This window comes from Kitasatospora sp. NPDC048715, from assembly GCF_043198905.1.
Lineage (GTDB): Bacteria > Actinomycetota > Actinomycetes > Streptomycetales > Streptomycetaceae > Kitasatospora > Kitasatospora lactacystinica.
In genome coordinates this window covers 169,909-283,842 of sequence record NZ_JBICVH010000007.1, presented here as the reverse complement: position 1 = coordinate 283,842, position 113,934 = coordinate 169,909, and the positions used below count along the sequence as shown (strand labels likewise).

The following is a 113,934-nucleotide window of genomic DNA, read 5'->3' as shown; positions in this document are numbered from 1 at the left end:
GCCCCGGTGGCGGCCCAGGGCGGGGCCCCGGCGGAGGACCCGAAGGGCCGTCAGCCCGTCGGTTAGGGTGGACCGGGTGAGCGAGGTCAGCGACGGCGGGGGCGGCGGGGGCGGCGAAGGGGGCCGCGAGGCGGAACCGCAGCCGACCGCCGTGGGCGAGGCGCTGTGGGCGCACCCGCTGCGCTTCCCGTTCACCCGCTGGGTGCCGCGCTGCTGGGCGTACCTGCTGGGCAGTGCGCTGCTCGGGCCGGTGCTGCTGGCGGTCCTCGTGGTGCTGCTGGTGCTCGGCCTGGGCCTGGGGGCGATCGGCGTCGGGATCCCGCTGCTGGTCGCCCTGGCGCTCATCGGCATTCCGACCGCCACCGCGGCCCGGTGGCGGCTGCGGCTGGTGGAGCCGGTCCCGCTGCCCGACCCGCACCGCAGCCTGCCCGGGGCGGGCCGCCGGGCCCGCATCCGCACCCGGCTGCGCGAGCGGGCCACCTGGCGCGAACTCGCCCATGCCGCGCTCGCCTCGACGGTGCTGGCCGCCGCCGCGCTCGGCTTCACCGCGCTGCTGGTGCTGTCCGGCCTGTACGTGCTCTCCCCGCTGGTGGTCTGGGCGCTCGCGCCGGAGACCGTGATGCTGATCCCCGGGCGCGCCGTCCCCGGGCCGCTCGCCGCCCTGCCGTTCACCGCCGCCGGGCTGGCGGGCCTGCTTCTCTGCGCGTACGCCGGGGCGCTGCTGACCGCCGCCGAGGTCGCGCTGGCCCGCTTCCTGCTCGCCCCCCGGGAGGACGACCTCGGCCGCCAGGTGCTCGAACTCACCCGTTCCCGGGCCAGGTTGGCCGACGCCTTCGAGGCGGAGCGGCGCCGGATCGAGCGCGACCTGCACGACGGGGCGCAGCAGCAGCTGGTCGCGCTCAGCATGACCCTCGGGCTCGCCGAGTATGAGCTGCGCGACCGGCAGGGCCGGGCGGCGGACCTCGTCACCCGGGCGCGCGGCGAGGCCCGGCAGGCGTTGGAGCAGCTGCGCGGACTGGTGCGCGGCATCCACCCGCAGGTGCTCACCGACCACGGGCTCGCGGCCGCCGTCGCCGAGGTCGCGCTGCGTCACCCGATCCCGGTGGAAGCCGACATCGAGCTCCCGGAGCGGCTGCACCCGGCCGTGGAGACCACCGCCTACTTCACCGTCACCGAGGCGCTCACCAACGCCGCCAAGCACAGCGGCGCCACCGCGATCACCGTCCGCGGGCGGGTCGCGGGGGGCCGGCTGGTCGTCCAGGTGACCGACGACGGCCGCGGCGGGGCGGACCCGGCCGCCGGGGCCGGACTGGCGGGACTCGCCGACCGGGTGGCACTGCTGAGAGGACGGCTGATGGTGACGAGCCCGACGGGCGGCCCGACGACGCTGCGGCTGGAGGTCCCGTGCTCCGGGTCGTGATCGCCGAGGACGCGGTGCTGCTGCGCGCCGGACTGGTCGAGCTCCTCGCCCTCGGCGGCCACCGGGTGACCGCCGCCGTCGGCGACGCCGAGGCGCTGGCCGCGGCCGTCGACGCCGAGCGGCCGGACATCGTGGTCACCGACGTCCGGATGCCCCCCGACCACACCGACGAGGGCCTGCGCGCCGCCCTCGCCCTGCGCGAGCGCCACCCCGGCCTGCCCGTCCTGGTCCTGTCCCAGTACGTGGCCACCCCGTACGCGACCCGGCTGCTGGCCGCCGCCGGTGCTCAACCGGCCGGTCTGGGCTACCTGTTGAAGGACCGGGTCGGTGACGTCGCGGACTTCCTGGACGCGCTGCGGCGGGTCGCGGACGGGGAGACGGTGATCGACCCCGACGTGGTCCGGGTGCTGCTGCGCGGCCGGTCGGGCGACCGCCCGCTGGCCCGCCTCACCCCGCGCGAGCGCGAGGTGCTCGCGCTGCTGGCCGAGGGCCTCAACAACCAGGCCGTGGCGGCCCGGTTGAGCATCACCGAGGCCTCGGTGGTGAAGCACTGCGGGAACATCTTCATGAAGCTGGACCTGGACCCGACCGAGGGCAACCGGCGGGTGCTCGCGGTGCTGGCGCACCTGCGCGGCGAGTGACCGGTCCGCCCGTCCGACGGCAATTCACCCACTTGTCACAGGGGTTGTGCGGCCGGAACGATGGCGTCATGGAGAGGACACGGGAACCGCAGAGCGCAATCGTCAACCGGCTGCTCAAGGGCGAGGCGACCAGGGAGGACACCACGACGGCGCAGACCAACTTCCTGCTGTGGCTGCGGCAGGAATGGGCCGGGGACGGGGACCGGGCGCTGGCGGCCTGTCAGGACACGCTGACGGCTGCCGGGGGCGAGGAGTGGCGGGCCATGCCGGAGCGCGATCTGTCCGCCCACGTCTGGCTGTTCAGCTTCTCCTGCCCGAGCCGCGACGACCTGCCGGGCCAGGCGAGGAACTGGGTGACGGCGGTCCGCGCCAACGGCGGGGCGCCCGCCATCGCCCGACTGGTCAGGCACCTGCGGGGGCAGGCGGAGTGACCGGTCCGGCCGGAGCCTCCTGGGCGGCCGGAGCCCCGGGAACGGCCGGAGCGACTGGAGCGACTGGAGGAACCAGGGCGGCCGGGGGCCGGGGAACGGCCGGAACAGCGGGAACACCCGGAGCGCCCGGGCCCGGCAGTGGCGAAGCGGGGTCCAGCAACTCCGTGAGCCGCCGCGCCGAGGCCTCCCAGGTCCAGTGCTCCTCGACCCAGCGCCGCCCCGCCGCCCCCATCCGGGCCCGCTCGGCGGCCGGGGCCAGCAGGAGGCGGGTCAGGGCGGCGGCCACTTCGGCGGGATCGCGGCCGTCGACGACCGTGCCGGTGACGCCGTCCAGGACGGTGTCCGGGGCGCCGCCGGAGCGGCCGGCCACCACCGGGAGGCCGGCCGCGGCCGCCTCCAGGAAGACGATCCCCAGGCCCTCGGCCTCCAGGCCCAGCCGCCGGGTGCGGCACGGCATCGCGAAGACGTCCGCGCCGGCGTAGTGGACGGCCGTCCCGGCGTGGTCCAGGCCGCCGGTGAACACCACGCTGCCCGGCTCGGTCAGCCGGCCGGCCAGGCCCCGCAGCCGGTCCTCGTCCGGGCCCCGGCCGACCAGCACCAGGGTGGTCCCGGGCACGGCCCGGCGGATCGCGGGCAGCGCGCGGATCAGCGCGTCCTGCCCCTTGCGCGGGACCAGCCGCGCCACGCAGAGGACCACCGGGGCGGCGGCCGGCACCCCGGTGGTGCCGGCCGGCCGGAAGACCGACGGGTCGACCCCCGGTACCAGGCGCACCAGCCGGGCGTCCGGCCCGAGCGCGGGGGCGATCCGGGCGCGGGTGTAGGCCCCGAGGAAGGTCACCGCGTCCGTGCTGCGGCCGATCCGGCGCAGCAGGCCGCGGGCGCCCGGGGTGCGGGCCCACCAGATCTCGTGTCCGTGCGTGGTGGCGACCGTGCGGCGGACGCCGGGCGCCAGCCGCCGCAGGCCGGGCGTCATCGCGGCGAGCGGGGCGGCGGCGCCGAACCAGACCCGGTCGCAGCCGTGCGCGCGGGCTATCGCGGCGGCCCGGCGGGTGGCCCGAGGGGTCGGCAGCAGGGTGCGGGCCCGGTCGCGGATCACCGGGTAGGGGAGAGCGGCGTCGTGGCGCTCCGCGCCGGGTTCGGCCGAGGTGTAGACCACGACGTCGTGGTCGGGAACGCGGTCGGCCATGGCCCGGACGAAGGTTTCGATGCCGCCCTGGCGCGGTGGGAAGTCGTTGGTGACGACGAGGGTGGTGCCCATGGCAGGCCTTTCGGAAGGGAGAGCGGAACGGAGAGCGGATCGGAGACCGGATCGGAGGACGAGAGGGGGAGCAGGACGAGGACGAGCGGCAGCGCGAGGTAGCCGAACCGCCCGGCGGGTGCCAGCAGGAAGGCCACGGTCAGCCCGAGGGCCAGCCGATGCGCCGCCGCGGCCGCGGTGCGGGGCGGTCGGAGGAGCAGGGACGCCCCGACGGCGAGCCCGGCGAGCAGCAGCAGGCCGACGGCGGCGTACCAGCCGGGCGGGCCGAGATCGGCGAGCAGCCGTCCGGGCAGCGGGCTGGTGGCCGGGGTGGGCAGTCGGCCGCGCCCGGTGGGGAAGGCGAACACCTGCTCCACCAGCGGCCCGGGCGCGCGCAGCGCCACCGGCAGCACGGCCACCGCCGCCGCGCCCACCGCGACGGCCGCCCCGCGCAGCGCCGCGCGCCGTCCGGCCGTGGCCGCCAGCAGGGCGGTCACCACGGCGAGTGCGGGCCAGGCCGTCCACTTCAGCGAGCAGGCGGCGGCCAGCGCCAACCCGGCCGCCACCGGCCGCCGTTCGGCGGCGCGGACCAGGGCGAGCCAGCAGAGGCCGATGAGCGGCAGGTCGACCCCGCTGACGCAGAGCGGCAGCGCGACCACCGGCGAGACGGTGAGCGCGGCGGCGCCGAGCCGGCGCCCGGCGGGCACCGTCCGCAGCACGCAGACCAGGAACACCGCCGCGCACCAGAGCCGGGCGTCGCCGAGCGGTGACCCGCCCAGCGGCGTGTCGTCCAGCAGCGCCCGGGGCAGGCCCAGCAGGGCCATGGCGGGAAGGTACGGGGTGTACTGGGCGACGGACGCCGGCTCGGCCAGGTACGGCGTGCCGGTCTGCAGCAGCAGCGACCCGGAGCGCTCGATCACCCCGACCTCGCTCTGCCCCCGCCCCTCCAGCACCAGCACGAGCAGCGGCACCAGCACCGCCCCGACGGCGGCGACCGCCACCGACACCTCACGCCCGCGCCGCCGCACCAGCGCCACGGCGAGTGCCGCCGACAGGTACCCGCAGGCCGCGAAGGTCCCCCAGCTCCGGTGCGGCCCGAGCCCGGACAGCACCGGAAACGCCTCGGCCCACCCGGCCGCCACCAGCCACCCGCCGCACCACCACCACGCCCGTTTCGTCACGCCTTCATTGCATCGCCGCAGCTCGGCGGGGTCATCACGGCCAGGTCGAGTCCTGTGGTCGGGTTTCCCCCACCTCCGCCGGGACGGCGACGGCCGCGGCCACGGTGGCGAGGACCGCAGAGGACCGCAGAGGACCGCAGAGGGCCGCAGAGGGCCGCAGAGGGCCGCAGAGGGCCGCGGAGGGGCCTCGGGGCGCGGCGGGGACGGGCCCGCTCCTCGCGTTGACGTTCGGTGGCCGGTGGATTACTGATCGTCCCCGGCCCACCGCTATCCTCGCCCTGTGGTGAGGTCGTGGGATGCGGCGGTGGAGCGGGCACAGGACCGGCTGGCGGCGGGGCCGCGGCTGCGGGCGGCCGGTCCGGGGGAGGAACGGCGGTTCGCCCTCTGGGACTTGGCGTCCCTGGTGGAGGGCGAGCTGGGCGAGCGGGTGGACCCGGACGGGCTGGCCCCGCCGGCGGAGCGCAGGTGGCGGGAGCGGCTGGGGGAGAGCGGGCGGGAGTGGCCGGGCGGGGAGCTGTACCGGCGGCGCTACTGGATCCGGGACGACGCGGGCGCGGTGGCGGGCACCGTCGCGGTGGACAACTGGACCAAGGGCCCGAGCCAGCTCGCCGTCTCCTCCCTCTACGTGACGCCGGCCGCGCGCGGCCGGGGCCTGGCCGCCGCCGCGCTGGACGAGGTGTACGCGGCGGCCACCGCCGAGGGCCTGCCGGGGTTCCGGCTGGAGGCGCACTGGACCTGGCAGCCGGCGGTCCGCTACTACCTGCGCCGGGGGCTGTGGGTGGTGGGCTGGAAGCGTGCGCTGTCCTTCGCCCGGATGCCCCAGCTCCCCGTGCACCGGGTGCGGGAGGAGGACGGCCGGCTGCTCCTGCTGGTCGCCGACCGGCTGCGCGGCTGGGTGCCGATACTGGCCGCGGGGCAGGAGGGCCGCTGGCTGCGGCTGGACGAGACGGCGGACTACCGGGGCTGCGACGGCTGGGTGCACGAGTACGCCCGCTCCACGCTGGCCCTGTGGCTGGCGCTGGCCGGCCGGCCGCTGGTGCGCGGCCCGCAGTGGTGGGCGGAGGCGTGGCGCTGGTCGGACGCGGGGGAGCCGGAGGGCCTGGCGTACCGGATCGAGGAGTTCGAGCGGGCGGCCCGGAAGGCGGGCCGGCCGATGGTGAGCCCCTACCGCCCGGCGTCGCCGCAGTCCGAGCCGCCGCAGTCCGGGCCGTCGCGCTCCGAGCCGCCTCGGCCGGGGCCGCGGCAGTCCGAGTCGCCTCGGTCGGGGCCGCCCCCGTCGGGGCTGCCGGAGCAGGCTCCGCCGGCATTCCCGCAGCTGGCAGACTCGGGGGATGGCTGAGATCGAGATCGACGGCGCCCCTGCCGACCCTGCGCGGCTGGCCGCGCTGGGGCTGCTCAACTACGGGCACTTCACCACCCTGCGGGCGGAGGAGGGCCGGGTGCGCGGTCTGGCGCTGCACCTGGACCGGCTGGTCCGGGACTGCCGGGTGCTGTTCGGCGCCGAGCTGGACCGGGCGGTGGTGCGGGCGCGGATCGGCGCGGTGCTGCCCGCCGACGGCGCGCCGGTGACCGTCCGGGTCACCGTGTACGACCCGGAGCTCGGCCTGGAGCGCCCCGCGGCCCCGGCCGCACCCGCCCTGCTGGTGACCACCCGCCCGGCCACGGCAGCCGCGCCCGCCCCGCTGCGGGTCCGCACCGCGGCGTACCGGCGGGAGCTGCCGGAGGTGAAGCACGTCGGCCTGTTCGGTTTGGTGCACCACCGCCGCTTGGCGCAACTGGCGGGCTTCGACGACGTGTTGCTGGTCGACGAGGACGGCCTGGTGGTCGAGGGCGCGACCTGGAACGTGGGCTTCCTGGCCGAGGAGAAGCTGGTCTGGCCGCAGGGGCCGAGCCTGCCGGGCGTGACCGAGGCCCTGCTGTCCGGCGCGTACCGGGGTCCGCAGTCCCGCGAGCCGCTGGCCGCCGACGGGCTGGACCGCTTCACCGCCGCCTTCGCGGTGAACGCGGGTGTCGGGGTGTGTCCGCTGGCGGCCGTGGACGGCACCACCTTCGACCCCGCCCACCCGGTGCTCGCCGAGCTGCGCGCCGTCTACCTGGGGGTTCCCGCCGAACCGGTGGGGGGATAACCCCACCTCCGGTCCGCCGGTGGCCTGCATGGTCCGCGGAGTCCGTTCTCCCTAGGTTGGAGCACGTTGACGACGAGCGACGCTACGACGCGGAACCGAAGGAAGGCCCACCCATGGCACGCCGCCAAGACCGCCGCAGGACCGACGAGTTCGGGACGGACCAGTACGGCACCGATGGGTACGCCCCCGCCGCCCACGCCGCCCCCGGGTACGGCACCCCCTACGGCACCGCCCCGCAGGCGGCCCCCGCGATCGAGCTGCGCGGGGTGCGCCGCACCTACGGGCGCGGCGAGGCGACGGTGCAGGCGCTGTGCGGGGTCGACCTGGCGCTGGCCCACGGCAGCTTCACCGCGGTGATGGGCCCGTCCGGCTCCGGCAAGTCCACCTTCCTCCAGTGCGCGGCGGGCCTGGACCGCCCGGACTCCGGGCAGGTCCGGCTCGGCGGCGAGGACATCACCGCGCTGAGCGAGAACCGGCTCACCAAGCTGCGCCGCAGCCGGATCGGCTTCGTCTTCCAGTCCTTCAACCTGCTGCCCTCGCTGACCGTCGAGCAGAACGTGCTGCTCCCGCAGCGGCTCGCCGGGGAGCGCCAGGACCGCGCCCGGGCGCGGGAGCTGCTGGGCCGGGTGGGTCTCGGCGAGCACGCCCGGCGCCGGCCCGGCCAGCTCTCCGGCGGCCAGCAGCAGCGGGTGGCGATCGCCCGCGCGCTGATCACCCGCCCGGACGTGGTGTTCGCCGACGAGCCGACCGGTGCCCTGGACACCCGGACCGCGCACGAGGTGCTCGCCCTGCTGCGCCAGGCCGTGGACTCGCTCGGCGCGACCGTGGTGATGGTGACCCACGACCCGGTGGCCGCCTCCTTCGCCGACCGGGTGCTGTTCCTGGCCGGCGGCGAGATCGTGGACGACCTGCCGCACCCGAGCCCGCAGACCGTCGCGGACCGGATGGTCGCGCTGACCGCCCGCCCGGTGGGAGTGGCGGCGTGACGAACGGACTCGCGCGCTCCTCGGTGCGCTTTCGGCCCGCCTCCTTCGCGGGCACCCTGGTCGCCCTGCTGCTGGGCGCCGTCGTGGTGGTGGCCTGCGGTGTGCTGCTGCAGACCGGTCTGACCGCGAGCCTGAAGCCCGCCCGGTACGCGGACGCCCCGGTGGTGGTCGCGGCCGAGCAGGCGGTGAAGATCCAGAAGAAGGTCGGCCAGGACACCGAGACCGTGGAGCAGGCCACCCCGGAGCGGGCCCGGACGGACGCCGCGCTGGTCGGCCGGCTGGCCGCGCTGCCCGGGGTCGCGGCCGCCCGCCCGGACACCGCCTTCCCGCTGCCCGCCACCGGCCCGGCGCCGGCCCTGACCGGCCGGGGCTTCGCCGCGCTCGGTATCGCCGGACCGGGCGACACCCTGGTCGAGGGCCGCGCGCCCGGCGCGAACGAGGTGGTGCTGGACGCCGACACGGCGCGCGCCGCACACCTCGCCCCCGGCGCGCGCCTCACGCTCACCGCGCCCGGCGGCACCGCGGACTACCGGGTCTCCGGCCTGGCCGCCGCCCAGCAGGCCGGGCCCACCGCCTGGTTCGCCGACGCCACCGCCGACCGGCTCTCCGGCCACCCCGGCCGGATCGACGCCGTCGCCGTCCAGCCCCGCGCGGGCGTGAGCACCGCCGCGCTCGCCGCGCAGGTCCGCCAGGCCGTCGGCGGCGAGGCCAGGACCTTCACCGGCGACGACCGGGGCGCCGTCGAGCACCCCGCCCTCGGCGGCGCCCGCAGCCTGCTGATGGCCCTCGGCGGCACCTTCGGCGGCTACGCCACCATGACCGCGGTCTTCGTGGTGATGAGCACCGTCGCCCTCGCCACCGGCCAGCGCGCCCGCGAGTTCGCCCTGCTGCGCGCCGTCGGTGCCACCCCGCGCCAGATCCGCCGCACCATCGCCGCCGAGGCGATGCTGGTCGCGCCGCTCGCCGCGGCGCTCGGCATCCTGCCCGGACTCGCCCTCGCCCGCTGGTGGTTCGGCCAGCTGGTCGAGCGCGGCGCCGTCCCCGCGGACGTCCGCCTGGACATCGGCCCGCTGCCGATGCTCGTCGCCGTCCTCGCCTGCACCCTCGCCGCGCTGACCGCCGGCTTCCTGGCCTCCCGCCGGCCGTCCCGGATGCGGGCCGCCCAGGCGCTCGGCGAGGCCTCCGTCGAACCGCCCCGCCCGGGCCGGGTGCGCACCGTCCTCGGGCTGGTCTTCGCCGCCGGCGGCGCCGCGGCCGCCGCCGTCGCCAACTCCCTGGACGGCGCCCAGGCCGCCCAGACCGCGCTCGGCGTGGTGATGTGCCTGATGATGGCCGTCGCCCTGCTCGGCCCCTGGCTGGCCCGGGCCGCCGCCGCGATCCTCGGCGCCCCGCTGCGGGCCGGCGGCGCCCCCGGCTCGCTGGCCGCCGACAACACCCGCGCCAACGCCCGTCGGCTGGCCTCCGCGATCACCCCGATCGTCCTGGTCACCGCCTTCTGCGGCACCCTGCTGATCCTGCAGAGCACCGTGCGCCACACCGCCGGCGAGAACGTCCGGGCCGGCGTCACCGCCGACCACGTGGTCGGCGCCACCGGCCCCGGCCTGCCCGCCGGGACGGCCGAGCGGGCGGCCCGGGTGCCCGGCGTGGACACCGCCGTCGGCGTGCTGCGCACCGGCGTCGTCTACGAGAACGGCGGCCAGCTGGGCTCCGCCCCCGTGCTCGGCGTCGACGGCGACCCGGCGCGGCTGCCGAAGGTGCTCGACCTGGGCGTGCGCAGCGGCTCGCTCGCCGACCTCGGCCGCGCCCCCGACACCATCGCGCTGAGCGCCACCCTGGCCGACGCGCTCGGCGCCGGGGTCGGCGACCGGGTCCCGCTCCGGCTCGGCGACGGCACCGCCGTGCGGCCCGCCGTGGTCGCGGTGTACGACCGCGGGCTCGGCGTCGGCCAGGCGCTGCTGCCCCGGGCCGCGGTGGCCGCGCACGTCACCGCCGGGTACGACAGCCAGGTGCTGGTCGCCGACGCACCGGGCGCCGACCCCGCGGCGGTGGCCGCCGGGCTGGGCACGCTGGCCGGGGCCGCGGTGACCGACCGGGCCGGGTTCGTCGCCCAGTCCGACAAGGACCTGGAGCTCAGCGGCTGGGCCAACACCGTGATGGCCGCCGTGCTCGGCGGGTTCGCCGCCGTCAGCGCTGCCAACACCCTGGTGATGACGGTGCTGGACCGGCGCCGCGAGGTCGCGCTGCTGCGCCTGGCCGGCACCACCCGGCGCCAGGTGCGCGGCATGATGCGCTGGGAGGCGCTGCTGGTGGCCTCGACCGGGCTGGCGGTCGGTGCGGCCATCGCCGGGATCACCCTGGTGCCGGTCGCCCGGGGCGTGGCCGGCTCCGCCCCGTACGTGCCGCCGATGCTCGCCCTGCCGCTGGCCGCCGGAGCCGTGCTGCTCTGCCTCGCGGCGACCGGGATGCCGGTCCGGGCGCTGCTGCGGACCCGGCCGGCGGCGCTGGGCGCGGTGCGCCAGTAGCGGTACGCCGGTAGCGGTACGCCGGTAGCGGTACGCCGGTAGCGGTACGCCGGTAACGGGGCCGGGGCCGGGGCGGGCCGCGGGGGAAGGGGGTGCCCTTGAGGACGACTCAAGGGCACCCCCTTCCTTCGGGTGGGAACGGCGGCCCGGGCGGGGGGTTCATGGGAAGCGCATGACCTTCCAATGACCTTGACAAGGGCTGATCGTGATGTCGCATCAGCTACGCTCGCGCCCGCCCCGCCAGACCGTCGACGCAGAGAGTAGCCCGACATGAGCAGTCCTCCCGCGGCCCCCGCGGCCCCCGCGCCCCGCTGGCCGCTGATCCTGCTGCGCGCCTCCACCACCCTGCTGGCCCTGCTGTCACTGCTCCAGGTCATGCTGGCCGGCAGCTTCCTGAACGGCACCTACGACTCCCTGAAGGACCACGAGGGCAACGCGATGATGCTGGCCACCGTGGTGGTGATCCAGCTCGCGGTGGCCGTCGCCGTCCGGTGGCCCGGCCGGGGCCCGCTCTGGCCGCTGTGGACCACCCTCCTGCTCACCGTCGCCGTCGTCGGCCAGATCACGGCCGGCTACGCCCGGGCGCTCGGCGTGCACGTCACGCTCGGCGTCCTGCTGGTCAGCGGCGTGCTCTTCGGCCTGGTCGGCGCCTGGCGGCTGCCGCTGCCCGCCGGGCACGCCCCGGGCGTCGGCGGCCCCGACGGCACCGGACGGCTGCCGCGCCCCGGCGGACCGGTGGAGGTGTCCCGGTGAACCGGCGCCGGTTCCTGGGCGTCGGCGCCTCCGTCCTCGGCGCGGGCGCCCTGGCCGCCGTCGCCGTCCCCTCCGCCGCCCGGCTGCTCGCCGAGGGCCGCCCCGGGCAGCTGCTGAGCAGCGAACTCGACCTGCCGGAGGCCTTCCGGGCCGCGCTGCCGGTGCCGCCCGTGCTGCAGCCGGTCCGCAGCGACGCGACGGGCGACTACTACGAGATCACCCAGCAGGTCGCCAGGCTGGAGATCCTGCCCGGGGTACGGACCGAGGCCTGGACGTACGGGGGCGGCTTCCCCGGGCCGACCGTGGTCACCCGCGCCGGGCGGGCGGCGGTGGTCAAGCACCGCAACGAGCTGCCGGTGCCCTCGGTGACCCACCTGCACGGCGGACACACCCCGGCGGACAGCGACGGCTACCCGGTCGACCTGCTGCTGCCGGTCGGGTCCTCGGCGGACGCCGCGTCCGGCACGGCCGGAATGGCGGGCATGGCCGGCATGGCGGGGATGGCCGGGATGTCCGGGACGGACCACCCGGCGGCCCGCACCGCCGTCGGCGAGCGCACGTACACCTATCCCGGCAAGCAGCGCGCCGCCACCCTCTGGTACCACGACCACCGGATGGGCTTCACCGGCCCCGGCGTCTGGCGCGGACTGGCCGGCTTCCACCTCGTGCACGACGACGAGGAGGCCGCGCTGCCGCTGCCGCGCGGCGACCGGGACCTGCCGCTGATGATCGCCGACCGCTCCTTCGCCGCCGACGGCTCCTTCCGCTACCCCGCCGTCGACCCCGGGCTCGCCGAGCCGGGCGTCACCGACGCCTACGCCAACGGCGTGCTCGGCGACGTCATCCTGGTCAACGGCGCGCCCTGGCCCCGGCTGGACGTCGACCGGGCGCACTACCGGCTGCGGCTGCTCAACGCCTCCAACGCCCGGCTCTACCGGCTCGAACTCGACCCGCAGCCCGAGGGCGGCGGCGCCCTGGTCCAGATCGGTTCCGACGGCGGCCTGCTCGCCGCCCCGGTCCGGCACGACGGCATCGAGATCGCCCCCGCCGAACGCTTTGACGTCGTGGTCGACTTCTCCCGCTACGCGCCCGGCACCCGGGTCCGGCTGGTCAACCGCTTCGGCAGCGGCCGGACGGCCGAGGTGATGCGCTTCGACGTCACCGCGAAGCAGCCGGCCGACGACGCGACGGTGCCCGACCGGCTCGCCACCGTCGAGGCCCTGGACGCCTCCGCGGCCGTCACCACCCGCGACTTCACCTTCCGGCGCAGCCGCGGCGACGGCTGGACCATCAACGGCCGCCCGTACACCCCCGGCCGCAGCATCGCCACGCCCGCCCTCGGCGCGGTCGAGCTCTGGCGCTTCTCCACCGACCTGCACCACCCGGTGCACGTCCACCTGGACCACTTCCAGGTGATCGGCCGCAACGGCGCGGACCCCGGCCCGTACGACGCGGGGTGGAAGGACACCGTGGACCTGCGTCCGGCCGAGGCGGTGGAGGTGCTCGTGCGCTTCACCGACTACGCGGGCGCGTACATGCTGCACTGCCACAACCTGGAGCACGAGGACATGGCGATGATGGCGGACTTCACGGTGCGCTGAGGAGCGGGCCACCCGGACGGCGCAGTGCCGGAGGGCGTGCGCTGCGCCCTCCGGCACTCCTGCCCTAGCGTCGCGGGAAGAGGACCCGCCGACGGACGGAGCCGCCGCCATGACCACCCCCGCCGAACGCCGCCGCCGCGGCCGGGCCGCCCGGGAGCGGATCTCCCGCTCCGCCCACGGCCGGTGGATCCCCGCCGCCGACCGGCCCGACCCGCTCGACGTGCTGGAACGGCAGTGCGAGGACCGGATCACCCGGCTGCTGCCGATCCGCCGCGGCCGGATGGCGGCGAGCCCCTTCGCCTACCTGCGCGGCGCCGCCGCCGTCCTGGCGGCCGACCTCGGCGCCCTCCCCGAGACCGGCCTCACCGTCCAACTCTGCGGCGACGCCCACCTGTTGAACTTCGGCCTGTACGCCTCGCCGGAACGCGCACTGCTCTTCGACGTCAACGACTTCGACGAGACCCACCCCGGCCCCTTCGAATGGGACGTCAAACGGCTCGCCGCCAGCGTCGCCGTCGCCGCCCGCGACAACGGCCAGGACGAGCAGCGGGCGCGCCGGGCCGCGCTCACCGCCGTCCAGGGGTACGCGGACGCCATGCGGCGACTGGCAGGAAAGGGCGAACTCGACGTCTGGTACGCCCGGGTGGACACCGCCGACCTCCCGGCACTGCTGGGCAAGCCGGGACAGCGCAAGCAACTGGAGTCCGGCCTCGCCCACGCCCGCAGCCGCACCAGCCTGCAGGCTTTCGGCAAACTCACCGAGGAACGGGACGGGCGGCGCCGGATCATCAGCGCACCGCCGCTGATCGAACCGCTGAAACGGACCGAACTGCGCGCCGTCGGCCAGGTGTTCAGCGACTACCGGTCGACCCTCCCGGAGTCCCGCCGGGTGCTGCTGGACCGCTTCCGCTTCGTCGACGCGGCGACCAAGGTGGTCGGCGTGGGCAGCGTCGGCACCCGCTGCTACATCCTGCTGCTGGAAGGCCGGGACGGCCGCGACCCGCTGTTCCTCCAGCTCAAGGAGGCCGGCCGGTCGGTGCTGGAGGAACACCTGCCGCCGCTGCGGGTGGACGCCGAGGTGTCCGCCCACCACGGCGGCCGCCGGGTCGTCACCGGGCAGCACCTGATGCAGGCCGCCAGCGACATCTTCCTCGGCTGGACCACGGGCCCCGGCGGCCGCCACTACTACGGCCGCCAACTGCGCGACATGAAGGGCTCGACGGAGATCGCCGACCTCACCCCCTCCGGCCTGCGCGCCTACGCCGAGCTCTGCGGCCGCACCCTCGCCCGCGCCCACGCACGCACCGGCGACCGCCTGGCCATCGCCGGCTACCTCGGCAGCGCGGACACCTTCGCCGAGGCCGTCGCCGACTTCGCCCTCCGCTACGCGGACCGCACGAAGGCCGACCACGGCGAACTGGTGGCGGCGATCGAGGACGGGCGGCTGGCGGCGGTGTCCGGGGTGTGAGCCGGGCGCTTTGAGGCGGGTCTTCGAACTCCTCGACTCCCGGCTCAACCGACGCTCCGAGGCGCCGCCGCCACCAGCAGCGCGGCGGCGACCAGCAGGCCGCCCGCGTAGAACGGGCCGAGCCCGCCGGCCGCCGTACCGAGGGAGGCGGCGGCCAGCAGCGGGCCGGCGGTGGCGCCGAGGTTGAGGGCGGCGGTCGCACAGGCGCCGGCCAGGGAGGGGGCCCCGGCCGCCTCGTACAACACCCGGGTGATCAGCGTGCCGCCGACCGCGAAGGACAGCGCGCCCAGCAGGAACACCAGCGGCAGCAGCGCGCCCGGTGCCCCGGCCAGAACGGCGAGCGCGGGCCAGCCCGCCAGCAGCAGCGGGCCGCCGACCGCGAGGACCGGACCGGAATGCCGGTCCGCGAGCCGCCCCGCGACGGTGACCCCGGTGAACGAGCCGGCGCCGAACAGGACCAGCGTGGCCGGCACCCACAGTTCGCCCAACCCGGCGGGTCCGGTCACCACGGGGGCGAGGAAGGTGAACCCGCCGAAGGTCGCCGCGTTCACCAGCCCGGCGAGCAGCATCGCGCGGAGAAGTCCTGGGCGGCGCAGCTCGGCGAGTTCCGCCCGCAGGGCCGTCGTCGCGGACCGGTCGGCCCGAACGGTGACGGACGGCAGGCCCTTGGCGATGCCGACGGCGGCCGGCAGGCAGAGCAGCGCGACCGCCCAGAACGCGGCCCGCCACCCGAACACCGCGCCCAGCACCGCCCCGCCCGGGACACCGGCCACCGTCGCCACCGTCGTCCCCGACAGCAGCACGGCGAGCGCCCGCCCCTTGCGGTCCGCCGGGACCAGCGCGGCGGCGGTGGTCAGCGCCACGGCCAGGAACCCGGCGTTGGCGAGCGCGGCCACCACCCGGGTGGCCAGCAGCACCGGGAAGCTCGCGGTGACCGCCCCGACCGCGTGCGCCGCCGCGAACGCCAGGACGAACCCGAGCAGGCTGCCGCGCCCCGGCCGGCTGCGGACGAGTACGGCCATCAGCGGCGCGCCGACCGCCATCCCGACCGCGAAGGCCGAGGTCAGCCCGCCGGCCGTGCCGACGGTGACGCCGAGGTCGGCGGCGAGGCCGGGCAGCAGCCCGGCGAGCATGAACTCCGAAGTGCCCATGGCGAACACGGCCAGGGCGAGCAGATAGAGCGGAAGGGGCATCGAGAGGCTCCGAAGTGGGGGAACGAGAAGGACGGACGTCTCGTCACCGCACGCTCAACCCCCGGGCGGCGCGGACGTGGCGCTCGCTCGGACCTCGGTGGTTCAGTGCTTCCGGGTTTCAGGGGGCCGACGGCGCGTGACCGAAAGCCCCCACCCTGGATGCCTCAGGGCTCGACATGCCCGGCAGGCTACCCGACCCTCCGCCGTCGAAGCATCCGGTTTTCCAGGTGGACGGGCCCGGTCCGTGGTCGTCCGCCTGCGCCGGGATCGTCACGCCGTCCAAGGTGCCCCGCAAGGGGGTTCGATGAATCGTGTGAGAATCGGCGGGGTCCTGGCCGCGACGGCCCTGTTGCCGCCGGCCGTGGGCGCGGTGGGACGGTTGGAGTCCCGCAGTGGCGGACGGGCCGTGGTGGCCGACGCCCTGAACCGGCCGGTGCTGCTGGTGGGCGCGGCCGGCGTCCTGCTCCTGGCCGCGCGCCTGATCCGCGGCCGTCGGGACACGGTCGGCGGGGTGGTGACGGCGGTCGGGGTCCTCGGGCTACTGTTCGCGGTGGGCGCATCCGTCCTCGGCTCGTTCCAGGAGCCGGTCCGCTCGGACACGCGCACGAGCTCCCCGGGCCGGCCGGACCACGTCCTGACCGTGGTCAACCGCGGGTACTCGGAGCAGGAGAGCAACACCTTCCACATCGCGCTGGAGACCGGCACCGGCCTCTCGGCCCGCCGCTGGCACGTCCTCACCGTCCAACAGGCGCTCCCGGGGCAGGGCGAGTTCGTCTCGGCGCAGTGGTCCGACGCCGGCCACGTCCGCATCACCACCGACGCCGGGTACCGCGTCTTCACCGTCGACCCGGGCTCCGGCGAACCGACCCTCACCGAGAGCGCGGGCAAGGTGCGGACCGTCTAGGTTCCCGGCAGGCGGCCACGATGCGCGGCTCGACCACCGCCGGGGGGAACAGGGCACCGGACAACCTGTCGGCCGGGCCGGGAGGCCACCTCTAGGATGCCGGGAAACCGAAGAGGGGGTTCGATGACGAACCGTGGGAGAGCCGGCGGCATCGTGGCCGCCACCGCGCTGCTGCTGCCGCCGGCGCTGTGGGCGGTGGGGCGCATGGAGTCGGGCGACGGCGGGCGGGCGGTGCTGGCCGACGTCCTGAACCGGCCGTGGGCGATGCTCGGTCTGGCCGCCGTCCTGCTGCTGGCGGCGGTCGTGGTCCGCGGCCGGTGGGACGTCGTCGGCGTTCGCGGTGTTCGGGCTGCTGCTGACGGGTGGCGGCCACGTCCTCCAGACGTTCGGCCCGAAGGTCCACGGGGTGAGCCGCACCGCCTCCCCGGAGCGGGCGGACCACGTTCTGACGGTGGCCCACCACGACGATCCGGAGGGCTACAACGGCCGCTACTTCGTCCGGCTGGAGACCGGCACCGGCCTGTCGACCCGCCGCTGGGACGTGCTCGCCCTCCACACGGGCGGCTTCCGGGGCGAGGGGGAGTTCGTCTCGGCGGAGTGGGCCGGATCCGGCCGGGTCCGCGTCGACACCGACGCCGGCTACCGCGTCTTCACCGTCGACCCGGGCTCCGGCGAGCCGACCCTCACCGAGAGCGTCGGCGAGCTGAAGTCCCTCGTGCACCGGGTCTGAACTGCGGGATCGTCCGCGGGGATTGTCAGTGGGGTGTGCAAGGGTGACGTCATGCTGGCGATCGCGGTGCAGACGAACGAGACGCGGCACCTGAGGGTGTCGGCGGACGAACTGGCGGGGATGGTCCGGCGCATCGGTGCGCCGGACGACCGCTTCCTCGTCGTGGAGCGGATACCGGACCTGCCGGACGTGTACGTGCAGGTGTGGCACGCCGACGGGGAGGAGTACACGCTGGAGCACCGGGACGGCTCCGCCGAGCGGCACTTCGAGGTGCGGCTGGACGGGCCCGAGCCGGTGGTCGAGGCGATGACGGGCTGGGCGCGCGGTGCGGCGGGCTGGGACGAGGGCCTGGACTGGCGGCCGCTCGACCTCGGCCCGGCGCCGGAGCCGGTGCCGCCGATCGACCTGGAGGCGGGCGAGCGGAGGGAGTTGGAGGAGCGGCTGCGGCTGACGCTGGCCTGCGGCTACACCGACCGTGCCGGGCTCGCCGAACAGGCCGAGGAGCACCTGGTCGCGGGCGACCGCCGCCCGCTCTCGCGCCCGCAGGCCGAGCAACTCGCCGACCGGCTCTGGCTGGAGCGGGTCGGCGAGCAGAGCGGCTGGATCGGCGAGACGGATCCGGAGCGCCTGACCCGGGCCTTCGCCGCCCTGGAGGCGGGCGGCCTCACGGCCCGGGAGGACTTCGGCTGCTGCCGCTCCTGCGCGGACGCCGAGATCGCCGAGGCCGGCGCCCCCGAAGCGCGCGGCTTCGTCTGCTTCCACGCCCAGTGCACCGAGTCCGCCGCCGCCGGCCACGGCCTGTCCCTGCTGTACGGCGGCTTCGACGGCTCCCCGGCGACCACTGTCGCGGTCGGGAAGGAAGTGGTCGCCGCCCTGACGGAGGCCGGCCTGCCGACGGTCTGGAACGGCGACCCGTCCCACGCGATCGAGATACGCCCGCTGCTGTGGCGCCGCCGCCTGGGCGCGTGAGACCGGGGGTGCGGCAGCCGGTTGGTGGTGCGGCAGCCGGTTGGTGGTGCGGCAGCCGGTGGGTGGTCAGGTGCACCGGTGGGTGGTCAGGTGCGTCGGCGGGTCCAGCGCCAGTGGTTGGTGAGGCCGAGGCCGGCGCCGAGGAGCACGGCGCCGACGGGGACGAGGGGGAGCCACAGGGTGGCGACGGCCGCGCACTCGACGAGCAGGCCGAGGGGGAGCAGCCAGCGGAACCAGGGCTCGCCGGGGAAGCGGCGGGCGTCCCAGACGGCGGCGGCGAGCACGGCCGTGGCGACCAGGACGCCGAGGACGGGGATGCCGTGGGGTGTCACGGTGAGCGCCAGGTGCATGTCCGTCAGCCTCTCCCGCCGGTGACCGGTGACCGGTGCCGCGGTCCGGCCCGTGGGACCGGACCGCGGCATCAGCCTCTCACGGCACCAGCACCCGCAGGGCGTCCTTGGCGACCGCGACGTCCACCGGGAGCGGGGCGATGAACTCCCCGTCGGCGTAGGCGGTGATGCCGGGGGACTCGATCCGCAGGGACTCGGTGCGCAGCGTGGTGACCTCCGGGTAGGTGACGTGGGTGCCCTTGAAGAGGGTCGGGAAGAAGCGGGCGATGCGCAGCCGGGGCATGGCGTCGACGAGGGTGAGGTCGAGCAGCCCGTCGTCGGGGAGGGCGGCGGGGCACATCAGCATGCCGCCGCCGTAGCTGCGGGTGTTGCCGACGGCGGCCAGGGTGAGGTCGCGTTCGATGACGGTGCCGTCGGCGAGGGTGATGCGGAACGGCAGCGGGCGCAGGTTGGCGAACTCGGCGAGGATGGCGAGGTTGTAGCGCATCCGGCCGCGCGGCCAGCGCAGCCGGTTGGCGCGGTCGCTGACCAGGGAGTCGAAGCCGGTGGCGAGGACGGAGCCGTACCAGCGGACGGCGCCGTCCGGGCCGGTGATCCGGCCGAGGTCGATGCCGCGGGTGCGTCCGGCGGCGATGACGTCGGCGGCGGCTTCGGGGGCGCCGAGCGGCAGGCCGTATTCGCGGGCGTGGTCGTTGCCGGTGCCGGCGGGTATCACGCCGAGCGGGACGGGGGTGCCGGCCAGGGCCTGGAGGGCGAGGTTGATCATGCCGTCGCCGCCGACGACGGCCACCGCGTCCACCCCGCCGGCCACGGCCTCGCGGGCGAGGCGGACGGCGTCCTCGGGGGAGCGCCCGGCGTGCGGTTCGACCTGGACGCCGAGGGCCCGCAGCCGGGCGGTGGCCCGGTGGGCGGCGGGTTCGGCATGGCCGGCGCCCGCCGCCGGGTTGGTGAGAACGGCGACCCTGCGGACGGTTCTCACCTCGTTCACGGGATCAACTTGCCCGGGTTGAGGATGCCCGCCGGGTCGAGTTCGGCCTTGACGGCGCGCAGGATGCGCACGCCGAGGTCGCCGATCTCCTCGGTCATCCAGGGCCGGTGGTCGGCGCCGACGGCGTGGTGGTGGCTGATGGTGCCGCCGGCGCCGAGGATGGCGTCCCCGGCGGCGCGCTTGGCGGCGCCCCAGCGGGTGAGCGGCTCCTCGCCGAGGGCGGCGACGACGGTGAAGTAGAGCGAGGCACCGGTCGGGTAGACGTGCGAGATGTGGCAGAGCACGAGGGAGCCGGGCAGGGCGCCGGTGAGCGCCTCGGTGACGGCGGTGCGCAGGGCCGGCAGGCGGCTCCAGCTCGTCGCGGTCTCCAGGGTCTCGCACAGCGCGCCCGCGCTGAGCAGCGAGTCGCGCAGGTAGGGGGCGTTGAACCGGCCGTGCTCCCAGGCCCGGGCGGGGACCTCGCCGAGCGAGGTGGCGCCGGTGGCGAGCAGGGTGTCGCGGGTGAGCTGCAGGCGGGCGGCGACCTGGGCGGCGGTGCCCTCGAAGACGGTGACGGCCAGGCAGCCGGTGACCGCCGGGGCGCCGCCGATCTGCTCGGTCATGGCCAGGTTGATCATGGTCTCGGCCTCGTCGGAGAGCCGGATCACGGTCGGGCCGGTGCCCTGCTGCTCGACGGCGCGCAGCGCGGCGGTGCCGGTGGCGAAGTCGGGGAAGCTCCACGCCTCGTACGCCTTGACGGCGGGCAGCGGGTGGACGCGCAGCCGGACGGCGGTGATCACGCCGAGGGTGCCTTCGGAGCCGAGGAAGAGCTGGCGCAGGTCGGGGCCGGCTGCGGAGGCGGGGGCGCGGCCGAGGTCGAGGATCCCGGCGGGGGTGACGACGCGCAGTCCGCGCACCATCTCGTCGAAGCGTCCGTACCCGGCGGAGTCCTGGCCGGAGGAGCGGGTGGCCGCGAAGCCGCCGATGGTCGCGTAGCGGAAGCTCTGCGGGTAGTGGCCGAGTTCCCAGCCGCGTTCGGCGAGCAGGGCCTCCGCGGCCGGGCCGGTGAGGCCGGCGCCGAGGACGGCTTCGCCGGAGGTCTCGTCGAGGTCGAGCAGCTGGTCGAAGCGGCGCAGGTCGAGGGAGACGACGGCGTCGAAGGCTCCGCGCTCGGGGTCGAGGCCGCCGACCACGCTGGTGCCGCCGCCGAACGGGACGACGGCGATGCGGCGTTCGGCGCACACCGCGAGGACGGCGGCGACCTCCTGCTCGCTGCCGGGCAGCACGACGGCGTCGGGGGCGTCCTGTGCCTCGCGGCTGCGGCGGCGCAGCAGGTCGGGGGTGGACTTGCCGCCGGCGCGCGGCAGCCGGTCGGCGTCGGCGGCGCTGACGTGGGCCTCGCCGACGGCGGCGGCGAGCGCCTCGATGTCCTCGGCGGAGATCCGGGACGGGCGCAGGACGACCTCGTCGGCGCCGGGCCCGGGGGCGGCGTCGCCGGTGACGCCGAGGGCGGCGGCGAGCAGTCCCTTGATGTCGGCGGACAGTTCCTTGGCCAGGGCCGGGTCGCCCCAGGCGTCCCACTTCATCGGGGGGAGCGGAAGTGCGGCGCCGGCCGGTCCCGCTTGCGTCTCAGGTGCCATGCGTTACAGTTTCACACATCATGTCAAGTAGTAACGCCGAGCCTCAGACGCCGCCCCCGGCCCCCGGGGAGCGCAGCACCGACGACGCGATCCTGGACGCCGCCGCCGACCTGATCGTCCATCTCGGCGTGCGCCGGACCCAGTTGTCCGAGATCGCCCGCCGCGCCGGGGTCAGCCGCCCGACCGTCTACCGCCGCTGGCCGGACGTCCGGGCGGTGATCGGCGCGCTGCTCACCCGGGAGATCCTGACCACCCTGGAGGGCGCCGGGCTGGACGTCCACGACCGGGAGACCCTCGTCGAGCGGGTCGTGGAGATCGCCGTCCGGCTGCGCGACCACCCGGTGCTCGGCGCACTGCTGCACTCCGACGACTCCGACCTGCTGCTCCAGTACGTCGTCGAGCGGCTCGGCGCCAGCCAGCGCGGCCTGCTGGAGGCGCTGCGCGCCGGCATCGAACACAGCCAGGCGCACGGCTCGATCCGGGCCGGCGAGCCGCTCGAACTGGCCGCCATGGTCCTGCTGATCGCCCAGTCCACAGTCCAGTCGCACCGCATGGTCGCCTCCCTGCTGCCCGAGGCGGCCTGGCGGCGCGAACTGGCCAGAGCACTGAACGGATACCTCTCGCCATGACCCCCACCGCAGGCCCGCACGCGGGCCCGTACGCGGGCACCGGCCGGCTCGACGCCGCCCGCCGCACGCTGGAACTCCAAGCGCTCGGCGACGACCCCCGGATCGACCTCCTGGTCGTCGGAGGCGGCGTCACCGGCGCCGGAGTGGCCCTGGACGCGGCCTCGCGCGGCCTGCGCACGGTGCTCGTCGAGGCCCGCGACCTCGCCTTCGGAACGAGCCGCTGGAGCTCCAAGCTGGTGCACGGCGGCCTGCGCTACCTCGCCTCCGGGCAGCTCAAGGTGGCCCGGGAGAGCGCCGTCGAGCGCGGCGTGCTGATGACCCGCACCGCCCCGCACCTGATCCGGGCGCTGCCCCAACTGGTGCCGCTGCTCCCCGACCTGCTGCGCCCGGGCCAGGCCGCGCTGATCCGCACGGGCTTCCACGCCGGGGACGCGCTGCGCCTGACGGCCGGCACCCCGGGCGCGCTGCTGCCCCGGGTGCGCCGGATCGACGCCGACCGGACCCGCCGGCTGGTGCCGGGCGTGCGGACGGACGGGCTGCGCGGCTCGCTGGTCGCCCACGACGGCCAACTCGTGGACGACGCCCGGCTGGTGGTCGCGCTGGCCCGGACCGCCGCGCAGTACGGGGCGACCGTTCTGACCAGGGTGCGCGCCGAGCAGGTCGACGGCACCTCGGCCCGGCTGGTCGACACCCTGACCGGGCGGGAGCTGGCCGTCCGGGCCGGCGCGGTGGTCAACGCCACCGGCGTCTGGGCGGGCGAGGTGGACACCTCGATCAAGCTCCGGCCCAGCCGGGGCACCCACCTGCTGGTGGACGCGGCGGCGCTCGGCCACCCGACCGCGGCCCTCACCGTGCCGGTTCCCGGCTCCACCAGCCGGTTCGTCTTCGCCCTGCCGCAGCAGCTCGGCCGGGTCGCGATCGGCCTGACCGACGAGGACGCCCCGGGTCCGATCCCGGACGAGCCGCAGCCCACCGAGGCCGAGCGCTCGTTCCTCCTGGACACCGTCAACGCCGCCCTCGCCACCGCCCTGACCGGCGCGGACGTGCGCGGCGCGTACGCCGGTCTGCGTCCGCTGATCGACACCGGGGACGGCAGCACCGCCGACATCTCCCGCGAGCACGCGGTGCTGGAGAGCCCGTCCGGGGTGATCACCGTGGTCGGCGGCAAGCTCACCACCTACCGCAGGATGGCCGAGGACGCGGTGGACACCGCCGTCCGGCTGCGCGGCCTGCCCGCCCGCGCCTGTTGGACGGCCCGGCTGCCGCTGATCGGCGCCCCCGGCCACGGGGACAGCCGCCCGCTGCCCACCGGCGCGGGGGCCGCCGGCCAGGTGCCCGCCTCGCTGCTCGCCCGCCACGGCGGCGCGGCCCACGAGGTGCTGGCGGCGGGGGAGTTGACGCCGATCGCGGAGGGTCTGGACGTGACCCGCGCCGAGATCGCCCACGCCGTCAGCCACGAGGGCGCGCTGGACGCGGCCGACGTGCTCGACCGCCGTACCAGGATCGGGCTGGTCGCGCAGGACGCGGACCGGGCCCGGAAGGCGGTCGAGGAGATCGTGGCGGAGTGCCTCGCGGAGGTTCGGGGGAGCTGACGCGTCGGGTGCTCGACGTATCGGCGGTCGGCGCTTCGGTCGGCGCGCCGGGCGATTCGCCCGGCGGCCGGCCGACCGGCGCTTCGGGCCGGGGCCCGGGGGAGTGTCAGGCCGCGGCCCGGGGGAAGGGGGCGAGGTCCGGCTCCACCCAGGTGGTCCGGGCCTGCTCGGTCGCGAGCGTCCCCGGACGGTAGTGGCGGGCGAGCAGGTCCTTGTCGAGCAGGTCCGGGTGCAGGGCGGCGAACTGCTCGAAGCCCGTCGCGTCGTCGTCCGCGTGGAGGGCCACCAGCTCGACCCAGGCCCGGGTCATGGTGACGTGGAACTTCTGCGGCGCGCCGGCCTTGGTGGCGGTGCGCAGGATGCCCTCGCCGATCAGGTCGAGGGCGGCGGTGGCGCCGTGGCGGCGCACGGCGAGCCAGGTGAGCCGGACGTGCTGGCGGTGGCCGAAGCGCTCGGCGTCGGCCATCACCTCGCGCAGCAGCTCGTCGAAGGTGTCGGGGGTCGCGGGGGTCGCGGGGGTGGTCATGCGCAGGCCTTCGTCGTCTGAGTGGGGCTCGTGGGGCGCGGCTCGGGGCAGTCCGGCTCGTGGAGGCGGCTCGTCCGGGCCGACCCTGGATCGTACGGTTTTCCGATATTCAGGGGCAAACCACCCGAACGGGGTGTTTCAGCGCGCCGTGCGCTCGGGCATCGGGTGCTCGGTGCCGGACAGCTCCAGGACGCAGGCGAGCGGGTGCTCGGCCCGGCCGGTGCGGTCGAGCCGGACCGCGAGCGGCTTCGGCGGCTCCTCGGCGACCTGGGCGGCGAGGGTCAGCGGGTAGACGCCGTGCCCGTGGACGCGGTGGAAGGCGCACTCCTTGCCGTCGACCAGCAACTCGGTCTCGGTGATCCAGCCGGACCGGACGTTGACGGTCACCGAGTGCCCGCCCCGGTCGAGGTGGAAGCTGTACCGCTGGCGCATCGGGACCTCCGGCGACCGGGCCTGCGACGAGGGGAAACGGGGGAAGAGCCGACGAGGGGAAGCGGGGAAGAGTCGACGAGGGAAATCAACTGCCAGTCTAGAACGGGAGGTCGTTAGGGTGCTCGGCATGCGGAGCACAGCGGGTGGCCTGCGGCCGTACGGGCCGGACGAGGAGGTGGCCGAGGACGAGTACGTCCTCGGCCTGTACCGGGTGCCCGTCAAGGCGAGGACGGGACGCAAGGCCGGCCCGGCGCCGCAGCCCGGGCGCCTGGAGGCCTGGGCGGACGGCGGCGCGCTGCGGGCCGTCCTGCGCCGCCTGGGTGCGCGGACCCTGCCCACCCTCGCCCGCCACGAGCCCGACCTCGACTTCGCCGGCCGGATCCGGCAGCCGTCGACGGCCGCGCTGGTCCGGGAGATCGAGCAGGTGGACCTGGCCCGGCTCCCGGCCGCCGAGCGCGCGGTGCTGCGCCTGCTGCTGGACTGGGGCCGCCGGGCGACGGCCGAGAACGGCGCGCTGCGGATCGAGATCGACGCCGTGCAGTGACGGCGTGCCTTCACGGCGTGCGGTGACGCCGTGCAATGACGGCGCGCAATGGCGCCGCGACCTGCCCTGCGGCGGCTCCCGCGCACGGTTCCCGTGCGCGACCCGGAGAAAATCCCGGGGCGGGCCCGCCTCCAGACGGATTCTCGTGATCTCTACAGTGTTGTAGATTCGTCCACAGGGAGAGATCCGAGGAGGGCATTGTGGGAGTTTCGCTGGCCAAGGGCGGCAACGTCTCGCTCAGCAAGGAGGCGCCCGGTCTGAGCGCCGTGATCGTCGGTCTCGGCTGGGACGTGCGCACCACCACCGGGGCCGACTACGACCTGGACGCCAGCGCGCTGCTGTGCAACGCGCTGGGCAAGGTGGTCTCGGACCAGCACTTCGTCTTCTTCAACAACCTCCGCAGCCCCGATGGTTCGGTCGAGCACAGCGGCGACAACCTGACCGGCGGCGGGGACGGGGACGACGAGCAGATCAAGGTCGACCTGGACCGCGTCCCGGTCGACGTGGCCAAGGTGGTCTTCCCGGTGTCGATCTACGACGCCGACGCCCGGCTGCAGAACTTCGGCCAGGTGCGCAACGCGTTCATCCGGATCGTCAACCAGGCCAACGGCCTGGAGATCGCGCGCTACGACCTGACCGAGGACGCCTCGACCGAGACCGCGATGGTCTTCGGCGAGCTGTACCGCAACGGCGTGGAGTGGAAGTTCCGCGCCATCGGCCAGGGCTACGCCTCCGGCCTGCGCGGCATCGCGACCGACTACGGCGTGAACGTCTGACCGTCGTCGCCGCCGGCGGCGTCGTCACCGGTGCCGTCCGCGCCACCTTGGTGGACGTCACCACCGTCGACGTCGTCGACGCCCGTCCGCCCCACGCGGGTTGACGTGGTTTCGGCGGTCGCCGCGAGCGCTCGGCCGGTACGGTCGAGCGCGTGGCCGCCGAAACCCCCGCCGCCGGTGAACTGGTGCTGCCACCAGGCGGCCATGCCCGGCTCGTCCATCCCCGACCAGTCCGGCGCCCCGGTGACCTGGGCCCGGCCGAGGGTGCGGCCCAGCTCCACCAACTCCCGCCCGGACTCCGTCCGTTCGCGGTCGTAGGCGGCCAGCAGGGCCGACCAGGAGCCGGCCTCGCGCCCCGCCAGTTCGAAGGCGTGGGCGTCCTGCATCGCCTTGACCGCGCCGCTGGTGTTGTGCGGGCGCACCACGGTGGCGGCGTCCCCGCCGATGAGCAGCCGGCCGGCCGTGCGGCGCGGGGCCGCCAGGTCGTAGATCGGCTGCAGGAAGGTCCGTTCGCGCGGGGTCAGGGTGACCAGGTTGGCCCAGTACGGCGGCAGGAACCGCTCGGCGAGCTGCCGCAGTTCGTCCAGCTGTCCGTCGAGGAGGCTGCCCGCCGGGATGCTGGTCGGGCCGTCCAGCCGCAGCCAGGCGGGCGTGGGGGCGTAGAAGACCCAGTTCACCTGGGTGCGGCCGGGTTCGACCCCGGGGATGCGGTAGATCACCACCTGGCCGCCGGGGTAGCAGGCGGTGATGCACTGCTCCTCGGGCCAGGGCGCCGCGCCGCCGGGCAGTTCGGCGAGCAGGGCGGCGTCGTAGCTGCCGCGCCAGCACACGTACCCGGCGTACTCGGGTTCGGCCCGGGGGCAGACGGCCGCGCGGACCACCGAGCGGTAGCCGTCGGCGCCGATCACCAGGTCGTACGTCTCGCGGCCGCCACCCGCTTCGGCCCAGGCGCCGTCGGGCCCGTTGCCGACGGCCGTCACGGTGGTGCCCAGCCGGAACTCGACCTGCCGGGGCGTCCGTTCGCGCAGCGCCTGCCAGAGCACGCCCCAGTGGTGGGAGTGGAAGGGGAAGGGCTGGGCCCAGAGCAGCCGACCGCAGCCGTCCGGTCCGTCGCCCTCGCCGGCCGCGCCCCGGGCGACCCAGCGGCGGACGGTGAGGCGGTGGCGGCGGGTGTCCGCGTCGAGGTGACCGGTCCGGACCAGTTCGTCGAAGCGGTCGTTGTGGGTGCACAGCCCCACGCCGCGGTCCTCCAGCCGGCCGGGGCTGCGTTCCAGCACCACCACGCGTTCCGCGCCGAGCCGGGCGGCGGCACCGGCGAACGCGCTTCCGGCGATGCTGCCCCCGACCACGGCCACCGAGCCACCCCGCACGGCCGCTCCTCTCCCGAGCTCGTGTCGTCCCCGCGGTGCCGCGGCGGTGTCCGGGACGCCGTTGCGTCGCCCCCGCGGTGTCCGGGACACGACGATACGCCGCCGACCGGGTTCCGGCGGCGTGTTCGAACCATCCGGAGGGCCGTCCGGAGGGGTCTCCGGGCGGTCGGTCGGGCGCCTCCGGCGGTCGTTCGCAGGGTGTCCGGAGGGGGCCGGAGGGGTGTCCGGAGGGTCCGTCCGGAGGCTCCGTCCAGCCTTATGCAACTAGTTGCATACCCCGCCGCCCGTCCCCTACCCTGCGGTAACAACGACCCCCAGCCCGCGCCCCAGGAGACGTCGATGAGCGCCCACCCCGGCAGCAGCCGCTACCCGCACCTGCTCAGCCCGCTCGACCTCGGCTTCACCACCCTGCCCAACCGCGTGATCATGGGCTCCATGCACGTCGGCCTGGAGGAGGCCCCCGGCGGCTACGAGCGGATGGCCGCCTTCTACGCCGAACGGGCCCGCGGCGGCGTCGGCCTGATCGTCACCGGCGGCATCGCCCCCAACGAGGCCGGGCGCCCCTGGGAGGGCGGCGCGATGCTGACCACCGAGGAGGAGGCCGACAAGCACCGGACCGTCACCGACGCGGTGCACGCCGCCGGCGGCAGGATCGCCCTCCAGATCCTCCACTTCGGCCGCTACGCCTACCACCCCGACCTCGTCGCCCCCAGCGCGATCCAGGCCCCGATCAGCCCCTTCACGCCCAACGCGCTCACCGCCGAGCAGGTCGAGCAGACCATCGAGGACTTCGCCCGCTGCGCCGAACTCGCCCGCCGCGCCGGGTACGACGGCGTCGAGATCATGGGCTCCGAGGGCTACCTGATCAACGAGTTCGTCGTCGCCGCGACCAACCACCGCGAGGACGAGTGGGGCGGCCCGTACGAGCGGCGGATGCGCTTCCCGGTCGAGATCGTCCGCCGGGTCCGCGAACGGGTCGGCGAGGACTTCATCATCGTCTACCGCCTCTCCATGCTCGACCTGGTGCCCGGCGGCTCCACCCTGGACGAGGTCGTGCAGCTCGCCCAGGCCGTCGAGGCCGCCGGGGCGACCATCATCAACAGCGGCATCGGCTGGCACGAGGCCCGCATCCCCACCATCGCCACCTCGGTGCCGCGCGGCGCCTTCGCCTGGGTCACGAAGAAGGTGATGGGCAAGGTCGGCATCCCGCTGGTCACCACCAACCGCATCAACACCCCCGAGATCGCCGAGCGCCTGCTCGCCGAGGGCAGCGCCGACCTGGTCTCGATGGCCCGCCCGCTGCTCGCCGACGCCGACTTCGTCGCCAAGGCCCGGGACGACCGCGCCGAGGCCATCAACACCTGCATCGGCTGCAACCAGGCCTGCCTCGACCACACCTTCAACCTCCAGATCACCTCCTGCCTGGTCAACCCGCGCGCCTGCCACGAGACCGAACTCGTCCTCGGCCCCACCCAACTGCGCAAGCGGATCGGCGTCGTCGGGGCCGGCCCGGCCGGCCTCGCCTTCGCCGTCTCCGCCGCAGAGCGCGGCCACGACGTCACCCTGTACGACGCCGCCGAGACGATCGGCGGACAGCTGAACATCGCCCGGCGCATCCCCGGCAAGGAGGAGTTCGACGAGACACTGCGCTACTTCCGCACCCGGCTGGCCGAGTTGGCCGTCACCCTGCGGCTCGGCGCGACCGTCACCGCCGAACAGCTGGCCGAGCAGGGCCACGACGAGATCGTCCTCGCCACCGGCGTCACCCCGCGAACTCCCGCCGACATCCCCGGAATCGACCACCCCAGCGTGCTCGGCTACCTCGACGTGCTGCGCGACGGCGCGCCGGTCGGCGAGCGGGTCGCCATCCTCGGCGCGGGCGGCATCGGCTTCGACGTGGCCGAGTTCCTCACCGACCCGGGCGACGCGGCCAGCCTCAACCCGCCCGCGTTCCAGGCCAAGTGGGGCATCGACCCGGACTACCGCGAGCGCGGCGGCCTGCGCGCTCCGGAGCGGCCGAAGCCCCCGCGCAGCGTCCACCTGCTCCAGCGCAAGACCGGCAAGGTCGGCGCCGGCCTCGGCAAGACCACCGGCTGGATCCACCGCACCGAACTCAAGCACCGCGGCGTGGTGATGGTCCCCGGCGTCACCTACGACCTGATCGACGACGCCGGCCTGCACCTCACCGTCGACGGCGAGCGCCAACTGCTGCCCGTGGACACCGTCGTGCTCTGCACCGGCCAGGAGCCGCGCCGCGACCTGTACGAGGCGCTGCGCGAGCGCGGCCTGCCGGCGCACCTGATCGGCGGCGCCGACGTGGCCGCCGAACTGGACGCCAAGCGGGCCATCAAGCAGGGCACCGAACTGGCCGCCACCCTCTGACCCGGCCCGCACCCCGGCCGGCACGCCCCTGCACGCACTTCCGTACCCTCCGTGACCTCCGTGACCTCCGTGTCCGCCCGGGGCCGAGCCGGGCCCGCCGCCCGCGGTCGGCCCCGTACGATCGACCCCATGTCGCTGCCGCACGCCATCCTCACCGCCCTGCTGGAGAAACCGTCCTCGGGGCTGGAGCTGACCAGGCGGTTCGACAAGTCGATCGGCTTCTTCTGGCCCGCCACCCACCAGCAGATCTACCGCGAACTGGGCCGGCTGGAGGCCTCCGGACACATCCGGGCCCTCCAGCCGGAAGGGCCGGTGCGCGGACAGAAGAAGGAGTACGAGGTCCTGCCCGAGGGCCGCGCCGAACTCGCCCGCTGGACCGCCGAGGGCGCCGCGCCCCGCGCCGTCCGGGAGCCCCTGCTGCTGCGGCTGCGGGCGGCCGCGGTGGTCGGCACGGACGGGCTGACGGCCGAGCTGGGGCGCCATCTCACCCTGCACCGCGAGCAGTTGGCCGACTACCGGGAAATCGAGCGGCGCGACTTCCCGGCCGAGCGGACGGACCCCGGGAACCGGCTCCAGCACGCGGTGCTGCGGGCCGGCATCGGACTGGAGACCTTCTGGGTGCAGTGGCTCGCCGAGACCCTCGAAGCCCTGGAGACCCTCGACGCCCTTCCGTCCGCCCCCTCCGCTCCGTCCGCCCACCCCGCTCCCTCGCCCCCCTCCGCTCCGTCCGCCGACCCCGCGAACGGGTCCTGACCAGCGGATATCCCCGCCCGCGCGCCCCGTCCGGCCCCCGGTGGGACACTGGTGGCTGTCCCTGCCCGAACCCTCGACCGGGGGCCCGTATGACTTGTCCCAGGCCCATCCACGCCCTCGCCGCCGCGGCCGCAGCCGTGGCGGTCGCCCTGGGCCCGGCCACCCTGCCGGCATCGGCCGCACCCGCCCAGGACGCCCAGCAACTGCCCTCCGCCGACCAGCTGAAGTCGGCCCTGCTGACCGCCGCCGACCTCGGCCCCGGCTACACCGAGATCCCGGTGACGCAGAGCCCCAGCCCCGGCGCGAACCCGACCCCGGTGACGGGCTGCGCCGCGCTCAGCGCCCTGATCAACATGCGCGCCACCCAGACCGGCACCGACGTCCCGCACGCCGCGGTCGAACTCGACGGCCCGGACGGCAATCCGATGACCACCCAGGTCCTCGCCGCCGAGGCGCCCGACCGGCTCACCGCCGACTTCAACACCGCCGCCGACGCCCTGAAGACCTGCCACAGCATCACCTTCAACGGCGGCACCGACGACGAGGTCACCTTCACCGTCACCCCGGTCACCCTCGGCGACCGCAAGGACGCCCCCGCCGTCCACCTCGACGGCACCCTGGCCGGCGTCCAACTCAACGGCTACGTCGGCATCGAGCGCTTCGGAACGGTCGCCATGGCCTTCGGCTTCTTCGAACGCCAGGCCACCTCCGAGCAGGCCGCCTCCATGCAGTACCGCACCGCCGTCGCCAAGGTCGAACGCACCCTCGGCACCCAGGCCGGCAGCACCACCACCCCCACCGCCGCCCCCACCGAGGGCCAGCGCGTCTGACCCGCCCCCGCACACTGCGCACAACACCGCGGCCCGTCGCCGAACGCACAGGGCGTTCGGCGAGGGGCCGCGCTGATCGACCGTCGACCGGGCGGGCTACACGCCCGCGGGGGTCTGGTTGTCGATGATCCAGTGCTGGTTCGCCTGGTCGGCGCACTGCCGGACACCCAGTGGGCCGGCGTTCTGGGTGTTGGACGCGGGCAGCTCCAGGCACTTGTTCGACGCCGGGTTGTAGAGCGCGCCGTCGTAGCGGCGGATCCACGTCTGGGCGCCGGAGTTGGTGCACGCCTGCGACACGACCGGGGTGCCGTCGATGACAGTGGCGTCCCGGGTGCCCAGGCAGAGCCCGTTCGGCACGGTCTTGAGCTGATTGTCCCGGGTGGTCAGGAAGTGCTGCTTGTCACCGTTCCAGCAGTCGTAGATCACCACCGGGGAGCCCGCGGTGCTGCCCCAATTGTCCAGGCACTTGTGCGAGTCGACCGCGCTTCGGATGTGGACAATGGACTGAGAGGTGGCGACGGTGTTCGCCTGGGGATCGGTCAGGGCGTACGGGTAGACCCGCACGTCGCTGATCGCGCCGTTGACGTGGTCGCTGGGCGACTTGCCGTTGAACGTGGTACCGCCGACGTTGAGGCTGCCGGCCGGCGGCTTCCACGCGGTGCCCACCTTGGCGGATCCGACGGCGAGGCCGTTGACGTACAGGGTGGCCATGCCGGCCGCGGCGTTGTAGGTGCCGGTCAGGTGAGTCCACTGCCCGACCGTCGCGGCGGTGCCGCCGCTCCTGTCGTACGCGGCGTAGTACTCGGGCGCGGTGACCGAGTCGCTGCTCGGCAGGACGAAGGCCCAGTTGTTGTAGGCCTTCGAGTACTGCAGGTAGAACGGGCTGGCCTGGTTGCCGGTGAGCGAGACCGCGGTCTGGTAGCTGTCGGTGTTGTTGAGCTTCACCCAGGCCGAGACGCTGTAGCTCTGGGTGGCGTCCAGACCGGGGGATGTGGCACCGGAGCCGGCCGGCGCGGTGGTGCGGTAGACGGTCGCGCCGTCGAAGACGGTCGCCTTGTTTGCCGCGCGATTGTGGTCGGTGGTGAGCGCGGCGCCGGTCGGATAGGTGACCTTGGGGTCGCCGCCGTTCTTGTACAGCGTGTTGGTGCTGCTGCTGTCACCCGTGCCGTCGAGCGCCCACCACTGGGGGGCGACCGAGGTGTTCCCGATCGGGGTGCCACCGGCCAGCCAGGTGTAGCCGGCCGACGGGTTGCCGGGGGTGGTGGGGCGGCCCCACCAGACCTCCAGGGAACCGTCGGCCTTCCGGCCCCAGAGGCCGGCGTTTCCGTTGCCGGTGAGGTCGCCGTCCGAGCCGAGGGTCGGGTAGGCGTCGGTGGAGACCCAGCCGATCCGGGTGCCGACGGGCACCATCTGGGTCAGCGTCGGGACCAGCAGCGGTTTGCCGCTGCTGTCGGTGATCGGGGCGCCCTGGTTGTCGATGGCGGTGACGGTGCCGGTGTTGAAGGTGTAGGCGAGGATGTCGTCCTTGGCCCCGTCGGCGGCGGTCGCGAAATTGCGTGCCCACAGGCCCGGGTGGCCCTGCTTGGCCCAGTCGCCGGGGGTGATCAGCTCCTTGTCCTTCCACCCGGACGCGGCCAGCTGGACGGGCTTGCCCAGGGTGTTGGCGTTGGTGGCCGGGTAGTACCAGAGAGCCGCGTCGGCGCCGTTGTTGGTGCTCTCGACGGTGAGCAGGCCGGTCTTGTTCTTGAAGCCCAGCTTGGGGTCGAGGTCGGTGGTGACCGGGTCGCCGAGGGCGGCGATCCGCAGTGTGCCGGACCAGTCGGTGGCGTTGTACCCGGAGGCCTTCAGCCAGGCGCAGTCCTCGGACGCGGTCGGGACGCACTTCGGCTTGGCGATCGACACCGAGTTGTCGACACGCCCGTAGACACCGGTGTTCCCGGGGTTCTGGTAGAGCCGCAGCAGCGCGTCGCCGGGTGCGTGGGCGAACACGTCGTCGATGTTGTTGCCGCCGCTGAGCGTGCCGCGGTGGGTGATCTGGATGCCGCTCCAGCCCTTGCCGCCGGGCGCGTCGGCCGGGGTGGCGACGGCTGCCACCGCAGGGGCGCGGACCTTCGAGTTGCCCGGCGCGTTGAAGGCTCGCAGGTAGCCGGCCTGATCGGGCTGCAGGATGTCGGGGGCGCCGTCGCCGGTGACGTCACCGAAGACCGGCGGCGGGCCGTCCGGGTTCCACGGCACGTAGAAGGAGTACTGCGCGACCGGCGAGACGTTGCGCGCGTTGTCCATCACCTGCATGTACAGGATGTTGGTGCCCCAACGGCCCGGAGTGACGACGATGCCGTTCGTGGGGTAGTCGTTGCCGCAGACCCATCCGGCGCCGGCGAGCTGGGGATCCCAGGACCAGCGGGCGCAGACGACGCCGGAGGCGTTGCCGCCCGGGGCCGGGTCGGTCGCGGTGAACGGCACCACGCCCTGCTGGTCGAGGTGCTTCTTCGTCACCTGACCGTTCCCGGAGGGCGGGAACGTGTACTCCAGTTGGCCCTCGGGCAGCAGGGTGTCGACGTTCGGGACGGAGATGGTCGGAGGGGTCAGGTCGACGCCGAAGCGGCAGGCCGGGGTCCCGGCGGACCGCTGGACCAGTCCGTCGGTGGCCATGGCGTCCCAGCCGTACACGTGGCCGTCCTGGAGCAGGCCCTGCTTGACCTGGAACGCGGCCACGCCGCCGTTGGCCGTCAAAGGGGTCTGGCCGCTGTCGGCGCGGTTGGTGTCGGCGTAGTCCCAGATTCCCATCCAGCCGTAGAGCGACTGCTGGACCTGGCTGCTGACCGTCGCGTTGAGGGTGACGGAGCCGTTGAAGCCGGACGCCGAGTTCATCCAGCCGATCGCGTTGCTGTTGCAGCCCTGGTTCTCCGCCCACGGCACGGCCGTGGTGGGCGCGGGGGAGGCGTACGTGTCGGTCGGCACGTTGGGAACGCGGTCGTACTCGATCTCTACGGCGGCGCCGTAGTCGAGCCGCTTGAATGCCGCCGCGTCGGACTCGTTGCGGGCGAACACCCCGAAGGTCATCGTGTCGTTGCTCGTGGCGTAGGTCTGGTAGGCCCAGGTCACGTCGTAGCCGAACTGGTACTTGTCGCCGCAACCTTGGCGGCCTGCGCCGGGCACTGAGGCCTCGGCGAGCCGGCCGCCCACGATGCCGGGTGGGTTGTTCCAGGTGGTCTGGTTGCTGATCGGACCGGTGGCGTAGAGGTCCACGGTGTACTTGTCGGTGCAGGAGTAGGCTGAGGACTCCGTCTCCCACATCGACATGATCGCCTTGTTGATGATCGCGCCCCGGTACCAGTGGGTGTCGAACTGATAGTACGAGCGTTCGATGCCCTTGGTGGTCCGGTATCCCTGATAGCCGACCCCGGGACGAGCGTACGGGTCGTTGGTGTTGCTGATCGTCCGCCCGATGTTGGCCGTGTCCGGATAGCCGGACTGGGTCCAGGTCCAGGCGTTGGACCCGTTGAGGTCCGGGATCCAGGCCGGATCGATGAACCAGGGACCCTGGCCCTTGCCGAGTACTGAGTCGTCGGTGGTCAGCTCGACGGCGTCGCCCGTGACCGTGACCGGCATGTCGGCGACCGTGGCGCCGGCGCCGGGACCGTCGGAGGTGCTGCGGCGCCCGGACTCCGACAGCGGGGCGTCGACAGCAGAACCGTTCGAGGCCTGGGCCGACTTGGCGGCCACAGCCGGGGCGGCCGAACTGTCCCACAGCCGCGGGGTGGGCGCGTGCCATCGGGGCTTACCGTCGACGGTCTCGGCGGTGAGGTTGCCGGCCCTGTCGGCCCGGACGGTGACGCCCGTGCCCTTGGTGCCGAATCGGACCTTCTTCAGCGCCGGGTTCTTCGCCGCCTCCGCGGTCTTGACAACCAGGACGGTGGAGAGCCCGCCGAACTTGGAGACGGTCACCTTGAGGTCGACCCCGGGGGCGACCTCGGGGTAGAGCAGCACCTCGCCGCCCGAGTCGAGCGACGGCTTGGTGAGCGGGAACGGCGAGTCGATGGTGAGCGTCTCGCCGTCCGCGCTGGTGAGGGTGCCGAGCGGACCCTGACCGCCGCCGGAGAGGCGCACCCCGGACAGGGCGGTCCTCGGGCGGTAGCCGCCCTGCCCGTCCGGGACGAGGGTGCCGTCGAGCGGTGCCCAGGTTCCGTTCTGTTTCACCCGCTGGGGATCGACGTGCTCGGTGCGCTTGAGGTGACCCGCTGCCGTGGCGACGGTCTCGCTGACCTCATCGGTCAATTCCGGTACGGGGACCGGCCTTCCGGTTCGCTTCGCCTCGGCGATCGCCTTGTCGGTCGGGCTGATCAACGGCCTCTCGTCGGCGCGCTTCGCATCGACGGCGGCCATCTTCGCCGCGAGGTCCGGTGGGATGGCGGAAGGGCCGGCGGACGGGGCGCCGACGGTGGTCGGAGGGCTGTCGGCGAAGGCGAGCGGCGTGACCGACGTCAGCGCCAGGGCGACGCCGACTGCGGTGGCGACGGCGATATGTGACGAATATCTGGAACGGCGCACGCCGGAGGTGGATCCGAGCGGAGCGGCAGGCAAGGGCAAGATCTGGTCGCCGCCGAACACGCCACTGTTGCGGACGGCCTCGGTTCCCGGGGCGACGGACAAGCCCAAGCCGTTCTCAGCGAACACCGGTTCACCGAACTGGATGCCACCGAAGACTCTGACGCAGCCGAAGCGTGGAACAGCGGTGGTGACCCTGGATGCGGCAGTCGGTCGGAACGTTGAGGCGGCGGATGGGCTGGAACCTGTTGTTGGCGCGTCGAAACAGGTCGGCGACCTGCCAGTCTGGTTGGCTCCGGTTGCCCGTTCCGGCGACGGCGCCATCGCCGCCGCGCCTGTGCAGGTGAAGCTTGCCGCCGCGCCGGGCTCCACGTCCGATGCGGGGGCGTCGGCTACGCTCGTGGAGCTGTCGCGGAGCGGCGACGGGACGGAGCCGGGGACGGTCCGGGTCGGGCTTGACCTGGGCGCGATGGGAGTTGGCGGTGATTTCGCACACCGGGCCCGGCTGGCGGTTCTGTCGGAGTGCGCGCTGACGACATCGGACGCTGCGGGTTGCCAGGCGCGTACGCCGGTTGCCTCGCACTACGACGAGCAGGCCAAGCGTCTGGTGGCGGATATCGACCTGCCCGCTTCCACCGCTGCCAGCTCGCTCTCGGAGCGACGGGATCAGGCCAAGTCCGCGGGCGCGTTGGCATCGGCGGCCGCCTCTGCGAAGGTGGTCTTGGCGCTCGACAGTACTCCGTCCAGCGGGACCGGTACCTACAGCGCGACGTCGCTGTCGCCGAGCCAGGCATGGGCAGCAGGCAGCGGGTCGGGGTCGTTCACGTACAGCTATCCGATAGTGGTTCCGTCGGCTCTGGGTGGCTCTGCTCCTTCGCTGTCGCTGGGGTACGACTCGGCCTCGGTGGACGGGAAGACGGCGTCGACGAACGCGCAGGCGTCGTGGATCGGTGACGGCTGGGACCTGAGTTCGGGGTTCGTCGAGCGTGGCTACCGGCCGTGCGACAAAGCCGGCATTCCTGGTTCGGGTGACCAGTGCTGGGGTGGTGCGAACCTGACGCTCTCGTTGGGCGGCCACTCGGGTGAGCTGGTTCCGGACGACGCCTGCGTCGTCGGCAGCGCTGCTGACGAGCAGTCGAAATGTACCTGGCACCTGAAGAACGACGACGGCACGAAGATCGAGTTCCTGACTGGTGCCAACAACGGCACCTGGAACGGCTCGTACCTGAAGGTGACCGACACTGGGGGGGTGGCCTACTACTTCGGCCTCAACCAGCTTCCAGCAGCCGATGGTTCACCCAGTAAGGTGGGGTCGGAGAGCAAGTCGGTCTGGACGGTGCCGGTGTACTCGCCGAACGCGGGCGACCCGTGCTACGACGCGGCCAAGGGCAAGGGCTCGTGGTGCCAGACGGCGTGGCGATGGAACCTCGACTACGTGGTGGACCGACACGGCAACCTGACTACCTATGCCTACACGCCCGAGACCAACGTGTACGCGCGCGGTGGAGCCCAGAATGGCGGGAAGGGTACGAACACCGCGTACACCCGTGGCGGTGTGCTCCTGTCGATCACCTACGGGCAGCTGCTCTCCGACCAGCTTTCCGTTGGAGGTGCCTATCAGGCGGCTGCGAAGATCGACTTCGAGTCGGGGGAACGCTGCGTGGCAGGTGCGGCGGCCTGCGACCCTTCGCAGCGCACCGTGGCGAACGCGGTGAACTGGCCGGACGCCCCGCTGGACAAGCAGTGCCCGGAGGCTGGGACGTGCACCAACTTCGCCCCGACGTACTGGTCGACGAAGTGGCTGAACGGGATCACGACGTCGATCCGTTCGGGCGGTTCGTACCGTCCGGTGGACCGCTACGATCTGAAGCACGTGTTCAAGACGCCGCAGAACGCGACCGACAACGCCCCGGTCGCCTGGCTTCAGTCGGTGAAGCGCACGGGTAAGGACACCGCCGACAACCAGGCCGAGCAGACGCTGCCGGAGATGACCTTCGCCGACGAGCTGCTGCCCAACCGGGTCGATGGCCTGGTGCCTGCACGACCGCGCTACAACCGACCGCGACTGGCGGTGATCACCACCGAGACCGGCGGCACGATCATGGTCTCGTACCGCAAGGGGTCCTGCTCGCGCACGGCCGGGAACATGCCGGCCTCGGCGGACAACAATGACAAGAGCTGTTTCCCGGTGAAGTGGTTCGACACCGGCGTGCAGGCCACGGTGGACGACTGGTTCCTGCGCTACCCGGTGGAGGTGGTTACCGCCGATCCGAACAGCAGGCTGATCACCGGTGCGGTGCCGACGGTTGCCTCCTACACGTATGGCCCTGCCGCGTGGCACCGCAACGACAACCCGCTGACCGAGTCCGACTACCGCACCTGGGACCAGTTCCGGGGCTACGCGAGCGTGACCGTGGTGACCGGCTCGGGCAAGGACGGGCCGCAGTCGAAGTCGACGACCAGCTACTACCAGGGCATGGACGGCGACTACAAGGCGGACGGCAAGGCCAAGGCCGCCTCCGTCGCGGGCGTGAAGAGCGGTGGACGGGCCGACTCCGACTGGCTGTTCGGTCAGATCCTGGAGACGGACAGCTATGCGGACGCCTCTGCCGACACGGCTTCGCCGCTCTCGTACACGGTGAACTCGTACGGGGCCCCGGTGGTGAAGGCCACGCACAAGCGGACCGCCCTGCCGGACCTGGTGTCCAGGTACCAGGCGACCACGGTCACCTCAGCCACGACAGCGGTGACCACGACTGGTACTCGCACCACGTCGACCGTGACCACGAGCGACCCGGGAAACAACAACCGACTCACGACCTCGCTGAGTACGGCAGACGGCACGCCGGACGTGTGCACGCGCTACCGCTACGCGGCTCCGGCGAGTCGGCAGGTGACCAGTCTGGTCTCCGAGGCGTTGGTGATCTCCGGTGTCAATGCCTGCACGGCGGATGTGTCGTCGGCGAACACGGTGTCCGGCACCCGCACGCTCTATGACGACCAGGACTTCGGCGCCGCCGGAGCCAAGGGCGAGATTACCGGCACTCAGGTACTGGACCATTACGACTCCAATGGTGCCGCCCAGTTCATCACCAAGGCGACCGCCCGCTACGACGCGTACGGTCGCACCACGGCCGCCACCGACCCGACGGTCTCGGACAGCGCCAACCCGGGCGGTGTGACCACGACGACCGCGTACAGCCCGGCGAGCCCGGGTGAGCTGCCCACCAAGGTGGCCACCGGCACCCCGGCCCCGGCCGGCTCGCCGGACGCGGGTATCCCCCGCACGACCACGGTCACGTTGAACCCGGCCCGAGGTCTGGCGCTCACCATGAGCGACCCCAACGGTAGGACGGTGACCAAGACCTACGACGGGCTGGGCCGACTGAAGGCCGTCTGGGCACCGGGGCAGGACACGTCGGCCAACGCCAACGCCACCTACGACTACGCCGTCAATGGCACGTCGTCGCCGTCCACCATAGCGACGAACTCGCTGCGCTCGGACGGCAAGACCTATGGAAAGGCGGTGCAGATCACGGACGGTCTGGGCCGCTCGGTGCAGACCCAGGACGAGCCGGCGGTCTCTGCCTACCACGGTCGGCTGATCACGGATACGTTCTACGACTCGCAGGGTCGGGTCAACGGCAAGTACGACACCTACTACGAGGAGACCACCGCTCCGAACACCACCCGGTGGATCCCCGAGGGTGCGAAGGTGCCCAATCTGAGCACGATCCAGCGCGACGGCCTGGGGCGTCCGGTCAGCACACAGTTCGTCGCTTTCGGCAAGTTGCAGACCACGACCACCACGGCTTACCCGGGGGCGGACCGGGTCGACGTGTCACCGCCGACCGGTGCGACCGCCACCAGCACCGTCACTGATGCCCGCGGCCGTACCGCCCAGCTGTGGCAGTACCGGACGCCGACTGCGACCGGGAACCCGGCCGATGCCGACGTCTCCAAGTACACCTACAACCCGGGTGGCCAGCCGGCGACCCGCGTGGACGCGGCCGGGAACGCCTGGAGTCTCGCCTACGACCAGCGCGGTCGCCTGGTGAAGAGCGACGACCCGGATTCCGGTGTCTCGACCCGCACGTATGACGCGGGGAGTCGGGTCGCGACCACGACGGACGCGCGTGGGCAGACGATCGCGATCACGTACGACCTGCTCGGCCGCAAGACGGGTACGTACACCGGCACGGTGGACCCGGCGAACCAGCTGACGGGCTACACCTACGACACCGTGGCGAAGGGTCAGACCAGTTCCTCGACCCGCTACGTCGGTGGTGCGAGTGGTCCGGCGGCCTACAGCAAGTCCGTTGCTGAGTTCGACGCCGCCTACCATCCGACGAAGACGACTGTGTCCATTCCCGGAAGCGAGATCGGCAAGACCGGTCAGGCAACCTTCGACTACACAGCGGCCTACAACCCGGTCACCGGCGCCATCGTCGCCGACGGGCGCGCCGCGGCGGGTGACCTGGCGCAGGAGTCGATCAACTACAACTACGAGATGTACGGAAAGCTCAACGACATCAGCGGCGCGGGCATCACCTACCTGCGGCAGGCGGACTGGGACGCCTACGGGCGTAACATCCGTACCACGATGAACTCGTGGGCTTCTCAGATCGTCGCGACGAACACGTACGACGAGCCGACCGGACGCCTGCTGACCCAGTACATCGACAAGCAGACCAGTGGCACCGGCACCGTCCAGAACACCACCTACGCGTACGACCCGGCGGGCCAGATCACCGCGATCCGGACGATCCCGAACAACAACCCGGCCGCGACCGACCTCCAGTGCTTCACCCACGACTACCTGGGCCGGATCACCTCGGCCTGGTCGGACACCGGCCGCTTGGAGCAGCCGACCCCGTCGCTCGCCGGGCAGGGTGCCTGCGCCAACGCGACGCCGACCAGCGGCGCGGTGGCTCCGGCGAAGACGACGGTGGGTGGCGGCGCGGCGTACTGGCAGGACTACACCTACGACGCCGTCGGCAACCGGACGAAGCTGGTCATGCACAACCCGACCGGTGACGTCTCGAAGGACCTGACGATCGACCAGGTTTTCCCGGCCCCGGGTACCCGCAATACGCCGACCACCGCGGTCGGCACGGGCGGCGGCACCGGCGGTCCGCACGCACCGACGACGGTGAAGTCCACCTTCCCGAACAACGGCAGTACCCCGGGCGCCAACCAGTACGACGCGGCCGGGAACACCACGAAGATCGCCAACCCGGGCGCCAACAAGACCCTGGGCGCGGGTTTCGTGCTCAACTCCGGGGAGTCGGTGCGCTCGAACTCCACCCAGCTGACCATGCAGGCCGACGGCAACCTGGTGCTGACCTCGCTGCGGACCGGCCTGGTGACCTGGTCGAGCAACACCCAGAACCACCCGGGTGCCTGGGCGACCATGCAGGACGACGGCAACTTCGTGGTCTACGACCCGCAGCGAGTCCCGCTGTGGTCCTCGCAGACCTGGATCGGGGCGGGCAGCAAGTACTTCGCGGTCGTCCAGGACGACGGAAAGTTCATCGTCTACGCGCCGGGCTGGGTCTCCAAGTGGAGCACCCCCACCTGGACCGCCCTGGACGGGGCCAACGGGGCGGACCTGACCTGGGACGCCGAGGGCAAGCTCGCCTCGATGAAGCAGGGCACCGCCACCACCAGCTACCTCTACGACGCGGACGGAAACCAGCTGATCCGCCGCAACCCGGGCAAGGTCACGGTCAACCTCGGCGGCGGAGACGAACTCGTCTACGACATCGGCAGCAAGACCAGCACCGGTACCCGCTACTACATCCTCCCCGGAGGCGTCACCCTTGTGCGCCAGGGGCCGACCAAGCTGACCTACCAGTTCTCCGACCACCACAACACCGGCACGCTGTCCATCGATTCGGCCACCAGCACCGAGACCCGCCGCTGGACCGACCCCTTCGGCGTCCTGCGCGGCTCAGGCGCGGCCAACTCCTGGGCCGGCGACAAGGGCTTCGTCGGCGGTCTGAAGGACGACACCACCGGATTCACCAACCTCGGCGCCCGCCAGTACCAGCCGGGCACCGGCCGCTTCCTCAACCCCGACCCGCTGCTCCTCCCCGAGGACCCGCAGCAGTGGAACGCCTACGCATACAGCAACAACAGTCCGGTCAACAAGACCGACCCCACGGGCATGGCATGGGAGGAGTGCGCGAGCGGCTTCGCCAAGTGCAGCAGCATGGGCACCAAGCTCACTGAGGAGAAGGACTGGAAGGGACCGAATTACGACAGGATTGTTGCGGACAACAAGGCCGGAGAGGCGACCCGGCAGCAGGGGTTGGAGGAGTACCTCAACGGCTCGCCGCCGTTGGGCTCGCCTAGGAACAACAAGAAGCCGAAGCCGGACCGCGCCTACGACGTGAGCAAGGACCGGCCCGACGGTGGCACCGATGTCCTCGCGACCTCGACGACGAGCACCTATGAGGACTACATCAACAAGAACATCGGGGCCGGAGTCAAAATAGCGGATGCGGACGGACCGATGCAGCTCACTGATAGCAGAACAATAACCAAGCAGTGGACCAAACAGCTTGCGAGCAAGGTCAGCAAGTCGGAGGGGCGCAAGATCGCCGGATCGATGGATGTCTATGACGTCCTCAAAATCGAGGGCGAGATCAACTGGAACGAGTCCACAGAGGACAGCAACCAAACGTCCGAGGCGACGACCGAAGCGGACACCAGTACCGAAACACGGAGTGTGACGGCCAAGAGAGGGCAGGAGTACGGGTTTTCGCCGACCTTCCGAAAATGGAGCTATCGGACGACCTACTATCACGCGGACGGCAGTGTGACAACGAAGGAATGGGCGACTTACGAGATGCTCAGTTGGAACCGTGTTGTCTTCGATTCCCCACCCGAGATGACCGTGGGTGGCAAGGGATGATGCGTCACTGAGATTGCGGTATGAGTAAGAGAAACGGTTTTGAGCAAGGGAGGTGAGCGACGTGACGGGACGCTCTGCGATGTTCTGTGCTGTCCTCGTGGGCGTGCTGTGCGGCGTCAGTGCGTGCACCGGGGCGTCGGGGGGCGACGGGCCGACTGCCGCGGGCGGGGCCGCATCGACGGCCGCGGCAGAGCACGCGTTCCCGGAGAGCTTCAAGAAGCTGATCCTTCGTACGGCGAAGGCGGACGGGACGGCACCGGCGGGTGACCGGTTCACTGTGATCGAGTACGACGGCGGGTACGATCCGGAGCTGATCTGGCAGGCGGAGAAGACCGGCGATCTCTGTGTTGCATCGGAGATCGTCACGGCCGGGAGATGTAAGACGGAGAAGCAGATTGCCGAGAAGCGGCTCCCCGGCGTCGACCTCTTCGGGGACTCCGGGCTGTTCAACCGCCAGGAAGATCCGTGGTGGGCGGTGCGGGTGATGGCCAGCGGTGAGACGATCGACCATCTGTCTTGTCAGGGAAAGAACTTCCCCGTCCGTCAGGTGTACTCGATCAGTCTGGCCGGTGCCCAGCGCATCATCTACACCGCCGCCATCCCGAGGAATCTCCAGGGCGAGTACCGAGTGGCCGTCCAGAGGGACGGGCAGTCGGACGAGGAGCGTCTCGATCTCGGACTGGAGAAGGGCTACGTCGTGCAGTGCTGAGCCGACGTGGTCGGCGTGCCTGACGGTGGCGGGGGCGGCCTTCGGGGCGTTCCCGCCGCCTGTGTTCGGCGAGAACCTTGGACGGGGCTCTGTTGAGGACCGGCGAATCCTGCTGTGGGGGCCGTTGACCTTGGCTCTGGTCACAGCCCTGCAGGGGTCGACGTCCCGTACGACGGTGCCACGGGAAGCAATCTATGGAGGGGGAGGTGGTGGACGTGGTGGGACGCTCCGCTATGTTCCGTGCTGTTCTCGTGGGCGTGCTGTGCGGTGCGAGTCCATGCACCGGTGCACCCGGTGGGAACGATGCTGCATCAGGTGCGTCTGCCACACCTGAGTCTGCGGGGGGCGTTCGGTCGAGCCTTTCCGGGGCCGACGGTGTCGGAGGAGTTCAGGCAGTAGGTTCTGCGGCTCGCCAAGGAGAACGGCAATGCCCCGGCCGGTGGCGAATTCGCGGTCGCGCCGTACGACAGCGGCTACGGGCCCGAGCTGACCTGGCAGGCCGAGAAGACCGGTGTGCCATCTGCTCGGCGTCGCCGGGGATCGCCACGCGTGGATGCGTTCCGCTCGCGGACATCATAGGGAGGCAGAACCCCGGAGTTGGCATCTTCCTCGGTGGCAGCCTGTGCAACGGCCAGTGGTTGGTGATGCTGAGGCCAGCGGTGAGACGATCGATCAGGTCTCCTGTCAAGGGCGGACCTTCCCCGCGCGGAAGGCGCACTCGGTCAATGTTGACGGTGTGCTCCACACCCTCCACACGGATGGTCGCCATACCGCGACGCCTCCAAGGCGAGTACCGGGCGGCGGTTCGGCGCGACGGTGCGCCGGTCGAGGATCGCGTGGCGCTCGACATGGAGAAGATTTCCGTGCAGTGCCGAGAGCTCGACCTGTGTGCGGGTGCCCCGCCTCCCTGAGCGGGACGCGGGGCACAGCCTCATACGCCGGGACGCGGTTCACCGGGAGCCACGGTCAGTGGGGGGAAGAGGAGTGATCGGGTGACAAAGCCGGGTCGAGGGTCTTCGAGACCCTGCGGGACTACAGCCGAGGCAGGACTGCCAGACTTTCCTGCACGAGGAATACAGGGGGCAGGTGGCCGGCCTGGGCGCCCGTCCGCGGGGGAGTGAACAGCGATCGTTCTCAAGGGTGTAGTGCGTCGGGGCGGGAGCGGCCTGGCCGTCGCCGTGGCGTCGGTGTTGCCGTTGGCGGTGGGGTGTTCGGCCGGGCCCGACGGGAAGCCGCCGGTGGTCGGGACCTGGAAGTCGGGCATCGGGTCGATCCAGTTCCTGGAGGGCGGCAAGCTCGGGGAGGTGAGCCTGCTGCCTGCCGCATGCCGTGGGGAGAAGTCGCCCACGCCGGTGCAGTTCACCGGCACGTGGAAGCATGGCAAGGTGGAGGACGCCGGGACCGGAGCGTGGGCCACGTTGACGTCCGTCGCCGGCTATCCGACGTGCGAGAGGTACTTCCAGTACTTCACGTACGAGGGGCAGGAGCGGCTGCAGCTGACCGGGGTCTCGATGGCCGATGAGGCCTTCGTCCGGCAGTAGTCCACCAGCCGTCAGGGTGCAGTAGGACAAGCTCAGGGAGCGCTCCATCCGGCGAACGGACGGGGCGCTCCCGGTGCTTGCCCGTTGGCAGGGTGCTGTTGGGGGGCCGGGGAAAAGGAGAGGTGCTCCGAGTGGTTGCAGGTGGAGGCGGGGACCTCACCGGGGAGCCGTTCCTCCGGCGAGAGGGACATGCGATCGGCACCGTGGTGGAATGATCGGGTTCGTGGACCGCCCTCGTGTGAAGCAGCGCTCAAGGCCCCTGGCCGCGCTGGTCGTTCCGGCCCTGGCACTGATCACCGGCCTGCCGCTGGTGGCGTCCTGTACGGCGGCGGAGCCCCCGACGCCGACGCCGACGGTGCGGACGGACCTCGACCCGCTGAAGCGTCGCTTTCCGCAGTTGGGTTCGCTGTCCGGGGCCACGTGGGTCAGCCGGGTGTTGACCCAGAACTCCGTGGATTGGGTTCCCGGACCGACCGACGTGAGCCTGGACGGGGTGGCGCAGGTCGAGCCGGCGACGCTGGCGGCGATCACGTCGAGCGGAACGTGGGAGGAGACCGTCATCGAGTGCGGGGTCCCGGAGGAGATCGCCACTGAGGTGGGTGGCGCGACCGGATGGCTCCACAGCACGGCCTTCGACGAGTCGATCACCCGGACCCAGTATTCGGGGAGCTTCTACTTCGACAAGCAGACCGGCCGGGTCTACTTCTGCACGGTCAACCCGAAGGTGCGGACCGAGGGTTGAGCGGTCGCCCGGTCACGGCCGGGCGGCTGTGCCGAAGGGGTTGTCGATCACGTAGTGCCAGTGGCCGGCCGGGTCGCGGCGGGCGACGTCGGTGGCGGTGCCGGTGAGGTGGATGTCGGTGCCGTCGGGGGTGGTGCCGGTGATCTCCCAGTCGACGATGAGCAGGGCGATGTCGTCGGCGACGTAGGTGTGCCGGGGGCGGACGGTGATGGGCAGGCCGAGAGCGAGGAACTCGGCGTTGGCGCGGTGGAGTTCGTGGCCCGTGGTGGTGGCGCCGGGGGTGGGGACGAAGACCGCGCCGGGCTCGTAGACCCGGGCGAGCAGTTCCGGGCGGCCGGAGTTGAAGGCGGCGGCGAAGACGGCCGGGTGTTGTGCCGGGTCGGTGCTCGGGGGGAGGGTGGTGGGGTGAGTCATGCGAGCAGTGAAGACCGGCCCGGCGTGGGTCACCAAACGGGAAGTGACGGGTGGGGTGAGCGGGGCTGGGACGAGGAGCTGGTGCCGGACGGGCGCGGCCGCACCGCCCGTCCGGAGCCGGACTGTCCGGTGGAGGTGGCGCTCGCGGCGGTGGCCGGCCGGTGGACGACGCTGGTGCTGCGCGAGCTGATGCACGGGCCCGCCTCGTACGGGGAGTTGCGGGAGCGGCTGCCGGAGATCAGCTCGAAGGTGCTCGCGGAGCGTCTGCAGACGTTGGGTGAGCGGGAGTTGGCGGTGCGGGAGCGGCGGCGTGGGTTCCCGGTGCGGACCTCGTACCGGTTGACGCCGGCCGGGGAGGCGCTGCGGCCGCTGCTGGTGGAGCTGTACCGGACGGGTGTGGCGTTGGCGGGGCGCGGCTAGGGGCGGGCGGCCGCACCCCCGTGGCGGCCGCCCGCCGCCGTGCCGGGCTTACGGCGCCCGCGGCCGTACGAGGTCCTACGGGTGGTGGACGACCTCGGGGAAGGCCTTCGACGGGCCGTCGAGCAGCTTGCCGCAGTGGCGGCCCCGCAGGTGGAGGTCGAAGAAGGCGCGCGGGTAGGCCTGCTGGATGAGGACGCCGCGGTCGGGGTCGAGGGTGCCGACCTGGGACTGGATCTGCTCCTCGGTCAGGCCGATCAGCCGGCCCGCCTGCGGGATCAGCGTCATGTTGTCGCCGTACGAGTTGTGCACGGCGCCGGTGGCCTGGACGTCGAGGCGCCAGCCGCGCAGGTGGCCCCAGAAGGTCGCGATGTAGGGGCTGGTCGCCCGGGTGTAGTTGGCGGTCATCATCATGAACGGACGGTCGATGTCGGTGGTGATGGCGGGGTTCGACTCCATTCGCCCGTCCAGGGTCAGCCCGGCGCGGATGCGCTGGTCGGCGACCATGGCGAGGCCGACGGCGGTGCCGCCCTTGGACCAGCCGAAGGCGCCGATGTTCCGGGCGTCGAGGCCGCCGAGCAGGCCGTTCGGCAGGGTGCGGCCGTCGACGTCGGGGTTGCGGCCGTTGGCGAGGTCGACGACGCGGTCGAGCAGGAAGAGCAGGTCGGCGGCGTAGTCCCTCGGGTACAGGCCCGGGGCGACGCCGTCCCGGGTGACGACGGTCCCGTCCGGGAATTCGGTGATGCCGTCGTGGGTGTGGTCGACGGTGACGACGGCGAAGCCGTGGCTGGCCAACTCCTGGACCACGATGGTGTGGTCGCCGCGGTGGCCGCCCGCGCCGTGCGAGTAGAGGATGACCGGCAGCGGCCGGCCGGCCCGGTGGACGGGTGCGCCCTGGTGGCCGGCGGTGAGCGGGGCGAGCGAGACCGGGAGGGGGAAGCCGACATCGTCGAGAAAGGCCTTGAGCGCGCCCTCGGTCATCCAGGGGGCGAGCGGGTAGGCGGCGGCGTCCGCGGTCCGGGCCGGGTACCAGACGGTGGCCATCAGCTCGCGGAACTTGCCGGGCCGGGCGTTCGGGTCCGGCCGGGACTCGTCGCGCAGGTGCAGCGGCACCATGCCGACCGGGAAGGGGCCGGTGGGCGCGGCCAGGGTGAGGCGGGAGGGGGACGCGGCGCCGGAGGAGGGGGCGGGAGCGGCGGCCGGGGCGGCAGCGGGAGCGGCCGAGGCGGTGCGGGCGAGGCCCAGCGGTGCGACGGCGCCGAGGGCGAGCGCGGTGCCCAGCATGCGGCGGCGGGTCGGTCCGGTACGGCGTGCGGTCGGCGTGGTGTCCAGCGGCGTGGTGTCCATGCGTGGAACGCTGTCACGCGGGCCGGGTGGGCAACATCAGCCCGTCGATTGATCCTTCGTCACGTCGTATTGGCCCACGGGTTTACATCCCCGGGCTGATGCGGACGGCACCGACGAGCGCCAACGGGCGCCAACGAGCAGCAGACGGCACCGGCAGGCGGTAGCGGCAGACGGCAACGCGGCGCCGCCGGGGCGACGCCGCGTTGCCGGCCATGACCACGGGTCGGGCGTTCCCGGCCCGCTTCGTACCGGATCCCGTGTGACTGCTCCCTGTTCCACCGGTCCGCGTGCGTCGGTGGAGGCGGAGCGGTCGCGGTGCGGAGAACGCGTCACATCGGGGCGCGGGTGGAACACGAATTCGTCAACTACCGCTTGTTCAGATGAAGTTCTTGTCGATCAGCATCTGCAGGACGTTGACGTGGAAGTCCGGGAAATCCATCGGCACGATGCCGAACCGGGCGCGCTGCTGGGTGCGGGCGTTCAGATACGGGTAGACCGTGCGGTCCATCAGGGCCTGCGAGCTGGTTTTCGGCCAGTAACCACCGGCGTAGGAGAGGAAGTTGACGAACATCTTCGAGTGGCCCGGGTTGAGGAAGGCCTTGTCGAACTGGGCGACGATGCGCCCGCCCTTCGTCCCCAGCGGGTCGAGGCCGCCGGTCTGCCAGAGGTCCTGGGTGTCGAACCAGCCGTTCTCGCCGCTGGACCAGTCGATCAGGCCCCACGGGTTGGCGAAGTCGGCGATCAGGACGACCTTCCCGCGGGCGGTGGCGAGCGTCGGCCACCCGTAGAAGTGGAACAGGCCGCGGTAGCCCAGGTCGTCGAAGTAGTGGTTGACCCGCCGCATGAACTCGGCGTCGTCGAGCGACTGGCCGCCGGCGCGCTCGTTGCGCAGGCGCATCAGGACGGTCTCGCCGGGGTGCGACTGGAGAAAGGTTCGGCACCGGTCGAGCACGTCCTGGAGCCGGATGTGCTGGTAGGCGTCGGAGTGGTAGATCCCGAGCTCGTCGGGCGCGCCCTGGAGGCCGTTGCAGCGGATGTCGAGGAAGCGGACCCCCTCGGCCAACTGCTGGGGGATTCCCCAGTTCTGGGTGTGCGACCACTCGGTGCCGTAGGCGGGGTTCTCGCAGCAGGAGTCGTGGGTGCCGGGGATGGTGAGGTCGAGCAGTGAGAGGTCGCCGCTCAGGCGGCTCATCCAGCTGTCCGTCGGCAGGCCGCGCGGGGTGGTGGCGCCGGCGGCCGCCCACGCGGCGCCCGGCTGGGCGATGCCCGTGACAATGGCGGCGCCCAATCCCGCGCCCCACTTGAGTAGTTCACGACGTGCGATGCCCATGGTGCGGCTCCTTGGGGGTCCGGTCGCTGCGGTGCAGTGCGGTGTGGCGCAGTGCGGTCGGTGGTGCGGTGCGGTCGGTCGTGCGAGGGGCGTTGTCATCCTGGAGTACGCGGGCACGGCTTTGACAGGTCCGTGACGCCGAAATTCGGGGCTGTGTGTCGTCGGGCCCACGTGCTTTCGGGTCCACGCGTGTTCGTGCCCGGGAACCGCACGGGGCTCCGGAGGCGTGTGCGTCCGGGAACGTGGGCGTGGGCGAGGGGGACCGGCGGGGATGACGGCATCGGTGGAGCGCAACAGATCGCACGGCTGCGGGTGGTACGCCGCCGGACCGCTGCTCGCGGCGGCGGTCACCGTCCTGGGGGCGCTGCTGGTCGCGCGCAGGTGGGCGGACTGCCCGCGGGGGATGGACGTGCCGACCCGGGTGTCGATGGCGCTGAGCCTGCCGGTCGGCTGGATCGGAATGACCGTGCTGCTGGTCCTCCTGCAGGCCGTCCTGGTGGCCGTGCTGCCCGAGGGCACCGAGCCGGAGGTGAAGTGGGTCGTGCTGGTGGTGGCGGCCGTGCTGCTGTTCCTGCTGTACGTCTTCGGGATGGGCTCCCCGGACACGGGGCCTGGCGGCTCCTGCTACCGCGGCTAGCGGACCGGCCCCGGCCCGGGGGCCCGCGCCACCGGGACCCCTCGGCGGGGTGAAGATCGAAATGCGCGGACGGCCGCCGCCCGCCACGGTGGGACCGTGGCTGCGATCGTCGTCCTCTTCGAACTGGCCCCGGACCAGGCCCTCGGACCCGAGGGCGTCGGCCCGGGCGTGGTCGCGGTGCACGCCGCCGGCCAGGATCCGGACGTCCCGGAGGACCCGCAGGCGCGCACTCTCTGCGGGCTGGACACCGCCCCGATGGAGCACGCCCACTACCGTCCCGCCCGGCCGGGTGAGCCGTGGTACCCGCCCGAGCTGGAGCAGCAGCGGTGCCGGCTCTGCGAGGCGGCGCTGCACCGGCTCTGAGCGAAGGGCCGGGGGCATCGGAGCGCCGCAGTGCCGGACGGCCGGAGCGCCGGAGCGCCGGGGCACCGGAGTACCGGAGTCAGAGCCACCAGCGGACGAAGGTGACGGCGCCGAGCACCGCGAAGCCCAGGAGCACCAGCCCGGTGAGGACGAGACCGGTCCGCGTCGAGGTGCGCCCAGCGGCCCGCCTCGGCCGGCTCGCCGTACAGGTGGTAGACCTCGGCCAGCCGCCGCCTCACCGTGAGCTCCGCCGGGTACGAGGCCGCCAGGCCGCGCTGGCGCAGCCGGGTGACGGGTATGCGGCCGGCGTGAAGGTCCGCGTCGACCTTCGCCAGGGTGGTCTCAACCCCGGCGGCCGGTCGGCGCCACCGGTGGGCGCCGCCGGTCAGCGTGGCCGGTGGGCGACCGCGGCGAACATCGCCACCGACAGGTGGAACGTCCCGTGTTCGGCGGCCGCGTCGAGGTCGGCGTAGAGCCGGTCGCGCTGCTCCTCGGTGATCAGGCCCCGGCCGACGGCCGCCGCGCCGATCCCGCGGACGATCGGCCGGGTGACCGTGCGGGAGTCGTGCAGCAGGACGTCGGCGCCGAGGTGGTCGACGGCCAGTCCGGCCTCGACCAGCAGGCCCGCGAGGCGGCGCCCGGCGTCCGGGGTGGCGGCGGTGCCCTCGACGACGGCCGCCAGGGCGGGGCGGATCTCCGGGGCGGCCGGATGGAGCACGAAGGTGGCCCAGTCGGTGTCCAGCAGCGCGATCCGGCCGCCCGGACGCAGCACCCGGGCCATCTCGGCGACGGCCTTCGCCGGATCGGGGAGGTGCTGGAGGACGCGCTCGCACCAGACCACGTCCAACTCCCCGTCGGGCAGTGGCAGGTCGAGCGCGTCGCCGTCCAGGAAGCGGGCCGCGCTGCCGGCCTCGGCGGCGCGCTGCTCGGCGACGGCCCGGAGCCCGGGGTTGGGTTCGAGGCCGATCGCGGTGCCGGTGGCGCGGTCCGTCGCCCCGGCCCCCGGGGCGGCCGCGGCCGCGAGCACCTGGGTCTCCGACCCGGTGCCGGCGCCGACGTCCAGCGCGCGCTCCCCGGGGCGTACGGCGAGCTGTGCGTGCGCCCACGCGCGCAGCCGCCGCACCCCGGGGTTGGCCGCCTGGGCGTCCAGTACGGCGATGAGCCGGTCGGTGACGGCCGGGTCGGTGTTGGCGGCGTTGAAGGACGAGGTGGGGTGCGGGTCGCTCATGGCCGCCACCCTAAAGGAATGTGACGATCCATCAGTGATCACCCCACTGTGATCTCGCGGATCAGTGCAAGGTGTTCACGGCGGCCCGGACGGTCTCCTCGAAGGCGGGGACGGTCTCCTCGAAGGCGGGACGTCGGGCCGGGTCCGGTTGCTCTCCCACTCGACGATGGCGACGGTGCTGCCGTCCTGTCCCACGCCGAATGGAGAGTCGCGGTAGCCCGGGGCGCGGGCCGTCAGAGCTCCGGGAGCGCCTCCCCGGTCTGCGGCTCGCGGCCCTCGGCGAGCCAGAACAGGTAGCCGCGCAGGTAGGCCTCCAGCCCGTCGTCCAGGTAGGCGGCGTACTGCCGCAGGGCCTCCGGCTCGTTCCGGCCGTCGTCGCCCAGTTCCAGCTCGCCCGTGATCCAGGCCCGCACCTCGTCCCGGCGCGACCACCAGTCGCGCACCGCCTGCGGGGTCCAGTGCCGGTCGCCGTCCCAGGCGTAGCCGCCCAGCGGCTCGCCGTGGGCGATCTCCACCAGGGCGGCCACCTCGCGGGGGTTGGCGGGCTGGCGGTGGACGAACTCGCAGTGCTCGTCGCCCGAGAGCACGTGCTCGGGGAGGTAGTACGGGCCGTTCAGCCCGCTGTCGGTCTCGCCGGCGTAGAACGGGCCCGGCACGTTCAGCCGGCTGCGCTGCTCCCAGCGGCCGTCGCCCACGGAACCGGTCATCTCCCGCGCGGCCGGCAGCGGGTCCCAGTAGGCCCGCTCCTGCCACGGCCCTTCCACGGGGTGGCGGAGCAGCCGCCCGCGCATCCGTGCGGCGGCTTGCCGCAACTCCGCCTCGTGCGAGAACGGTACGGCCCGTCGGCTGCCCCGCGCCCGGTCCAGGAGCCGGGCCCATCGGCCGACCAGCCCGCCCACCTGCGTCTTTCCCATGCGGCTCACCCTAGACGGGTAGATCCGAAGGTCCGACCCCCCAAAGGGTCGAGGTGTCCAGGATCAGCTTGTGACGACCGGGCTGAACACCCTCGACGCGTCTGTCCGGCGGTGGCACGGGCCCCGCTGGACGGACACGGTGCGGATCACCGGGGCATGCCTCCGTGCGGGCTGTTGACCACCGGCGGCAGAGACCCTTCGGCGAGGTGGAAGTGTCCGGGGGAGTGGTCGATGTGAAGGTGGCCGCCGTCGTCGGCGGAAGCCGTGCCGCGGGGCGTCGCGGACGTACTGGCGGAAGTCCGACGCGCGGAAGCCCCGGGTCGAAGGACGTGGGCCCGGGAGGCGGAGTGGGAAGTCGGCCGGGCCGACTTCCCACTCCGGGCGGTTCAGCGGGACGCCTCGCCGGTGCCCGTGCAGCAGGCCTCCGGTGCGCCGGCGGCGCTCTTGCCGAGGCTGTCGGCGTCGGCCTTGACGACGTAGACCTCCCAGGGCTCCTTGCCGGGGGCGGTCACCCAGACCTTGTCCTGGACGGCGTAGCAGCAGGAGGTGTCGTTCTCCTCGAAGGTGGCGAGGCCGGCCTCGCGCAGGCGGGTGGTGGCGGCGGTGACCTGCTCGGTGGAGGCGACCTCGACGCCGAGGTGGTCGAGGCGGGTGTCCTCGCCGGGCTCGCCCTCGATGAGGACGAGCTTCAGCGGGGGCTCGGTGACGGCGAAGTTGGCGTAGCCGGGGCGGCGCTTGGCGGGCTCGGTGCCGAAGAGCTTGGAGTAGAAGGCGATGGAGCCTTCGAGGTCGGCGACGCGCAGGGCGAGCTGGACACGGGACACGGTGGCCTCCAACGGGCTGGAAGGGCTGGAAGGGCTCGAAGGGAGCAAAGGGCTGGAAGGGAGCAAAGGACCGAACGAGCCTGTATCGATGTCTGTCGATTCAGCCTTGCACTCTGGATCGATATTCGTCAACATAGAAGCATGTCGAAACAGGAACTCCCGCTGCTCGATCGGGACGACGCCGCGGACGGCTGCTGCCCCCGGCTGCTGAGCGCCCCGCTGGACGCTGACCAGGCCGCCGAACTGGCGCCGCTCTTCAAGGCCTTGGGCGATCCGGTGCGGCTGCGGCTGCTGTCGATGATCGCCTCCGGCGCCGGAGGCGAGGTGTGCGTCTGCGACCTGACGCCGGCCTTCGACCTGTCCCAGCCGACGATCTCCCACCACCTGAAGCTGCTGCGGCAGGCCGGGCTGATCGACTCCGAGCGCCGCGGTACCTGGGTGTACTACCGACTGGTCCCCGAGACGACCGACCGCCTCGCGGGCATCCTCACCCGCCGGGCGTCCCTCGGCGCCGCCGAGTGAGCGCCGAAGCGGGGGCGCCCGCCCCGGTGGCCGGCCGGCTGTCGTTCACCGACCGCTACCTCGCGCTGTGGATCCTCGTCGCGATGGTCCTCGGCATCGGCCTCGGCCGGCTCGTCCCCGGCCTGGGCGACGCGCTCGCGAAGGTGACCGTCACCGGCGTCTCCCTGCCGATCGCGCTCGGCCTGCTGGTGATGATGTACCCGGTGCTCGCCAAGGTCCGCTACGACCGCCTGGACACCGTCACCCGCGACCGCCGCCTGCTGCTCCCCTCCCTGCTGCTGAACTGGCTCGTCGGGCCCGCCCTGATGTTCGCCCTCGCCTGGCTCCTGCTGCCCGACCTGCCGGAGTACCGCACCGGGCTGATCGTCGTCGGCCTCGCCCGCTGCATCGCCATGGTGATCATCTGGAACGACCTGGCCGGCGGCGACCGAGAGGCCGCCGCCGTCCTCGTCGCCCTGAACTCGCTCTTCCAGGTGGTCGCCTTCGGCGCGCTGGGCTGGTTCTACCTGTCCGTGCTGCCCGGGTGGCTCGGCCTGGAGCGGACCGCGCTCGACGTCCCGGTGTGGGAGATCGCCCGCAGCGTGCTGATCTTCCTCGGCATCCCGCTCGCCGCCGGCTACCTCACCCGCCGCCTGGGCGAGAAGGCCCGCGGCCGTGCCTGGTACGAGACGGCGCTGCTGCCGCGCATCGGCCCGTTCGCGCTGTACGGGCTGCTGTTCACGATCGTCGTCCTGTTCGCGCTCCAGGGCCGCGCCATCACCGCGCAGCCCCTGGACGTCGCCCGGATCGCGCTGCCGCTGCTGGTCTACTTCGCCGTCATGTGGGCCGGTTCCCTGGCGCTGGGCCGCGCGGTGGGACTGGACCACCCGCGCGCCACCACCCTCGCGTTCACCGCGGCGGGCAACAACTTCGAACTGGCCATCGCCGTCGCCATCGCCACCTTCGGCGCCGCGAGCGGCCAGGCCCTCGCCGGAGTGGTCGGCCCGCTGATCGAGGTGCCCGTCCTGATCGGCCTCGTCCACGTGGCCCTCGCCGCCCGCCGGTACTTCCCCCGGCCCGCCACCCCCACCCCCACCGCCACCCCCACCGCCACCCCCACCCCCACCACCTCCACCACCGCCCCCGAACCCGAAGGTTCCGCCCGTGTCTGAGTCCAAGCCGTCCGTGCTGTTCGTCTGCGTGCACAACGCCGGCCGCTCCCAGATGGCCGCCGCCTTCCTCACCCGGCTCGGCGGGGACCGGGTCGAGGTCCGGTCGGCCGGGTCGGCGCCCGCCGACTCCGTCAATCCGGCCGCGGTCCGGGCGATGGCCGAGGTGGGGATCGACCTCTCCGCCGAGACGCCCAAGGTGCTCACCGTCGAGGCGGTCCGGGCCTCGGACGTGGTGATCACCATGGGCTGCGGCGACGCCTGCCCGTACTTCCCCGGAAAGCGCTACCTGGACTGGCAGTTGGCGGACCCGGCGGGCCGGGGCGTCGACGCCGTCCGCCCGATCCGCGACGCGATCGAGCAGCGTGTCCGCGCCCTGATGGCGGAACTCGGCATCGAGGCCGCCGCATGAGCGGGGTGGTGAACGTCGCCGCGATGACCCCGGCGCACGCCGCGCAGGTCCTGGAGATCTACCGGTCGGACATCGACGGCGGCGACGCCACCTTCGAGACCGGCGTGCCGGGTTGGGAGGCGTTCGACGCGGCGCGCACGGCCGAGCACCGCCTCGTCGCCCTCGACGGGTCCGGTGGGTCCGACGGGTCCGGCGGGTCCGGCGGGTTCGAGGGGTTCGACCGGGTGCTCGGCTGGGTCGCGGGGGCGGGGCGTCGGCGCCGCCCTCCTGGAGCGCCGCAGCCCGGCGGTCGGCTGACCGGACCGCTGACCGAACGGCCCGCCGGACCGCTTGCCGAACGGCCCGCCGGACCGCTTGCCGGACCACCCCCGAACCGCCTCTGACCAGCCCGTTAGGCTCGCACCATGACTGCCGACGACCACCACACGTGCGCGTGCTGCGCGGAACGCCACGACGGCCCGCCGCTGTCCTACGGGGCTCCGGCGCCGGTGGGCTGGAAGCCGCGGTACTCCCGGCGCCGGGACAGCGAGCTGACCGCCGACCAGTGCGTGGTCAAGGGCCGGCACTTCTACGTCCACGGCCTGATCGAGATACCGGTGCGTGACAGCGGCGAAACGTTCTCGTGGGGCGTGTGGGTCTCCTTGAGCGAGCAGAACTTCGCCCGGACGCACGACCTGTGGGACGATCCGGCACGGGAGCAGGAGCCCCCGTACTTCGGCTGGCTCTCCTCCGAGCTGCCCGTCTATCCTGACTCGACCCTCCTGCTCAAGACCCACGTCCACACCCGCGCGGTCGGCCGGCGTCCGCTGATCGAACTGGAACCGACCGATCATCCCCTCGCGGTCGAGCAGCGCGAAGGGATCACCACCGGCCGCGTGCGGGAGTTCGCGGACCTGCTCCTTCGGGGCTGACGGCCTCCGGCTCGCCGACCGTCCCCGGGCCGCTGCTTCCCGCCGACGGTACGCAACAGCCGGCCACGGTGCGCAGTGCGCAGCGCGCGGTTCGCGGTGCGCGGTGCATGCCGCGCGGTGCCGTGGCCGGCCGGTGCGCGCACGGCCGGCCGAGGTGTGTCAGACGCCGACCGCGGTGCCGGCGTGGGCGGAGGCCGCCTGGTACTCGTCGTCGCCCTCGAACCGGGCTTCGCAGCCGGTGGCGAGGGTGCTGGCGACGATGACCGGGTCGAGGATCTTGGATCCGGAGTTCAGCTTGGCGATCCCGCTCTGGTCGGTGGTCGCGGAGCCGACCCGCTGGCCGCTCGCCGTGCTGTAGAAGGTGATCTCCCGCCCCACGATCGGCTTGCCGTCCGTGTCGGTCAGCGTGGCCTCGAAGTCGCCGCTGATCGGGGCGTGGGCGACCACGTGGCCGCTGACCGTACGTGCTGTGAGCTGGACTGGCTTCTTCTCGGAAGTCATGGTGTAACCTCCCGGATGCTCTGGGCTACTACCTCCACCGTAGGCACGTCCGTGACGGCTTGCACGCGGGCCGTGACGCCGCCCGGGGGGCCGCACGGGCAGCCCGGGCCGCACGGGCGGGAGACCGGGACAACCCGGTGGAGTTCGGGGCGGGGATCGGGGAGACTCGCGCGCATGGTTTCGGTACTGCAGAACGTGGCGATCGACTGCGCGGACGCCTATGGGCTGGCGCGCTTCTGGAGCGGTGTGACCGGCAGGCCGCTGGACCCCGACTGCCGGCCGGGGGACCACGAGACCCAGGTGCTGCTGGCGGAGGGCCCGGTCCTGTACTTCAACCAGGTGCCCGAGGCGAAGACGGTCAAGAACCGGGTCCACCTGTGCCTGCGGCCCGAGACCTCGCGCGACCAGGAGGTGGAGCGGCTGCTCGGCCTCGGCGCCGCCCTCGTCGGCGACCACCGGAACCCCGACGGTTCGGGTTGGGCGGTCCTCGCCGATCCCGAGGGCAACGAGTTCTGCGTGCTGCGCAGCGACTCCGACCGGGCGGCCGCGCACCCCTGAGGGTGCCGGGGCGGGCCACGCGCGCACGGAGCCGGGGCGGTGCGGACGGCGGGACGGACGGCGGTGCGGACGGCGGGACGGACGGCGGCGCGCACGCGGAGCCCCCTCGACGGCCCACCGCCCCTCCGGCGATGGGCCGTTGGCGGGCCGTCGAGCGCTACAGGCGGAGCAGGACCACGCCCGTGACGGTCGTCGCCGCGGCGACGACCAGGACCGTCACCGCGCAGCCGACGTTCCCCGCCACGGACCGGCGGGTGGCCGCGAGGTCCGGCGTGAAGTCGGCCGGGTCGGCGGGGGAGTAGTGGATCGTGAGGTCCCCGCCGACCGGGACGGCGGAGTCCGGCAGGCCCGAGGGGTAGTAGGCGGTGACGGCCGTCCCTTCCTCGGTGGTGAAGGCGACGACCGGCGTCCGGCTGCTCTGGGTGCCGCCCTCCCCGTCGCTCTCGACGTTCCTGAGGACGGCGACGACCCGCCCAGGGACGGGCAGCATGGCGGACAACTCGGCGAGCCGCTTCTTCGTCGTCTGCTTCTCCCCGGGCAGGTAGAACGCGCCGAGGACGGTGGCCGGACCGCAGGTCGCGACCAGGGCCCACGGCCAGCCCCGGTCGATCGAGAGGACGACCACCAGCCCGACGTAGATCAGGAACACCGCGGTGTGGGGCCAGGCGAGCCCTTGCCGCCCCGCCTGGAGGTCGCTGACGAACCGGAAGGCGTGCGGCCTCCCGCGCGGGTAGCGGATCCCGACCTCCCGGCCCACCCAGGCCGTGCTGATCCGGTCGCCGGTCCCGCTGTCGTTGGTGACGACGAACTCCTCGCCGGTGGACGGGTCCTGGAAGCGGACGACCACCGCTATCCCGTCGTTCGGGGAGCTCCCGTTGCGCGGCTCCCCCACCCGTTCGATCCGCCCTTTCACCCGTACGGCCCGCTGCGCCTTGGTCAGGCCGGCCAGCGACCGGCCGTACCCGACCAGCGCCACGGCGCCGAACACCCCGCACCACAGGGCCAGGATTCCGTGCCAGTTCATGTGTGCCCCGCTCCCGTCCGTCCTGTCCGTGGTTCAGTGCGCCGAGGTGCGCCGCAGCACCCGGCCCTGTCCGTCCGCCTCCAGCACGGCGGCGCCCCCGGGCCCGGCCACGGTGACCGTGATGGTGACGGGGCCGTTGGTGCGGAGGACGGTGATGCTCCAGGCCTGCGGGGCGTGGACGCCGAGGGTGGTCCTGGCCTCGTCGACCAGGGCCGGGAACCGCTCGTAGGGCAGTGACAGCGGATCGAACTCCCGGGTCTTCGAGTCGGTCGAGGAGAACGTCAGCGCCAGCAGGCTGTCCGTCACCTGCAGGGTCGTCACCGGGCCCGCTTCGCCGTTCCGCGTCAACGAGTTGACGGCCCGCCCCAACTCGCCTTCGTCGAGGAAGGACTGCCCGGGGCCGAGCACGACGGTGCCGGACCCGGCCGTCACCACCTTGGTCGACCACGACGAGGAGGCGGAGGCCGAGGCCGAGGGGCTCGCGGAGGAGGACGGCGGGCCGGCGGGTTCGTCCTCGAACAGGTCCACCCGGAACAGGAGGACGACGGCCGCCGCGGCGAGCAGCAGACCGAGGAACCCGAGGAAGGGGACGGCGCAGCTGTCGGACGGTTCGCTCACCTTGGTCGAGGCGGGCGCGGAGTCGAGCAGTGCCCCGGCCGCCCGCTCCTCCCACTCCGGGGTCGGCCGCTTCACGATGCGCACGGCTGCCGGCCGGTCCGGCGGGTAGCGGACCACCAGGACGCCGCGCGGCCGGTAGTCGGGGAGGTCGGCGACGTGGATGTCCTGGGTGAACTCCACCCGGAACGTCGGGCCTTCGTCCGGCACGACGGTGAGGTCGAACCGCACCGCCCGGTCGGTCACCTCGCCCGTCGGGACGTCCAGGCTCTCGATCATCGCGAGCGCCGTCCGCGGGACGACGGCCGCCTCCCGGGCCCGTCGCGGCAGGCCGGCGAGGAGGAGCAGCAGGCCGTAGGCGATGGGAAGGCCCAGGCCGGCGACGAACAGCGCCGGCTCGTCGACGACGACGCCGACGACCATCGCGGCGAGCGATCCTCCGATCACGCCTCCGGTCAGGAAGCCGCGGGCGAGGGCGACCGGCGTGTTGCGCGTGGGCGGCGCACCGGTGGTGATCGTCATACCGGTGATTGTGCCGGGCGGGAGCGACGGCGGACAGGCCCGGAGCCGACAAGCTTGCGCCGTCCCAGTGAAACGCCGGAATCGGTCGGGGCGTCCAGCGTGTCGCCGACCCAACCGGCCCGCCCTGCCCCTGACTTCACGGCGGACCGGCTCCGACCGGCCGGCCCGTGAACCCCCGACCCCCCGAACCAGGAGCAGCAGTGCGAATCCCCCAGAAGCCCGCCGTCGTCCTCGCGGCCGCCGTCGCCCTCGCCGGCCTCACCGCCCTCGGCGGCGGCCCGGCCACGGCCGCCCCGCGGGACCCGGTCGCCGTGTCCCTCCAGGTGTCGAGCGACGGCACCAACCTCGACGAGTACGAGGGCGGCGAGGTCTGGACCCGGGACGCCCGACTCACCTTCCAGGACTGGGTGATCAGCCAGCTCGACGACGGCAGCTTCCGCATCAAGGGCACCCACTACGACCGGTGCGTCACCGACAACGGTGTCGGGAACCCCGTGACCCTGAAGGGCTGCAACGCGAACGACCCCGCCCAGCGGTGGATCTTCGACATCGGCTCCGAGCGCACCGTCGTCGAGAGCGTCAAGGACCGCCGCACGGGCCTCCAGGCCAACGGTCCGAACCAGCCGGTCACCCTGGAGCCGCTGGACGACAACCCGGCCCAGGAGTGGACGCCGTACCAGAAGTGACGGAGGGTCCCCCCGCCGCGGCCCGCCGCCGAACGGTGCCGAACGGCGTCGAACAACGCCGAGCGGCGTCGGGGCCGGGCCGCGGCCGCGCCGCCGTCAGTCGTACACGGCGGTGAAGTCCCGGCCGAGCGCGGCGTACCGGTCCAACTCGTCTTTCGTGACAAGTCGTCATGGTCGGCGGATCACCTGTTCTAGGATCCTGGGGCACTTCGGACAGCGCGTCGCTCCGTCCGAGCCGCACTTCCTCAGCAGACCACGTGCCCGGCGTTCGGGACAGGAGAGCCGGGTTCCCATCCTTCGATGCGGAGGCTTGACCATGAGTCGAACGGGTACGCGTCCAAGAGTCCTCATAGTCGGGGCGGGCCTGGCCGGCACCGCCACGGCCATCCGGCTGCTCTGCTTCGCGCGCAGACCGCTGGAGATCGTCCTGCTGGAACGACGCTCCGACTACCGCTCGGCGGGCGTCGCCTACCACCGGGACGGCAACCCCTGGGACTACGTGTTCAACATCCAGGCGGGCCGGATGTCGGTGTTCCGCGAGGACGTCCTCGACTTCGTCCGCTGGGCCAACCACGAGGCCGACCGCAGCGGCTGGCCGGAGCCCTGGGCCGGGCTCCGGTTCGTCGAGCAGGGGCCGGCGCCCCGGCGGATCTTCCAGGACTACCTGAGCGACCGGCTGGCCGAGGCGAGGCGCGAAGCGCTTCCCGGTGTCGTGCTCGTCGAAGCGGAGGGCGAGGCGGTCGACCTGGAAGTCCGGCCCACCGGCGTAGATGTGACGATCGAACAGTCGTCGGGCCGCGGGGGCGAAGCCGACCGGAGCCCGGAGGCGACCGTGCTCCGCGCCGACCAGGTCGTCCTCGCGACCGGCCTCGAACTCCGGGAGCCGGTCTTCGCCTCCGAGGTCCGCACCCACGCCTCCTTCGTGCGGAACCCCTACTCGGCGGCCGGAATCCGCAAGCTCGTCTCGCTCCCGTCCGAGTCGACGGTCGCCATCGTCGGCTCCGTGCTGAGCGCCTACGACTCGGCGGGCCTGCTGCTGCGCCAGGGCCACACCGGGAGGATCCATCTGATCTCCAGGACCGGGACGATGTTCCGGACGTACCCCGGCGGCCACGAGCACGGGGTGCTGCGCCTGCCCTGTCCGAAGACGCTGCTGGAGCCGTACCGGAACCGTGAGGAGTTCCTCGTCCGGATCCGGGCCGAGTGGGACACGGCGTGCTCGACGGTCGTCCGGGAGCATCCCGACGTCTCCCCGGTGGTGGTCGCCGAGCGGGTGGTCAAGGCGTGGGAGCCGCACCTCCCCGAGGCCATCGAGCGCATCCCCACCGCGGAACTGCGGGGCCTGCTGGACGAGTTCGGCACCGCGCTGGCCGCGCTGCGGGTCGGGGTGCTGGAGTACACGATGGCGGTCGTCGAGCGCGCCCTGCACGCGGCGGACGGAGCGGTGCGGCTGGTCGTCGGCAAGGTGGAGGCGGTCAGGCCGGCGGAGTCGGGCCGGCTGGCCGTGTCGGTCGCCTCCCCGCAGGAGGAGCACACCATCGAGGCCGACCTGGTGGTGTCCAACTTCGGCCGGGAGTCGGACTACAGCAGGGTCGACCGGCCGCTCTGGCGGAACCTCCTGCGGCGGGGGATCGCGGAGCCCCACGCGCGCACCGGGCGCGGCCTGGAGGTCGACGGACGGGGGGTGCTGCTGGGCCCCGGCGGGGTGGCGGGCCCGGTGTCCGCGGTCGGCGCGCTGCGCGAGGGCGACGAGATCGTGCGGAACGGCCGGACCGGTGCGTTCACCTTCAATCTCGCCGCCATCAAGAACCATTCGATCGCGGTAGCCGCGCACGTGATCGAGCAACTGGAAGTGGAAGAGGACGTTTCGGCTCGGATCGCGGAGCGGAGTTCGGCTCGGACTTCGGGGTGGACTTCGGAGTGGACTTCGGTGGGCAGTCCGGCTCGAAGCACGGCCGGAAGAACGGCCGAAAGCGTGGCCGGTCGCCGCGGGGGTGTCGGCAATCTGGAGGAAGCGGCCCGGGGGGAATTCGAGGACGCTGTGGTACTGGAGGCCAGGAGATTGGCCTCGCGCGGTCGAATTGAACGGAACCTGCTCGATTCCCGACTGGACGCCTGTATCCGGTCCATGGGTGAACGTCCGGCCGCTGCGGTGGATGCCGCCCGGTACGACCGCCTGATGAGGGCGGTCGTCAACCGGGCCGCGGTCGAACGACTCACCGATGTCTCCGTGACACCACGACAACTGCGCCGACAGCTGGGAATGGCGACCGCCGAAGAACAGGAGGAATAGGTGGACGGGCGACGGATTCAGGGATCCCTGCTGACCGGTGGTGCACAGAGCGAAGTGCGGGGCACCTGCAACCGCACGAGACATCCGCTCGAGGGATCCATCCTCGTCGCCCCTTCCCTCGACGCCGGCCTGTACGAGGCGATCGTGGCGGCGCGCGCGGTGGTCTGCGGTTCGGGCGGGCTGACCGGCCACATGCAGTCGCTCTGCCGGGGCAGGGGAATTCCCGTGCTCCGCGTCGACGAGGCGGACCTCGACGACCTGGTCGGCGAGGCGGTGCTGGACCTCGACGGCGAGTCGATCGTCGTCGAGTCCGGTGCGGGCGCCGGGGCCGACGCGGACGCCGGGGCCGGGGCCCCCTCGCCGGCCGACCTCGGCGCGGCGTGCGCGGTCATCGCGGACCTCCAGGACATCAGCGCGATCAACTCCTGCGGGCCGGACGCGAAGCGGGTCGACTGCTTCTTCATCCGGGAGGAGTTCCTCTGCCTGGCGGCGGGCCTGAGTCCGCTCGACTCCCTGGAGGGCGGCCCGGCCGAAGCGGCGGTCTACGGGCGGGCGCTCGCCGACCGGCTGTGCGCCTTCACCGAGGCGCTGCTGCCCGGCCAGCGGCTGATCCTGAGGATGCTCGACCTCCGCTCCGACCACGCCGCCAGCGTCACCGAGCTGGCCCCGGTCGCGGTCGAGCCCAACCCCGAGCTGGGCCTGCACGGCGCACGCTGGCTGCTGGGGTCGACCGCCTACCGGGAGGCGTTGCACGCCATGCTCGGCTCGCTGCGCGAGCGGCTCGGCGACGGCGCGGGCCGGGTGCACCTCTCCGTCCCGTTCCTCAACGACGCGGAGGAGTTCGCCCAGCTCAGGAAGCACCTCGAACTGCCCGCCGGGGTGCCGCTGTCCGCGTTCATCGAGACACCGGCGGCGGTGCACGCCACGGCGGAGATCTGCGCCGCCGGCGCCAGCGAACTGTTCGTCGGGGTGAAGGACCTGGTGCAGTTCTACCTGGCCGCGGACCGAGGCAACCACCTGGTGGCGGAGTCCTACCAGACCCGGCACCCGGCCGTCCTGGACGGGCTGCGCAGGGTGGTGGAGTCGGCCCGCGCCGCGGGGACCCCGGTGAAGGTGTTCGCGCTGGGCACGGACCTCGCCCACTACCTCGCCCACGTGCCCACTCCGGACGGCTACATGATGTGCACCGCCGAACTCCGGCAGCTGGTGCTCGACTCGCGGCCCTGACCGGGCGGGCGGGTGGCGGTCAGGGCCGCCACCCGCCCGCTGCGAGGTCGGGCGCGGATACTACAACTCTATTGTCATAGACAAGAGTTGATCGGTGCTCCATCCATTTCAGTGAATCTGACGCCTCATCAGTTTCGTTTCGCCCGCCGTGATCAAGGATGCGAACAGTATCCGTCACGGAAGGGTGGTTCGCATGACCAGCGTCAGTGGAGAGCCGATCCCGGCGATCACCGAGGCCACGCTCGCCGACGTCGCCGACAACGGACTCCGGGGGCCCGGCACCACCGTCAACCAGGCCGTCATCGACCTCGGCAACGCCCTGCAGGCGGCCGCCCAGGGCGACGGGACGGTACAGCTCCCGCCGGAACTGGCCGAGCTGGTGGCCAAGGTGCGGCAGATCGCCGACGTCGACGTCACCGGGATCGAGGTGGAGGAGGACATCCGCCTGTCGGCGTTCCGCATCAGGCTGAGGGGCGACGAGCCGCGCCCGGTCGTGATCGTGCCGGCCGGCTGGAACCCGCTCGGCTGGCTGCCCTTCGTCTACGGCTACATCAAGCTGGCGCTGCGCGGCTACCACGTCCTGGCCTACACCCCGCGGGGCCTCGGCTACCCGGGCTGGATCTCCACCTCCGGCGGCCGCGTCGACGTCGCCGGGCCCGCCGACTGGGCCGACGGGGCGAAGGTGATCACCCACGCGGAGGGCTGGTGCGAACCGCGCAAGGTCGGCTTCCTCGGCGTGTCCTACGGCTCCGGGATCAGCCAGCTGGTCGCCGCGCACGACCCCGACGAGCGGGTGGCCGCCGTGGTCGCGCTGAGCACCTGGGGCAACCTGGCCACCAGTCTCTACGACAACGACACCCGGCACCTCAAGGCCGTTGAACTGCTGGTCGGCTTCACCGGCGGGGAGAGGCAGGACAAGTTCGACGCGGAGACCCTGGACATCCTCGACAAGTTCGACCAGAACCGCGACCTCGACGACGTGATCGCCTGGGGCAACAGGCGCTCCCCGGAGACGTACATCGGCGAGACCAACCGGCTGGGCATCCCGACCTTCGTCTCCAACACCTGGCACGAGACGCTCTTCCCGGCCTCCTCGGTGATCGACGTCTACAACCGGCTGACGGTGCCCAAGCAGCTGAACCTGTGGATCGGCGACCACGGCGCGCCCGAGGGCGCCGGCATGTCCGGCCTGCTGACCCACCTGCCGTTCCCCGGCCTGGCGGATCCCCTCCGGGAGGCCTACGAATTCCTGGACCACCACCTGCTGGGCGCCGACAACGAGGCGCCGAACCGCAAGCAGGTGACCAGCCAGGTGATGTTCACCTACAGGACCAAGCCCGTGCTGGGCGGCGGCAACCGGATCACCGAGCCCGCCCGCCGCGAGTCGCGCGACTCGTGGGCGGACGTCACCACCGGCGAGGAGACGTGGTACCTCACCGGCGTCAACGGCGACGGTGACGGCGCGCTGGCCGACAAGCAGAACGACGGCTGGTCGCGGAGCTTCACCGCGGGCGTGGAGACCAGGGCGACGGCGGTGGACGCCGTGATGGACACCGGCCAGAAGGAGTGGACGGGCAACCCCCGGAAGTACGTGCTGTCCGAGTTCGAGCGGGAGAACCTGCTGGTCTGGTCGACCGACCCGCTGACCGGGCAGGGGGAGACGGCCCGCCGGATCCGGGGCGCCGCGCAGGTCCGGCTGACCGTGCGCAGCACCGAGGACGCCGCCACCCTGGTGGCCTACCTGTTCGACGTCGCCCCGGACGGTACGGCGCGGATCGTCACCCACGAGCCGTACACCGTGCTCGGTCTGACTCCCGGAAAGGACACCACCGTCGGCTGGACGCTCCAGCCCGCCGCGTACGACGTGCCGACCGGCCACCGGCTGGCGCTGGTCGTCAACAGCCGTGACCAGCTGTACTCCTACGCCGCGGAGCGCGGCACCGTCACCGTCGGCTCGCCGAGCGGCAACGAGTCCCGCCTGGAGCTGCCGCTGGGCTGAACCCCGGAGTCGCCCCCGCGGCACGTCGCCGTCCGGCGGCGGGCCGCGGGGAGTCGAGTGGCGGCGCGGGGACCCCAAGCGGAGGTCAAGGAACCTTGACCTCCGCTTGGGGTCCCCTTCCGCTGATCGCGTGCCAGACTGTGCGCCCCGCAGGCCGATGAGGAGAGTTCGGTGGATCTGGCGCGCCCCCTGATCGAGGACTTCCCCGCCCATCCGGACGGCGACCCGGCCGAGGCCCTGGCCCGCGCCGTCCGTGCCCGCCGCGGCGACCTCGGCCTCACCCTCGGCGACCTCGCCGCCCGGGCGGGCCTCCCGGAGGCCGACGTCCGGGCCGTCGAGGCCGGGCACGCGAGGCCCACCCTGGCGCTGCTCACGGTGCTGTCGCACGCGCTGCGCAAGGAGTAGCGGGGGCGGGCCGCCGTTCAGGCGGGTTCGTAGGAGGTCCGCCGGACCAGGGCGCGGGCCTGCGGCGAGTCCATGGGGTGGGCGAAGAGGTACCCCTGGCCGAGCGGGCAGCCCATGGCGGCGAGCAGGTCGCGCTGGTCGGCGTGCTCGATGCCCTCGGCGATCACCTGGACGCCGAGGGTGTCGGCGATCCGGGTGATGCCCTCGACCAGGGCGTACTGCTGGGGCGAGTGGCCGAGGCCGTCGATGAAGGACTTGTCGATCTTGAGCAGGGAGATCGGGAACTCGCGCAGGTAGGACAGCGAGGAGTAGCCGGTGCCGAAGTCGTCGATGGCGATGCCGACGCCGAGGCCGGACAGGGTGGCCATGTCGGCGTGGATGCGGTCGTCGCGGCGCATCAGTACGGACTCGGTCAGCTCCAGCACCAGCGTGTGCGGGTCGATGCCGGTGGTGGCCAGGGCCCGGCGGACCACGTCCACGAACCCGGCGTCGCGGAACTGCCGGGCCGAGACGTTGACGTTGACCCGCAGCGGCGGCCGGCCGGCGGCGGAGCGGACCGCCGAACTCGCGGCGTGCCAGGCCGCGACCTCCTGGGCGGCGCGCTCCAGCACCCAGGCGCCGAGCGGGACGATCTGGCCGCTCTCCTCGGCCAGGGCGATGAACTCGTCGGGCAGCACCATGCCGCGGCGGTCGTGCGGCCAGCGGACCAGCGCCTCGAAGGCGACCAGGTCCCCCGAGCGCAGGTCGACGATCGGCTGGTAGTACAGCTGGAAGGCCGATTCCGCGATCGCCGAGTCGAGGTGCTCGTTCAGCTCGTGCCGCTCCACCATCCCGGTCTGCAGGGCCGGCCGGTAGTGGCGCCACTGACGGCGGCCGGCCGCCTTGGCGGAGTAGAGCGCGAGGTCGGCGTGGGTGAGCAGCTCGGTCGCGTCCACGCTGTCCTCGGTGGTCGCCACGCCGATGCTGGCCGTCACCCGCACCGCGCCCGACGTGAGCTTGAACGGCTCGGCGAACACCGCCAGCACCCCGGACGCGATGGTGTCCACGTCGGCCGGCCGCCGCGCGTCCTCCACCAGCACCGCGAACTCGTCGCCGCCGAGGCGGGCGGCGGTGTCCGAGGCGCGCAGCGCGGTGGAGATCCGCATCGAGACCGCGACCAGCAGCTCGTCGCCGACCGCGTGGCCCTGGGTGTCGTTGACCACCTTGAAGTCGTCCAGGTCGATGAACAGCACCCCCGTGACGGCCCCGCTGCGCTCGCCCCGGGAGAGGGCGTGGCCGACCCGGTCCAGGAACAGCACCCGGTTGGCCAGGCCGGTCAGCGAGTCGTGGAACGCCCGGTGGGTCAGCTCGCGCTCCATCTGCCGCTGCTCGGTCACGTCGCGCAGGGTGAGCACCAGGGCGCCCACGGTCGGGTCCGCGCGCAGGTCGTTGAAGCGGACCTCGGCCTCGATCGGGGTGCGGTCCTGGCGCAGCAGCCGCCAGTGCTCGCGCGGCTGCTCCGCCCGGGGCTGGTCGGCCGGCCCGCGCATCCGGGCCAGCGCCTTGCCGACCTCCCGGCTGTCCTCGGGCGGGACCAGGTCGGTCAGCAGGGTGCCGGCCAGGTTCGGGTGGCCGAGCACCGTCTCGGCGGACGGGGAGGCGTAGCGCACGCCGTCGTCGGCGTCGAGGATCAGGATGACGTCGCTGGCGTTCTGCACCAGGGTGCGGAAGTACAGCTCGCTGTTGCGGCGGATGACCTCCCGGCTCAGCACCAACCGCTCGACCGCGAGGGCCGCCTGCGCGGCGAGGATCTCCAGCGAGCTCCAGAGGCTGGTCAGCTCCTGCTCGGTGCCGGTGACGATGAGCGCGCCGATCAGCGGATCGCCGGAGGGGCGCTCGGCGAGGGTGAGCGGGCAGACCAGGGCGTACGGCATGCCGCCGCCGAGGCGGTTGCGCCGGTCGCCGCCGGGCTTCGCGCCAAGCTTGGCAGCGGGCTTGGCGGTGGCCGGCCGGGCGGGGCCGGGCTTGGACGGGCCGGGCTTCGACGAGACGGACGGGGCGGCGTCCAGGCCCAGGGCGGCCACGGGCAGCAGCAGGGTCTCCCGGGCGGCGGCGAGTTCCAGCACCTGCTCGGACGGCGCGGCGTCCTGCGGCGCCTGCCGGGCGGAGCCGCTCCCGGCGTGCCGCACGTGCAGCACGCCCTCCTCGGTCACCGCGAGCAGGGCGACGTGTCCGGCCTCGGCCGGCATCAGCGTCGACGCGGCGGACTGGACGGCGTCCGCGACCTCCTCCACCGTGACGGCCGCGGTCAGCCGGGCGCCCGCCTCGCGCAGCGTCCGCTCGCGGGCGACGGCCTGCCGGCGGTCGGAGACGACCACCGCCAGCCGGGCCAGCACCAGCAGGTAGAGCAGCGCGGAGAACGCGCCGATCACGCCCGCGTTGCCGGTGTTGCCGGCCAGCGCCTCGATGATCAGGATCGCCGGGGCGATCAGCGAGGCGAGGGTGAGCAGCACCAGCCGGGCGGTGCTCAGGTCCGGCTGCTGGGTGGGCACCGGCCGGGTCAGCTCGACCATCGACGGGTGCAGCGCCGCCGCGCCCCAGGCGGTGTAGAAGGCGGCCCAGCCGAGTTCGACGGGCGTGCCGATGTGCCAGGTGCCGTGCAGCTGGACCAGCCCGTACAGCACGTCGGAGACCAGGAGGCCGAGCGAGCCGACGGCGAGCAGCTGCAGCGAGCGGGAGTTGCCCCCGCGCGGGGTCAGCAGGCGCAGCAGCAGGGCGAGCACGACCACGTCGCCGAGCGGGTAGGCGATCGAGACGGCCTTCTGGATCCAGTCGAGGTCCGGGTTCCGGGCGTACGGGAGGATCAGGTAGATCCAGGCGAGCAGGGCCAGTCCGATGGTGGGGATGAGGGCGTCGAGCAGCCCGGCGCGGTCCTGACGGGCCGTGCGCCAGCGGATGAAGCCCAGCACGCCGACCGCGTACAGCACGTACTCGGCGAGGTAGAAGCCGTCCGCGACGGACGGGAACGGGTTGGGCAGGTGCAGGATGTCCAGCTGGACGGCCTGGATCACCTCGCCCACGGTGAAGCTGAGGTTGGCGAGTGCCAGCACGTACCAGAAGCGCGCGTGCGCGGGCCGGTTGAGACGGACCCCGACCACGATCGCGGCGACGCCGCCGAGGCCGATGCCCGTCCACCAGATGATCCGCTGGCTCGGATTCGCGTAGTAGATGCCGGTGAACAGCACCATCCAGAGCAGGTAACAGACCATCAGGCGTTGGCACCGGCGAGTCAACGAGGCTACCTCCTCCGCGACACCACCCCGCCGGTCGGGCGGGGGAGTTCGGGCGAGGACTGGGCGGGCGAGGCGTACGGGCCGGCCCGGGGCGGGACGGGGTGGGCGCTTTCGCGCAGCAGCGAGGCGTCCGGCGGGGGGTGCGACCGGACGGCCTCGACGGGGCAGGAGTGCGTATAGTCGGAAATGTCGCACTCCCCAGCATTCTGCCGCCACAGCACGAGGTCAAGCCGGTGGACGACGCAGTAGACAGCGCACAGGGCGTACGCACGGATGCGAGCTCCGGCCGTCACGCCGTGGTCCGCAACGACAACGGTCAGTATGCGATCTGGCCCGGGGACTTGACCGTCCCGGCCGGCTGGCGGCAGGTCCACGGACCGGCCGGGCGGGCCGACTGCCGGGACCGGGTGGAACACGAGTGGCGCCCCGCCGAACTTGGCTTCCCCGACGGCGCCCCCGTACGGCGGGCGGCGGCCGGATTCGCCGACACGGTGCACGGACTGTTCCGCGCGCGGGCGGCGCACGACCCGGAGGCGGTCGCCGTCATCGCCGCCGACGCCACGCTGAGCTACCGCGAACTCGACCTGCGCAGCGACCGGTTGGCCGCCGCACTCCGGTCCCGCGGAGCCGGCCCCGAGCAGGTCGTGCCGGTCTGCCTGGAACGCGGGGCCGGGCTGGTGACCGCCTGGCTGGCCGTGCTCAAGGCCGGCGGGGCCTTCCTGCCACTGGACCCGGCCCACCCGCGGCGACGACTGGCCGGGCTCGTCGAGGACTGCGGGGCCCGGGTGGTGGTCGCGGACGGCGACGGCTTCCCGGGGACCTCCCGGGTGCCCGTGCTCGGACCGGGGGGCGGCGGCTCCGGCGAGTTCCTGGGCGACGACGGCGCCGTCCCGGACGACCTCGCCTACCTGATCTACACCTCCGGCACGACCGGCCGCCCAAAAGGCGTGCCCGTCACCCACCGTGCGCTGCTGTTCACCCTCGACCGGATCGTCCACGCCTACCGGCTGCGCCCCGGCGAACGCGTCCTGCAACTGGCCGCGCTGGGCTCCGACACCGCGCTGGAGCAGGTGTTCGGCGCCCTGCTCGCGGGCGCGACCGTCGTGCTGGGCGGCGGCGGGGACGCGGGCGGCACCTGGGCGCCCACCGAACTGGCCGGCCGGCTGCCCGGGCTGGGCCTGGCCGTCGCCGACCTCACCCCCGCCTACTGGCACCACCTGCTCGACCTGCTCCCGCCCGGCGGGCCCGGCCCCCGGGAACTGCGGCTGCTCGTGGTCGGCGGGGACGTCGTGCACGCCGACGACTGCCGCCGCTGCCTGGAACGGCTGCCCGGCGCCCGGCTGCTCAACGCGTACGGGGTCACCGAGGCGGCCGTCACCTCGACGCTCTGCGAGGTCACGGCCGACCTCCTCGGCGGGGGCGCCACCGGCCCGGGCCCGGCGGGACCGGGCGGCTCCGCCGCGCCCGTACCGATCGGCCGGCCACTGCCCGGAGTGCGGGTGCACGTGCTCGACGCCCGGCTGCGCCCCGTCCGGCCCGGGGAGAAGGGGCAGATCCACCTCGGCGGGCCCGGCCTCGCCCGCGGCTACTGGCGGCAGGCCGGGCTCACCGCCGAGTCCTTCCTGCCCGACCCGTACGCGCCGCTGCCCGGCGAGCGGATGTACCGCACCGGCGACGCCGGACGGTGGCGGGCCGACGGGCAGCTGGAGATCCTCGGGCGCTTCGACGACCAGCTGAAGGTGCGCGGGCACCGGGTGGACCCGGCCGAGATCGAGGCCGTCCTGGCCGCCCACCCGGACGTCCGGCAGGCCCGGATCGCGGCCGACGGGGAGGCGGCGGACGGCAGCCGCACGCTCACGGCGTACTACACGCTCGCCCCCGGGGCGGCCGGCGGGGCGCGGGGGATCCGGGCGTTCCTGGCCGAGCGGCTGCCGGAGTACCTGGTGCCGGCCGACTTCGTGCCGCTGGCGGCGATGCCGCTGACGGCGGCGGGGAAGATCGACCGGCGGCGGCTGCCGCAGGCGCCGGTGCGTTCGGTCGGTTCGGGTGGTCCGTCCGGCCCGGCTGATCCGGCCGTTCCGACTGCTCCGGTCGTTCCGGCCGGAGCGGGTGCCTCCGGTGCGTCCGATGCGTCCGATGCGTCCGATGCGTCCGGTGCGGACGCGGTCGAGGCGGGCGTCGGGCAGCTGTGGGCGGAGCTGCTCGGCGTCGAGCACGTCGGCCCGGACGGCGACTTCTTCGCCCTCGGCGGCACCTCGCTGCTCGCGATGGAGATGCTGGCGCGGGCCCGGATCATGTTCGGCATCGACGTCGGGCAGGTGCGGGCGCTCACCCGGGCACTGCTGCGCGAACCCGTCCTGCACGCCTTCGCGGGGACCCTGCGGGCGGCGCGCACGGAGGGCCCCGCGGGCGCCGAACGGGACGCCGGCGTCGACTGGTTCGCGGAGGCCCGGCTCACCGACGACCTCCGGCAGTCCTGGAGCCCGGCGCCCTCCCGGGCCGAGCCCGCCGAGATCCTGCTCACCGGCGCCACCGGCTTCTGCGGCGCCCACCTGCTGCACGCGCTGCTCGCCACCACCCGGGCCCGCATCCACTGCCTGGTCCGCGCGCCCGACGAGGAACACGCGCTGGAACGGCTGCGGGCGGCGCAGCAGCGCTTCCTGCGGCACGACCTCGCCGACCGGCGGGTGGTGCCGCTGGTCGGCGACCTCACCCGGCCCGCACTCGGGCTGACGGACCACCGGTTCGACTGGCTGGCCGGGCACCTCGACGCGATCCACCACCTCGGCGGGCAGGTCAACTTCCTCTACCCGTACCACCAGCTGCGCCGCCCCAACGTCGGCGGCACCCGGGAGGTCGCCCGGCTCGCCGGGCACAGCCGGGGCATCCCCGTGCACTACCTCTCCACCCTCGCCGTCCTGGCCGGCTTCGGCGCGGCCGGCGTCCCGAAGGTCACCGAACGGACCCCGCTCGCCCACCCGGAACGGCTCGGCGTCGGCTACGTCGAGAGCAAGTGGGTCGCCGAACAGCTGCTGCACAACGCGGCCGCCGCCGGCCTGCCGGTCACCGTGCTGCGCACCAACGACGTCACCGGGGACCTCGCGGACGGCGCGATGAACACCGGCACCGAACTGTGCGCGCTGATCGCCTACCTGGCCGACAGCGGGACCTGCCCGGACGTGCAACTGCTGCTCGACTTCGTCCCCGCCGACCGCTTCTCCCGGGCCGTCGCCCACATCGCCGCCCACGCGCCGGCCGCCGGCGAGGTCTACCACCTCACCTCCCCGCAGCCGGGCGTCCTCGCCGACCTCGCCGAGCGGCTGCGGGCGCGCGGCCACCGGATCGCCCCACTGCCGTACGGGGACTGGGTGCGGCGGCTGGTCCGGTTCGCCGCCGGGAACCCGACGCACCCGATCGCACCGTTCGTCCCGCTGTTCGTGGACCGCGCGCCGGGGACGGAACTGTCGATCAGCGAGATGTACTTCCGGCCGACGTTCCCGCTGTTCGAGCGGGTCAACGCGGACGCGGCGCTGGCCGGGAGCGGGATCGAACTGCCCCCGGTGGAGGCCGGGTTGATCGACCACTACCTGGCGGGGCTGGAGCGGGAGGGCTTCCTGCGGGCGGCGTCGCCGTGAGCGGTTTCGAGGGGAGCGGTTTCGAGGGGAGCCGTTCCGACGGGAGTCGTTCCGAGGGGAGCCTTTCCGGCGCGAGCCTCTTCGACGCGCTGGGCGGGCGACTCGGCCCCGGCGACGGCCCGGTGGCCTTCGGCGGGTCGCTCGGGCCCGGAGAACTGCTGGCGGCGTACCGGCGCGGGCTGTTCCCGCTGCCGGCGGCGGACGTGTACGCGAGCGCGTACAGCGAGGCGCTGTACGGGGACGCCGTCGAGGCGGGCGAGGTGGCGCTGCTGCCGGGCGGGACGGACCCGTACGCGCTGGCCTGGTGGTCGCCCGACCCGAGGCCGGTGATCGCGCCCGACGGCGTACGGCTCGGGAGGCGGCTGGAGCGGCGGCTGCGCAACCGGTCCTCGTGGTGGACGAGCGCGGACCGGGCCTTCGGGCAGGTGCTGGCGGCGTGCGCCGAGGGGCGTCAGCCGGTCTGGCTCACGGAGGAGTTGGCGGCAGCGCTGATGGAGCTGCACGGGCTGGGGGCGGCGCACAGCGGCGAGGTGTGGGAGGGGGAGGAGCTGATCGGCGGCGTGTTCGGGGTGGTGGTCGGCCCGGTGCTGAGCCTGGACTCGATGTTCCACCGCCGTCCGGACGCCGCCCGGGTCGCCGTCGCCGACCTCGGGGCGAGGTTCGGCGCGGCGGGCGGGCGGCTGCTCGACGCGCAGTGGGACGGGCCGCACGTGCGGAGCCTCGGGGCGGAACCGATGGCGCGCTCGCGGTACCTCGCCGAGCTCTGGGGCGAGGGCGAGGGCGAGGACACGGACGGGGGCGCGGGCAGGGGCGCGGGCGGGGTCGGTGCGCTGGACGGGTCTCCGCTGCCGGCGGCGCGGCTGGGGCGGGGCCCGGTTCGCCCGGCTGATCCGTCCACTCTGACGGACCTCGGATGACCTGCGGTTAAACCTGATAGGTCCGCCTTTTTTGGCCTGTCTTCGACAAACTTATTCCTCGTCAGTAACATGACGCCGCGTGTTCAAGAGCTCCATAGGCAGGGCCGCCGGCCCCGCCGTCCTCACCCTCGTCCTCGCCGGGGCCGCCGCGTGCGGGCCGACCAGCCCCGGTACCTCCCAGGCCGGTGCCGCACCGGCCGCCGCCACCGTCGCCGACCCGGCCGCGACCGCCGCCGGGGGCAGCCCGGCCGCCGCCCCGCCCGCCGGCGGCACCCCGCGCGCCAAGGCGGGCAGCCCCGCCGCCGGCCGTCCGACCCCGAGCAGAACCACCATCACCGCCGCACCCGCCGGGGACCACCAGGCCGCGATCGGCAGCCCGGGCAAGGACGGTGGCGCCGTCACGGCGGCGGCGAAGAACCTCCAGCTGACGGCCTACGACCCGGCGGGCGGCACGGCCGTGCTGTCGGCGACGGGGCCGGCCGCCACGGCTTCGGCCCCGGCCACGGCTTCGCCCACGGCTTCGCCCACGGCTTCGGCCACGGCTTCGCCCACAGCCTCGGCCACGACCTCGCCGGGCGCCGTCCCGCCTGCCGCAGTCGCGGCCGCGGCCGTCCAGCCCGGGCAGCTGATCGCCAGCCCGCCCACCGCCGCCGCCCCGCAGGGCGCGCTGGTCGCCGTCACCGGCGTCCGGCCCGGCGCGGGCAACACCATCGCCCTGACCACCCGTCCGGCCACCCTGGCCGAACTCCTCGGCGGCACCGAGGCCGACGGCAACGTCCCCGTCGACCCGCACGGCATCACCGTGACCCCGCTGGTCAAGGACCTCAAGGCGACCGCCGGCCTGACCGGGAACGGCGTCCAGGCCGACGCCTCCGGCACCCTGGAGGTGAACCTCAAGGCCCCCGTCCCGCTGCCCGACGGCGCGAGCCTCGACGCGTCCGGCTCGCTCCAGCTCCACCCCGCCGTCCACTTCGCCTACCACGGCGCGGCGGCCGGCAGCCCGCGCACCGCCTCGATCGGCTTCGACCTCGGCGCCCACGCCCAGTGGAAGGTCACCGGCGACGCCGCCCGCAGCACCGGCGCGGCCCCCGTCCGGGTGCCCTTCGCCAAGCTGCAGGCCAGCCCGGTGCTGACCGTCGCCGGCCTGCCGGTGGTCGTCAACCTCGGCCTCACCTGCTACCTGGAGGTCAGCGCCGACGGCCAGGTCCACCTGGAGGCGGAGCAGGACGCCACCGGCACCTGGGCGGTGCGCGCCGACTACACCGGCGGCAAGGGCTGGACCCCGGCCACCAGCGCCGAGACCAAGGTCACCCCGGTGCACGTGCGGCTCAACGGCAAGGCGGGCGTGCGGGTCGCGCTCGGCGCCGAGATCAGCCTCGGCCTGTACGACACCGTCGGTGTGGAGACCACCGTCGCCCCCTATCTGCGCGCCCAGGCGGAGGGCTCGCTGGTCGCCGACTCCTCCGGCAACCCGCCGCAGGCGCAGGGCAGTTGGTCGCTGGTCGGCGGCGTCGACCTGAACGGCTCGCTGCTCGCCCACCTGAAGGTCTTCGGCACCCCGATCATCGAGGGCAAGCTGCCCCTGCCGCCGTTCCACCGGGAGTGGCCGCTGCTCGCGGGCTCGGCGACGCTGCCCGCCCCGCAGCACAGCTGACCCCTCGCCACCTTCCGGGCCCCTCGGCGGAGTTCTCCGACCGGGGGGCCCTCGTCATGGGTAGGCTCGGATCGGAGGAAGGGGGGCGGTGTGGGGGGCAGACGTTCGGCGCTCGGCGGCGCGGCCGTCCTGGTCTGGGCCGGGACGCTGGTCCTGTACGCCGCCACCGGGATCGGCGGGTGGGCGGCCGTTCCGGCGCTGGCCGCGGCGGTGCTGGCCGCGCTGGCGCTGCCGACGCCGCCACGACCGGGCGCACGGGCGGACGGGCCCGGGAGGCGCGTCCAGAGCCCGCTGCCGACCGGGCCCGCACCCATGGGCCTGGGGTTCCCCGTCCCCGCGGGCCTGCCGCCGGGTCTTTCGGAGAGCCTTTCGGAGGGTCTTTCGGAGGCGGGGCCGGTGGGCAGCGGGCCGGTCTTCCGGTCCGACGTCTCCGGCAGCGTCCTCGCCTGGGCGGACGGCGACGCGGCGGTCGCCGGGAGCGGCGCCGGGGCCGGGCACCGGCCCCTGCTGGAGTTCGCCGACGACCCGCTGACCCCGGTGGCCGCCGAGACCGTCACCGAGGGCCTGGAACGCCTCTTCCTCCGGCTCGGCCCGCCGCCGGGCGCGGCCCGCAGCCCCGACCGCACCGCCCCCACGCCCCGAGGTGACGACCGGTGACCACCCCCGAGGAGAGCCGCACCCGCCGTCCGACGGCCCTGGAGATCGCCACCCAGTGGGCCCGGCTTCCGCCCGAGCACCTGCGGGTGGCCCTGGAGCACCTCGAACTGGAACTCCGGCGCGAACACGCCCGGGAGAGTGCCAGGGAACGCCACCAGGCTTCGCTGGAACGCGAGCGGACGGCGTCGGCCTCGGTGCTCGAAGCGGCCCGGATGCGGGAGGAGCAGGTGACCGAGCGCGCCCGGATCGCGGCTCAGGACCGCACGGACCAGCGCGCCCACCAGCTCTACGTCGGCGGGCTGGTGGCCGGCTTCGTGCTCGCCGCCGGAATGCTCGCGGGCTCGGTGATCGTCGGCCTGGACGGCCGCCAGTGGCTGGCCGGCCTGCTCGCCGGGCCCGGCCTGATCGCCCTCCCGGGGGTCTTCGTCCTGCGCCGCGGCGACCGGCCCACCGTACGCCCGCGCCCGCTCCCGCCGCCCACCTTCCCGGAGCGGCTCCCGGACGACCGGCCGGCGTAGCCGCGCGGCCCCGTGCCCGGAGGCGGGACGGCTACGGCCGTGGCCGCGAGGGCGACGGCGGTCGCGACACCGCCGGAACGGGACGTCAGGTGCCGCTGGTGGGGGCGTCGTCCTTCTTGACGCCCAGGAGGATCTGGTCCAGCACCGAGACGTCCGGGGCGGCCGGGTCGTCGTCCACGCCGCCGTCGAAGACCACGTAGCCCCCGCCCTTCGCGGGGAGGGCGGCCAACAGGACGTAGCCCTGGGTGCCGTCGGCGTTGGTGATGTGCCAGCGGGTCGCGTAGCCGGCCACGCCGGCGACGGCGAGGCTGCCCGAGCCGTAGTCGGTCTGCGAGGTCATCCCGCTGAAGATCTGCTTGGCGACGGTAGGCATGGCGGCGTCGGCGGCGGCCTTCGCGCTGTCGCCCTGGATGGTGTTCTTCTCCACCGAGAACCGGCCGCGGATGCAGGCCTTGCCGTTCGCGCAGGTGTAGCGGCCGCTGCCGAGGTAGACCGACCACTGCGGGGTGTCGGTCGTCGTCACCTCCCAGCCCTCGAACACCGGGAGGGTGATCGAGTGCTGCTGGTCCGCGACGGTGCTCCTGAGGACCGGGGCGGGCTTGGGCGTGGCCGGCTTCGGGGTGGGGCCGGGGCTCGTGGTCGGGCCGGTGCTGCGGCTGACGGAAACGGTGGGGTCGGTGGTCGGGTCCGCCGCCGGGTCGCCGCCGTGGCTGAGCGCGACTCCGGCGATGCTGCCGCCGACCGCCAGGACGCCGACCGCGACGGCGATGATCACGCCGGGCTTGGCCCGCCTGGGGGCGGGGAGCGGGGCCGCGGCCATCGGCGGGTAGCCGGGGCCGGGCCGGCCGTAGCCCGCGGCCGGGAACGACTGCGGGCCCGGGTACGCCTGCGGGCCGGGGTAGGCCTGCTGGCCGGGGTGGGCCGGGTACGCCTGCTGCGCCGGGGGCGCCTCCTGGCCCGGGTAGCCGTAGCCGCCCTGGACCGGCCGGACGTCGCTGGTCCAGGCGTTGCCGTCCCACCAGCGCTCGTGGCCGGGGGCGCCGTCCGGACCGGGGACCGGGTACCACCCGGGAGGCGTCTCGTTGCTCACGGCCGTACGGTACCCGCCGGTGTGCGGCCCGTGGCGGCAGGGGTGCCGCGCCCGCCGCCGCCACCGCCGCGGGCGGTCAGCACGAGGGTCGCGGCCGTGGCCGCGGCGAGGGCGGCCCAGGCGGCGGTGAAGCCGTGGGTGGTGTCGCGGAGCAGCCCGAGGGCGGGCGGGACCAGGACGACGGCCAGTTGGTTGACGGCCATGACCAGCCCGAGGGCGAAGCCGGTCCGGCCCGGTGGGGCCGACTCCGCCAGGTGGGCCACCCAGGGGCCGTACCAGCCGATGCCGAAGAAGCCCAGCCAGGTGAACAGGAGGGCGGCCACCACGGGGGAGTGGCCCGCCGGCGTCGTCAGGACCGTCAACCCGGCCACCACCGCGCCCAGGCAGACCAGGACGGGCCGGTACCGCCCGGCACGGCTGCGGTCGCTCCAGGCCGCCAGCGCGATCCGGCCGGCCGCCCCCGCCACCTGGACCGCCACCAGGACGGCGGCGCTCGGACCGGGGCCGAGGGCCGTCACGTCGTGGAGGTACAGCGCGCCGAGCACGCCGATGCCGCTGTGCACCGAGACCAGGCTCAGGCCGGAGAACAGGATCCTCGTCATGGCCGGCTCGCGGAGCATCCGCAGCCGGGAGCCGACGGAGGCCGTCGGCGCGGCGGTGCCGGGAGCGGGGCGCACGGCCGTGGCGGCCGGCGGCCGCCGGTAGAGGGCGGTGAAGAGCCCGGCGCCCACGAGGGCGACCAGCCCGCCGACCACCAGCGCCGCCCGCCACCCGTGCGCCACGGCCACCAGCGGCAGGACGGCGGCGGCGAGTGCGCCGCCCAGCGGCAGCCCCGCCTGGCGGACGCCCATGGCCAGTCCCCGCTGCGCCGGGGCGAACCAGACGGCCACCGACTTGCTGCCGCCGGGCTGCACGGTGCTGTACCCGGCGCCGACGACCAGCAGGACGGCGAGCAGGGAGGCGTACCCCTGCGCCAGGCCGCCGAGGAGCAGGGCCGCGGCGACCACGGCGGAACCGATGCCGACGACCCAGCGCTCGTTGTGCCGGTCCAGGAGCGCACCGGCCACCAGCAGGCCGACCAGCGGCACCAGTTGGGAGGCGGACAGGAGCAGGCCGAGCCGGGTCGTGCTGACGTCCAGTGACTGCTGCAGGGGGACGGCCATCGCCCCGATGCCCTGGACGAAGAAGCCGGAGGCGGCCTGGGTGACGGTGGCGACGCCGAGGACCACCCAGCGGTACCGGAGCGGGCGGGCGGCGTCCCCGACGGCCCTCGGCCCGGAGTGCTTCTCGGTGTCGGTGTGCTGACTCATGCTCAGCAGCCTGGTGTCATGGTCTTATGCATCTCAACCCTTACGGCGAAGGCGCCGTGCACCTCGCCGCGGAACTGGCCAACCGGCGCCCCGGAACCGCCGGGGAACTGGTGGACCGCTGCCGCGCGGCCGGGCTGGTGGTCGACGGACCGGTCCTGCCGGCGGACCTGGCGCGCATCCTGGCCCTGCTGGACAGCTGGGAGTCGGTGGTCGACGCGGCCGACGAGCGCGAACGGGCCGAACGGCTCAACCGGATGCTGGCCGCCGACGCCGCCCACCCCCGGCTGACCGACCACGCCGATGGCTGGCACCTCCACTACCGCGACGACCACCAGCCGTTCGCCGCCGTGCTGTCCACCCTGATCGCCGTCGGCACCGCCTTCCACCTGGTGGGCCGCGGCATGCACCGGCTCGGCCGGTGCGCCGTCGCCGAGTGCACCACCCTCTTCGCCGACACCACGCGGACCGGCCGCCGGCGCTACTGCTCCCAGCTCTGCGCCAACCGCGACGCCGTCCGCCGCCACCGCCGCGCGGCGCGACCGGCGACCGGCCCGGCCCGCGCGTGACCGTCCCGCCCGGACGGCGGGGACGTGTCGGAGGGGACGTGGCGGCGGAGACGTGTCGGAGGGGACGTGTCGGAGGGCTGCGGCCGGAGTGGGACGTCGGGCCCGCCGACTTCCCGCTCCGGCCGTACCCGAAGGGCCGCGGGATCGTGCACCGCACCGCCTGGATACGATCGCACGATGATCACCACCAGCGCCCGCACCACGGTCTTCGACATCGACGGCACCCTCTGCTTCGACGGGCGGACGATCGACCGCCGGATCCTCGCCGCGCTGGCGGACTGCGAGCGGGCCGGGCACCAGCTGGTCTTCGCCTCCGCCCGGCCGGTCCGCGACCTCCTGCCCGTCCTCGACGGGGCCTTTCCCGCCGCCACGCTGATCGGCGGCAACGGCAGCCTGGTCTCCGTCGGCGGCCGGGTGCGGGCGCGGGCCGCGTTCGAGGCCGGTGACCTCGACCGGCTGCTGACCGAGGTCGAGCGGTTCCGGGCGGGCTACCTCGCCGACGGCCCGTGGGACTACGCCTACACCGGACCGGCCGACCACCCGATCCGCGGCCGGGTCGACCAGGGCGGCCTGGCCCGCCGGGTGGAGCTCGCCGAACTCCCCGCCGTGGTCAAGTTCCTGGTGGTCGACGCGGCCGACCCGGCGGCCCTCGCGGAGGCCGGCCGCGCGCTCGGGATGACCGTCAACCACCACCTCGACGAGGCGATCATCGACTTCGCCCCGGGCACCACGAACAAGTGGGAGGCGCTGACCTCGCTGGGGATCGACGCGTACAACGCCTTCGGCAACGACATCAACGACCTCGACCTGCTGCGCAACGCCCGGCACTCCGTCCGGGTCGGCGCCCACCCGGGCCTGGACGGCGTCGCCCGCGTCACCGTCGCCGCCGAACCGGAGGCCGTCGCCGCCGAGATCTCCCGGCTGGCCGAGGCGCCCGGCCGGTAGCCGCCGGGCGCCGCGACCGTTCGCGTCAGGCCGACGCGGCGTCCGGCCCGGACACCGGCACAGGGGCCGCCCCCTGTGCCGGGCCGGTCGCCGGACCGGACGCCGGGCGGCCGAGGTGGCGGGCGAGGAAGCGGACCGCGCTGTCGGCCTCGAAGCGGGGCAGGTCCTTGTGCCGGCCGGTGTTCGCGTGCAGCGTCTTCTCCGTCGAGGCGAACGCGTCGAACAACGCCAGGCCGGCCTCGCGCGGGATGTGCTCGTCGTCCCACTGGAGGTCGAACTCGATCGGGACGGTGATCCGCCGCGCCTTCTCGGCCAGGGCGTCCGGCCAGTGCAGCCCGAACACCGCGGCCGTGATCCGGGGTTCGACCGCTACCAGCGGCACGCCGATCGCGGTGGCCATGTTGAGGCCGAAGTAGCCGACCGGCCCGTCGGTGCCGATCTCCGGAAGCTGCTGGAGCGCGTCCAGCGCCGCCCGCCACTCGGGCACGGCGAGCTCCGCCAGGTGCGCGTTGTAGCGCACCACGACCGGCCCCTCCGGCTCGCCCGCCGCCCGGGCGCGGTACAGCTCGGCGATCTCCGCCTCGTCGTGCGCGCTGCGCGGCCGGTCGCCGTGCCCGGGGGCGTCGAGGACGGCGACGTGGAAGCCGCAGCCGGCCACCAGGAGCCGCGCCCGGCCCGACATGGACGGGTGCTTCCTGTGAGTGCCGCCGCCGTGGCCCATCAGGACCAGGGGCGCACGACGGGTGCCGGAGGCGGAGGGCGCGCCGGCTCCGGCGCGGACGGGGGACCAGAGCACACCGGGGACGCCGCCCACGGTGAAGTCGCGCTCGATCATGCCGTTCGCCGAGGACTCGGCGGTGAACCGAGGAGACCGAGGAGACTGAAGAGACAGGGAAGAGTGCATCGGTGTTGCCTTTCGGGAATGCCTGCTCGAAGCGGCGCTCCCGGCGACACCTGGGTCAGTCGCCAGCCGTGATCTCCAGGGGGAGCACCCATATCGGTACTGCGTTCACGGGGCTCACCTCCTCGGGCGGTTTCACGGGCGACTGGAAGCTAACATCCCGGCAGCCGTCCCCGCCAGCGGATTTCCGACGCCCGGTCAAAAGCGTGGGAGAGTCGGGGAGAGGGGCGGAGGAACCGACTGCCGCCGGGCCCGTGGGGGAGAGCATGTCCGCGTCCGTCGATCCGGTACCGAGCCACCGCGCGATCGAGAACCTGATCGCGCGCTACGCCGAACTCGTGGACGACGGCGACTTCGCGGGGCTCGGCGCCCTGCTCGCCGACGCCGTCTTCGTCGGCAGCGGCGTGCCGGTCCGCGGGGCCGCGGCGATCGAGGCGATGTTCCGGGAGACGATCGCCGTGTACGCCGACGGGACGCCGCGGACCCAGCACGTCACCGGCAACCTGGCCGTCGAGGTCGACGAGCGGGCGGGGACGGCGGTCGCGCGCTCGTACGTCACGGTGCTGCAGGCGCTGCCCGAACTGCCGCTGCAGGCCATCGCCGCCGGCCGGTACCACGACCGCTTCGTGCGCGGGGAGGACGGGCGGTGGCGGTTCGCGGAGCGGCGGGTGAGGATCACCCTGGTCGGCGATGTGAGCCGCCACCTGCGGCGCTAGGGTGCGCGGACCAAGACGAGAGGGACGGCCGGGACGGGGACGTCCCCGGCGAATAGGACCGCACCCGCCGCTACCAGGACGGGTTCCGGGCGGCCCAGCCCGAGGGCCGCACCGGCGACCCCCGTGCGCGGCCGTTCCGCACGCTCGGCCTGGCCGGCCGGAGCCGGGGCGCGGACGGGCGTTCCGGGTGTCCGGACCGGTGTTGCGGCCCCCTGCCCTCGGGCGGAAGCTGGAATTCGGAGGCCGGGCACCGGGCTCGGCCTGTAAATCCGTCGAACGGATACCTCCGATGTCACATTCCGAGGACAGCAGGGCGTTCGAACTTCTGGCCGCGATGGTTGCGGGTGATGCCGACATCAGCGACGGAATCGCGGAACTCGGGGCGCAGGGAATCGGTTCACTGGAGGAATGCGTCCGGGTGCTCCGGGAGGGCCTCCGGGCGTCGGCGGGGGACCGGGCCGACGCGCTGCGCCCGAGCGACCCCCTGCGCGCGCATGCGCCCGCGCCGCCGGAGGTCGCCGCCCGGATCGTTCATCAACAGCCCGACCTGCCCTTCATGTTCGAGGGGGAGCTGCACGACCCGCAGGACATCGCGCGGCTCAACGGCCGGGAACTGCACGCGGTGTCGACCCCGGGCGCCGGTCACCTGCTGGTCGTCGACGACATCGCGGTCATCGAGCAGTGGTGGCGGATCCTGTTCTTCGAGCAGTACGTGCACCGCGCGGGAACCTCCCGTGCGCTTTCGGCGGAACCGCAGCCGCGCGAGTTCCACCCCCGGACCTGGTTCTACGAGGACGACAATCTGGGCGGCGGCAATATCTTTCTGGATGCGAATAGGGGGTATTACGACCTGACGAAGGTCACCTATTTCCCCTTCGCCGACTGGAACGACAGGATCTCCTCCTTCTGGATGCTGGGCACGCAGGTGACGAGACTGTGGTCCGACATCCACTGGTCGGGGAACTCGCACACCTTCGTGCTGCCGTTCGGCACCCCGGAGTTCCGGCAGATGGAGTTGCGCAGCATCGGTTTCAACGACATCTCCTCCTCGCTGGAGACCTGGTAGGAGCCCGTACGCCCGCGTCGGTTCGGGGGATTGCGGCGGGGGTTCCGGCGTGGACGGGGCGGCGGGGGAATCCATGCCCCGGAAGGGCGCCGCAACCGGTCGTGCGCCCTCGGAAGGGAGAACAGTCATGCGTCGTCGGATTGCCGCGGTCGGGATGCCGGCCGCCGCCGGAGTGCTCGCGTTCGCCGTGCCCGCACAGGCGGCGACGGGGGTGCTGGTGGTGAACGGTGCGGCGCACCGGAACCCGGCGCGGGGGTGCTACCCGACCGTGTCGCCCGTAGTCGTCCAGAACCTCACGGACGCGAGGGTCGACGTGTACTCCGCGGCGAACTGTCAGGGGTCGCTGACGCGGGAGATCGCCGCCGGGATGTCCGCGGCGACGGTCGGGTTCAGCTACTTCGTCAACTGACGCCGGAGCAGGACCGGAGCACGGGAAGTCGGCCCCGCCGACTTCCCACGCCGTCACGAGGAGGTGCGATGGAGATCCCGGGGCCCGAACCGTGCGCCGACGGCGGGGTGGGCGCCATCGCGCGGGCGGGCGGCCTGCACGCCTACCAGCTGTGGCTGCACGCCGAGTACGGACCCGTCGCGCGGCTCCAGCTGCCCGGGGCCGGGACCGCCGTGTCGATCGCCGATCCGGTGCTGCTGGAGGCCGCGGTCCACCTCGACGAGCGGCCCCGGCGGCTGTTCTCCTTCCTGGACCCGCTGTTCGAGGCGGGCAACCTCCAGGTGCTCCCGGCCGACGAGCACGGGCCGTGGCGCCGGCTGCTGCTCACCGTCCTGGCCGGACGGCCCTCGCACGAACGGCACGTCGCCCGCTTCGCCGCCCTGGCGACCGGGCTCGCCGACCGCTGGGCCGCCCTGCCCGCCGGGCGGTCCGTCGAGCTCCAGCGGGAACTGGCCGGGCTCTCCCTCCGGATGGTCTGCGGCTACGCCCTGGGCGGCGAGGTCGAGGACCCGGACGGCGTGGTCGAGGCCTTCGAGGCGGTGCTCGCCGACCGGTTGGAGCGCCTCTACCGGGATCCGGCCGAGCAGGCCCCGGAACAGCACGTCGAACGGACCGCGCGGGCCCTCGCCCGGCTGCGGGCGACGGTCGACCGGGTGATCGCCGCGCACCGCCCGGACGGCCCGGGCGCCAGCGGCCCCGGCACCCGCGACCGCGGCGCAGGCGGCCCCGGCACCGACAACCCCAACACCAGCACCCGTGACCGCAGCGACCTGATCGGCGCCCTCGTCGAGGCCGGCGAGAGCCCCGCGAGGATCCGTGACACCGTCCTCGCCGTGATGCTGGCCGCCCACCACACCACGGGTGTGGCCGTCTCCTGGACGCTGCACCTGCTCGCCGCCCACCCGGAGGCGGCCGCGCGCGTCACCGAGGAGCTCGACCGGGTCCTCGGCGACCGCCCGGCGCCCGACCACGCCGACCTGCACCGGCTGCCGTACCTGGGGATGGTCCTGCGCGAGTCGCTGCGCCGCTACCCGCCCGGCCCGTACGGCGCCCGGTGGACCGCCGGTCCGCTGGCCGTCGGCGGGTACACCGTCCCCGCCGGGGCGGTGGTCCTCCTCCCGATCCTGGCCGTCCACCTGAACCCCGCGTACTGGCCCGAGCCGGAGCGGTTCCGGCCCGAGCGGTTCACTCCCGAGGAGTCGGCGGGGCGCCCCCGGCTGGCCTGGATCCCGTTCGGCCTGGGCCCGCGTGCCTGCGAGGGGGCGGGCCTGGCCATGACGGAGGCCCTGGTGCTGCTGGCCGTCCTGCTCAAGCGGCTCGGCTTCCGGCCCGAGCCGGGCCACCGGGTGGTCCCGGTCGAACGGTTCGTGCTGTGGGCCGCCGACGACATCCGCATGCTGGTGAGCCCGCGCGCCGCGGACGGCCCGTCCCGCTGAGCGGTCTGGCGGGAACTCCTATCGCGATATATCGTGAGTTCCCGTTCGTGTCGCCGACCCCGACGCGTGACGAACCATCGTCGAGTTCAGGACGGGAAGTATGCCGGGAGAGATCGTGCCCGCCGGGACGCACTCCGGCGGCGGCCCGCAGCAGTCCGGGATGCGGGCCTCCCATGCCGACCGGGACCGGGTGGCCGAGCTGCTGCGGATCGCTGCGGGCGACGGCCGGCTGACCCCGGACGAGCTGGACGAGCGCCTGGAGGCCGCCCTGTCGGCGCGGACGCTCGGCGAACTGGCCGGGCTGACGGCCGACTTGCCGCCGGTGTCGATCTCCGCCGACGGGGTGGTGGCGGAGGTCAAGGACGTCCTGCGGATCGACCAGCGGTGGAGCGCGGTCAGGCGGGAGGGGCGCTGGGTGGTGCCGCGACGGCTGGAGCTCTTCGTGGAGTGGTGCGACGTGACGCTCGACTTCACCCAGGCGGTGATCACCCAGGACACCCTGCGGATCGACCTGGACATGGAGGGCAAGACCCTGACGCTGATCACCGGGCCCGGCGTCGTGGTCGATTCCGACGCCCTGGCACTGGAGTTCAGCAGGGTCAGGAACGACCGGGCGCCGGACTCCGGCGGGCCGGTCGCCCTGCGCGTGGAGCTGGTCGGCCGGAAGCGCCACGGCCGGATCGTCGTGCGGCAGCCGCGGCGGACGGCCGGCCAGTGGCTGCTGCGCAAGCCCGTGGCGCTGCCTCCCGGCGGCTGACGGGCCGCCGCGGCTGCCGCGGGTTCGTGTCGTGCGCCGCAACCGTCGAGGTCCGACCGGTTCTGCCCTACCCTTCCTCCATGCTCTCTGTGGTGGTGGCCCCCTGGATGGGCGACTCGAAGCCGGTGTTCCTCCACAACCCGGACGAACTGCACGACGCCGCGAGCACGATGAAGGTCGCCGTGCTCGCCGCGCTCTGCCGCGGCGGCGTCAGTCTCGACGCCGAGGTCCCCGTGGTGAACCGCTTCGAGTCCGTCGTGGGCGGGGAGTTCGGCAACGACCCGGACCGGGACAGCGACCCGCTGCCCTGGGAACTGCTCGGCACCCACGTCCCGCTCCGGCTGCTCGCCGAGCGGATGATCACCCACTCCTCCAACCTCGCCACCAACATCTGCCTGGCCCGCACCACCCAGCAGGCCGTCGCCGACGTGTGGCGCCGCGCCGGAGCCACGCACAGCGCCACCCCGCGCGGGATCGAGGACTACGCGGCGCGCGCCCGGGGCGTGCACAACCGGGTGAGCGCCCGCGACCTGGTCCGGCTGCTGCGCTCGCTCGCCGACGAGCCCGAACTCCTCGGCCTCCTCGAATGCAACGAGTTCCGGGTGGACCTGGCCGCCGGGCTCCCCTCCAACACCCGGATCGCCTTCAAGAACGGCTGGATCCCCGGCACCCGGCTCGGCGTGGGCCTCGTCCAGGCGGCCGACTGCCCGCCCTACCTGATCGCCGTCTGCTACACCGGCCCGCTCGCCGACGGCACGGACCGCACCGACCCGGCGGCCCGCCTGCTCGCCCGCATCTCCAAGGCGGTGTGGGACCGCCGGGACCAGATCAGCCGGCCGGTGCCCTCGGCCCGCCCGGCGCCGCTCCGTTCGGCGGGTTGATCCCTACGAGCCCGTGGTGGCCGGCGCGTGACGCTGCGGAGGATCCGCTGACGGACGGCCCGGACGCGCTCCGGGCCGTCCCGCTCGGGGCGTGCGCCGGGGAACCGGCTCCGATCGCACACGCATGACGGCCCGTCCGTTGCGGTATCGGATTGAAGGGTCCTGCTCAACGGCTGCGCGAGGGTTCGGGGGTGGTCGGCGTGTCGTCCCGGCTACGGATGTTCGCCCGGTGGATCACGGCGGTCGCGCTCGCGGCGGCGTACGCGGCCCTGCACCTGCTGGTCAACGTGGGCGTGGGCCAGCAGGTGCGCGCGAGCAGGGCGGGGGCGCTGTGGTGCGGGGCGGTCGCCCTGGCACTGCTCGGGCCCGCCCTGTGGCTGCGGCACCGCCGACGGGCGGGGGTCGCCGAGATCGTCGCGCTCGTCGACCGCTACGGCACCCGGCGGCCGCGATGCCGGCGGGCCGTCCTGGCCGCCAACACCGCCGGGTGCGTGCTGGCCGGGGGCGGCGCGCTCGCCGTCGCCGTGTCGGAGCGCAGCGCCGCGCTCCCGCCGGAGGCGTCGCTCCTGCTGCTGGCGGGCGGCGTCGCGGCGGCGGGGGCCGGCCTCCTGGTCCTGCGCAGCACCCGTCCGTACGCGGCTCGCGGGGCGGCCCAGGCCCTGCTCCGGGACGGTCGCAGACCCGTGCTCTACCTGCGCAGCTTCGACGACGACGAGGCGGCCGCCCGGGTGGACGACAGGGCGAGGAGCGACCTCCGCGCGCGGGAGGTGCAGTTCGCCGCCGCGCTGGGCGCCGTCGGTCCCGTGATCGCGGTGGGGCGGCCGGGGGAGACCCTTCCGCTCCTGGGCGCGGCCCGGTTCTACCTGCCGCTCGACGACTGGCAGGGCACCGTGCGGCGGTTGATGGACCTGTCCCAGCTGATCGTGCTGCGGCTGGGGCCGGGGGAAGGGCTGCGGTGGGAGATCGGGGAGGCCCGGGCCACGCAGCCGCCGGCGAAGCTGATCCTGCTGGCCCCGCGCGGCTTTCCGGAGCTGGCCGGCCAGGTGAACGCGAGCCTCCCCACCCCGCTGCTGCCCAGGGAGATGGTCGTGGGCGGGCACTGGGTCGGAGCCGTCATCGCCTTCGACGCCCACTGGACCCCCCGGGTGTTCCCGGTGAAGGAGCGCAGGGGGCGGACGGCGTGGACGGCCCGGTCGAGCGGCTCCTCCCTGCGGACGCCCACCGTGCACCTGGTCCGCACCATCCACACGGCGCTGGCCGCGACCGGGAGGCGGCAGCGGGCGATGGCCTGGAGGGCGCAACTCGCCACCAGGAAGGCCGACCTGGTGATGGCGGGGCTGGCCCTCGCGCTGGTCCTGCCGGGGTGGCTCGGGTACCGGATCCTGCAGTTGGCCGGTCGCTGAACCGCCCCGCCGCCGCCCGCCCCGCCGCCGCCCGCCCCGCCGCCGCCCGCCCCGCCGCCGCCCGGCCCGGCGGCGCGCCGAAACGCGCCGCCGGGCCCGGGGCCGCAGCCGGGCGGAGGGGTCGAGGCCGCAGCCGTCAGTACGGCTGGACCAGGACGTGCGCCGCGCCCGGGATGCCGACCTTGAGGAGCTCGTCCTCCTCCGGCGTGGTCGGCGTGCCCGTCTCCTGCTTGAGGACGGCCCGCGACAGGGCCTGGACCCACATGGCGCGGGGGCGGCGGCGCTCCTCCCAGGCGGCGAGGGCGGCCGGCACCGTGTCGGCCGCGTCCAGGCTCTGGGCGAGCACGAGCGCGTCCTCGACGGCCATCGCGGCGCCCTGGGCGAGGTGCGGGGTGGAGGCGTGGGCGGCGTCGCCGGCCAGGACGATCCGGCCGACGTGCCAGGGCTCCTCGACGGTGACCTGGGAGATCCGCGAGTGGACCACGGCGGCCGGGTCGGTGATCAGCGCCAGCGCCTCGGCGATCGGCCCGCCGAAGCCGGCCAGCCGCTCGCGCAGCTGCTCGTGGGCGCGCTCCGGGTCCGGACGGAAGTCCTCGGCCTCGGCGAAGACCGAGCCCAGGTACATCTGCTCGGTGCTGATCGGGGTGAGCAGGGCCTTGGCGCTGAGGTTGCCGGAGGACATCACCACGCCCTGAACCTCGGGCGAACGCGGCAGCGTGACACGCCAGTTGGCGAAGCCGGTGTACTCGGGGACGTACTTCTCGCCGTACAGGTGGCGGCGCAGCGGCGAGCCGATGCCGTCGAAGCCGACGACCAGGTCGTAGCGGCCGACGTGCCCGTCGGTGAGGGCGACCTCGACGCCGTGGGCGTCCTCGTGCAGGGTGCCGATGGTGGTGCCGAAGCGGACCGTCACGCCCGCCCCGGCGGCGGCGTCGGCCAGGACGCGGGCCAGCGCGGGGCGCGGGATGCCGTTGTTGGAGGGCACGTCGCCCATCCGGGGCTGCGGGATCTTCGCGAGGGTGGCGCCGGCCGGGTCGCAGATGGTCAGCACCTCCCACGGGAAGCCGACGGACAGGCAGTCCTCCAGGACGCCGATCTCGCGCATCACGTGCAGGGCGTTGGACGGCTGGATGATGCCGACGCCGAGGGCCTCCAGCTGCTCGCGCAGCTCGGCGACGTCGACCTGGTGGCCGCGCTGGGCGAGGGCGGTGGCGAGGGTGAGGCCGCCGATGCCGCCACCGTTGACGAGGACGCGCAGGGGTCTGGTCATGAGGGACGCTCCGAAGGGAAGTTCGCAGGAGTGCGGGGGCTCGGCCGGAGCCGGCCGGCCGCATGAGGGTTCGGCCGGGACCGGTTCAGCCGGCGCGCGTGGCGGCGAGGTCCATCAGGTGGTCGACCAGGGCGAGCAGCAGGTCCCGGCCGAAGGCGCGCTCGCGCACGTCCCCGAGCAGCATCGGCACCTGCGGGTCGAGGTCGAGCGCGGCCCGGATCTCGTCGGGGGTGCGGGTGTTGGTGTTGTGGAAGCAGTTGATCGCGACCACGAACGGGATGCCCCGGCTCTCGAAGAAGTCGATGGAGGCGAAGCTGGTCTCCAGCCGGCGGGTGTCGGCGATGACGATCCCGCCGAGGGCGCCGTTGACCAGGTCGTTCCACATGAACCAGAAGCGTTCCTGGCCGGGCGTGCCGAACAGGTAGACGACCAGCTCGGGGCTGACCGTGATCCGCCCGAAGTCGAGCGCGACGGTGGTGGTGGTCTTCTGGTCGACGCCGGCCAGGTCGTCGATGCCGACGCTGGCCCGGGTCAGGTACTCCTCGGTGCGCAGCGGGGTGACCTCGCTGACCGAGCCGACCAGGGTGGTCTTGCCCACGCCGAAGCCGCCCGCGATCAGGATCTTGACGGCGGCCGGGGCGGCGGGGGCGTCGATGGCGGAGTGGGGTGTTGCCATGTTCAGAGTCTCCGGAGTCCTTCGCGTACGGCCGTGAGCAGGCCGAGGTCCACGCCCCCGGCGGCCCGGGCCACCGAGAGCGGTGCCCGGGCCTTCAGCAGGCCCTGGGAGACCAGGTCGCCCAGCAGGATCTTGGTGACCGAGACCGGGAGGTCCAGGCCCGCCGACACCTCGGCGACGGCGATGGGACGCCGGCAGCGTTCGAGGATCAGCCGGTGTTCGGGCTGCAGGCCGCGAGCACCGGCGCGGCTGCCCCGCGCCAGGGCCGCGTCGGCCTCCGCCTCGACCGTGGTGAGCACGGTGATGAGGGTGAGGTCGTCGCGCTCGGGCGCGGTCCGGCCGCGGGTGATCGTGTACGGGCGCACCATGCTGCCCGTCTCTTCCTCCGCGTCGTCCTCCTCCAGCTCGCTCCAGTGCGGCACCGCGCCGCGCCGCCGGCCGTCGTCCCCGCCGGACTGCGGGCCGGCCTGCCGGCCGTCGTCGAGGCCGTCCCCCCAGGCGTCGTTCCCGTACGGTTCCACCCGGGTCAGCCCCGGTTCCGGGAGGCGAAGGCGTCGAAGGACGCCGGGGCGGCGGGGGCGCCCTCGCCGCGGACCGGGGTGGTGAGCTTCTGGCCGACCTGCTGCACCAGGGTGTGCATCGCGACGGACATCACCTCGGCGTCCACCTCCTGGGAGGCGACCACGGCCAGGTGGGTGCCCTGGGCGGCGGCGATGACGAACAGCCAGCACTCGGCGAGCTCGACGATCACCTGGTGCACCGGGCCGCCGTCGAACAGCGCCCCGACCCCGCGGGCCAGGCTCTGCTGGCCGGTGGCGACGGCGGCCAGCCGCTCGGCGTCGGCCCGCTCGATGGTGCGGGAGTGGCTGACCACGAGACCGTCGTCGGAGAGCAGGACGGCGTTCCTGGTCCCGGGCACCGAGTCGACGAGTCCGTCCAGCAGCCAGTCCAGGTCCTGGTGGGTGGCGATCGTGCGGTTCATGACTGGTCATCCGTTCGTGTGGTTCGGGTGTCCGCGGCCGGAAGGGCCCAGGGGGACGGGGCGGGCGCGGGAGCCGGGTGGCCGGCGGGTGCGGGGGAGGGGGCCGGCGGGGCGGCGGGCAGCGGGTGCTCGCCGCTGTCCTGGGCCCGGGCGGCGCGGGACTGGCGCTGGAAGGCGCCGATCGCCGCACCCGAGCGCCGCACCGGGCAGTCGGTGCGCTCGACCGGGCCCGCGGGCGGGGTGGCGGGCCCGGCGGCGGGCCGCTCGACCCACGGCGACCGCTCCGGCGGGGGCACCCGCAGCTCGGCCGCCAGGCTGGCCTGCCGGACGCGCTGCGGCAGTGGGGCCTGGCCGCCCTCGGCCGGGCTGAACGGCACCGAGGTCCGGTACTCGCGGCGCTGCCGGCGCTCGGCCAGCCGGTAGTGGTCGGCCGGGCGGTACTGCTCGTCGGCGTACGGGGCCTCGGCCTCGGTGACCCGGGCGTAGGCGATGTCCGGGTAGGCCGGGACGTCCAGGGCGGGTGCCGGGTCGGCCGGGGAGCTGTGCTCGATCGGCTGCTCCAGCGGGACCGGCGGCCCGGACTCGTAGGGCTGCCCGGACTCGTACGGCTGGTAGGGCTGCTCCTGCGGGAAGGGCTGTTCGGGCTGGTAGGGCTGCTCCTGCGGGAACGGCTGCCCGTGCGGGAACGGCTGTCCCTGCGGGAACGGCGCCTCCGGCAGCGGGATCTCGTGGACGGTGGCTTCCGGCTCGGCCTCGGCGGTCGTCCCGGCGGTCGTTTCCGCGCCCGTCTCGACACTCGCCCCGATGTCCGCCCCGACGCCCGTCGAGGACAGCGGCAGCGGCAGCGGTACCGGAGCGGCCTGCGGGACGAAGCCGCCCTGGCCGAAGGAGTCCAGGCCGAAGGAGTCCACCGGCGCGACCGGCGGACCGGCCGACACCGGGGCGGGCGTCTCGTCGGAGGCCGAGCGCACGGCCCGGCGCGAGCGGCGCACCAGCGGGATGGGCTCGGTGGCCGTACCGCCGGCGCCGTCCGGCAGCCCGGTGTCGCCCTCGATGACCAGCTCGTCCGGGACGAGCACGACCGCCCGGGTGCCGCCGAAGGCGGACGGGCGGAACTCGATCCTCAGCCCGTGCAGGGCGGCCAGCCGGGAGACCACGTGGAAGCCGAGGCGGATGTCGTCGGCCCGGGCCAGCACGTCGGTGCGCGGCGGGCGGCTCATCAGCTCGTTGGCGGCGTCGTACTGCTCCGGGTCCATGCCCAGGCCCCGGTCCTCGATCTCGATCGCGAGCCCGCGGCCGACCACGGCGGCGCGCACCTCGACCGGCGTGGGCGGCTTGGAGAAGGTGGTGGCGTTCTCCATCAGCTCGGCGAGCACGTGCGCCACCGGGCCGACGGCCCGTTCGGACAGCCACGGGTCGCCCTCGATGTCGATCGAGATCCGGCGGTAGTCCTGCACCTCGCCCTGTGCGGCGCGCAGCACGTCCAGCAGCGGGACGGGCTTGCGCCAGCGCCGCTGCGGCTGGCCGCCGGCCATGATGACGAGGTTCTCCTCGTACCGGCGCAGGCGGGCGGTGAGGTGGTCGAGGTCGAAGAGGCCCTCCAGGACCTCCGGGTCGTCGTGCTTGCGCTCCAGTTCGTCCAGCTTGCGCAGCTGGCGGCCGATCAGCAGCTGGGTGCGGCGGGCGATGCGCTGGAGCAGCCGCTCGAAGCCGCGGTGCTGCTCGGCCTGGCCGACGGCGGACTCCAGGGCGGCGGAGCGGGCCAGGTTGAGCGCCTGGCCGAGCCGGGCCAGCTCGTCGGTGCCGTTGCCGTGCGGGCCGGCGGTGATGGTGCGGGTCTCGGCCTCGACGTCCACCTGCTCGCCGCGGCCGAGGCGCTCGACCACCTCGGGCAGGGTGCGCTGCATCTCCTCGGCCTGGGTGTGCAGGTCCTTGATGCGGCGGCGCAGGGAGCGGCTCAGGCGCCAGGAGGCGATGACGACCGCGACGACCGTGATCAGGCCGATGACGGTGGTGAGCACGACCCGGGTGAGCATGCCGATGATGGCGCTCTTGGCGACCTCGATGATGCCGTTGGTGCGGTCCTCGATGGCCTTGACCAGTGGCGGGTTGAGCCCGTCGAGGGCCTGGCGCCACTGGTCCTGGGTGGCCGGGAGCCTGACGGTGCCGGCGGCGTCGGCGGCGGTGGGCTTGAGCAGGGCCTGCTCGACGGCGGTCTTGGCCTGCCAGGACGGGCTGTTGACCAGGTCGTGCCAGGCCGGTGCTTCGGTGTCCGGGATGTACGGCAGGACCTGGACGTTGAGCAGGTGGTCCTGCGCGCCGATCAGCTGCTGGACCTGCTGGTAGTCGGTGGCGGACAGCCGTCCGGTGGGCCAGCCGCGGGCCAGGACGGCGTCCTCGCGGGAGATCATCTCCTTGGCCCAGAAGGAGTTGACCAGGGTCTTGGACAGCCAGGTGACCTCGCCGGTGTCGACCCGGCTGAGCGCGGTGAACAGCCGCAGGTCGACGCTGATCAGGTCGGTGTAGTAGGCGAAGACGCTCTGCTGGTCGGTGGTGGCGCGGTCGACGGCGGCACGCTGTTCGGCCAGCTTGCCCATGGCCTGGCGGGCCTCGGCGACGGCGGAGCGGACCTCGGCGGGGGCGTTGTCGGCGGTTGCCCCGGAGAGGGTCTGGAACTGCCGGACCGCGTCGTCGGTCAGCTGGCGCTGGCGGCGCAGCTGGTCGGCGTTGGAGCCGGGCCGGGCGAGCGCCTCGGCGCTGAGTCGGCGCTCCTCCTGGAGGTTGTAGTAGACGATGTTGGACGGTTGGCCGGCCTTCTGCGCGATGGTGGCCTGGTCGGCCAGTCGCTGGAAGTCGGCGATGGTCTCACCGCTGGTCACGGCCCAGAGGGCGACCAGGGCGATGCTGGGGACGACGGCCAGGACGAGCAGCGCCGTCCGCAGGGACAGGCGTGGACGCCTGCGGGGGCCCTTCGGCGTCGGGGGCCGCCGATTCGCACGCGCGCGCAGAGCTGACTCCTTGGGACTGGCGGCCGGCCGGTGAGGGGCGGGCCGTCCGGGCACGGTTTTTTGACGAAGCGATACTAGTCATACCGTGTGATTGGAGTGAAAAACCGTTCGCTGCCTGGGCCGTACTTGCACACGCGGTGAACACAAGGTCACTCGACCGTCGACGGTGCGTATGCGGAGGGGGCGGTTCCGGGCCTGCTCGACACAGTGTCGGCGCGGCGCCCGGCCGGCGGGTGGCCGGGGTGTGAAAACTGTGTGACGCCCCGTCGTGCGGCCCCCGGGCGCCCCGTCAGTGCGTCAGCAGACGGGAGCGGGTGGCCTCCAGCTCCGCCGCCAGCACCCGCCCGGCCGCCTCCGGATCGCCGTCGTGCAGGGCCCGGACGAGGTCCGCGTGGGCGTCGTAGCCGTGGTCCGGATCCTCCGCGCGCAGGCCGAACAGGCCGACCAGGGCGACCAGCTGCTCGCGCAGGACCGGGGCGAACTGGGCGAACAGGTCGTCCAGGACGGGATTGTGCGCGGCGGCCACCACGGCCGTGTGCAGCGCGATGTCGGCGTCCACGAAGGCGGCGTCGTCCGCCCCGCCCGCCGCCCGGCGGGCCGCCAGCGCGGCGTCGAGCGCGGCGAGGTCCGCCCCGGTGCGGCGGTCGGCCGCCAGCCGGGCCGCCTGCACCTCGACCACCGTCCGCACCTCGTAGACGTGCGCCAGCTCCGCGCGGCGCAGCCGGGCGGCCCAGTCCCCGGTGGGCCGGTCGGCGGTGACGTACACCCCGGAGCCCTGGCGGCTGCGCACCATCCCGGCCGCCGCGAGGGTGCGCAGCGCCTCCCGGACGGTCGAGCGGCCGACGCCCAGCTCCTCGGCGAGCGCCACCTCGCCCGGCAGCTTCCCGCCCACCGGCCACTGCCCGGCCCGGATCTGCTCCTCCAGCCGGGCGGCGGCCTGTTCGGCGAGGGGGGAGGGGCGGAGCGCGGCCATCGGGTTCACCTGTCAGGTTGTCTGAGGACTTCGGTCGTGGTTACTCTACCCGGCATGCAGCCGTGGACGCTCCCTCCGGGGGGCCTTCTTCTTGGTGGCCGCAGCGGGGCGTGACCGGACCGGCACCCCGCTGCGGCGCGCCGTCCTGCCGGTCTCCGGTGTCCGCCCCGAGCGAGGAACCCCGTCATGCGACCGCCCGTACGCTTCCCCACCCTGCACGCCCCCGCCGGGCCCGTCCCGGCCGCCGCCCCCGCCTGGAACCCCCAGCGCGGCGGCACCATGCCCTCCCACCGCTACCGCCCCGCCCACGAGCGGGTGCACGTGCCCGCCCTGCTGCGCCGCTGGCCCGGCCGTCGCATCGAGCGGGCCCCGCTGTGGGTGCCCGTCGACCTGCGCGACGGCAACCAGGCACTGGCCGAGCCGATGGACCCGGCGCGCAAGCAGCGGATGTTCGACCTGTTCCTGGCCATGGGCTTCAAGGAGATCGAGGTCGGCTACCCGTCCGCCAGCCGCACCGACTTCGACTTCGTCCGCCAACTGGCCACCACCCCCGGAGCCGTGCCCGAGGACGTCACCGTCGTGGTCTTCACGGCGGCCCGGGCCGACCTGGTCGAGCGCACCTTCGAAGCCGTCGCGGGCCTGCCCCGGGTGGTCGTCCACCTCTACACCGCCACCGCGCCGCAGTGGCGGGAGGTCGTCCTCGGCAAGGAGCGCGCCGGGCTCCGGGCGCTGATCACCTCGGCCGCGACGCTGATGGCCAGGCTGGGGGAGGGCCGGGACGGCCTGCGGTTCCAGTTCTCGCCCGAAGTGTTCAACCTGACCGAGCCGGACTACGCGCTGGAGGTGTGCAACGGGCTCACCCGGCTCTGGGACGCCTCGCCCGAGCGGCCGGTGATCCACAACCTGCCGGCCACCGTCGAGATCGCCACCCCCAACGTGTACGCCGACCAGATCGAGTACATGGACCGCCACCTGGAACGGCGCGAGGCGGTGATCCTCTCCGTCCACCCGCACAACGACCGCGGCACCGGCGTCGCCTGCGCGGAACTCGCCGTCCTCGCCGGCGCCCAGCGGGTCGAGGGCTGCCTGTTCGGCAACGGCGAGCGGACCGGCAACGTCGACCTCGTCACCCTGGCGCTCAACCTGCACACCCAGGGTGTCGACCCGATGCTGGACCTCTCCGACATCGACGCGATCCGGCGCACCGTCGAGCACTGCAACCGGCTGCCCGTCCACGAGCGGCACCCCTACGCGGGCGACCTGGTGCACACCGCCTTCTCCGGCACCCACCAGGACGCCATCCGCAAGGGCTTCGCCCGGCACGCCGAGACCGCCGCCGCGCTGGGCGTCCCGCAGCGGGAGGCGCCCTGGTCGGTGCCGTACCTGCCGATCGACCCGGCCGACCTGGGGCGGGACTACGAGGCGGTGATCCGGGTCAACAGCCAGTCGGGCAAGGGCGGGATCGCCCACCTGCTGCAGGCCGCGGAAGGGCTGGAACTGCCCCGGCGGCTGCAGATCGACTTCGCCCGGGTGGTGCAGGAGGCCACCGACGACAGCGGACGGGAGATGACGGCGGAGGAGCTGTACGGGCTGTTCCGGGCCGAGTACCTGGACGCGGGGGCCGGCCGGCGGTGGCGGGTCGGGGACGACTGGGCCGAGGTCGACGGCCGCCGGGGCACCGGCGCCGGGCCGTTGGACGCGGTGGCCGACGCCGTGGGGGCGGAGATCCTCTCCTTCGGCGAGCACGCGGTGGGCTCCGGGCGGGACGCCGTCGCCTATGTGGAGGCGCGGGTCGGCGGGCCGGACGGCGGGGTCGTGTGGGGCGTCGGGCGGGACGCCTCGGTGCTCACCGCGGGCGTACGGGCGGTGCTGAGCGCCGACTCGCGCCGCTCGGCGCGGAAGGCATGATGGACCGATGACCTCCTCACTCCCCACACGCAGTCAGGCCGTCGCCGAGGCACTGGCGGTGGCCGGCGTCCCCGGCGAGATCCGCGTCCTGCCCGACTCCGCCCGCACCGCCGCCGAGGCCGCCGCCGCGCTGGGCTGCGAGGTCGGCGCCATCGCGAACAGCCTGGTGTTCATTTGTGACGGCGCGCCACTGCTGGTGATGACCAGCGGCGCCCACCGGGTCGACACCGCCCACCTGGCACGGCAGTTGGGCACCGGCCCGATCGAACGCGCCACCGCCGCCCAGGTCCGCGAGGCCACCGGCCAGGCCATCGGCGGCGTCGCCCCGACCGGCCACCCGGCGCCGCTGCGCACCGTGGTCGACACGGCGCTCGACGCGTACGAGGTGCTCTGGGCCGCCGCCGGACACCCGCACACCGTCGTCCCGATGACGTACCGGGAGTTGCTGAACGTGACGGGCGGGACGCCATCCACAGTGGTCGTCGAACAGACGCAGGATCCGACAACCGGACAATCCGATCGGCTCTGAAGCTGCGCATACGGTCAGTGGGCGGATACTGGAGAGGTGGGGCGAATCGATCCGGGCGTCGCCGACAGGCCGCCGGAAGGGTTCGACCACCGGTAACGGCCTCCAGCTCCCCGCTTTCGCGCCGTCGGTGCGGTCGTGGGCGCGCGGAGGGCCGACACGACGAGAGAGAGAAGCCGTGATGAGTTACTTCGGTCGTGGAGGAGACAGGGACCGTGGTTACGGTCGTGACCGTGGGGACCGGGACCGGGGCCGGGGCCGTGGTCGTGACCGCGACCGCCGTGGACGCCGTCGTTTCGGTTTTTGGTGACGGTGCTTACGGCTAGGGCTGCGCACAGCAGTTCCGACTAGCGTCACCCCGAGGGGCCGACGGTGTCACCGCCGGCCCCTCGCCCTGGGGTCGGCGCCGCCTCCGTACGGAGGGCGACGCGTCCCCACCCCGGTACGACGGCTCCGCATCCCGGAACCTCGTTTCCGGATCCCGGAACGATGTCTCCGAGAGCAACGGGTCGTGTCCATGCGCGATGTGACGCCCCCGGGTGACCGGGCGGCCGACAAGGCCGATGCGGTCAGCGAGGCCGGCGGGGCCAACAGGGCCGACGAGGCCGAGTACCAGGGACCGGTGGCGGAACCGCCGGTCATTCCGCTGCGGGAGCTGATCCGCCGGTTCTGGCCGTGGGTGCGCCCCGACGCGCGCTGGCTCCCGGTGAGTGCGGCCCTGCTCGTCGTCGGCGCCTTCGGCGAGGTCGTCTCGGTCTGGCTGTTCAAGGACCTCATCGACGACGTCCTCGTCCCCCGGCACTTCGCCGACTTCTGGCCGCTCGCCGCCCTGATGCTCGGTGCGGCCGTCGCCGCCGGGCTGTTCACCTTCGCCGGCGCCTACACCAGCACCAGGACCGCCGAGCGCTACATGCTGCGGCTGCGCACCGACACCCTCGCCCACCTGCACACCCTGCCCCCCGACACGCTGGAGAGCCGCTGGCGCGGCGACCTGGTGGCGCGGCTCACCTTCGACATCGCCGAGATCGAGCAGATGGTGGCCACCGGGCTGGTCGAGGGCGCGGTGGCCGTCGTCAGCCTGCTGCTGTTCACCGGCGCCGCGTTCTACCTGAGCTGGCAGCTCACCCTGGCCGCGCTGCTGGCCGCCCCGCTGTTCGTCCTCTCCAGCAGCCTGTTCGGACGTGTCATCCGGCGCCGGGAGCGACGGGTCCAGCGCCGCGCGGGAGGGGTCACCGCGCTGCTGGAGGAATCCCTGCGCAACGCCGTGGTCACCCGGACCTGCGGCCAGGAGAGCCGCGAGGTCGAACGGGTCCACCGGGAGGGCCGGGCGCTGCTCGACGCCGAACTCGCCGCCGCCCGGGTCGCCGATCTCTACCAGCCCTTCCTCAGCGTGCTGCAGCTGCTCGCCGGTCTGGCCGTGGTGGGTGTCGGGGCCCTGCAGGTCATCCACGGACAGCTCAGCCTCGGCGGCCTGCTCGCCTTCGCCGCCTTCATGGCGCAGCTGTTCGAGCCCGTCCAGCAGCTCGCCGCTCTCATTCCGCTGGCCGGCGCGGCCTGCGCCTCGGGCGAACGCGTCCTGGAGCTGCACGAGATCCGCAGCCCGGTGCAGGAACGCCCCGCGGCCCGGGACACCGGCCCGGTCCGGGGCCGGATCACCCTCCGGGGCGTCCGTGCCGCCTACCCCGGTGCCGGCGGCGCCCCGGGGCCGCCCGTCCTGGCCGACGTGGACCTCGACCTGCGCCCCGGCGAGGCCCTGGCCGTCCTGGGGCCCAGCGGCAGCGGCAAGTCGACCCTCGCCAAGCTCCTGGTCCGCTTCCTCGACCCGCAGGCCGGCACCGTCCGCCTGGACGGGCGGGACCTGCGCGACCTCACCCTCGCCTCACTGCGCCGAGCGGTCACGCTGCTGCCCCAGGAGGCCCCGCTGTTCCACGCGAGCATCGCCGACAACATCGCCTACGGCCGACCGGACGCCCCGGCCGCCGACGTCGAACGCGCCGCCCGCATCGCCGGGGCCCACGGCTTCGTCACGGCGCTCCCGGAGGGCTACCGCACGGTGATCGGCGCCGACGGATTCCAGCTCTCCGGCGGTCAGAGCCGGCGCGTCGCCATCGCCCGGGCCTTCCTGCGCGACACCCCCGTCGTGATCCTGGACGAACCCACCAGTGGCCTGGACCCGCACACCGTCGAGCAGCTCGTCCCCGCGCTGCGCCGCCTGATGGCCGGGCGCACCACCGTCCTGATCACCCACGACCCGGCCCTGCTGCCGCTGGCCGACCGGGTGCTCGACCTCGGCGCGCCGGATGCCGCCCGCGACGGCGCCGGGAGGGCGGCCCGCCCCCGTCCCGGTCCGGCCGCCGCGCTCCGGGGCCGGGAGCCGCGGGAGCGCTGAGCCCCGGGGGCCGGGGGCGCGTCGCCCGGCCGGGGGATACTGGCGCCATGCTGTTGACGTGGATCGCCGAGCTGGCGGACGAGCCGCTGGCGCTGGAGCCGGACGACCACCCGGTGGAGTGGGAGACCAACACCTGGTGGCTGACCGCCGAGGTCGAGGACCGGCGGGCGCTGAGCGTCCCGGAGGTGGTGGCCGCCTTCGAGCGGACCGCCGCCCTGCTCCGGGACCGGGTCCGGGCACTGGGCCACGACGGGCCGGCCACGTTCTACGTCTGGCACGACGACCAGGCCGGGCAGCTGCGCTGCTCGACCGGCTCGGTCGGCCCGGACGACCTGCCGTTCGGCGGCGCGTACGAACCGGTGGCGGACCTCGGGCCGATCGTCGCGGACTACCTCGCCGACGCGGAGCCCGGCGTCACCAGGATCACGGACGAGGACGAGGACGAGGCGGAGGGGGAGGAAGCGGTCATCCCGCCGTTCCCCGTCTGGGTCCGTGCCGTCGGGCCCGGCAAGGAACCAGGAGACCGGCCCTACACGCCGAGGTAGTGCAGGACGGCCAGGATGCGGCGGTTGTGGTCCGTGGTGCGGGGCAGGTCCAGCTTGTCGAAGACGGCGTTGAGGTTCTTCTCCACCGCGCTCAGCGAGACGTGCAGCCGCTGCGCGATGGCGGCGTTGGTCCAGCCCTCGGCGAGCGCCTCCAGGACGCTGCGCTCCCGCGGGGTGAGCCGGGCCAGCGGGTCGGTGCGCGTGGTGTGCACCACCAGCCGGCGGACCACCTCCGGGTCGATCACCGTGCCGCCCGCCGCGACCCGCACCAGGGCGTCCAGGAACTCCTCGACCTCGGCCACCCGGTCCTTCAGCAGATAGCCGACCCGCTCCGCGCCGGCGTCCAACAGCCGGGCCGCGTAACCGCGTTCGATGTGCTGGGAGAGCACCAGGACCCCGACCCGCGGCCACCGCTCGCGGATCTCCACCGCCGCCCGCAGCCCCTCGTCGGTGTGGGTCGGCGGCATCCGGATGTCCACCACCACGACGTCCGGCGGCTGCTCCGCCACCGCCGCGGTCAGCGCCGTCGCGTCGCCCACCGCAGCCAGCACCTCGTGCCCCTCCTCGGCGAGCAGGCGGACCAGGCCCTCCCGCAGCAGGGTCGAGTCCTCGGCGAGGGTCACGCGCATGGCAGCTCCGCGGTGATGACGGTCGGGCCCCCGGCGGGGCTGTGGACGTGGAGGGTACCGTCCAGCGCGGCCACCCGCCCGCGCAGGCCGGTCAGGCCGCTGCCGGCAGGATCCGCGCCGCCCGCGCCGTCGTCCTCCACCCGCACCGTGAGCAGGCCGGCGGCCCGCTCGACCCGGGCCGAGACCGCCGAGGCGGCGGAGTGCTTGGCGGCGTTGGTGACGCACTCCGACACCACGAAGTAGGCCGCGGTCCGCACGGGTTCGGGGAGCGGGCCGGCCACCTCGTAGCGCAGCCGCAGCGGAATGGCGCACCGCTCGGCCACCCCGCCCAGCGCCTCCTCCAGCCCCAGGGTGTCCAGCGCCGACGGGTACGCCCGCCAGGCCACCTCGCGCAGCTCGGTCAGCACCTCCCGCGCCTCCCGGTGCGCCTGGCGCAGCAGCGCCTCCGTCCGCTCCGGGCCCTGGTGGCGGTCCAGGCCGCGCCGCACCCGGCCGAGCAGCATCGCCAGCGCCACCACCCGCTGCTGCACGCCGTCGTGCAGATCCCGCTCGATCCGGCGCCGCTCGGTGTCCACCGCCCGCACCACCGCGGCCCGGCTGTCCGCGAGTTCGGCGATCCGGCGGCGCAGCAGCTCGGCCTCGGACGGCCCGAAGCACTCCCGGGCGGTCCGGGCGTCCAGCGCGGCCAGCGAGAACAGGCCCTGTACGGCCAGGAAGAGCAGCACCCCGCCGAGCAGCACCTGGGTCGCCAGCTCCTCCCAGCCCAGCGAGCCGCGCAGCACCCCGCCGACCAGCAGCACGGCCAGCGCCAGCCCGAAGACCAGCAGCCCCAGCACCACCCCGGCGACCAGCCCGCCACCGCTGCGCACCACCAGGTAGCGCAGCAGCCTGCGGTCGTCCGCCCGGTAGTGGCGGGGGAAGCGGTCGCCGAAGAACGCCCTGCGCCGGGCCCGCTCCAGGGCGGCCAGCCGGCGCACCCCGGACAGCAGGCCCGGCGCGGCGTACGGGCGGGTGCGCGGCCAGAGCAGGAACGGTCCGAGGACGGCGCCGGCCAGCAGCAGGTACAGCGCGGCGAGGGCGGCGCTCGGGCAGCCGAGCAGAACTCCGGCGGCGCGGCGCGGCCATGACGTGGTGTCTGCTCCATCCCCCTGCACGGGGTTCGAGCTTACGGGGCCGGTAGGGCCGGTGGGGCCGGCGGGGCCGATGTGGCCGGTGTGTGCGGCGCCGTCCGGGGCGGGGTGCGCGGGGCCGGCCCGGTCCGCCGTGTCGCCCGGGCCCGGGTCGCCCGGGCCAGGGTCGCCGGCCGGGGCGGTCACCGGGTGCGGCGGTGCTGGGCGGCGCTCTCGCCGCGGCGGCCGCGGACGCGCATCACGACGTACCCGGCCACGGCCAGCACGACCACGACCAGGACCGCCTTGGAGAGCAGCCCGACGTACGTCTCCACCACGTCCCAGCGGTCCCCCAGCAGGAAGCCGGCCATCACCAGCACGCTGTTCCACACCAGGCTGCCGATCGTGGTCAGCATGACGAACGCGGGCAGCGGCATCCGTTCGACCCCGGCCGGCACCGAGATCAGGCTGCGGAAGATCGGCACCATCCGGCCCAGCAGCACCGCCTTCGTCCCGTGCCGGGCGAACCAGGCCTCGGTGCGCTCCAGATCGGAGGCCTTGACCAGGGGCAGCCGGGCCCAGATCGCGTGCATCCGCTCCCGGCCGAACAGGGCGCCCAGCCAGTAGAGGACGACGGCCCCGGCGACCGAACCGAGGGTGGTCCAGGTCAGCGCGGACGCGAGGCTGATCACGCCCTGCCCGGCGGCGAAGCCCGTCAGCGGCAGGATCACCTCGCTGGGCAGCGGCGGGAAGAGGTTCTCCAGCGCGATCGCCAGGCCGGCCCCGGGGCCGCCCATGGTGTCGACCAGGTCGGCCGCCCAGCCGGCGAACCCGTCGGCGGGCTGCTGGGCGATGGCGAGGACGGTGTGCGGCATGCGGGGCTCCAAAGTGATCGGGGGACTGCTCGTCCCCGGCTGGCTCCACGCTAGAAACCGCAGGTCAGTGGCGGTATGAGGGTTTCCGGCGAACCTCCTGCGGTTTCCCGCAGCACGCCACCCCGCGGTTTCCCGCAGGGCCGCGGATACCGGGTGGCGACGGCCGCGGTCGTCTTGTCAGGATGTCGCCATGAACGACGCCTTCACCCTGGCCTGGCGGTACACCACCGGGCTCGTCCACCCCGAGGACCTGCCGATGGCCGCCGCCGACCTGCTGGCGGCGGGGGTCGGTGCGCAGTCGGCCGCGCTGTGCGACCTGGCGGGGCGTCGGGGCCGCGGCGAGCGCTCGGCCGAGCTCGGCGGGCTGCTGCGGCAGGCGATGGCCGAGCTCGGCCTGCCGGTGCCGGACGACGACTTCGTCGGGCGCTGCCTGCTGCACCGCACGGCGGCCCGGCTGATGTCGGAGGAGATCACGTCGGGGGACGCCGTCAGCGAGCTCTGGCGGGCGAGCGGCGGGGCCGCGAACGCGGCGGAACAGCGGTTCGTGGCGCTGGCCGACCAGGTCTGCTGCCCGGACTGCGTCGGCGACCGGGCGTCAGGGGCGCGGCAGGACTGGGAGCGGGAGCTGCGGGCGGCGGCCGTCGAGGTGGCGTCGGCCGCCGACCACGGGTTCACCGTCTCCTGGTACCGGGACTGACCACCCCGCCGGGAGCCCGGGGGCGGCTCAGTGGCCCGGCCTGGCAGGTTGGCCGCCGGCTCAGCGGCCCAGCGCCGCCACGGTCTCCCGGGTCAGCTCCCGCGCCCGGGCGACCGTGGCCGTCAGCTCGGCCGCCGATCCGCCGGGCGCGGCGAGCAGGCCGCGCGCCGTCGAGCCGAAGTCCGCCGGAGTGTCCGGCAGTTGCTCCGCCACGGCCAGGGCGCCCTTCTCGTTGAGGCACCAGCGGCGGTGGTGGGCGTGGAGGGCCTGGACCAGGATGCCGACGGCGCGCGACAGACAGAGCGAGACGTGCAGGGCATCGGCGTGGGCGGCGCTCTTCGCGGCGGTGTCGAGCAGGAAGTCGGCCTCCCAGGTGGCCGCGGTGAGGGCGTCGCGCAGCGGCTCCGGATAGTCGGCGGCCTGCTCCTTGAGTCGCGTCAACTCCCCGGTGGGGTCGGCCAGCGGCAGTCCGAGGGCGACCTCGCCCGGGTAGCAGGGCGACCAGAAGCCGAGCGGGTGGCCGGCCTGCGTTCCCACCTCGAAGCGGCCCCGGCGGCAGTCCGCCCACACCCGCCCGACCCGGTCGAGGTCCCGCAGGATCCAGTCCACGGCGACACCCTCGACCCGCAGCCACGCCCCGCCGTTCACCCACGGGCCCCAGCCGCCCGGCTCGGCCACCTCGACCTCCGGCCCGGCGAGCGCCCGCAGCGCGTCGAGGTCGGGGGCGCCCCGGTAGTACACCCCGAGGTCCCAGTCCGACTCCGGCCGTTCCTCGCCACGGGCCCGGCTCCCGCCGAGCATCACCCCCACCACACCGGGCACACGGGCGAGTTGAGAGGCCATGTTCTCGATGACGGTGCGCATGGGGAGAGTCTGCCAGGCGCTTCGGCGCCCGCCCGGGGAATTTGCGGCGCCCGCCCGGCGCGTCGTGGCGGGTCGGTGTCGCGGAGGTGTCCGGAGGTGTCGCGGCGGTGTCCGGAGGCGTACCCACTCCTCGCCACTCTCAACTTATAGCGCACGGGGGGCCTTGCCACAAGGCCCCGGTGCTGCCGCAGAATCACCGGCTCAAGGACGCAATCCGAGGGAACGGGGAGTCACGACGTGCGAGTGGTGTTGTCGACGTACGGGTCGCGCGGGGACGTCGAGCCGATGGCCGCGCTGGCGCTGCGGCTGCGGGAACTGGGCGCCGAGGCGCGGGTGTGCGCGCCGCCGGACGAGGAGTTCGCGGCCCGGCTCGCCCAGGCCGGGGTCGAACTGGTGCCGGTAGGGCAGTCGGTGCGTTCGCTGGTCAGCGGGCCGCCCCCGGCACCCTCGGAACTCCCCGAGCGCGCGGCCCGGTTGGTCGAGCAGTTCCACGCGGCGGTGCTCGGGGCGGCCGAGCCGGGCGGTGCGGTCGTGGCCACCGGCCTGTTCCCGGCGGTGGCCGGAGCCCAGGCGGCGGCCGAGCGGTTGGGCGCCCGCTTCACCTGCGTCGCCCTCCAGCCGACCATGCTGCCCTCCCCGCACCACCGGCCGTTCGAGTACCCGATGCTGCCGTACCCGCCGGAGGCGACCGACCCCCGGGAGCTGTGGGAGCTCAACATCGGGACGATGAACGCGCTGTTCGGCGCGGCGGTCAACACCCACCGGGCGGCCGTCGGACTCCCCGTGGCCGACAACGTCCGGGACCACGTCCTCACCGGACGGCCGTGGCTGGCCACCGACCCGCTGCTCGACCCGTGGCCGGGCCCGGGCCGGGACGCGGCCGGCGCGGCCTGGCCCGAGGCGGTGCAGACCGGCGCGTGGATCCTGCCGGACGAACGCCCGCTGCCCGCCGACCTGTCGGCCTTCCTGGCGGCCGGCGAGCCGCCGGTGTACGTCGGCTTCGGCAGCATGCCGCTGCGCGACCCGGTGGGCGCGGCCCGGGTCGCCGTGGAGGCGGTCCGGGCGCAGGGCCGGCGGGTGCTGCTCGGCCGCGGCTGGGCCCGACTGGCCGAGGTGGACGGGGCCGAGGACTGCTTCGCGGTCGGCGAGGTCAACCAGCAGGCGCTGTTCCCGGAGCTCGCGGCCGTCGTCCACCACGGCGGCGCGGGCACCACCACCACGGCCGCCCGGGCCGGCGTACCGCAGGTGCTGGTCCCGCAGATCGTGGACCAGCCCTACTGGGCCTCGAGGGTGGCGGAGCTGGGCATCGGCGTCGCCCACGACGGCCCGACCCCGACCGCCGGATCCCTCACCGCGGCCCTCCGCCACGCCCTCGCCCCCGCCACCCGTGAGCGCGCCGCCGCCGTCGCCGCCGGCATCCGCACGGACGGTGCGACGGTGGCCGCGAAGCTGCTGCTCGGCTGAGGGTGGGCGAGGAGTGGGAAGTCGGCCCGGCCGACTTCCCACTCCCGCCGTCCGCCTCAGGAGGGAGGCTCCGTCAGGTACCGGGCTCCGGCGTCCGGGAGCGTGTTGCCGTCCTTGTCGAAGAACTGCCAGGACTTCGCCCGCATCGTCCCCGGGCGGGCCACCACCATCGCGCGGACGGGGGAGTCGGCCACGGTGACGAACGCCGGCTCGGTGGTGCTGCCGTCCGCCCAGGTCACCACCACCCGGCCGACGTCCGGACCGAGGGAGAGCAGCACCACGTCGAGCGGGGCCACGGTGTCGCCCTTGCCCCGGTGGCCGACCAGGCCGCCGCCGAAAGCGGTCCGGCTGCGCGGGTCGACCTTGCCCGGGGCCGCCTGGGTGCCCTCGGAGTCGTGGGACTGCCGCACCCCGTCCACCGTGAAGTAGACGTTGGTGACGTCGGAGTCCGGCTGCCAGTACTGCCGGACGTACTCCGGCGTCGGCTCGGGGACCGCCGGGTCGTACCGGCTGCGCTCCTCCCACACCGCCGTCGCCTGCTCGAACGCCTGCCACTGCGGAGCCTGCGGCCACAGTGCCTCCCACAGCTGCCACTGCTTGCCGTCCGGGGTCAGGCCCTGGCCCAGCAGCACCCGGACCGGGGCGAGCGGGTTCCGAAAGGCCGGGGCGGTCCCGTCCGGCGGGATGGGGGAGCCCCACCCGGGAGTGCGCTCCGGCGTGGGGCCGGGCATCGGGGAGAGCGCGGCGCCGACGCCCGCGGCACCGATCCCTCGGGCGGGCGCCCCGCCCGGGCGCAGCTGCGCCAGCGCACCCCCGGTCAGGGCCACCACCGAGGCCAGCACCGCCGCGCCGACCACCGTACGGCGGCGGTGCCGCAGCCGGCGGCCGCCCGCCACGATGTCCGCCACCGGCGCCGGGCCGATCCTCGCGCCGGCCGCGGCCTCGGCGAGGCCGAACCCCACCCACAGGTCCTCGCCGTCGTCCGCGCCCGTACCCACCCCGTCCGGCTCCCCGTTCATGCCACTCCTCCGATCCGTGTCGTGTCCTTGAGTTCCACCAGCGCCGAGACCTGCCGCAGCCGTGCGATGCCCTTCGCCGCGTGGCTGCGCACCGCACCCACCGAGCAGCCCATGGCCGCCGCCGTCCGGCTGTCGCTCAGGTCCTCCCAGTGCCGCAGCACCACCGCCTCGCGCTGGCGCGGTGGCAGGGTGGCCAGCGCGGCCAGCAGGGCCCCGCGCTGGTCGGAGCGCGCGAAGCCGTCCTCCGCCCCCGCCGTGTCCGGCACCGCGTCCACCAGCAGCTCCGGCGCCCGGCGGCGCCAGCGCCGGGCGTGCTGGTTGACCAGGATCCGCCGCACGTAGGCGTACGGATCGTCGGCCCGGCGCACCTTCGACCAGGCCGCGCAGGCCTTCTCGGCGGCGGACTGCACCAGGTCCTCGGCCGCGTACTGCTCGCCGGCCAGCAGGTACGCCGTCCGTACCAGGCGCGGCCAGGCCGCGACGATGAACGCCTGGAACCCGTCGTCCCGATCGCTCTTCGCTTCTCCCATGAGCACCTCCGATCACCTCCTTCACCCGTCCAGAGCCCCGGGGAGGCCGGAAGCGCTTACCGGGTGGGTGCGGCGGCTTCAAACCGCTTGGGGAACGGCGGCAAGGGCACTACTATCCGCCGGATGATCATTTCTCATGACGTAGCAGGCAGTGGGCCCGCCGTGGTGCTGCTGCACTCCTCGGTGTGCGACCGGCGGATGTGGGACGCGCAGTGGCAGCCGCTGATCGACGCCGGGTACCGGGTGGTCCGCTGCGACTTCCGCGGCTTCGGCGACACGCCGCTCGCGGACGGCCCGTACAGCGACACCGGGGACGTCCTGGCCCTGCTCGACCACCTGGGCATCGAGGCCGCCGCCCTGGTCGGCGCCTCCCACGGCGGCCGGATCGCCCTGACGGCGGCCGCGCTGCGCCCCGAGGCGGTCACCAGGCTGGCCCTGCTCTGCGCGGGCATCCCCGGGCACCGGCCCAGCGACACCCTGCGCGCCTTCGGCGGCCGGGAGGACGAGCTGATCGAGGCCGGGGAGATCGACGCGGCCGTCGAGCTGAACGTCGAGTCCTGGCTCGGCCCGGAGGCCGACGAGCAGACGCGCGCGCACGTCCGCCGGATGCAGCGTCACGCCTTCGACGTCCAGATGGAGGCGACGTTCGGCCCCGACCGCGAGGACGTCGACCTCGGCCGGATCACCGCCCCCACCCTGGCCGTGGCCGGCGCCCACGACTTCCAGGACTTCCGCGACATCGCCGCCACCCTCCCCACCCTCCTCCCCGACGCCCGCCACCAGGAACTCCCCTGGGCCGGCCACCTCCCCAGCCTGGAGCGCCCGGCCGAAACCACCGCCCTCCTCCTCGCCTTCCTCGGCGAGTCCGCCCCGGCCGCGCGGTAGCGCTCACGGGCACCGGAATCCCGGTGCGGCGAGCCAGGAGCGGAACGTCGGCCCGCCCGGCCTCCGGTGCCCTCCGGTGCCCTCCGGTGCCTTTCGGCGTCCTCCGGTGCCTCGGCGCCCTCCGGCGCCCTCCGGCGCCTTTCGGCGCCCTCCGGTGCCTTTCGGCGCCGCCGCACCGGCCGGGCCCGCTGGGGCGGCCTCCCGCCCCGGCCGCCGGTGGCGGTCCGCTCCGGCGGCAACGCGGAAAAGCCGGGACTCGAACGTGTGTCGGGAGCCATGATGGCGGGGTGCACTTCACCTCGGAATCCAGCGCGGACGGCGTGACGCAGCGCCGCTTCACCCTCGACGGCGTGCCCGGGGTGCTCTGGCAGCCGGACGGACCGCCCCCCGGCGGGCGGCCGCTGGTACTGCTGGGGCACGGCGGCGGGCAGCACAAGCTGGTGCCGGGGCTGGTGGACCGGGCCCGCCGGTGCGTGCGGGAGCTCGGGTGCGCGGCGGTGGCGCTGGACGCGCCGGGGCACGGGGAGCGGCCGCGCAGCGCGCAGGACGAGCGGTTCGCCACCGAGATCGGGGAGTTGATCGCCGCGGGGCGGCCGATCAGCGCGTGGGTGGCGCGGCACACGGCTGCCCTCGCTGAGCGGGCGGTGCCGGAATGGGTGGCCGTGCTGGACGCGCTGGGCAGGCGGGCGGAGGGCCTCGGGCCGGTGGGGTACTGGGGGCTGTCGCTGGGGAGCGCGATCGGCATCCCGCTGGCGGCGGCCGAACCCCGGGTCGCCGTCGCGGTGTTCGGGCTGACAGGGCACCCGTCGCAGACGGAGGCGGCGGAGCGGGTCGGGGTGCCGGTGGAGTTCCTCCTCCAGTGGGACGACGAACTGGTCCTGCGCGAGGGGGCGCTGGCCCTGTTCGGCGCGCTGGGTTCGCGGGAGAAGACGCTGCACGCCAACCCCGGGGGCCATTTGGAGCTGCCGGAGCTTCAACTGCTCTCCTCCGAGCGGTTCCTGGCGCGGCATCTGGGCCGGGTGGAGTGAGCGCGGACCCCGGCGGCGCCGATGCCAACCGTCGGTAAAACTTCGCAAAGGATTTCTCCCTGCAACGAACGCGACCCGCACTGACTTCAACAGATTGTTGCAGCTCAGTGGCCCGATGGTCACCCTTCGTGGATTTGGCATAACACCCCGTGCCCCCTGGACTTCGCAAACCGTAGGAGTACGGTTCCGGAGGAATCGCCGGGGCCGACTTTCAGGCAGGCCGGCCGTACCGGAAAATTGGTGCGCAGCATGAATGGGCAACAGGGTGGGGAGAGCGCCTCGGTGGCGACTCGTCCGATATCCGGCAGGTGGTTCGCGGAAGTGCTGCGCGGCGTCGCGCAGGTCGATTTCATGCCGTCCGTCGTCTGCGGACTCTTCTTCGTGGCCGCACTGTTCGCCGCCGACTGGCGGTACGGCCTCTACGGGCTGCTGGGCAGTGCCGTCTCCACCGCCGCCGCGTACGGGCTCGGGCTCGACCGGGAGGCCGTCGGGGCGGGGCTGCACGGGTACAACGGGTGCCTGGTGGCGCTGGGGTGCGCCGTCCTCCTGGGCGCCGGGCACCCCGCGACGGTCGCGGTGGCGGTCCTCGGGGCCGCCGTCGCCGTGGTGGTCACGGCGGGACTCGGGGCGCTGCTCGCCACCTGGCGGCTGCCCGCGTTGACCGCGCCGTTCTGCCTGGTCGCGACCGCCGTCACGGCGGCCGCCCCCGGCCTCCGGCGGCTGTGGCACGGGACGGGAGCGCCCGCCGCCCTGCCCGTTCCGGCGGAGGGGCCGACCGGGCTGAGCTGGGACCAGCTCTGGCACGGGTTCTTCGCGAACATCGGTCAGATCTTCCTCGTGCCGCAGTGGTACGCCGGCCTGCTGTTCCTGGCCGGGCTGTTCGCGGCGAGCCGGCTCGCGGGCCTGATGGCCTGCGCGGGAAGCGCCACCGGGCTGCTCGCGGCCTGGGCGTTCGGCGCCCCCGGCGAGGCCGTCGGGCAGGGTCTGCTCGGGTACAGCGGGGTGCTGGTCGCCCTCGCGCTGTGCGGGGTGTTCCTGGCGCCCGACGCCTGGAGCGCGGCCTACGCCCTGCTCGGTGCGGCCGGCGCGACGGTGCTGACCCCGGCGCTCGGCGCGGTCTCCGCGCCCTTCGGCGGCCATGCCTTCACCTGGCCGTTCGTGCTGACCACGATGCTGTTCCTGGCGGCCGTGCCGGCCGTCCCGCGCCTGCGCCGGGTCTGATTCCGCGCCCGACGTCCCCGCAATCCCCTCACTTTCCCCACTTTCCCCGCCGCTCTCGTTCTCCTGTTTCCCTCTCTTCTCTCTCTTCTCGTCGCTTTTTTGAACCTCGGCAGGTCGATTGCCGCGAGCACTCCCTGCCATTCATCGGATTCCCGGAAAGGAAGAGTGATACCCGTGAATCTCTCGCCGCGTGAGATGGACAAGCTGTACATCTACGTCGTCGCCGACCTGGCCCGCAAACGCCGAGACCGCGGCGTCAAGCTGAACTACAGCGAGGCCTGCGCGCTGATCAGCGAGGCGATCATGGAGGGCGCCCGGGACGGCCGGACCGTCGCCGAGTGCATGGAGATCGGCAAGCAGGTCGTCGGCGGCGAGGACGTCATGCCCGGCGTGCGCGAGATGCTCCCGCTGCTCCAGGTCGAGGCGGCGTTCCTGGACGGGACCAAGCTGGTCTCCTGCCACGACCCGGTGGGTGCCTGAGCGATGACCCGGAATCAGGCCGCCACCGTGGTGCTGGCCGGTGGGCACGAGAGCGACGGCGGACGGGACCTCGCCGCCCTGGTGGCAGGCGGGTCCACCGGGCCGGCCGCCGCCCGGCCCCCGACCACGGTGCCTCCCACCACCCGGCCCCCGACCGCCGGGAGTGCCACCGTGCACGCCGTCGCCCCCGCGGGCCGTCCGCTCACCGAGGCCGTACGGTCGGCGCTCGCCGCGGCGGGCGACGGACCGGTGTGCGTCGTGCCGATGACGCTCGGCCGCGACCCCGGACTGGTCGCCGACACCGCCCGGGCGCTGCGCTGGCTGGCCGCCGGGGAAGGCCGCGGACGGCTCGCGCTGACCGCCCCCTTCGCCGCCGCCGACCACCTGATCGGCTGGCTGCGCGCGGCCGCCGGCGCCGCCCCCGACGGCGCGGTGCTGGTCACCGCGCCGGCGGCCGGCCCGTTCGAGGACGCCGAGCTGTTCCGGATCGCCCGCCTCGCCCGCCAGTACGGCCGGCACCGGTGGGTCGAGGTCGCCCTCGACGGCGGCGACCCCGACCCGGCCGAGGGCGCCGAACGCTGCCGCCTGCTCGGCGCCCGCGAGGTGACGGCCGTTCCGGCCTCCTTCGGGCCGGCCCTGCGCACCCCGCTGCCCGGCGTACGGGACGGCGGTCCGCTGCTGCGGCCGTCCGCCGTCGCCGGGGTGGTCGCGGCCCGGACGGCGGCGGCGCTGCACCTGCTCGGGCACGGGGAGGACGGCATCCTGGCCGGCCTCGACGCCGAGCACGGGCACGGCTACGCGCACAGCCACGGGCCGGACGAGCAGAGCCATCACCACCACCACCAGCAGCAGCACGGGAACCAGCACCACCACCAGCAGCACGGGAACCAGCACCAGCATCAGAACCACCAGCACCATTCGCACGACCGCCCCGGCCACACCCGGGGACCCGCACACGCCCCCACTGACCCGGCAGAAAGGAAGGCCGACCATGTCCGGTAGCGCCGCATACCTGTACGGCGAGGACCCGGTGGAGATCAACGCCGGCCGCGCCAAGGCCACCGTCACGGTAAGCAACACCGGCGACCGGGCGATCCAGGTGGGCTCCCACTACCACTTCTTCGAGGCCAACCGCGCCCTCGACTTCGACCGCAACGCCGCCTTCGGCAAGCACCTGGACATCCCGGCCGGCACCGCCGTCCGGTTCGAGCCGGGCGACACCAAGGACGTCACGCTCGCCGAGTTCGGCGGCCACCGCCGCCTGGTCGGCTTCGCCAACCTCGTGGACGGCGGCATCACCGCCCCCGCCACCCGCGCCCGCGCCGTCGACCGGGCCATCGCCCTCGGCTTCAAGGGCACCAACCTCGACCACAAGGAAGACCGGCCCCGGGACTTCCGCACGGAGACCCACCAGGAAGGCGACCGCTGATGGCCATCCTCTCCCGCAGGCAGTACACCGACCTCTTCGGCCCCACCGTCGGCGACCGCTTCCACCTCGCCGACACCAACCTCCTGGTCGAGGTCGAGCAGGACTTCAACCAGGGCCACTACGGCGACGAGGCCGTCTACGGCGGCGGCAAGGGCATCCGCGACGGGATGGCCCAGGACCCGGCCGCGACCTCGCTCCAGGGGGCGCTCGACCTGGTCATCACCAACGTGGTCGTCATGGACGCGGTGCTCGGCGTGGTCAAGGGCGACATCGGCGTCAAGGACGGCCTGATCGTCGCCGTCGGCAAGGCCGGCAACCCGCACACCCAGAGCGGCGTGCACCCGCGGCTGGTGATCGGCCCCGGCACCGAGGTGATCTCCGGCGAGCACCTGATCGCCACCGCCGGCGGCATCGACACCCACATCCACTTCATCGCCCCGCAGCAGGTGCAGGAGGCGCTGAGCAACGGCATCACCACCCTGATCGGCGGCGGCACCGGCCCGTCCGACGGCACCAACGGCACCACCTGCACCCCCGGCCCGTGGAACATCCACCGGATGTACCAGGCGGTCGAGGACCTGCCCGTCAACGTCGGCCTGCTCGGCAAGGGCAACGGCTCGCTGCCCGGAGCCCTGCGCGAGCAGGTCGAGGCGGGCGTGTGCGGCCTCAAGGTGCACGAGGACTGGGGCAGCACCCCGGCCGCGATCGACAGCGCGCTGAGCGTCGCCGACGAGTACGACGTGCAGGTGGCCATCCACACCGACACCCTCAACGAGTCCGGCTACTTCGAGGACACCCTGTCCGCGATCGACGGCCGCACCATCCACACCTTCCACACCGAGGGCGCGGGCGGCGGCCACGCCCCCGACATCATGCGGATCGCCGGCGAGCCCAACGTGCTGCCGTCCTCCACCAACCCCACGCTGCCCTACACCGTCAACTCGGTGGACGAGCTGCTGGACATGGTGATGGTCTGCCACCACCTCAGCCACAGCATCCCCGAGGACGTCTCCTTCGCCGACTCCCGGGTCCGCGCCGAGACCATCGCCGCCGAGACCGTGCTGCACGACGAGGGTGTCATCTCGATCTTCTCCTCCGACTCGCAGGCGATGGGCCGGATCGGCGAGTCCTTCACCCGCGCCTTCCAGACCGCCCACCACTGCAAGGACCAGCGCGGCAAGCTGGCCGGCGACAGCGAGCGCAACGACAACGCCCGAGTGCTGCGCTACCTCGCCAAGCTCACCATCAACCCGGCCGTCGCCTCCGGCACCGCCGACCACATCGGCTCGCTGGAGCCCGGAAAGCTCGCCGACATCGTGCTCTGGCCGATCAACTCCTTCGCCGCCAAGCCGAAGATGGTCATCAAGGGCGGCGTGATCAACTGGGCGCTGATGGGCGACCCGAACGCCTCGCTGCCCACCCCGCAGCCGGTCTACTACCGCCCGATGTTCGGCCAGTACGGCCGGACCAGGCAGGCCACCCGGGTGTCCTTCATGTCGCAGGCCGCCGTCGACCTCGGGGTTCCGGCCCGACTCGGCCTGGAGAG

Annotated in this window: 102 protein-coding genes (2 of these 102 cut by a window edge); 66 read left to right on the top strand and 36 right to left on the bottom strand. The window is 73.9% G+C overall.

The features are described from left to right. The 4 genes from ACGFSC_RS16370 to ACGFSC_RS16355 all read left to right on the top strand — a co-directional run. Positions 1-66 carry the end of a DMT family transporter gene (locus ACGFSC_RS16370; RefSeq protein WP_359897631.1) on the top strand. It extends 870 nt beyond the left edge of the window, so only the last 66 of its 936 coding nucleotides appear in the window; the start codon falls outside the window, past its left edge; the stop codon is at positions 64-66. A gap of 85 nt (positions 67-151) precedes the next feature. Next, entirely contained in the window at positions 152-1,420 is a 1,269-nt protein-coding gene (locus tag ACGFSC_RS16365) for a sensor domain-containing protein (protein WP_359897689.1), read from the top strand. Then, positions 1,405-2,061 (top strand): response regulator transcription factor, encoded by a 657-nt coding sequence (locus ACGFSC_RS16360; RefSeq protein ID WP_359897632.1) that lies wholly within the window; start codon positions 1,405-1,407, stop codon positions 2,059-2,061. Before ACGFSC_RS16365 ends, ACGFSC_RS16360 begins: the two co-directional genes overlap by 16 nt. Positions 2,062-2,129: 68 nt before the next feature. Continuing rightward, the gene (locus tag ACGFSC_RS16355) at positions 2,130-2,492 is read left to right on the top strand and encodes a hypothetical protein (protein WP_359897633.1); all 363 of its coding nucleotides are present in this window, start codon (positions 2,130-2,132) and stop codon (positions 2,490-2,492) included. Here ACGFSC_RS16355 and ACGFSC_RS16350 read toward each other — a convergent pair. Continuing rightward, positions 2,464-3,678: a glycosyltransferase family 4 protein gene (locus ACGFSC_RS16350; RefSeq protein WP_359897634.1), complete on the bottom strand. Its 1,215-nt coding sequence runs from the start codon at positions 3,676-3,678 to the stop codon at positions 2,464-2,466. The genes ACGFSC_RS16355 and ACGFSC_RS16350 overlap by 29 nt on opposite strands. Further along, positions 3,585-4,910 (bottom strand): glycosyltransferase 87 family protein, encoded by a 1,326-nt coding sequence (locus ACGFSC_RS16345; protein WP_392863496.1) that lies wholly within the window; start codon positions 4,908-4,910, stop codon positions 3,585-3,587. Before ACGFSC_RS16345 ends, ACGFSC_RS16350 begins: the two co-directional genes overlap by 94 nt. Positions 4,911-5,190: 280 nt before the next feature. Between ACGFSC_RS16345 and ACGFSC_RS16340 the strand changes: the two genes are divergently transcribed. The 7 genes from ACGFSC_RS16340 to ACGFSC_RS16310 all read left to right on the top strand — a co-directional run bounded on the left by ACGFSC_RS16340 (position 5,191) and on the right by ACGFSC_RS16310 (position 14,366). Beyond that, on the top strand, positions 5,191-6,249 hold the full coding sequence (locus ACGFSC_RS16340) for a GNAT family N-acetyltransferase (protein ID WP_359897636.1): 1,059 nt from the start codon (positions 5,191-5,193) through the stop codon (positions 6,247-6,249). Then, the gene (locus ACGFSC_RS16335) at positions 6,242-7,036 is read left to right on the top strand and encodes an aminotransferase class IV (protein ID WP_359897637.1); all 795 of its coding nucleotides are present in this window, start codon (positions 6,242-6,244) and stop codon (positions 7,034-7,036) included. Before ACGFSC_RS16340 ends, ACGFSC_RS16335 begins: the two co-directional genes overlap by 8 nt. Positions 7,037-7,149: 113 nt before the next feature. Continuing rightward, entirely contained in the window at positions 7,150-8,022 is an 873-nt protein-coding gene (locus ACGFSC_RS16330) for an ABC transporter ATP-binding protein (protein WP_359897638.1), read from the top strand. Further along, positions 8,019-10,544: an FtsX-like permease family protein gene (locus ACGFSC_RS16325; protein WP_359897639.1), complete on the top strand. Its 2,526-nt coding sequence runs from the start codon at positions 8,019-8,021 to the stop codon at positions 10,542-10,544. Before ACGFSC_RS16330 ends, ACGFSC_RS16325 begins: the two co-directional genes overlap by 4 nt. 270 nt (positions 10,545-10,814) lie before the next feature. Further along, positions 10,815-11,297 carry a hypothetical protein gene (locus ACGFSC_RS16320; RefSeq protein ID WP_359897640.1) on the top strand — a complete coding sequence of 161 codons (483 nt, stop codon included), beginning with the start codon at positions 10,815-10,817 and terminating at the stop codon, positions 11,295-11,297. Then, positions 11,294-12,898, top strand: coding sequence for a multicopper oxidase domain-containing protein (locus tag ACGFSC_RS16315; RefSeq protein WP_359897641.1), 1,605 nt, complete (start codon positions 11,294-11,296; stop codon positions 12,896-12,898). The genes ACGFSC_RS16320 and ACGFSC_RS16315 overlap by 4 nt, the downstream gene beginning before the upstream one ends. 109 nt (positions 12,899-13,007) lie before the next feature. Beyond that, positions 13,008-14,366: a DUF2252 domain-containing protein gene (locus ACGFSC_RS16310; RefSeq protein WP_359897642.1), complete on the top strand. Its 1,359-nt coding sequence runs from the start codon at positions 13,008-13,010 to the stop codon at positions 14,364-14,366. A gap of 44 nt (positions 14,367-14,410) precedes the next feature. Here the strand turns inward: ACGFSC_RS16310 and ACGFSC_RS16305 are convergent, their stop codons facing one another. Further along, entirely contained in the window at positions 14,411-15,559 is a 1,149-nt protein-coding gene (locus ACGFSC_RS16305) for a Cmx/CmrA family chloramphenicol efflux MFS transporter (protein WP_359897643.1), read from the bottom strand. 304 nt (positions 15,560-15,863) lie between these two features. Here ACGFSC_RS16305 and ACGFSC_RS16300 point away from each other — a divergent pair, with 304 nt between their 5' ends. The 3 genes from ACGFSC_RS16300 to ACGFSC_RS16290 all read left to right on the top strand — a co-directional run bounded on the left by ACGFSC_RS16300 (position 15,864) and on the right by ACGFSC_RS16290 (position 18,162). Further along, positions 15,864-16,463 carry a hypothetical protein gene (locus ACGFSC_RS16300; protein ID WP_359897644.1) on the top strand — a complete coding sequence of 200 codons (600 nt, stop codon included), beginning with the start codon at positions 15,864-15,866 and terminating at the stop codon, positions 16,461-16,463. A 340-nt stretch (positions 16,464-16,803) separates the two neighbouring features. Then, positions 16,804-17,193, top strand: a complete 390-nt coding sequence (locus ACGFSC_RS16295) for a hypothetical protein (RefSeq protein WP_359897645.1) — start codon at positions 16,804-16,806, stop codon at positions 17,191-17,193. A 51-nt stretch (positions 17,194-17,244) separates the two neighbouring features. Then, positions 17,245-18,162 carry a DUF6891 domain-containing protein gene (locus ACGFSC_RS16290; RefSeq protein WP_359897646.1) on the top strand — a complete coding sequence of 306 codons (918 nt, stop codon included), beginning with the start codon at positions 17,245-17,247 and terminating at the stop codon, positions 18,160-18,162. 86 nt (positions 18,163-18,248) lie between these two features. Here ACGFSC_RS16290 and ACGFSC_RS16285 read toward each other — a convergent pair whose 3' ends face one another. The 3 genes from ACGFSC_RS16285 to ACGFSC_RS16275 all read right to left on the bottom strand — a co-directional run bounded on the left by ACGFSC_RS16285 (position 18,249) and on the right by ACGFSC_RS16275 (position 21,119). Continuing rightward, on the bottom strand, positions 18,249-18,512 hold the full coding sequence (locus ACGFSC_RS16285; protein ID WP_359897647.1) for a hypothetical protein: 264 nt from the start codon (positions 18,510-18,512) through the stop codon (positions 18,249-18,251). A 79-nt stretch (positions 18,513-18,591) separates the two neighbouring features. Then, positions 18,592-19,500, bottom strand: coding sequence for a diacylglycerol kinase (locus ACGFSC_RS16280; protein ID WP_359897648.1), 909 nt, complete (start codon positions 19,498-19,500; stop codon positions 18,592-18,594). Next, positions 19,497-21,119 carry an FAD-binding oxidoreductase gene (locus ACGFSC_RS16275; protein ID WP_380635787.1) on the bottom strand — a complete coding sequence of 541 codons (1,623 nt, stop codon included), beginning with the start codon at positions 21,117-21,119 and terminating at the stop codon, positions 19,497-19,499. Before ACGFSC_RS16275 ends, ACGFSC_RS16280 begins: the two co-directional genes overlap by 4 nt. 20 nt (positions 21,120-21,139) lie before the next feature. Between ACGFSC_RS16275 and ACGFSC_RS16270 the strand changes: the two genes are divergently transcribed. Then, on the top strand, positions 21,140-21,748 hold the full coding sequence (locus tag ACGFSC_RS16270) for a TetR/AcrR family transcriptional regulator (RefSeq protein ID WP_359897650.1): 609 nt from the start codon (positions 21,140-21,142) through the stop codon (positions 21,746-21,748). Further along, positions 21,745-23,340, top strand: coding sequence for a glycerol-3-phosphate dehydrogenase/oxidase (locus ACGFSC_RS16265; RefSeq protein ID WP_359897651.1), 1,596 nt, complete (start codon positions 21,745-21,747; stop codon positions 23,338-23,340). Before ACGFSC_RS16270 ends, ACGFSC_RS16265 begins: the two co-directional genes overlap by 4 nt. A 106-nt stretch (positions 23,341-23,446) precedes the next feature. On the opposite strand, the gene ACGFSC_RS16260 is transcribed toward ACGFSC_RS16265, so the two are convergent. Next, positions 23,447-23,866: a hypothetical protein gene (locus ACGFSC_RS16260; protein WP_359897652.1), complete on the bottom strand. Its 420-nt coding sequence runs from the start codon at positions 23,864-23,866 to the stop codon at positions 23,447-23,449. A 138-nt stretch (positions 23,867-24,004) separates the two neighbouring features. After that, on the bottom strand, positions 24,005-24,298 hold the full coding sequence (locus tag ACGFSC_RS16255) for a hypothetical protein (RefSeq protein ID WP_359897653.1): 294 nt from the start codon (positions 24,296-24,298) through the stop codon (positions 24,005-24,007). Between the two features lie 127 nt (positions 24,299-24,425). Here ACGFSC_RS16255 and ACGFSC_RS16250 point away from each other — a divergent pair, with 127 nt between their 5' ends. Then, a complete protein-coding gene (locus ACGFSC_RS16250) occupies positions 24,426-24,842 on the top strand; it encodes a hypothetical protein (RefSeq protein ID WP_359897654.1) in 417 nt (138 codons plus the stop codon). 200 nt (positions 24,843-25,042) lie between these two features. Then, positions 25,043-25,618, top strand: coding sequence for a TerD family protein (locus tag ACGFSC_RS16245; protein ID WP_359897655.1), 576 nt, complete (start codon positions 25,043-25,045; stop codon positions 25,616-25,618). Here the strand turns inward: ACGFSC_RS16245 and ACGFSC_RS16240 are convergent. Then, the gene (locus ACGFSC_RS16240) at positions 25,600-26,988 is read right to left on the bottom strand and encodes an FAD-dependent monooxygenase (RefSeq protein ID WP_359897656.1); all 1,389 of its coding nucleotides are present in this window, start codon (positions 26,986-26,988) and stop codon (positions 25,600-25,602) included. The genes ACGFSC_RS16245 and ACGFSC_RS16240 overlap by 19 nt on opposite strands. Positions 26,989-27,327: 339 nt before the next feature. On the opposite strand from ACGFSC_RS16240, the gene ACGFSC_RS16235 reads away from it, so the two are divergent. The 3 genes from ACGFSC_RS16235 (at position 27,328) to ACGFSC_RS16225 (ending at position 30,953) form a co-directional block, all read left to right on the top strand. Then, positions 27,328-29,370, top strand: a complete 2,043-nt coding sequence (locus ACGFSC_RS16235) for an NADPH-dependent 2,4-dienoyl-CoA reductase (RefSeq protein WP_359897657.1) — start codon at positions 27,328-27,330, stop codon at positions 29,368-29,370. 129 nt (positions 29,371-29,499) lie between these two features. After that, complete coding sequence (locus ACGFSC_RS16230) at positions 29,500-30,123, top strand: PadR family transcriptional regulator (RefSeq protein WP_359897658.1); 624 nt, start codon at positions 29,500-29,502, stop codon at positions 30,121-30,123. Positions 30,124-30,212: 89 nt separating this feature from the next. Next, positions 30,213-30,953 carry a hypothetical protein gene (locus ACGFSC_RS16225; RefSeq protein WP_359897659.1) on the top strand — a complete coding sequence of 247 codons (741 nt, stop codon included), beginning with the start codon at positions 30,213-30,215 and terminating at the stop codon, positions 30,951-30,953. Between the two features lie 96 nt (positions 30,954-31,049). Here the strand turns inward: ACGFSC_RS16225 and ACGFSC_RS16220 are convergent, their stop codons facing one another. Next, positions 31,050-35,231, bottom strand: coding sequence for a LamG-like jellyroll fold domain-containing protein (locus ACGFSC_RS16220; protein WP_359897660.1), 4,182 nt, complete (start codon positions 35,229-35,231; stop codon positions 31,050-31,052). Here ACGFSC_RS16220 and ACGFSC_RS16215 point away from each other — a divergent pair. The 4 genes from ACGFSC_RS16215 (at position 35,200) to ACGFSC_RS16200 (ending at position 45,412) form a co-directional block, all read left to right on the top strand. Beyond that, a complete protein-coding gene (locus ACGFSC_RS16215) occupies positions 35,200-42,420 on the top strand; it encodes an RHS repeat-associated core domain-containing protein (RefSeq protein ID WP_359897661.1) in 7,221 nt (2,406 codons plus the stop codon). The genes ACGFSC_RS16220 and ACGFSC_RS16215 overlap by 32 nt on opposite strands. Before the next feature lie 52 nt (positions 42,421-42,472). Beyond that, entirely contained in the window at positions 42,473-43,129 is a 657-nt protein-coding gene (locus ACGFSC_RS16210; RefSeq protein ID WP_359897662.1) for a hypothetical protein, read from the top strand. A gap of 1,238 nt (positions 43,130-44,367) precedes the next feature. Then, on the top strand, positions 44,368-44,670 hold the full coding sequence (locus ACGFSC_RS16205) for a hypothetical protein (protein WP_359897663.1): 303 nt from the start codon (positions 44,368-44,370) through the stop codon (positions 44,668-44,670). Between the two features lie 223 nt (positions 44,671-44,893). Then, entirely contained in the window at positions 44,894-45,412 is a 519-nt protein-coding gene (locus ACGFSC_RS16200; RefSeq protein WP_359897665.1) for a hypothetical protein, read from the top strand. 12 nt (positions 45,413-45,424) lie between these two features. On the opposite strand, the gene ACGFSC_RS16195 is transcribed toward ACGFSC_RS16200, so the two are convergent. Continuing rightward, positions 45,425-45,826 carry a DUF4440 domain-containing protein gene (locus ACGFSC_RS16195; RefSeq protein WP_359897667.1) on the bottom strand — a complete coding sequence of 134 codons (402 nt, stop codon included), beginning with the start codon at positions 45,824-45,826 and terminating at the stop codon, positions 45,425-45,427. Positions 45,827-45,850: 24 nt separating this feature from the next. On the opposite strand from ACGFSC_RS16195, the gene ACGFSC_RS16190 reads away from it, so the two are divergent. Further along, positions 45,851-46,246 (top strand): helix-turn-helix domain-containing protein, encoded by a 396-nt coding sequence (locus ACGFSC_RS16190; RefSeq protein WP_359897668.1) that lies wholly within the window; start codon positions 45,851-45,853, stop codon positions 46,244-46,246. A 75-nt stretch (positions 46,247-46,321) separates the two neighbouring features. Here ACGFSC_RS16190 and ACGFSC_RS16185 read toward each other — a convergent pair whose 3' ends face one another. Together ACGFSC_RS16185 and ACGFSC_RS16180 are read right to left on the bottom strand one after the other, a co-directional pair. Then, a complete protein-coding gene (locus ACGFSC_RS16185; RefSeq protein ID WP_359897669.1) occupies positions 46,322-47,590 on the bottom strand; it encodes an acetylhydrolase in 1,269 nt (422 codons plus the stop codon). A gap of 376 nt (positions 47,591-47,966) precedes the next feature. Continuing rightward, positions 47,967-48,920: a phosphatidylinositol-specific phospholipase C gene (locus tag ACGFSC_RS16180; RefSeq protein WP_359897670.1), complete on the bottom strand. Its 954-nt coding sequence runs from the start codon at positions 48,918-48,920 to the stop codon at positions 47,967-47,969. A gap of 283 nt (positions 48,921-49,203) precedes the next feature. On the opposite strand from ACGFSC_RS16180, the gene ACGFSC_RS16175 reads away from it, so the two are divergent. After that, positions 49,204-49,557 carry a hypothetical protein gene (locus tag ACGFSC_RS16175; protein ID WP_359897671.1) on the top strand — a complete coding sequence of 118 codons (354 nt, stop codon included), beginning with the start codon at positions 49,204-49,206 and terminating at the stop codon, positions 49,555-49,557. 96 nt (positions 49,558-49,653) lie between these two features. Beyond that, on the top strand, positions 49,654-49,920 hold the full coding sequence (locus tag ACGFSC_RS16170; RefSeq protein WP_053111985.1) for a hypothetical protein: 267 nt from the start codon (positions 49,654-49,656) through the stop codon (positions 49,918-49,920). Here the strand turns inward: ACGFSC_RS16170 and ACGFSC_RS16165 are convergent. The 4 genes from ACGFSC_RS16165 to ACGFSC_RS16150 all read right to left on the bottom strand — a co-directional run bounded on the left by ACGFSC_RS16165 (position 49,827) and on the right by ACGFSC_RS16150 (position 52,886). After that, positions 49,827-50,219 carry a DUF6584 family protein gene (locus ACGFSC_RS16165; RefSeq protein WP_392863521.1) on the bottom strand — a complete coding sequence of 131 codons (393 nt, stop codon included), beginning with the start codon at positions 50,217-50,219 and terminating at the stop codon, positions 49,827-49,829. The two genes, ACGFSC_RS16170 and ACGFSC_RS16165, sit on opposite strands and share 94 nt — an antisense overlap. 86 nt (positions 50,220-50,305) lie before the next feature. Beyond that, entirely contained in the window at positions 50,306-51,148 is an 843-nt protein-coding gene (locus tag ACGFSC_RS16160; protein ID WP_359897672.1) for a methyltransferase domain-containing protein, read from the bottom strand. 233 nt (positions 51,149-51,381) lie between these two features. Next, the gene (locus ACGFSC_RS16155) at positions 51,382-52,062 is read right to left on the bottom strand and encodes a ferredoxin (RefSeq protein ID WP_359897673.1); all 681 of its coding nucleotides are present in this window, start codon (positions 52,060-52,062) and stop codon (positions 51,382-51,384) included. A 386-nt stretch (positions 52,063-52,448) separates the two neighbouring features. Continuing rightward, positions 52,449-52,886, bottom strand: a complete 438-nt coding sequence (locus ACGFSC_RS16150) for an ArsI/CadI family heavy metal resistance metalloenzyme (RefSeq protein WP_359897674.1) — start codon at positions 52,884-52,886, stop codon at positions 52,449-52,451. 141 nt (positions 52,887-53,027) lie between these two features. On the opposite strand from ACGFSC_RS16150, the gene ACGFSC_RS16145 reads away from it, so the two are divergent. From ACGFSC_RS16145 to ACGFSC_RS16125, 5 genes are read left to right on the top strand one after another with little or no spacing between them, the layout of a single operon-like run. Continuing rightward, complete coding sequence (locus ACGFSC_RS16145; RefSeq protein WP_359897675.1) at positions 53,028-53,408, top strand: metalloregulator ArsR/SmtB family transcription factor; 381 nt, start codon at positions 53,028-53,030, stop codon at positions 53,406-53,408. Continuing rightward, entirely contained in the window at positions 53,405-54,559 is a 1,155-nt protein-coding gene (gene arsB, locus ACGFSC_RS16140; RefSeq protein WP_359897676.1) for an ACR3 family arsenite efflux transporter, read from the top strand. The genes ACGFSC_RS16145 and arsB overlap by 4 nt, the downstream gene beginning before the upstream one ends. Beyond that, positions 54,552-54,968: an arsenate reductase ArsC gene (locus ACGFSC_RS16135; RefSeq protein WP_359897677.1), complete on the top strand. Its 417-nt coding sequence runs from the start codon at positions 54,552-54,554 to the stop codon at positions 54,966-54,968. The genes arsB and ACGFSC_RS16135 overlap by 8 nt, the downstream gene beginning before the upstream one ends. Beyond that, complete coding sequence (locus ACGFSC_RS16130; RefSeq protein ID WP_359897678.1) at positions 54,965-55,351, top strand: hypothetical protein; 387 nt, start codon at positions 54,965-54,967, stop codon at positions 55,349-55,351. The genes ACGFSC_RS16135 and ACGFSC_RS16130 overlap by 4 nt, the downstream gene beginning before the upstream one ends. 21 nt (positions 55,352-55,372) lie before the next feature. Then, entirely contained in the window at positions 55,373-55,879 is a 507-nt protein-coding gene (locus ACGFSC_RS16125; RefSeq protein WP_359897679.1) for a DUF2199 domain-containing protein, read from the top strand. Between the two features lie 159 nt (positions 55,880-56,038). Here ACGFSC_RS16125 and ACGFSC_RS16120 read toward each other — a convergent pair whose 3' ends face one another. Continuing rightward, a complete protein-coding gene (locus tag ACGFSC_RS16120; RefSeq protein ID WP_359897681.1) occupies positions 56,039-56,380 on the bottom strand; it encodes an Ig-like domain-containing protein in 342 nt (113 codons plus the stop codon). A gap of 174 nt (positions 56,381-56,554) precedes the next feature. Between ACGFSC_RS16120 and ACGFSC_RS16115 the strand changes: the two genes are divergently transcribed. Further along, on the top strand, positions 56,555-56,938 hold the full coding sequence (locus ACGFSC_RS16115; RefSeq protein ID WP_359897682.1) for a VOC family protein: 384 nt from the start codon (positions 56,555-56,557) through the stop codon (positions 56,936-56,938). A 157-nt stretch (positions 56,939-57,095) separates the two neighbouring features. On the opposite strand, the gene ACGFSC_RS16110 is transcribed toward ACGFSC_RS16115, so the two are convergent. Next, a complete protein-coding gene (locus ACGFSC_RS16110; RefSeq protein ID WP_359897683.1) occupies positions 57,096-57,962 on the bottom strand; it encodes a DUF3592 domain-containing protein in 867 nt (288 codons plus the stop codon). A gap of 33 nt (positions 57,963-57,995) precedes the next feature. Further along, positions 57,996-59,099 (bottom strand): hypothetical protein, encoded by a 1,104-nt coding sequence (locus ACGFSC_RS16105; RefSeq protein ID WP_359897684.1) that lies wholly within the window; start codon positions 59,097-59,099, stop codon positions 57,996-57,998. 200 nt (positions 59,100-59,299) lie between these two features. Here ACGFSC_RS16105 and ACGFSC_RS16100 point away from each other — a divergent pair, with 200 nt between their 5' ends. From ACGFSC_RS16100 to ACGFSC_RS16080, 5 genes are all read left to right on the top strand, one after another. After that, on the top strand, positions 59,300-59,785 hold the full coding sequence (locus ACGFSC_RS16100) for a ricin-type beta-trefoil lectin domain protein (RefSeq protein ID WP_359897685.1): 486 nt from the start codon (positions 59,300-59,302) through the stop codon (positions 59,783-59,785). A 316-nt stretch (positions 59,786-60,101) separates the two neighbouring features. After that, the gene (locus tag ACGFSC_RS16095) at positions 60,102-62,078 is read left to right on the top strand and encodes an FAD/NAD(P)-binding protein (protein ID WP_359897686.1); all 1,977 of its coding nucleotides are present in this window, start codon (positions 60,102-60,104) and stop codon (positions 62,076-62,078) included. Then, complete coding sequence (locus ACGFSC_RS16090; protein ID WP_359897687.1) at positions 62,079-63,305, top strand: putative PEP-binding protein; 1,227 nt, start codon at positions 62,079-62,081, stop codon at positions 63,303-63,305. It begins immediately after the preceding gene. A gap of 193 nt (positions 63,306-63,498) precedes the next feature. Next, positions 63,499-65,304 carry a CocE/NonD family hydrolase C-terminal non-catalytic domain-containing protein gene (locus ACGFSC_RS16085; RefSeq protein ID WP_359897688.1) on the top strand — a complete coding sequence of 602 codons (1,806 nt, stop codon included), beginning with the start codon at positions 63,499-63,501 and terminating at the stop codon, positions 65,302-65,304. Positions 65,305-65,475: 171 nt separating this feature from the next. Continuing rightward, the gene (locus ACGFSC_RS16080) at positions 65,476-65,709 is read left to right on the top strand and encodes a helix-turn-helix transcriptional regulator (RefSeq protein WP_359913507.1); all 234 of its coding nucleotides are present in this window, start codon (positions 65,476-65,478) and stop codon (positions 65,707-65,709) included. A gap of 17 nt (positions 65,710-65,726) precedes the next feature. On the opposite strand, the gene ACGFSC_RS16075 is transcribed toward ACGFSC_RS16080, so the two are convergent. Further along, positions 65,727-68,981 carry an EAL domain-containing protein gene (locus ACGFSC_RS16075; RefSeq protein ID WP_359913504.1) on the bottom strand — a complete coding sequence of 1,085 codons (3,255 nt, stop codon included), beginning with the start codon at positions 68,979-68,981 and terminating at the stop codon, positions 65,727-65,729. Positions 68,982-69,214: 233 nt separating this feature from the next. On the opposite strand from ACGFSC_RS16075, the gene ACGFSC_RS16070 reads away from it, so the two are divergent. The 5 genes from ACGFSC_RS16070 to ACGFSC_RS16050 all read left to right on the top strand — a co-directional run bounded on the left by ACGFSC_RS16070 (position 69,215) and on the right by ACGFSC_RS16050 (position 76,362). Next, complete coding sequence (locus tag ACGFSC_RS16070) at positions 69,215-72,616, top strand: amino acid adenylation domain-containing protein (protein ID WP_359913502.1); 3,402 nt, start codon at positions 69,215-69,217, stop codon at positions 72,614-72,616. Further along, positions 72,613-73,533 (top strand): leucyl/phenylalanyl-tRNA--protein transferase, encoded by a 921-nt coding sequence (locus ACGFSC_RS16065; RefSeq protein ID WP_359913499.1) that lies wholly within the window; start codon positions 72,613-72,615, stop codon positions 73,531-73,533. Before ACGFSC_RS16070 ends, ACGFSC_RS16065 begins: the two co-directional genes overlap by 4 nt. A gap of 79 nt (positions 73,534-73,612) precedes the next feature. Beyond that, positions 73,613-75,187, top strand: coding sequence for a hypothetical protein (locus ACGFSC_RS16060; RefSeq protein ID WP_359913497.1), 1,575 nt, complete (start codon positions 73,613-73,615; stop codon positions 75,185-75,187). Between the two features lie 90 nt (positions 75,188-75,277). Next, positions 75,278-75,844: a hypothetical protein gene (locus ACGFSC_RS16055; protein WP_359913494.1), complete on the top strand. Its 567-nt coding sequence runs from the start codon at positions 75,278-75,280 to the stop codon at positions 75,842-75,844. Then, complete coding sequence (locus ACGFSC_RS16050) at positions 75,841-76,362, top strand: hypothetical protein (RefSeq protein ID WP_359913491.1); 522 nt, start codon at positions 75,841-75,843, stop codon at positions 76,360-76,362. The genes ACGFSC_RS16055 and ACGFSC_RS16050 overlap by 4 nt, the downstream gene beginning before the upstream one ends. An 85-nt stretch (positions 76,363-76,447) precedes the next feature. Here the strand turns inward: ACGFSC_RS16050 and ACGFSC_RS16045 are convergent, their stop codons facing one another. Further along, positions 76,448-77,452, bottom strand: a complete 1,005-nt coding sequence (locus ACGFSC_RS16045) for a DUF2510 domain-containing protein (protein ID WP_359913488.1) — start codon at positions 77,450-77,452, stop codon at positions 76,448-76,450. Next, the gene (locus tag ACGFSC_RS16040) at positions 77,449-78,762 is read right to left on the bottom strand and encodes an MFS transporter (RefSeq protein WP_359913485.1); all 1,314 of its coding nucleotides are present in this window, start codon (positions 78,760-78,762) and stop codon (positions 77,449-77,451) included. The genes ACGFSC_RS16045 and ACGFSC_RS16040 overlap by 4 nt, the downstream gene beginning before the upstream one ends. 26 nt (positions 78,763-78,788) lie before the next feature. Between ACGFSC_RS16040 and ACGFSC_RS16035 the strand changes: the two genes are divergently transcribed. Together ACGFSC_RS16035 and ACGFSC_RS16030 are read left to right on the top strand one after the other, a co-directional pair. Beyond that, positions 78,789-79,328 carry a CGNR zinc finger domain-containing protein gene (locus ACGFSC_RS16035; protein ID WP_359913482.1) on the top strand — a complete coding sequence of 180 codons (540 nt, stop codon included), beginning with the start codon at positions 78,789-78,791 and terminating at the stop codon, positions 79,326-79,328. Positions 79,329-79,505: 177 nt separating this feature from the next. Beyond that, on the top strand, positions 79,506-80,273 hold the full coding sequence (locus ACGFSC_RS16030; protein WP_359913480.1) for an HAD family hydrolase: 768 nt from the start codon (positions 79,506-79,508) through the stop codon (positions 80,271-80,273). A gap of 25 nt (positions 80,274-80,298) precedes the next feature. On the opposite strand, the gene ACGFSC_RS16025 is transcribed toward ACGFSC_RS16030, so the two are convergent. Next, positions 80,299-81,108, bottom strand: coding sequence for an alpha/beta hydrolase (locus ACGFSC_RS16025; protein ID WP_359913477.1), 810 nt, complete (start codon positions 81,106-81,108; stop codon positions 80,299-80,301). A gap of 332 nt (positions 81,109-81,440) precedes the next feature. Here ACGFSC_RS16025 and ACGFSC_RS16020 point away from each other — a divergent pair, with 332 nt between their 5' ends. The 7 genes from ACGFSC_RS16020 to ACGFSC_RS15990 all read left to right on the top strand — a co-directional run bounded on the left by ACGFSC_RS16020 (position 81,441) and on the right by ACGFSC_RS15990 (position 87,881). After that, positions 81,441-81,890, top strand: coding sequence for a nuclear transport factor 2 family protein (locus ACGFSC_RS16020; protein WP_359913474.1), 450 nt, complete (start codon positions 81,441-81,443; stop codon positions 81,888-81,890). 289 nt (positions 81,891-82,179) lie between these two features. Next, positions 82,180-82,956: a peptidase inhibitor family I36 protein gene (locus ACGFSC_RS16015; protein WP_359913471.1), complete on the top strand. Its 777-nt coding sequence runs from the start codon at positions 82,180-82,182 to the stop codon at positions 82,954-82,956. A gap of 127 nt (positions 82,957-83,083) precedes the next feature. After that, a complete protein-coding gene (locus tag ACGFSC_RS16010; protein ID WP_359913468.1) occupies positions 83,084-83,365 on the top strand; it encodes a hypothetical protein in 282 nt (93 codons plus the stop codon). Positions 83,366-83,433: 68 nt separating this feature from the next. Continuing rightward, positions 83,434-84,840: a cytochrome P450 gene (locus tag ACGFSC_RS16005; RefSeq protein WP_359913465.1), complete on the top strand. Its 1,407-nt coding sequence runs from the start codon at positions 83,434-83,436 to the stop codon at positions 84,838-84,840. Between the two features lie 100 nt (positions 84,841-84,940). Then, on the top strand, positions 84,941-85,597 hold the full coding sequence (locus ACGFSC_RS16000; RefSeq protein WP_359913462.1) for a DUF1707 domain-containing protein: 657 nt from the start codon (positions 84,941-84,943) through the stop codon (positions 85,595-85,597). A gap of 80 nt (positions 85,598-85,677) precedes the next feature. Next, positions 85,678-86,478, top strand: coding sequence for a serine hydrolase (locus ACGFSC_RS15995; RefSeq protein ID WP_359913459.1), 801 nt, complete (start codon positions 85,678-85,680; stop codon positions 86,476-86,478). Positions 86,479-86,678: 200 nt separating this feature from the next. Next, positions 86,679-87,881, top strand: a complete 1,203-nt coding sequence (locus ACGFSC_RS15990) for a transferase (RefSeq protein ID WP_359913456.1) — start codon at positions 86,679-86,681, stop codon at positions 87,879-87,881. A 136-nt stretch (positions 87,882-88,017) separates the two neighbouring features. Here ACGFSC_RS15990 and ACGFSC_RS15985 read toward each other — a convergent pair whose 3' ends face one another. From ACGFSC_RS15985 to ACGFSC_RS15960, 6 genes are all read right to left on the bottom strand, one after another. Next, positions 88,018-89,151, bottom strand: coding sequence for an FAD-dependent monooxygenase (locus ACGFSC_RS15985; RefSeq protein ID WP_359914143.1), 1,134 nt, complete (start codon positions 89,149-89,151; stop codon positions 88,018-88,020). Positions 89,152-89,236: 85 nt separating this feature from the next. After that, positions 89,237-89,827: an ATP/GTP-binding protein gene (locus ACGFSC_RS15980; protein ID WP_359914140.1), complete on the bottom strand. Its 591-nt coding sequence runs from the start codon at positions 89,825-89,827 to the stop codon at positions 89,237-89,239. 2 nt (positions 89,828-89,829) lie between these two features. After that, a complete protein-coding gene (locus ACGFSC_RS15975; protein ID WP_380631060.1) occupies positions 89,830-90,348 on the bottom strand; it encodes a DUF742 domain-containing protein in 519 nt (172 codons plus the stop codon). Between the two features lie 5 nt (positions 90,349-90,353). Beyond that, complete coding sequence (locus ACGFSC_RS15970; protein ID WP_359914137.1) at positions 90,354-90,809, bottom strand: roadblock/LC7 domain-containing protein; 456 nt, start codon at positions 90,807-90,809, stop codon at positions 90,354-90,356. Continuing rightward, positions 90,806-93,688 (bottom strand): nitrate- and nitrite sensing domain-containing protein, encoded by a 2,883-nt coding sequence (locus ACGFSC_RS15965; RefSeq protein ID WP_359914134.1) that lies wholly within the window; start codon positions 93,686-93,688, stop codon positions 90,806-90,808. The genes ACGFSC_RS15970 and ACGFSC_RS15965 overlap by 4 nt, the downstream gene beginning before the upstream one ends. Before the next feature lie 418 nt (positions 93,689-94,106). After that, positions 94,107-94,790: an FCD domain-containing protein gene (locus ACGFSC_RS15960; protein WP_359914132.1), complete on the bottom strand. Its 684-nt coding sequence runs from the start codon at positions 94,788-94,790 to the stop codon at positions 94,107-94,109. A 186-nt stretch (positions 94,791-94,976) separates the two neighbouring features. Here ACGFSC_RS15960 and ACGFSC_RS15955 point away from each other — a divergent pair, with 186 nt between their 5' ends. The 4 genes from ACGFSC_RS15955 to ACGFSC_RS15940 all read left to right on the top strand — a co-directional run bounded on the left by ACGFSC_RS15955 (position 94,977) and on the right by ACGFSC_RS15940 (position 100,158). Next, positions 94,977-96,698 carry a 2-isopropylmalate synthase gene (locus tag ACGFSC_RS15955; RefSeq protein ID WP_359914129.1) on the top strand — a complete coding sequence of 574 codons (1,722 nt, stop codon included), beginning with the start codon at positions 94,977-94,979 and terminating at the stop codon, positions 96,696-96,698. A 7-nt stretch (positions 96,699-96,705) separates the two neighbouring features. Continuing rightward, positions 96,706-97,227 (top strand): YbaK/EbsC family protein, encoded by a 522-nt coding sequence (locus ACGFSC_RS15950; protein WP_359914126.1) that lies wholly within the window; start codon positions 96,706-96,708, stop codon positions 97,225-97,227. Between the two features lie 514 nt (positions 97,228-97,741). Beyond that, complete coding sequence (locus ACGFSC_RS15945; RefSeq protein ID WP_359914146.1) at positions 97,742-99,613, top strand: ABC transporter ATP-binding protein; 1,872 nt, start codon at positions 97,742-97,744, stop codon at positions 99,611-99,613. 47 nt (positions 99,614-99,660) lie between these two features. Continuing rightward, a complete protein-coding gene (locus ACGFSC_RS15940) occupies positions 99,661-100,158 on the top strand; it encodes a hypothetical protein (protein ID WP_359914124.1) in 498 nt (165 codons plus the stop codon). Here ACGFSC_RS15940 and ACGFSC_RS15935 read toward each other — a convergent pair. The 3 genes from ACGFSC_RS15935 to ACGFSC_RS15925 form a co-directional block, all read right to left on the bottom strand. Further along, on the bottom strand, positions 100,143-100,787 hold the full coding sequence (locus tag ACGFSC_RS15935; RefSeq protein ID WP_359914121.1) for a response regulator transcription factor: 645 nt from the start codon (positions 100,785-100,787) through the stop codon (positions 100,143-100,145). The two genes, ACGFSC_RS15940 and ACGFSC_RS15935, sit on opposite strands and share 16 nt — an antisense overlap. Beyond that, complete coding sequence (locus ACGFSC_RS15930; RefSeq protein ID WP_359914118.1) at positions 100,778-101,941, bottom strand: histidine kinase; 1,164 nt, start codon at positions 101,939-101,941, stop codon at positions 100,778-100,780. Before ACGFSC_RS15930 ends, ACGFSC_RS15935 begins: the two co-directional genes overlap by 10 nt. A gap of 158 nt (positions 101,942-102,099) precedes the next feature. Next, a complete protein-coding gene (locus ACGFSC_RS15925) occupies positions 102,100-102,771 on the bottom strand; it encodes a DedA family protein (RefSeq protein WP_359914115.1) in 672 nt (223 codons plus the stop codon). 190 nt (positions 102,772-102,961) lie between these two features. Here ACGFSC_RS15925 and ACGFSC_RS15920 point away from each other — a divergent pair, with 190 nt between their 5' ends. Then, on the top strand, positions 102,962-103,468 hold the full coding sequence (locus ACGFSC_RS15920) for a hypothetical protein (protein ID WP_359914112.1): 507 nt from the start codon (positions 102,962-102,964) through the stop codon (positions 103,466-103,468). A gap of 60 nt (positions 103,469-103,528) precedes the next feature. On the opposite strand, the gene ACGFSC_RS15915 is transcribed toward ACGFSC_RS15920, so the two are convergent. After that, a complete protein-coding gene (locus tag ACGFSC_RS15915; RefSeq protein ID WP_359914109.1) occupies positions 103,529-104,332 on the bottom strand; it encodes a nucleotidyltransferase domain-containing protein in 804 nt (267 codons plus the stop codon). 237 nt (positions 104,333-104,569) lie between these two features. Here ACGFSC_RS15915 and ACGFSC_RS15910 point away from each other — a divergent pair, with 237 nt between their 5' ends. Then, the gene (locus ACGFSC_RS15910; RefSeq protein ID WP_359914106.1) at positions 104,570-105,796 is read left to right on the top strand and encodes a glycosyltransferase; all 1,227 of its coding nucleotides are present in this window, start codon (positions 104,570-104,572) and stop codon (positions 105,794-105,796) included. Positions 105,797-105,852: 56 nt separating this feature from the next. On the opposite strand, the gene ACGFSC_RS15905 is transcribed toward ACGFSC_RS15910, so the two are convergent. Both ACGFSC_RS15905 and ACGFSC_RS15900 read right to left on the bottom strand, forming a co-directional pair. Next, on the bottom strand, positions 105,853-106,815 hold the full coding sequence (locus ACGFSC_RS15905) for a hypothetical protein (RefSeq protein ID WP_359904412.1): 963 nt from the start codon (positions 106,813-106,815) through the stop codon (positions 105,853-105,855). Next, positions 106,812-107,345, bottom strand: coding sequence for a SigE family RNA polymerase sigma factor (locus ACGFSC_RS15900; RefSeq protein WP_359904443.1), 534 nt, complete (start codon positions 107,343-107,345; stop codon positions 106,812-106,814). Before ACGFSC_RS15900 ends, ACGFSC_RS15905 begins: the two co-directional genes overlap by 4 nt. A 123-nt stretch (positions 107,346-107,468) precedes the next feature. Here ACGFSC_RS15900 and ACGFSC_RS15895 point away from each other — a divergent pair, with 123 nt between their 5' ends. From ACGFSC_RS15895 to ureC, 7 genes are all read left to right on the top strand, one after another. Further along, positions 107,469-108,230: an alpha/beta fold hydrolase gene (locus ACGFSC_RS15895; protein WP_359904409.1), complete on the top strand. Its 762-nt coding sequence runs from the start codon at positions 107,469-107,471 to the stop codon at positions 108,228-108,230. A 287-nt stretch (positions 108,231-108,517) separates the two neighbouring features. After that, positions 108,518-109,258, top strand: coding sequence for an alpha/beta hydrolase (locus ACGFSC_RS15890; RefSeq protein WP_359904406.1), 741 nt, complete (start codon positions 108,518-108,520; stop codon positions 109,256-109,258). A gap of 282 nt (positions 109,259-109,540) precedes the next feature. After that, a complete protein-coding gene (locus ACGFSC_RS15885) occupies positions 109,541-110,479 on the top strand; it encodes an urea transporter (RefSeq protein ID WP_359904404.1) in 939 nt (312 codons plus the stop codon). A 174-nt stretch (positions 110,480-110,653) separates the two neighbouring features. After that, positions 110,654-110,959, top strand: coding sequence for an urease subunit gamma (locus ACGFSC_RS15880; RefSeq protein ID WP_188298983.1), 306 nt, complete (start codon positions 110,654-110,656; stop codon positions 110,957-110,959). 3 nt (positions 110,960-110,962) lie between these two features. Further along, positions 110,963-111,961 (top strand): cobalamin biosynthesis protein CbiX, encoded by a 999-nt coding sequence (locus ACGFSC_RS15875; protein WP_359904401.1) that lies wholly within the window; start codon positions 110,963-110,965, stop codon positions 111,959-111,961. Next, a complete protein-coding gene (locus ACGFSC_RS15870) occupies positions 111,951-112,388 on the top strand; it encodes an urease subunit beta (protein ID WP_359904398.1) in 438 nt (145 codons plus the stop codon). Before ACGFSC_RS15875 ends, ACGFSC_RS15870 begins: the two co-directional genes overlap by 11 nt. Then, a protein-coding gene (gene ureC, locus ACGFSC_RS15865; protein ID WP_359904396.1) for an urease subunit alpha crosses the window boundary here: on the top strand, positions 112,388-113,934 show its 5' portion. The gene runs 178 nt beyond the window's last position; the window shows 1,547 of its 1,725 coding nt (coding positions 1-1,547); its start codon is at positions 112,388-112,390; its stop codon lies off the right edge, out of view. Before ACGFSC_RS15870 ends, ureC begins: the two co-directional genes overlap by 1 nt.

Excerpts from the sequence above, each read along its gene's own strand:
- ACGFSC_RS15870 (WP_359904398.1), top strand. The coding sequence starts at position 111,951 with ATGTCCGGTAGCGCCGCATACCTGTACGGCGAGGACCCGGTGGAGATC.
- ACGFSC_RS16005 (WP_359913465.1), top strand. The coding sequence starts at position 83,434 with ATGGAGATCCCGGGGCCCGAACCGTGCGCCGACGGCGGGGTGGGCGCC.
- ACGFSC_RS16355 (WP_359897633.1), top strand. The coding sequence starts at position 2,130 with ATGGAGAGGACACGGGAACCGCAGAGCGCAATCGTCAACCGGCTGCTC.
- ACGFSC_RS16265 (WP_359897651.1), top strand. The coding sequence starts at position 21,745 with ATGACCCCCACCGCAGGCCCGCACGCGGGCCCGTACGCGGGCACCGGC.
- ACGFSC_RS16185 (WP_359897669.1), bottom strand. The coding sequence starts at position 47,590 with ATGGACACCACGCCGCTGGACACCACGCCGACCGCACGCCGTACCGGA.
- ACGFSC_RS16260 (WP_359897652.1), bottom strand. The coding sequence starts at position 23,866 with ATGACCACCCCCGCGACCCCCGCGACCCCCGACACCTTCGACGAGCTG.
- ACGFSC_RS16085 (WP_359897688.1), top strand. The coding sequence starts at position 63,499 with ATGACCAGCGTCAGTGGAGAGCCGATCCCGGCGATCACCGAGGCCACG.
- ACGFSC_RS15960 (WP_359914132.1), bottom strand. The coding sequence starts at position 94,790 with ATGGCCGCGCTCCGCCCCTCCCCCCTCGCCGAACAGGCCGCCGCCCGG.
- ACGFSC_RS16130 (WP_359897678.1), top strand. The coding sequence starts at position 54,965 with ATGAGCGGGGTGGTGAACGTCGCCGCGATGACCCCGGCGCACGCCGCG.
- ACGFSC_RS16235 (WP_359897657.1), top strand. The coding sequence starts at position 27,328 with ATGAGCGCCCACCCCGGCAGCAGCCGCTACCCGCACCTGCTCAGCCCG.
- ACGFSC_RS16145 (WP_359897675.1), top strand. The coding sequence starts at position 53,028 with ATGTCGAAACAGGAACTCCCGCTGCTCGATCGGGACGACGCCGCGGAC.
- ACGFSC_RS16305 (WP_359897643.1), bottom strand. The coding sequence starts at position 15,559 with ATGCCCCTTCCGCTCTATCTGCTCGCCCTGGCCGTGTTCGCCATGGGC.
- ACGFSC_RS16275 (WP_380635787.1), bottom strand. The coding sequence starts at position 21,119 with ATGGCACCTGAGACGCAAGCGGGACCGGCCGGCGCCGCACTTCCGCTC.
- ACGFSC_RS16285 (WP_359897647.1), bottom strand. The coding sequence starts at position 18,512 with ATGCACCTGGCGCTCACCGTGACACCCCACGGCATCCCCGTCCTCGGC.
- ACGFSC_RS15895 (WP_359904409.1), top strand. The coding sequence starts at position 107,469 with ATGATCATTTCTCATGACGTAGCAGGCAGTGGGCCCGCCGTGGTGCTG.
- ACGFSC_RS16290 (WP_359897646.1), top strand. The coding sequence starts at position 17,245 with ATGCTGGCGATCGCGGTGCAGACGAACGAGACGCGGCACCTGAGGGTG.
- ACGFSC_RS16225 (WP_359897659.1), top strand. The coding sequence starts at position 30,213 with ATGACTTGTCCCAGGCCCATCCACGCCCTCGCCGCCGCGGCCGCAGCC.
- ACGFSC_RS16270 (WP_359897650.1), top strand. The coding sequence starts at position 21,140 with ATGTCAAGTAGTAACGCCGAGCCTCAGACGCCGCCCCCGGCCCCCGGG.
- ACGFSC_RS15945 (WP_359914146.1), top strand. The coding sequence starts at position 97,742 with ATGCGCGATGTGACGCCCCCGGGTGACCGGGCGGCCGACAAGGCCGAT.
- ACGFSC_RS16155 (WP_359897673.1), bottom strand. The coding sequence starts at position 52,062 with ATGGGAAAGACGCAGGTGGGCGGGCTGGTCGGCCGATGGGCCCGGCTC.
- ACGFSC_RS16025 (WP_359913477.1), bottom strand. The coding sequence starts at position 81,108 with ATGATCGAGCGCGACTTCACCGTGGGCGGCGTCCCCGGTGTGCTCTGG.
- ACGFSC_RS16115 (WP_359897682.1), top strand. The coding sequence starts at position 56,555 with ATGGTTTCGGTACTGCAGAACGTGGCGATCGACTGCGCGGACGCCTAT.
- ACGFSC_RS16035 (WP_359913482.1), top strand. The coding sequence starts at position 78,789 with ATGCATCTCAACCCTTACGGCGAAGGCGCCGTGCACCTCGCCGCGGAA.
- ACGFSC_RS15950 (WP_359914126.1), top strand. The coding sequence starts at position 96,706 with ATGACCTCCTCACTCCCCACACGCAGTCAGGCCGTCGCCGAGGCACTG.
- ACGFSC_RS16105 (WP_359897684.1), bottom strand. The coding sequence starts at position 59,099 with ATGACGATCACCACCGGTGCGCCGCCCACGCGCAACACGCCGGTCGCC.
- ACGFSC_RS15940 (WP_359914124.1), top strand. The coding sequence starts at position 99,661 with ATGCTGTTGACGTGGATCGCCGAGCTGGCGGACGAGCCGCTGGCGCTG.
- ACGFSC_RS16350 (WP_359897634.1), bottom strand. The coding sequence starts at position 3,678 with ATGGCCGACCGCGTTCCCGACCACGACGTCGTGGTCTACACCTCGGCC.
- ACGFSC_RS16300 (WP_359897644.1), top strand. The coding sequence starts at position 15,864 with ATGAATCGTGTGAGAATCGGCGGGGTCCTGGCCGCGACGGCCCTGTTG.
- ACGFSC_RS16040 (WP_359913485.1), bottom strand. The coding sequence starts at position 78,762 with ATGAGTCAGCACACCGACACCGAGAAGCACTCCGGGCCGAGGGCCGTC.
- ACGFSC_RS15985 (WP_359914143.1), bottom strand. The coding sequence starts at position 89,151 with ATGACCAGACCCCTGCGCGTCCTCGTCAACGGTGGCGGCATCGGCGGC.
- ACGFSC_RS16180 (WP_359897670.1), bottom strand. The coding sequence starts at position 48,920 with ATGGGCATCGCACGTCGTGAACTACTCAAGTGGGGCGCGGGATTGGGC.
- ACGFSC_RS16110 (WP_359897683.1), bottom strand. The coding sequence starts at position 57,962 with ATGAACTGGCACGGAATCCTGGCCCTGTGGTGCGGGGTGTTCGGCGCC.
- ACGFSC_RS16030 (WP_359913480.1), top strand. The coding sequence starts at position 79,506 with ATGATCACCACCAGCGCCCGCACCACGGTCTTCGACATCGACGGCACC.
- ACGFSC_RS15955 (WP_359914129.1), top strand. The coding sequence starts at position 94,977 with ATGCGACCGCCCGTACGCTTCCCCACCCTGCACGCCCCCGCCGGGCCC.
- ACGFSC_RS16000 (WP_359913462.1), top strand. The coding sequence starts at position 84,941 with ATGCCGGGAGAGATCGTGCCCGCCGGGACGCACTCCGGCGGCGGCCCG.
- ACGFSC_RS15980 (WP_359914140.1), bottom strand. The coding sequence starts at position 89,827 with ATGGCAACACCCCACTCCGCCATCGACGCCCCCGCCGCCCCGGCCGCC.
- ACGFSC_RS16320 (WP_359897640.1), top strand. The coding sequence starts at position 10,815 with ATGAGCAGTCCTCCCGCGGCCCCCGCGGCCCCCGCGCCCCGCTGGCCG.
- ACGFSC_RS16015 (WP_359913471.1), top strand. The coding sequence starts at position 82,180 with ATGTCACATTCCGAGGACAGCAGGGCGTTCGAACTTCTGGCCGCGATG.
- ACGFSC_RS15900 (WP_359904443.1), bottom strand. The coding sequence starts at position 107,345 with ATGGGAGAAGCGAAGAGCGATCGGGACGACGGGTTCCAGGCGTTCATC.
- ACGFSC_RS16335 (WP_359897637.1), top strand. The coding sequence starts at position 6,242 with ATGGCTGAGATCGAGATCGACGGCGCCCCTGCCGACCCTGCGCGGCTG.
- ACGFSC_RS16310 (WP_359897642.1), top strand. The coding sequence starts at position 13,008 with ATGACCACCCCCGCCGAACGCCGCCGCCGCGGCCGGGCCGCCCGGGAG.
- ACGFSC_RS15935 (WP_359914121.1), bottom strand. The coding sequence starts at position 100,787 with ATGCGCGTGACCCTCGCCGAGGACTCGACCCTGCTGCGGGAGGGCCTG.
- ACGFSC_RS16255 (WP_359897653.1), bottom strand. The coding sequence starts at position 24,298 with ATGCGCCAGCGGTACAGCTTCCACCTCGACCGGGGCGGGCACTCGGTG.
- ACGFSC_RS15915 (WP_359914109.1), bottom strand. The coding sequence starts at position 104,332 with ATGCGCACCGTCATCGAGAACATGGCCTCTCAACTCGCCCGTGTGCCC.
- ACGFSC_RS16010 (WP_359913468.1), top strand. The coding sequence starts at position 83,084 with ATGCGTCGTCGGATTGCCGCGGTCGGGATGCCGGCCGCCGCCGGAGTG.
- ACGFSC_RS16020 (WP_359913474.1), top strand. The coding sequence starts at position 81,441 with ATGTCCGCGTCCGTCGATCCGGTACCGAGCCACCGCGCGATCGAGAAC.
- ACGFSC_RS15920 (WP_359914112.1), top strand. The coding sequence starts at position 102,962 with ATGAACGACGCCTTCACCCTGGCCTGGCGGTACACCACCGGGCTCGTC.
- ACGFSC_RS16330 (WP_359897638.1), top strand. The coding sequence starts at position 7,150 with ATGGCACGCCGCCAAGACCGCCGCAGGACCGACGAGTTCGGGACGGAC.
- ACGFSC_RS16120 (WP_359897681.1), bottom strand. The coding sequence starts at position 56,380 with ATGACTTCCGAGAAGAAGCCAGTCCAGCTCACAGCACGTACGGTCAGC.
- ACGFSC_RS16160 (WP_359897672.1), bottom strand. The coding sequence starts at position 51,148 with ATGAGCGACCCGCACCCCACCTCGTCCTTCAACGCCGCCAACACCGAC.
- ACGFSC_RS16095 (WP_359897686.1), top strand. The coding sequence starts at position 60,102 with ATGAGTCGAACGGGTACGCGTCCAAGAGTCCTCATAGTCGGGGCGGGC.
- ACGFSC_RS16195 (WP_359897667.1), bottom strand. The coding sequence starts at position 45,826 with ATGACTCACCCCACCACCCTCCCCCCGAGCACCGACCCGGCACAACAC.
- ACGFSC_RS15925 (WP_359914115.1), bottom strand. The coding sequence starts at position 102,771 with ATGCCGCACACCGTCCTCGCCATCGCCCAGCAGCCCGCCGACGGGTTC.
- ACGFSC_RS15995 (WP_359913459.1), top strand. The coding sequence starts at position 85,678 with ATGCTCTCTGTGGTGGTGGCCCCCTGGATGGGCGACTCGAAGCCGGTG.
- ACGFSC_RS15905 (WP_359904412.1), bottom strand. The coding sequence starts at position 106,815 with ATGAACGGGGAGCCGGACGGGGTGGGTACGGGCGCGGACGACGGCGAG.
- ACGFSC_RS15875 (WP_359904401.1), top strand. The coding sequence starts at position 110,963 with ATGACCCGGAATCAGGCCGCCACCGTGGTGCTGGCCGGTGGGCACGAG.
- ACGFSC_RS15970 (WP_359914137.1), bottom strand. The coding sequence starts at position 90,809 with ATGAACCGCACGATCGCCACCCACCAGGACCTGGACTGGCTGCTGGAC.
- ACGFSC_RS16125 (WP_359897679.1), top strand. The coding sequence starts at position 55,373 with ATGACTGCCGACGACCACCACACGTGCGCGTGCTGCGCGGAACGCCAC.
- ACGFSC_RS16250 (WP_359897654.1), top strand. The coding sequence starts at position 24,426 with ATGCGGAGCACAGCGGGTGGCCTGCGGCCGTACGGGCCGGACGAGGAG.
- ACGFSC_RS16230 (WP_359897658.1), top strand. The coding sequence starts at position 29,500 with ATGTCGCTGCCGCACGCCATCCTCACCGCCCTGCTGGAGAAACCGTCC.